Here is a 115,343-nt window from a genome sequence, read left to right on the forward strand (position 1 = left end):
ATCCACTCCAATTACTTTTTTTGATACTTTTGACATACAAAATCTTTTTATTAAAGAGGTTTTCTTCTGATCCACCATGGTAAAAGTTTTAGTCAAACAACGTTCTATCCGGATTGGGAAGAAAACAGCAACAGGGGACTAAAATCAGGGGCGATATCTTGGTATCAAACGAGCGTCGGTCTTTATCGTGCTGCTTTTACTCTTTAGGTTAATTTTTTTAACTAAGCTATACTTATTTTTTTCTCTTTGCAAACTTACCATTGAAACGGCATCCTTTTGGGTGCGGCCGCAGTGAAGCGAAGGCCGTACCCAAAAGATATAGTGAAAAGCTGGAAAAAGCTTAAAAAAAAGAATATTCAGCATCAAATTTTCAAGGTAAAATCCTTTTTTTTCTGATTTTGCTTTTATAATTTAATAAACTTACATTTGCAAAAATTTTGGTTTCCAATTATTTGGAATGAAAAGGGAATCGGGTGAAAATCCTGAGCTGTCCCCGCAACTGTAAATCGCAATCAAAATTTCTACGGAAAACCACTGTGCAAACGGGAAAGTGTGGAAAAGCGAAAGTCAGGAGACCTGCCAAAATCTAACTAAAATAATTGCTTTCGGTGGAAAAGTGAAAAGGTATGAATATAAAAAGATCTTTAGTCCTGCTTTTTTCGTCTTATGGCTATTTTCTGTTTGGTCAGGAAAAGGTGATAGACACGGTGTATGTTTTTGACAATCAAATGAACAAGGTAAAACTTTTTCATAAAGTACAAACCATTACACCACAAGATATTGAGAAAAATTCTACCAATCTTTCAGAACTTTTACGTTTTCAAACGCCTGTTTACATTAAGGAAAACGGTCGGGGTGCTGTTTCGTCTCCGTCTTTTCGAGGAACTACTGCTCAACAGACTGCTTTTGTATGGAACGGAATCAATATTAATTCCAATTTTTTAGGTCAGGCAGATGTTAATAATATTTCTTTCGGTGGTTTTGATCAGCTTGATGTGAAAGCCGGCGGCGGAAGTGTAATTTATGGAAGCGGTGCCATCGGAGGAAGCATTCACCTTAATAATACGCTGGATTTTAATAAAGGTTTTCACGCTTCTCTTTTTTCTGAGGCGGCATCTTTCGGAACCTTTAATAATCTTTTGAAAGGTTCTTACAGCAATGATAAATTCAGTTTTAAAGTTTCGGGAAACTATTCGGTTAGCGAAAATGATTATGAGGTTGAAGAATCACAGAATTATATCAACAGAAATGGGGAATACAATAATACCAACTTCAATTTTTCGGCAGCTTATAAAGTAGCTCCGCATCATCAGATTTCGTGGATTTCGGAGTTTTTTAACGGAAATCAGAATTATCCTGTCTTTTTTGAAAGCCAAACTAAAACGAAATATGAAACTCAGAATATACGAAGTTTAATTTCCTGGGACTGGACTCAATCAAAGTTTTCGAATTCCTTCAAAGCAGCTTATACCGAGGAAAATTTTCAGTATTTTTCTGATATTAATAAATCTTATTTCAGCGGAGGAAGCGGGAAAAATTATATTGTAAAAAACGATTTTAACTATTTCATCACTCCCAAATGGAATTTTAACCTTATCTCGGAATTTCAATTAAACAAAGCCGAAGGTCTTAAACAATCTCAACTTGGAGATGTGAGCAGAAATGTAGGCTCTTTTGCTGCTTTGATTCGTTATTTCACCACAAAAGACCTGAGATTTGAAGCCGGAATTAAAAAAGATTTTGTGGAAGATATCAGTTCGCCCCTTCTTTTTTCTTTTTCAGGAAAATGGAATGCTGCGTCGTGGTATTATGTAAATTTAGATTTTTCAAAAAATTTCCGGTACCCTTCATTTAATGATCTTTATTGGCAACCCGGAGGAAATCTTAACCTGAAGCCAGAGACTTCTTATCAGGCAGAATGGGGAAATCAATTTAAAATAGCTGATGTAAAACTGTCTTTAACGCCATATTATATAAGAGTTTATGATATGATTGTCTGGCAGCAGAACGGAACTCCTTATTATTCTGCGACCAATATTTCGAATGTAAGATCGTATGGACTTGAAGCACAATTGGAATATGCTAAAAAAATCGGGAAACATAACTTTCAGTCCAGTTTAGGCTATTCTTACACCAAATCTATTGATCTGGAAAAAGATAAACAGCTGATGTATGTTCCTCTTCATAAATTTTTTGGAAATATTGATTATCGATATGATTTCCTTAGATTGTATGTTCAGGGATTATTTAACGGATTAACCTACACCTCGAGTGATGCTAAAAAAGAGGCTTCTTTGGATCCTTATTTTGTGATGAATGCAGGAGTTTCCGGAACCTTTCTTAAAAACTATACGATAGGCTTTAAAGTCAATAATATTTTTGATCAGGTTTACTATACGATGCTGTCTTATCCTTTACCTAAAAGAAACTACAGCGTAACTCTAAATATTAATTTTTAAAATAGAAGATATGAACATCAGAAAAATTTTACCTTTTGTATTTGCTTCGGCATTGGTTTTCAACGTTGCGTGTAGCAGTGATAGTGACGAAATTGCCCCAGTAACATACGAAAACGGAATTCTTATAAGTGATGAAGGAGGGTTCAGCACACCTACTTCTAATGTATCATTTGTAAGTAATGATCTTGGAAAAGTTTATACTAAAATTTATTCTACCAATAACAGTAATGAAAACTTAGGTAATGTGTTGCAAAGCATTGGCTTCAGTGGAGATAAAGCATACTTGGTTTCAAACGTTCCGAATAAAATTGATATTGTTAACAGATACACGTTTAAAAAACAAACTACTGTAACCAGTAATCTTGACAATCCAAGATATATTGCATTTTCAGGAAATCAATACTATGTTACCAACAATAACTTCTACGATGTGATGAAAATGAATGTGTACAATACCGCTGATAACTCTTTTGTTAAAAGCATCGACTTTCCTCGTTCTGCAGAAAAAATTGTAGAAGCGGGCGGAAATATTATTGTTCAGACTGATGGTGTTACCTACGAGACTACCGCTCCTTATGGAGAATTACCAACTGGTTACACAATTACAGTTATTTCTTCTTCAAATAACATTGATAAAGTGATCACTCTTCCCTCTAATGGAATTATCCGCGATTTGATTTCTTACAATGGAAAACCATATGTATTGGCTTCAGACAACACCAATTCTTATATTTATGAGTTGAATACTTCTGCGGGAACTTATCAAACAACCACGCTTACAGCTATTCCTCAAGCACAAAAATTAAGAATTACAGACAATAAAATCTACTTTACCACATCAGGTAACAAAATCTATACGATGAACTTTGGATCTACCACAGTTCCAACAGCTCCATTAGCTACATCTACAGGAAACCTGTATGGTTTTAATGTAATAGACGGAAGAATTTATGTTTCAGATGCTAATTACTCAGGAGACAGTAAAGTAAATGTTTATGATGCTACCTCTGGGGCATTATTAAAAACTTTCGCTACAGGTATTGCTACGAATGGTTTTTATAAGAACTAAAAAGGCAATTTAGCTTAAAAGAAGATTTAATCTTAAAGATTAAAAAACTCCAAGAATTATATTTTCTTGGAGTTTTTTTTTGCTAAAATTTCATTAATTCACTTAATCAATTCATAATAAACGTAATCTTATTATATTTCATATATGGCCAGTCGTTAGTATTTATATTTAATTTTAGATTTTCATAATTTAGCAGATTGACTATTATATTGTCCTCAATATTGAAAAGGATTCGATCTAGTCTATCTTCAAATGTGTAAGAGTCATGTCCAATATATCCTTTTGTTCCTAATAATGTGTCTGCCATTAGATTATAAAAATCTATATCAGATTTCACTCTATTTAAATCAATTTCATTGTATGTATTAATAATTAGATTCGTATTATTCCATATTCTGCAACATGAATTATATGCCTTTTTTAAATCTTCATCTAAATTCAGAAAATCAACCTGAATATTTTTTGACCAAAGCATGAGTATATCAATAATGTATTGATTATAATTATCTCCGTTATAATCTATTATAGGGATTCCTTTTAAAACAATTTTATCATTCGCAAAAACAGAATCTTAGATTCTAAAGTCAAAGTCATATAAAACATCCTTATATCCATCACCGTTTTTTATTTCAATTGTAAAATGAATAATCTGCATATAAAATGTGTCCCAATCAATCTCTTCATTCAGAAATAAAATATTTTCCAGAATAAATTCTTTTCCGAAACTGTTACTGAAAGATGTCATTTTAATCGATGATGATTCAATTATAACTAAATCTTCATATTTAATTATGATATTCATTAGAATAAACTTTGTAAAATATTTCTTTTAAAATAAAAAAAATTAGCGTATTAAGTTAGTACGCTAATCTAGTAGTAAATCTGCGATATCTGCGAACAAATGTTTAGTAAGCTTTAATTGAAAATTTCAGCAATTATTTTATCATCTTTATTTTCCGCAATAAAATGCTCCATTTTATCTTTTAGTATTTCTAATGTTAAATAATCATTGGATGAAGAACTAAATCTAATAATTGCAACCCAATCGGGATATTCACTATCTTCATTATACATCAACTTTTCCTTAGAGTTTTCAATCAGAAATTTATTAAACTTTATTTTAAAATAATGATAATCTAATTGTTTTCCTATGCAATAACTCTCTAAAAACAGCCTATATTCTTCTACATTTCTAATGTGAAATACACCTGGCTTTTTTAAAAAATATCTGGGGATATTAATGTCTTGTGATTCTATCATATTTACAACAGCTAATTCTTTAGTCTATTTGTTTTGCAAACCAATCTCTATATTACCTATTTTTTAGAGCAATAAAAAAGTTTTATAGAATTAAAATCCTGAAATCCATAATAGATTATTTAAAGTAAATCTACCAACTATAAAATCATCGGGATAATCTTTAAATCCATTTTTCATTTTTAGATTATTAACGACATCATTAGCAATGTTCTCATCTAAAAATACCCCAATAACTCTCTCATCATCCAAAAAAGTATGAATAGTATAGACATGGCTTACTTGAAAAACATACTGCAAACCTAATTCCTTTATTGATTTACTATTTTCACTTATGATATCTTTTTCTTTTAAATAGTCTCTTCCAACTTCTCCTATAACACTATCGAAACCATTTAGCCAATGAACTTTATTTAATTCATATTTTTTAATAATTAATCCATTAGGGTAGTCTCTAAATCCAGGAAGCTTCAGAGCATTTTCTTTTGCTTCTTCCAACTTCTCCATATCATCAAAGTATCCTAAAAATTTAGAAGATGTATAATTGTCGTCGTCTGTATAAGTATGCTCTAGTGCATATACAAAATAATCCATATTTTTTATTTAGTATTAAATACTAATTTATTTGCACCTGAAATTTAGATTTTCCCAATAATAAAACAATAGTTTCAAAAAAATATTTGCTGGTATTATTAATAATAGTTTCAGTATTATTAAATATTATACAATTATCTATTGTATTATTCTTACAAAGATCAATTAAAAAATCGTCTAAAGAATCCAGATTACTTCCAAAAAAACCTCTTTTCCCCATAATAGACTCTCCCAAATAATAATACAAATCTTCACTACAGTTAATCAATTCGCCCTGAATATTTATATCGCCTTTATTTTCAATCACATAGTCATAACTATTCCAAAGATAACAGGCACCAAGGTAAGAAGCCTTCATTTCCAGACTATTAATTTTTAACCATTCTATTTCAATATTTTGGCTCCATAAATAAAAAACATCTACAATTAATTGATTATAATTGGATTTTAGAGCACTTTCCTTATTTGACATGACAGCCTCTATTAATATTTCGTCATCAATATTATGTTCTTCATTAAGAAAAATATAATTAGTAAAAAATGTTGTTTTATATAAGCAAATAGAAAGATTAATCTTAGTTTTTACATAAATGCTTAAACATCCTTCATATTCAATTTCATCCGAAATTATATCTCTTGAATCTTTATCAATCTTTAAAATTAACTTGTCTTCAATAATATTTTCATTTCTTTCTAATTTTATATAATGAATTCCAAAACTTTTATCATTAAGTAATATTTGCATCCATTTCTCTTTTATTTTGTGAATTTGTTTATAAAGTTTAAGTTTTAACATTGTTTTATAATTTTTCAATTTCCTTGTAATAAAAATTATTGCTGTATTTTTTAATTATACTTAACATACATTCATTCTTATATCCACAAATCATCAAAATATTTTGCAAAGGTATTTAATCCCTTTTTTATATTTTCTTTAATAATATCTCTTTCCATATTCTCAAATTTATCTGGAAAGTTATAATATTCAAAAGGGAAAAGCATTTCTTCAAGTTTTTGACTCCAAAACTCAAACATTGAGTCTACATTCATTTTTTTCCCTTTAAAATGGCTTTCATTTTTAAAGTTGGGTAAAGTAGGCATTTCTTTTTTATCTACTTTCTCTTTAAAAGCTTTTAATCTTGGATAGATAAATTCAGCCAAAACATATTTTAGATTATATAATTTCTCTTTATCCATTATCTAAAAATTAACTAGTTTTTTAAAAATATATCTAAATCATCATTAACCTCTTGGATAACATATTTTAACTTTTCATCTTTAATATTATTGAATTCCCTACATATCAAATCTTTATTCAACAATTTCCCATATATTCTAGCAATACTACTTACTCCATATATAGCAGTTTTAGCAATTCCAAAATCTTTACATGGTATATATTTAATACATATCTCCTCTAGCCATTGTTAGATAATCTATCCCATTTATTGCTCCAACTATAGCCTCGATAATATTCTCGTTATTACTAAAAAATTTAATTACTTCAGATCTATTACTATAATTATAATTTTTATATTCCATTTTCTAAATTAATTTTTCTTAGGCCACAAAGGTTTTCCGTTTTTAATTAACAACTTTATTTTTAATTAAAAACATTAAATATAACTTTATTTAAAAAAATTTAATAGACTGATGAATTTATTCTCCAAGCACCTAATCCAACAACAGTCTCGGCGGTTTCTTCGAAACCGCCGAGACTTTATTTTATTTCTTAATATAATATCTCAAAAATATAATCTCTAAAGCTCCTATCAACCACCAAATCGGAAACCTAAAAAAGGTATAAAGCAAGGTAAAATTATCAACATACGGTTGACCTTTTATTGCTTTTTGAATTTCAAAATCCATGGAAAAATTAGGAATTATAAATCCAAAAAATAAAAACGCAACCAAATATAAAATCCAATTGCGTTTTTTAATTATTTTATACTTCCAAACTCCAATATTGAAGATGAAAATTAATGCTAAAATGATATAATCAAATGTTCCAAAAAACATTTTAAACAAGTGTTAGTCCAAGTTTTTCAGCTTCAGCAATCACAAAACTTCTTGCTTCTTCACTATCATTTCCAATTTCGCCTTCAAGAATAGCTTCCTTTACTTTTTCTTTTAAAATACCAATTTCTCGTCCAGGTTTAAGATTAAACATTGCCATAATTTCTTCACCGGAAATCGGCGGTTGGAAATTTCTCACCTGATCTTTTTCCTCCACTTCTTTAATCTTTACCGCAACATATTCAAAATTCTTTTTGAACTTTTCCTGTTTCTTAGAATTTTTGGTTGTGATATCGGCTTTGCAAAGCGTAAATAAAGCTTCTAAATCTTCTCCTGCATCAAATAATAACCTTCTTAAAGCAGAATCCGAAGCATCATCCGTAATTAAAGCAATTGGACGGGACGAAAGTTTCACCATTTTCTGAACATATTTCATGTCCGAGCCTAATGGCAATTTCAATCGTTGGAACAAAGTTTTCACCATTTTTGAACCTAAAAACTCATGTCCGTGGAAAGTCCAGCCCGTTCCTTCTACGAATTTTTTTGTCGGCGCTTTTCCGATATCGTGAAGTAAAGCCGACCAACGGAGCCACAGATTATCTGTATTTTCAGAAATATTATCAACAACTTCCAGAGTATGGTAAAAATTATCTTTATGGGTTTGTCCTTCTACTTCTTCAACACCTTTCAGATCCATTAATTCAGGAATAATTAATTTCATCAAACCTGTTTGTTCCATTAATTTTAAACCAATTGAAGGCTTTTTCGAAAGCATGATTTTATTGAATTCAACCATGATTCTTTCCATCGAAACAATCTTAATTCTTTCCGATTCCTGCGTAATTGCTTCCAAAGAATTTTCTTCAATCTGAAACTGTAAAGTCGAAGCAAAACGAATCGCTCTCATCATTCTCAAAGGATCATCAGAATAAGTCTGAGCAGGCTCCAAAGGCGTTCTCAAAATGCCTTTTTCCAAATCATCAATTCCGTTAAAAGGATCAATTAATTCACCAAAGTTATCCTGATTTAAAGAAATGGCCATCGCATTTACCGTAAAATCTCTTCTTTTTTGATCGTCTTCAATTGTTCCACCTTCAACTTCAGGTTTTCTGCTGTTTTCGGAATAGCTTTCCTTTCTTGCACCGACAAATTCCAGCTCAAGATCTTTATATTTAATCATCGCCGTTCCGTAGGTTTTGAAGACAGAGACCTTCATTTTCGGATCGATTTCCTTTCCTACATTTTTCGCCAATTCAATTCCGCTTTGTTCAGTCACAAAATCAATATCTGTTGAAGCTTTTCTTTTCATCAGCAAATCCCGAACATAACCACCAACAACATACACAGATTGATTGTTTCTGGCTGCAACCTCAGAAATTATTTTGAAAAGTTTTAGATTTTTATTTTGATTTAAATTGATTAACATTTTTTAATAGATGTTAGATATTAGATGCTAGATATTAGACTTACAACGATATGCTTTATAATTGTTAACTTATATCTAATGTAAAACCACTAAGAAATCAGATTTTAGGTTAATACACTAAATTTCCGACTTCTTAATGGTTAAATGGTTTTGCAAAGATAATTAAAATCTTTTCTTTTATTCGCGAAGAACTTTTATTCTATTATCGCTCCAGATTTTGATCACCGAAGAACCTGAATATTTTGAAACAACGTCTCTGTTTTCTTCTACCGCATAATCTACCAAATCGATCATTTCAGCGGAAATATCCGAGAATTTCATCGGACTTTTTTCTCCACTGAAATTCGCTGAAGTTGAAACCAACGGCTTATTTAATTTTGTGATTAATTTTTTACAAAAATCATTTTTCACCAAACGAATTCCTATGCTTCCGTCTTCTGCCAATAGTTCTTTCGGTAAACCTTTTGGATTTTCGTAAACAATTGTTACTGGTTTTTCACTTAAATCAATGATTTCCCAAGCCATTTCCGGAACGTCAACCAAATCCTGCAATCTCTTTTCAGATTCCACCAAAATAATCATGGATTTGTTTTTTTCACGTTTTTTAATGTCAAATATTTTATTGACTGCTTCTATATTTGTTGCGTCACAACCAATTCCCCAGATCGTATCTGTTGGATAAAGGATTGTTCCACCGGATTTTAGTATATTGACGATGTTTTCCATTGTTTTCTGTCATTGCGAAGAGCAAAGCGACGCGGCATCTCAAAAAGGATCCATTATATCCTTAATATCTTCTGCCAAATCCTTCCATTCCTCATTAAATGAATTTATTAAATTTAATTTTTTCTTTCTAGAACCTGCTTTAATCTGTTTCTCTCTGAAAATCGCATCTCCAATTTCTTGAAAAGATTCCCAGTAAACAAGTTTACACACATTGTATTTTGATGTAAAGCTTAATTCATGTAGTTTTTCTTTATGCTCCTGAACTCTTTTTGGCAGATTTGATGTAACACCTGTATAAAGAACAGTATTATTTTTATTAGTCATGATGTATACAAAACCGGGCTTCATTTGTGTAAATTTTAAGTATAATAATTCTAAAGATTGCTTCGTCGCTTCGTTCCTCGCAATGACAATAAAATTAAAAAATTCTACAAATTTGGCAAATATCTTTCTTCAATAATATTCAAATGATGGATATTATGACCAACAATCAGCTTTCCAATGGTTTCCGCTGAAATTTGATTTCCATTGGCAGTTCCGATATTTTTCAAAGCTGATGAATTTGCTGTTTCCAGTAACATCTGAGAAGACTTTCTGATCAATTGATATTCTTCCAACAAAGAACTCAAACTTCTTTCATTAGCAAAAGATTGATCTGCATATAATTCCTCATCAAAGCATGGCAATTCATTTTGATCACCTCTTGCAAAAGCTAAAATTCTGTATTGAAAAACCCTTTCTGTATCAGATAAATGCAACAGCAATTCTTTCAAAGTCCATTTTCCTTCTGCATAAGCAAAAAGTGATTGTTCTTCTGTAAGTTTTGAATATATTTCAACGGTTTTTTCACCCGATTTTTTCAATTCTTCCAACCAATCTTCGGATGGAATATGATCTAGATATCTTTGTACGTATTTTTGAAAATCAGTCATGTTAATATGAGTAATAAGTAATTGGTAATGAGCAATATTTTAAATTAATAATTGTTAATTATCAGCGTTCGTCCATTCGTAGAAATTCACTTCATCGTAAATTTCGAATCCGCAAGATGGATATAATTGATTTCCGATGTCATTGGATTTTCCGGTTTCAAGGAGAATTCCAGCTGCATCGGTAAATTTTGCCAATCCTTTTGAATCTTCAATCATTTTTTTTGAAAAGCCTTTTCCACGGTGATTTTCGTTGACATATAAATCATTCAGCAACCAATAACGTTTCATTCTTGTTGATGAAAATAATGGATATAATTGAACAAAACCCACCAACTCCCCTTCACTTTCAGCGACAAAAATTTCAGAATCTTTGTTTTCGATTCTTTCTGTTAAAAACTTTTTGGCAGCAGATATATCTGAATCTTTATGATAAAAAATTCTGTATTGATCGAATAGTTCAGCTAATTGATCTATATCTTTAATTTCGACTTTTCTTGTCATAATTAATTTTAAAACTTTGTCAAAGCTCAATCGTTGAAAACAAAACTTTGACAAAGTAAATTATAAATGATGATCGTAACTCAGTACACGTTTCATTTTCCAGTTTTTCCCATCAAGAATCCAAAGAATGGTAAATTTTGCGCGACTTCCTTTAATCCATTTTCCATTAGAAAGCTCTGCAAATTCATGCTCACCTTCCTGAATGAAAGCGTATAAAAGATTGTTGTTATACAAAGGATACACTTTCATGCTGTTGGGAACCAATTCGCGTTTTACTTTGTTGGGCCCGCCGCAAATATTATTTTTAATGGAAGCTGTGAAAGCTGCTTTTCCGGAAGTAATTCCACCTTTGTCGTGGTAAAATTCAAGGTCGTCGCTAATGATAGAATCATAATGAGAAAGGTCACATTTATTAAATCCGATATCGAATATTAAACTGTCTAATTTTTTTGCTGTTTTGTATAATTCGTTGGTATTTTTTACCTGAGAATATACAATTTGACTTAAAATTAACAACATTAAAATCTGAATCTTTCTCATTATGGTTATTTTTAAATAATTCTTTAGGCTAATTTTTTTTAACGCAAGGTTCGCAAAGATTTTTTGACTACTATACGTATTTAAATTCGCAAAGGCGTTTCACTTAACTAAGTTCGCTAAGATTTATTCTATTAAGAAAAAGCTCTTTCCAAATCTGCGATAAGATCTTCTGCGTCTTCGATTCCAACGCTCAGACGAACCAAATCGTCTGTAATCCCAAGTTCAGCGCGTTTTTCGGCAGGAATTGAAGCGTGAGTCATTAAAGCAGGGTGATTTGCCAAAGATTCTACTCCACCCAAAGATTCTGCCAAAGTGAAAACTTTTACTTTTTCTAAAAACTTGATCGCATCTTCTTTTTTACCAGACTTGAAAGTGAAAGAAACCATTCCTCCGAAATCTTTCATCTGGGTTTTTGCCAATTCAAATTGTGGGTGAGATTCTAATCCCGGATAAATCACCTGATCAACAGCTGGGTGAGTTTCCAAATATTTTGCTACAGCCATTCCGTTTTCTGAATGTCTCTGAACTCTTAACGCCAATGTTTTAATTCCTCTCAACACCAAATAAGAATCGTGAGGTCCTAAAATTCCACCACTTGCAAATTGAATGAAGTGAAGTTTATCTCCCAACTCAGCATCTTTCGCGATCAAAGCTCCTGCAATAACATCGGAATGACCTCCTAAATACTTTGTTGCAGAGTGCATTACGATATCTGCTCCTAAATCAATTGGTCTTTGAAGATATGGCGTTGCAAAAGTGTTATCAACGGCAACAAGGATATCTTTTCCTTTTGCAATTTCTACAACTGCTTTAATATCAACCAATTTCATTAATGGATTTGTTGGAGTTTCAACCCAGATTAATTTAGTTTTATCTGTAATGACATCGGCAATTTTAGAAACATCATCAAAATTCACGAACGTAAATTTCAACTGATATTTTTCGAATAATCTCGTGAACATTCTGTATGTTCCACCGTATAGATCATCAACTGCAACTACCTCATCACCAGGATTTAATAATTTTAAAACACAGTCGATGGCAGCCAAACCAGAACCGAAAGCCAAACCTCTCGCTCCGTTTTCGATGCTTGCCAAAGAATCTTCCAAAGCCTGTCTTGTAGGGTTTGCCGCTCTTGAATATTCGTAACCGGAATGTACTCCCGGAGATTTTTGTGCGAATGTTGATGTTAAAAATACAGGAACGTTCACAGAACCTGTTGCAGATTCGTGGTGTTGTCCTCCGTGAATAACTTTTGTATTAAAATTCATTGCTTTATATTTTTGGTTGGAAGCTGGATGACCGAAGCTGAATGTCTTGAAAACTTCCAACATCCGACTTCCATCATCCAGCTTTTTTTACATTTTTATTGCAGATTTAATGGCAAATTCTTCAGCGATTTGCTCGATCCATTGTGCCACATCTTCCTCACCTGTCGCTCTTTGGTACGTATTTCCAAGAGAAACAAAAATCTGATGCATGAACATTTTCATTTGGTCAACAGGCATTTCTTTCGTCCAAAGATCGATTCTTAAAGCTTCCATTGCTTTTTCGTCCCAAACAGAAATCATGACCGCTTTTGTTTCCTCCTTTTCTACTCCACCATCTTGCGCATTCCAAGTCATTGTTTCCGGAATGTGGTTTTCATCTAATTCTACATCTATCGTAATCTGAGTTTTTCTCATAACTTTCTATTTATTTCTAAATTTTTAATTCTATTTTTCTAATTTCGGCTTATATCCTGATTGGTTAAAAATCACCGTTGCATCCATTTTCAGGAAATCTAATAATTTTGTTTCCGGTTTTTCTTTTAAGTAAGATTTACAAATCTGCCATCCTGTATAAATCCCAATCTGAGGCGAAGATTCGTTATCTATCTCTGTATAAAATTTTGAAAACGGCCCTGGTGAAAGAAAACGTTCTTCTAATCTATGATCATCTCCGAAAAGCAGATTATTTTCAACAAAATAATTCCAGATATTCGCTTCATTGGCAACAGCCCAATCATACTGTTTTTGAGTATAATTCATTTTAAGATAATCGGGAAAACTTGGTAAAAAAGCATCCTGAAGAATCATAATTTTACCATTCAGCATCATTTGATCGATAAATTTCTGATGATCCGGCGATTCTTTTACAAAACCTTCAGCAAAAATTTGAGAAACTTTCGGCACAATATTATTCGGATTCATCGATTTCTGAAAATACATTTCCAGCCCTTTGTAATTGGCATTATTTTCACCCATAAATCCCGTCACATCTATAAACAGTAAATTTTCTTTTGATTCATAGAAAATCGGATCCTGAACCATTTGTAAAGCTGAGGAAAATAAAAATACTTTTGGGCTTTTGAACTGTGGAAAATAATATTTAATATGTGAAAATAATTCGTGAAGCTCTTTCTGAAGTTTTTGTACATCAATCTTGGCAATGGCTTCTTTATACACTTTTACTTCCTGTGAGTCAGCTCTTCTTTTTCCGAAATCGGCATCAGAAACCGTTCCCTGAAACCAAGGAAATTTTGATTTAAACTGATCTAAAGGTACATTTTGATCATAAAACTCTTTGGAAATATCTGTAATCTCTACTTTTTCCGCCGGATTTTTCACTTCTACATTCCATTGGTTTTGAGATTCTTTCTTACAAGAACTCAATCCTAAAACTAAAAGGAGAGAAAGCGCAATAGTTCTGAAAATCTTCATTATTTTTACAAAAATTTTGATTCACAAAAATACGGATTATTAAAACAATCGACATGATGAATAAGAAAATATTTGCAGCACTATCTATCTTCGCTGCAGTTGCTATGGTTCCCGCTCAGGCACTAGAATTCAAGGATAAAAATCTTGAAAAAGCAGTGGTTGAAAACTTTGATTTGAATAAGAATGGTTCCATCGATAAATTTGAAGGCGATCAAGTAACTAATTTGTTTTTAGTTCAAAAAAACATCACTTCTACAGACGATTTGGTACTTTTTCCGAATGCTAAAATGATCGTTTTGGATGATAATGCCATTCCCAATGTCAACTTAAAAAACCTACAAAGACTTGATTTGTTTTCATGCACGGGATGTAAAATTTCAACTTTTTCTGCAGAAAACCTTAAAAGTTTAGCTTCATTATATTTGGACAACAATTCTATTGAAACTTTTTCGTTAAAAACATCACCAAGAATCGATCAATTAACGATTTCGTTGAATAAGCTTAAAAGTATTGATGTAAGTTCGTTGAAATATTTAAGAAAATTAAACGTAGAACATAATCAGATTCAGAAATTGGATATTTCTAAAAATCTAAATTTGCAAACGTTAAATATCGGTGGAAATAAAATGAAAGAAACTGACATTAAAAAAGGGGCAAAAACAGATTTTACCCTTTTTGGAGCTGAACAATAACAACCATGCGATTAGAAACCGAACGATTAATCCTAAGAAAATTAGAGGAAAACGATGTTGAGCGAATGTTTTTGCTTGACTCCAATTCTGATGTAATGAAATACATTGGCGTTGAACCTTTGACCGAACCAGATCAATCGCGAGAAGTCATTAAAATCATTCAGAAACAATATTCGGAAACAGGATTAGGAAGGCTTGCTGTAATTGAAAAATCTACAGGTTTATTAATCGGATGGTGCGGGTTAAAACTTTTAACGCAGGCAACCAACGGTTATAAAAATGTATACGAATTAGGTTATCGCTTTTTGCCAGAAACTTGGGGAAAAGGCTATGCTTCAGAAGCTGCAAAAGCATCTTTAGAATATGGTTTTCATCAGATAAAAGCCAATATTATTTACGCATATGCCCATTGTGAAAATGAGGCATCTCTTCATATTTTAACAAAATTAGGATTTGAAAAAACCGGAGAATTTGAAGAACCAGACGGCATTTGCTTTTGGTATGAATTAACTTTGGAAAAATATTTAACAAAACAATGATATCATTAAGACCCGAAGAGGAAAGAGATTATGAAAAGATTTTTCAGGTAATTGAAGAAGCTTTTAGAAATGTAGAAAACAGTGATCATCAGGAACATTTTTTGGTTGAAAAACTGAGAAAATCAGAAGATTTCATTCCTGAATTATCTATTGTTGCCGATTTTGTGAATGACGATACGGGCGAAGAAGAGCTTGTGGGACATATTTTGTTTTCAAAAGTGACAATAGAAAACGGTTCAGAATCTTTTGAATCTTTAGCACTCGCTCCTGTTTCTGTAAAACCTGAATATCAAAATCAGGGAATTGGCGGGCATCTGATCGCTTTCGGACATGTTATTGCTCAGGAATTGGGTTTTAAATCTGTGGTTTTGATTGGCCATGAGAAATATTATCCGAAATTTGAATATAGAAAAGCAAGTGATTTTGGAATTACTTTTCCTTTTGAAATTCCCGATGCAAACGGCATGGCGGTTGAATTAGTAGAAAATGGCTTAAAAGGAGTAAAAGGAGTGGTAAAATATCCTAAAGAATTTGGAATAGAATAAAAAATTTAAACATACAATGCAGACACAAAAAGTAATAGATCATATTGTAGCGTGGTTGAAAGATTATGCTGAAAAATCAAGAGTAAATGGTTATGTAATCGGAGTTTCAGGTGGTGTAGATTCCGGTGTTGTTTCTACTTTGGCAGCAATAACGGGTTTAAAAACCTTATTAATTGAAATGCCGATTCGCCAGAAAGAAGATCAGGTAAACAGAGCTTGGGAACATATGAATGATTTGAAATCGAAATTCCCGAATGTTGAAACAATGTCTGTAAATCTTACTCCTGCTTTTGAAGAGCTTTACAAAACATTTGACGTACACGATGATCTTTATCCAAACGAAAAACTGGCTTTTGCCAACACAAGATCTCGTTTGAGAATGCTTACGTTGTATTATTACGGACAAATCAATGGTCTTTTGGTTTGCGGAACGGGAAATAAAGTAGAAGATTTCGGGATTGGTTTTTACACAAAATATGGTGATGGCGGTGTAGATATCTCTCCTATTGCTGATCTTTACAAAACAGAAGTCTACAAACTGGCAACTGCTTTAGATTTAGTTAAAAGCATTCAGGAAGCCATTCCTACCGATGGGCTTTGGGATGCCGAAAGAACAGATGAAGATCAGATTGGAGCAACATATCCTGAGCTTGAGAAAATTCAGAAAGAATACGGAACAAAAACTGTAGATGATTATGAAGGAAGAGACAAGGAAGTTTTCCAAATCTTCGACAGAATGCATAAAGCCGCTCAGCATAAAATGAACCCGATTCCGGTTTGCGATATTCCTGAAGAGTGGAGAGCATAAAAGTGAATAGTCAATAGTGAATTTTTTATATTTTGAGTTTAATATTGACTATTGATTACGAAGTAAAATTCACAATTGACATTATAAATTATGAACAGCAAAACACGTCCGTTATTTTTCATTTGTTTAGGTCTTCTTTTTGGGATGGCCGTGATGTATATTTATAATAATTTCATTTCAGATCAACAAACTGAACATGTAAATCCAAAGATTGAATACGGTTCATCAACAGGAAATATCAACAATAACGATCAATCAATTGATGAATTAACGAATGAAAAAACGGTCATTAATTATGTGAAACAAAACCATCAGCTTCCTGATTATTACATCACAAAAAATGAAGCCAGAAAGCAGGGCTGGAATCCTGGAAAAGGTAATCTTTGTGAAGTTTTACCGGGTAAGGCCATTGGGGGCGACAAGTTTAGCAATAGAGAAAAAAGCTTGCCTCAAGGTGTACAATATTTTGAAGCAGATGTAAATTATCACTGTGGAAACAGAAATGCTGATCGTATTGTTTTCACTCAAAATGGTGATGTTTATTTAACGAAAGATCATTATAAAAGTTTTGAAAAACAGTAATGTTTTCTAACAAAAGTAACTTCAATTGATTAATTGAATCCTTATTGAGATTGCTTCGTTGCTTTTGCTCCTCGCAATGACGAAAAACAAGAATACAACATTATGAATACAATATACATAGATTTTACTGAGATTGGAGATTACGAAGATTTTTACACTCAGCTTAAAGAAAAATTAATTCTTCCTGAACATTTCGGAGATAATCTGGATGCACTTTCAGATGTAATCACGGGAGAACTGGAAATGCCTCTTCACATTGAATTTGTGAATATGAGCGTAGATCAGCTGGAACTTTTTGAAGATCTTTTAACCACATTAGAAGATGCAGAAGATGAAGTTGAAGATTTCACTTTCACTTATTATCTTGAGCAATACGAAGACGATGAGGATGAAGAAACAGAAGACGAAGAATAATTTTAATTGAAATATTCAAAAAAACAAAACTCGCAGGAAATTCCCGCGAGTTTTTGGTTCAGCCTAATTTAGTTGTTTGGATTTTACTGCTTTATGAATTTTAAATTTTGTGAAACTTCCCCTTTCACGAAAACCTCTAACACATAAGTACCTTTTGATAAAGATGATACATCAATCTGATGTTCAACCGAATCAAATGTGCGTACGTTTTGACCGACCATATTATAAATTCTTGCTTTTTCTATTTTACCAGCTCCTTTAATATAAATGATATCTTTTGCAGGATTTGGATAGATTGAAATCTTATCTTTCGCTTTTACAGCTTCATTTGTAGATAGATACGCTGTAATATCTAAATAAAATGCAACAATTTGCCCTGAAGAATTCGTTCCTACTCCTGCTATTTTCTTGCCATCCTTAGAAATTGCCAACGGAAGAGACATGGTAACTCCCTGTGTACTAATTCCCAATCCCACTGCGTAATCATTAAGATTCACACGACCTCCCGTGGAAGTCCATATAAAGCCTTCTCCAGACATTGGGGGCGCTGCAAATGCTCTGAAATATCCGATAACAGTTTTGCCATCGGCAGAGATTCCCGTTGCCCCTCCTCTAAAGAAGGCTGAGGAATTTGGATGTGATATATACGTTAATCCGGTTGCGCTGTTCCAGACATACGGTTCTGGTAAACTTGCACCTATAATTGTATTTCCATCGGCAGAAACATCCCCTGCTTCGCCTACATATTCGCCATTATTGTCGGTAATAAAACTTTCAACACCATTTACCCACTTCGCTCCTCTTCGGGAGCCATTATCTTCATCTTGCCAACCAACAATCACATTTCCGTTAGAATTTACGGCGTTAGCCCTTGAACTTCTATTTGGGACAATGCTTCCTAAATCTTCTATTCCGCCTTCGGAAGTCCATTTTACAGCATGAGCATTAGAAGCTGTTAACCAGCCCAAGCCCACAATAATTTCACCTCCCTGACTCATTCCCCATGTAGAACTTACACTACCGTCCCAACCTGTGGGAACAAGTCCGCCTCGTGTCGTCCAAGTAGAAGTAGAAATGTCATACGTTGAAATTTCATTAAAATTTGTCGCACTGTTTGTGGTGGAAGATGCAATCTTAGTTCCGTCATTAGAAACCACTGTTTTTCCTGCTGCCGGATAGCCATTGGCAATATTGCCAATTTGCATAAAACCATTCACGGCATCCCATTTATAAATTCCTCCTGCGGAAGTGTGCATGCTCACCACTCCATTATCAGATACACTTCCAACATTAAAATTTCCCGACGCCATCACTGTAAGCTGTGCACTGGTAACTGAAAAGCCAAACACACAACAAGCATATAATGCTTTCTTTGAAATGTTGTAAATCTTTTTCATATTTTATTGGATTTAATATTTCGAATTGGTGAGAACAATATTAGTATTATATTTACTCGCTGAAAAGATTTTGACTTACATAATTCATGAAATTTAAAAGAATTTAAAATTTAAACAACTAAAAATCAAAACTATACAAAAACTTTACTTTGAAGACAGATTTTAAGAAGACTCAAAAAAAACAATCAAAAAACCTTGTTTTTCACCAAAAACTGTGGAAAAAAACAATCCCTATTCTATTAATTTTATTAAATTCCGTTTTTATCAGCGGGCAATCTGGCCCCGACTTTTCTGTTTTAGCCGATAAAGCTTTTCAAAAATTGTATCAAAATCCGGATGACTGCATCAATTATTCTCTCAGTATTTTAATCAGCGATCAAAACAACGAGCATAAAATTGTCTTAAGAAACATCATTTCTCAAGCCTATGCCATGAAGGGAGATTATGTACAATCTGTAAATATTTCGAGCCAGAAAGATGATTCAGATAAAGAAAATTTATCTTATTTCATGCAGCTTTTTGCAGATTACAATCTTGCCGATCAATATCAAAATCTTGATCTATACAATCAGTCTCAAAAAATAATTTCCAGTCTTTTAATCAATAAAAAGCTGCTTAACAGTGAAAATATTAAGATAAAAACCACTGTTGCCAAATTGTATCAGCTACAAGCTTTGAATTTCGGAATTAACAGAAACTATATATTAGCTTTAGAAAACATTGCAAAAAGTGACTCTTTTTTAACGGTTAATAATGAAGAAAATACGATTCTTAAAATTGAAAACAAAATTTTCAGAGCTGCTTATCTATCAAGGCAAAATAAGCTTGAACAAGCTAAAAATCTTTTAGAAAACGCTTTACTCGAAGCAAAAAACACGAATTACAGCTACTTAGAAGCTTTAGCCTACGAAAATCTTGCGCGTTATTATTTTTCAAAAGAAGATTATCAGACCTCTATTGTTTATTTGGAAAAAGGATTATCCGAGATTGAAAATTTACCTTTTAATAATTTAAAATCAAGAATTTACGAGTCTTTATCTAAATGCTATTTTGCGCTACATGATGATGAAAAACATCACTTTTACAATAAATTATATGTTGATTCCCGAACGAAAATTGATGCGAGTACAAAGGAAGGTATTCGATATATTGTAAAGCTTGTAGAAACGTATCAAAATAAAAATCTGGAATTTCAGCGTCAAAATGAATCAAAAAAATTCTGGTTTTTATTTTTTATTATTTTATTGATTGTTATTGGATTAACTATTTGGTTTTTAATCATTAAAAACAGAAATAAAGATCTTAAAAAGCAGTTCGATTTTTTTGAAAAACAAAAGAATTGGGAAAAATCACATGCGGAAATTTTAATTAAAAAAGAATCTGATGTGATTGAAAAAACGACTGATAAAGATTCTAATAAAATTTCTAAAGAAAAAGAGGAAGAAATTCTTCAAAAATTAGAAGAATTTGAACAATCTGATCGTTTTTTGAACAAAAACATGTCACTTTCAACACTTTCTGCTCAAATGGAAGTAAATACAAAGTATCTTTCTGAAGTTATAAATAATCATAAAGGCAAAAATTTCAACGGATATATTAATGAACTCAGAATCAATCACATTGCTCATTTATTAAAATCGAACCCATCGTATCTTAATTATAAAGTGAGTTATCTTGCCGAAATCTCAGGATTTTCTTCTCACAGCGCATTCACAACGGTTTTTAAATCTGTTACAGGCATGTCTCCCAACGTTTATATTCAGGAAATCAGTAAAAACAGAGCTTTATGAAATTCAGGCTAAACATTTTCTTTTTTATATTTCTGTTGGGGAAAATTTCGATTTCAGCACAGGAAATTTCTTTTGATTCTGCAATGAAAAAAGCGCGATTGGAGATTTACGATTCTCCGGATAAAGCTATTTCTATTTCAAAAAATTTACTCGAAAAAGAGAAAGACGTTAAAAATATTACGGCAATTTATATGTTGCTTTCTACAGCAAATATTGCGAAAAGAGATTTTGATGAATCTTTAAAATTCATCTTAAAAGCTAAAGAATTTGCTCAGAGAACAACGGATCTGAAAACACAGGCAAGCGTTTTGGTTTCGGTGGCGATTCAATATCAACAGATGGAACTTTTCAGCAAAAGCCTGGAAACTTTAAATGAAGCTGATCTTTATCTGACAAAACTTCCTGATGATTTATTTGAAAAGCAAGTGGAAATTGCCCGCAGCTACGCCATTCGCGGGATGATTTACAAGAGCCAGTCGAATTCTGAAATTGCTCTTGAAAAATTTTTTATTGCTATTAAAAATTTCGAAAAAGTAAAAGATAAAAAAGCCACATTTGCCAACGTGAGCGTTGTTTATTATAATATTGGCTATTGTTATTTAAATCTTCAAAAAATTGCTTTAGCTAAAGAAGCTTTTGAGAAATCTATAGAATATGCGCAGAAAAATAAAGCTAAAAGCTTGGAAGCCTTCGCATTAAAAGGAATGGCGGAAGTCTATAAGCAAAAACGTGAAAATGCTACCGCATTGGAGCTTTTAAAAAAAGCTGAAAATCTTTGTAAAAACACCAACGATTTGATCTTAAATGAAGGCATTTTCAAGGAAATGGCAGATAATTATCTGGCGACCGGAAAGCCGCAACTGTATCAGCTTTACAATAAAAAATATTTTGAAATGCGCTTCAAAAGGGAGCAAAATGAGCTAAGTTCTATCAACCAAGCTGTTGATAATCACAATAATGAAACTTTAAAGAAAAAAGAAGATCTAAAAAATCATTATCATTTTATTACTTTTTGTATTTCTATAATTTGTATTGTGATTGCAAGCCTTATCCTCTTTTTTATATTGAAATTAAGGAAAGAAAATAGAGGCCTAAAGCAAAAGATTAAGCAATTAATAAAGCAGCAACAATAGCAAACGACCATTTTCTCTGGAATATAAATCATAAGGACATATCTTAATTACATGTATTTTTTCAACCAAAAACCGTTAAAAACACACGAATGATTAGGTGAATATCAATTGTATGCAACATTAGTTGTTTATCAATATTCTGATCAAGAACTTTACCTGTCTATAATCCAAATCATAAACACACACAGGAATGAAAAATTCAATTACCCAATGGCTAGGTGCTTTATTGTGCCTTTGCCTTTCAGCTGCTGCATTCAATGCACAAACGGTTTACACGAACATTTATGACGGCGTTACCTACACGTCTCCCCATCCCTACAATTTAAATATTGTTTACTTTGTACCTAATGATGTCCCTTTAGATCCTACGTACAAGACAAGAGTAAGCAAATTGATGCTCTATGCACAAAGTTATTATAAGGATTACATGATCAAAAACGGCTTTGGAGCTAAAGAATTCGGGCTCTTCAAATCTAAAACAGATCCGAATATTGTTAAAATAATAGTCATTAAGGGCGCTCTTCCACATACTGCATATACGTATGCAGATTCAAGTAAAGAATCACAGGAAATTGGAGCCTATTTTGCGAGTAATCCATCTCAAAAAACAAGTAGTCATACACTGGTTCTTACAGCATTGCTAAATATTAATGCTTCCAATGTTCCTTTTTATGGATTAGGGAGAACCGCTTACGGATTAGATTATCCCGAATTTGATTTACAATATTTAAATAATCCCGATATATATGGGCAAAGGGTTCGTTCAGGGTTAGGAGGATTACTTCATGAACTTGGACATGGTATCAATCTTCCCCACAGTCGCCAAACCATTACTGAGTACAACAATCCTAACCAAGGGATGAATCTTATGGCTTTAGGTAATCAAACATTTGGAAAATCTCCTACATTTATTAATAGTGCAGGATCAGCAATATTGAATACCTGCCAAATTTTCGCAAACGTACCCGGAAATTATTACAATGGAAATGATACAAAAATAACAAGTTTGAATGCTTCATTTTCTAACGGCAAACTCCATATTTCTGGCACATTTTATTCTAACAGAGTAGTAACTGGTGTTAATATTTATCAAGATCCTCATGCAACACCAAATACAAGTGCTAATAACCGCACTGCATGGTCTGTGAAACCTTCGGGTAATAGTTTCAGCATAAGTATGCCTAAAAGCGAACTATTATTACCTTCACAAACCGTTTATAATCTACAGTTTGAAATTATTCTAGAAAACGGAGAATATGCTTTTTTCTCATATCCTTTTAATTATAGTGAAGGTATTCCGGATATTACGAATGCAGCTTGCGTTGGAGGTACTATTAAAGTAACCACTCCTCTCACGGGAACAAATTGGCAGTGGCAGTATCAAAATACAAATGGGACATGGAGCAATTATCCAGACGGAACTGTAAATGGCTACGCCACATTTTCGGGAACTAAAACGAATGTAATGACCGTTTCTAATATTTCAAAAGCATATATTAACAATCCAAATACAGTACGAGCAGCAATAAAACAGGCGGACGGAACTACAAAATATTCCTCACCGCAAGTATGGAGAGTATACGGAATAAATACACAACCTGTTTCTGCATCGGCATGCGTAGGAGGATCGTTACAGTTAGCTGCTTCAGCAAAAGGAATCGCTTATCAATGGCAGTTTCAAAATGCAGACGGTACATGGAGTAATTATCCTGAAAAAACACTCACGGGATATGCTACTTTCTCAGGAACCAGAACTCCTACCATGACAGTTTCCAATATTTCATCCTATTACGCCAGTCATCCCAATCAGGCAAGGCTTGTTGTCTATGGTTTAAATGGCTGCTATACCGCATCTAATACTGTGACATGGAAAGCTAATAATTGTAGTAAAGCACGAATAGCAGACGCTTCCGAAAAGCAATTAGAGGAGCCCACTGTTTATCCAAATCCTGTAAAAGATGTTGTAAACATCAATTTAGGAAATGAAAAAGAAGAGTATGAGATACAGATTGTCAATAGCTTGGGAACACCTGTATTCAGAAAAACAATATCTGAAACCACCCTATCTATACCTTTCTCTGATAAGCTAGCCGGCATCTACATCATACAAATAAAAAATGTAACAAAAGGAAATGTAAAATCATTCCGCATTATAAAAAAATAACTTTTTCTTATTTTATTAAAACTCACATTTCTAATGTGAGTTTTTTTATTTTTAATAATAAACTTTATTTTTTCCGATTTATTAGAATTAATGAGGCATTTATGTGGTATTTATTAATTTTCAGGCAATAAGTTTTATCACTAATTTTATCGGAAATTAATATCTCAAATATGATCATCTGCGAAGAACTTTTGCTTTCTCATGGGGCTGAGCTGCAAAATTACAATTCGGGTGAATTTATTTTTGAAGAAGGGGCTACACCACGTTATTATTATCAGATAAAAAGTGGTACGGTAGTTATCAACAGTATTTTAGACGACGGGAAGGAATTTATTCACGGGATTCCTTTTGAAGGACATTGTTTTGCAGAAACTTACGTATTTCACAATTCAAATTATGCTATAAATGCCATTGCAGTTACAGCTTGTGAAATACTGAGAATGGAAAAAAACAAATTCTTTAAGTTTCTGATGAAGTATCCTGAGCAAATCTTTAACATCTATTCGTACACTGCGGATAGAATGCATTACAGATATTTAACCTCAGCGGCACTTTCTTTCAAAGATCCTTTAACCAAAATAGATCTGGTGATGAAATATCTTAAAGACTACTTCGGAGGTAAAGAAAAGCATTCTTTTCTTATTCCCTACACCCGACAGCAGCTTGCCTCGCTTACCGGATTACGCATAGAAACCGTAATTCGCACCGTGAAGAAAATGGAAAAGCTTGATATGGTAAAAATCGACAGTACGAAGATTTATTATTAAGCGAAAAAACAAAAATCCCTGGCTTTCGTCAGGGATTTTTCTGTGAATATATGTTTGATTTTATTTAAACTATTTTCCGATAGCTTCTGTGATCGGATTTCCTACATTTCCGCTTGGAAACTGAATCTTCAATAAAGCTGAAACCGTAGGGGCAATATCTGTCATGAAATACGGCTTATTGCTTTCACCATGTTGAATTCCCCACCCCATAAATAATAATGGAATATGAGCATCATAAGAATTCCAAACACTGTGTGTAGTTCCTGTTTTAGCGTAAGGCGGCAACATAGAATCGTGAGAAATTAATTGAATATCTCCACTTCTCTGTCTGTTAATTCCGTTGATGATTCTTTGTTTAATCGGCTCGGGAATAGTAGCTTCCTGAACTTCTTCCACAGAAACCGCATATAAAACCGTAGGATCTTTTTGCAATTCTTTAATGGTGAAGTCTCTTACATCATCCAGCTCAAGCTTATTATCAGCCAACAACTTTCTATCAAAGTAAACCTGATAATTTTCAACAGAATTAATCAATTTATCTACCCCGAATTTATCTTTTAATTTTTGATTGATATTTTTTTCCATTCCCTCCCCAAAGAAACCTGTAGGAAGTTTATGCTCCTGAAGGAAACCTACAGAATGCGCTCCCCCGTGATCTGCAGAAAGAAAAACAGTATACTGACCTTTACCTACTTTTTCATCTAAATAATTGAAAAATTTAGCAAAATCCTGATCTAATCTTAAATAAACATCCTCAACTTCAATAGAATTTGGTCCAAATTTGTGGCCTGCGTAATCTGTTGATGCCAAATTGATAGCCAAGAAATCTGTCACATCATCACTGCCCATTTTTTCACCTTCCACAGCTGCTTCAGCCATTTTCAGTGTTAATGTATTTCCAAAAGGTGTATATCTGATGTTGTCTTTTCTTTCCTGATAATCTTTAGCCAAATTGTTATAAGGGAAAGTTGGCGTTTTTGCACTTCCTAAAAGCCCTTCCCAAGCCGAATTATCTGGTGAACTTTCTGTATATTGATTAATCGGAAGCAAAGTATTCCAGCCATTTGCCACCAATTTATCCGGCAATGCCTGCGAGTTGAAAGATTTTACCCATTGCGGCAAATCGTTCATATACCAAGTGCTTGTGATGAAGTTTCCTGTAGAATCATCAAACCAAAAAGCACCTGTCGGCGTGTGCCCTGCTGGTAAAATAGATGCTCTGTCTTTCAGAGAAACCCCCACAACTTTTGCCTGGAAATTCGTTGCTAATCTCAATTCGTCTGTAACCGTTGTAGACCAAAGATTTTTGGGTGAATGACTTCCCACTTTTACATTGGTAGTTCCCACCGGTTTTACGTTTTCGTCTGTGGTGCAATATACATTTTTACCCGTTTCTTTGTCTGTCCAGTCATTTCCTGCAATCCCGTGAATCGCCGGAACCGAACCTGTATAAATACTTGTATGCCCCAAAGCCGTTACCGTAGGAACATAAGGAATATGAACGTTGTTCAGAGAATATCCTGAGTTTAATAATCTTTTGAAACCATCGTTACGAAATTTGTTGTAAAAACGATACAGATAATCCCAACGCATTTGGTCTACCACTAAACCAACTACCAATTTGGGTCTTTCTAATTGAGAATTTTTGTTCTTCTGCGCATTGATTGTCATTACGGACAGAAAAGTAGCCGCCGCAATCGAAATTTTCCTAAGCATTCAGTAAAATTTTTATTGAAGACAAATGTAAGCCTTTTGAAAGTTTTGGAATATGAAATTTTATTTAAATTTAGGTAGCATTTATCTTATTTAAAATGATTATAATCAAAGGCTACTGGTTTTCAAGTAGAATTCATAAATTATCAATTTTAAATTTTCTTCGTATTAGAAAGGTTTTAAATAAATTTAATTAAATTTGAGAATGACAAAACATCATTAATATTCGCCCTCAAATATTATATTATAAAAACATGAAAATACTGAGACCGTTTCTTTTATTTATTTCCATTATCTTATTCGGATGGCTTTTTGTGAGCAATGCCAACGAGATCAATGTAGCAGCAACGTTAAATGATGCCGAAATAAAATCTGAAATCGCCAAAATAAACAGTTTTACAGATATTGATAAAATCAAGGAATATTCTATCGGAAAGATTAATTATCTGGAATCTGTTCGCGAAAAGAATTCTCAAAATGCAATTATCAGAACCATCATTATTTTATTTTTGGTATTGCTGCAAATTATTATTTACTCTACAAAAACCAATTTTTCGAGTTCAGAAGCAACAGATTTTTAAGGTTAATTTTTTGAAAATATTCTTAAAATTTTTGTCAGTTTAAACTGTTCTGGTTTATTCCGAAACTCCATTTTAAAATAGACAACATGATCAAATTTAAATATGTCATCCTTTACGTTCAGGATCTGGAAAAATCTATGAACTTTTATAAAGAAACATTCAATACAGAAATAAAATTCATCACTCCTGAAAAAGATTATGGTGAGCTTATAACAGGCGACACTACTCTATCTTTCGCTTCTTTAGAATTGGCGAATTCTAATATTAAAGAAGGTTTTTTACAATCTAATGCGGAGAAAAAGCCTTTCGGAATTGAACTCGGTTTTGTAACCGACGATGTAGAATCTTTGGTAGAAAAATCTTTAACCAACGGAGCCTCTTTATATGAAAATATTGTAGAAAAACCTTGGGGACAAAAAGTAGCTTATATTAAAGATCTTGATAATTATTTAGTTGAAATCTGTACTGAAATTCATTAATCTTTAATCATATTTAAACTATAAATTTTCCTTTTGCATGGAAATAAAAAAACTGGAAAAATTACACTTTAATCCCATAGAAAACTGGGGTTTTAATGGTTATGAAACAGATAAAATTTATGTAGTTTCCGCTATTGAAATCGGAACTTCTTTTGAATTTAGTTTAAGAGAAAAAAATCAACATTACAGAAAAGTTTGGAAAACAAATTCTGATGATATTGATGATTTAAATGAAATTATTGAAAAAGGTCATTCTTTCGGAGCTTACCACGAAAACGAATTAATTGGATGGATTATTTGTGATTTCAGAGCTTGGAACAACAGTCTTTTTATCGAAAATATGTTGATTAGTGAAAAATTTCGTGGACAAAATATCGGAAGACTTTTTATTAAAAATATCAATCGTGAAGCAAGAGATCTTAATTGCAGAATCGTAGAACTTGAAACTCAAAACACGAACTATCCGGCGATAAAGTTCTATAAAAAAGCAGGCTTTCAAATCACAGGGATTAATACAAAATTATATAACAATTCTTTAGAAACAGCTTTATTTATGAGTTATGATGTATTATAGACAAAACCAATAGTTGATATTTTATTTTTTATTTTGTACCGAATAGTACAATTACATACCTTTGCTTCATCAAAACAGAAAACATGGCAGGCAGACCCAAAATTTTTGACGAACAAGAAGCTGTAGAAAAAGCAACTGAGGTTTTTAGAAATAAAGGCTACGATACAGCTTCTGCCGACGAATTGTTGAGCGCCATGGGAATAGGAAAAGGGAGTTTTTATTTGGCTTTTAAAGGAGGAAAACAGGAATTGTATATTCGATCAATTAAGCAGTTTGCAGGAAATTTCAATCAAAAAATAGCATTGGCTATTGAAAATTCTGAAGATAAAATCGATTTTATTAAAAAACTTTTCTTTGCCTTGGCTCACGCAGAAGATTGTGATATTGAACGGGGCTGCTATCTTGGAAATGCATTGGTTCAGCTTTCTGAAAAAGATGCTGAAATAAAAAAAATAACGGCAGAATTACTGAAAGGTTTGCAGAAAATATTTGCTAAATCTATCAAAGAAGCTCAAGACAACAGACAATTAAAGACTCAGCAAGATCCTGAAATTCTGGCTTGGCATCTTACCAATCTTTGGAACGGAATTCACGTTACCAGACGAATGGAAAGTTCGCCAGAGATGCTTCACTCGCTTATCGATATTAATTTGAAATTATTAGAGTAAGAAAGGATGATGGAAACGGCAAGTTAAAACAATACTGTTGATTAGACGAGTTATAAACTTCGATTATCAAACCTTCAGCTTCCAGTTTAGACAAGATAAAATTTTTTATAAAATTTTGTACCAAATGGTACAATTTTAAATTTACTAATAGTAACAAAAACAAATTATTATGAACATTACAAACAACACAATTTTAATTACTGGCGGAGGTTCAGGAATTGGTTTAGAAATTGCAAAAGCATTAAGTCCTGAAAATAAAATTATTATTGTCGGAAGAAATAAAGAAAAACTGGGTGCCGTTGCAAAAGATTTTGAAAACATTTTTACCATTCAAGCCGATATCACGAATGAAGCAGACATCAACAGATTATACGAAGAAGTAAAAACAACGTTTGGAAACATTACTATTTTAATTAATAATGCAGGAAATGCGTATGTTTACAATCTTGCAAGCGATGGCGATATTTATAATAAAGCAATTGCCGAGTTTACGACGAACTATTTTGCCCCGATTCGTTTAACAGATAAATTTTTACCGTTATTAAAAGAACAAAATGAAGCGGCTATTGTGAACGTTTCTTCTATTGTTGGGCTGGTTCCGGGTTCGCATGTCCCGACGTATTCCGATTCTAAAGCGGCATTGCATTCCCATACCCGATTGCTGAGATATGAGCTCGCTAAAAACTCTAATGTAAAAGTTTTTGAATTGATGCCACCTTTGGTAAACACAGATTTTTCGGTAGAAATCGGCGGCAGAGAAAACGGAATTCCGGCCTCGGATGTAGCTCGCGATTTGGTAAAAGCACTACAGGAAAATATCTATGAAATTCGCGTGGGAAATACAGAAATGGTTCACAATAACTTTTTTAAAGCGACAGAAGAAGCATTTGCTATTTTTAATAACTAGCTTAAAATTAATTCAATACAGTTTAAATTCCTGCAGATTAAAAGAATTTGCGGGAATTTAAGCTTCCACAAACTCTCCTTTTTCATCTACAATTAAATTTCCCCAATTGGTAATCGCTTCTAAAACGGGAATACATGTTTTACCAAAATCGGTTAGGGAATATTCAACCTTTACCGGCGGCTTTTCACCAAAAACTTTTCTGGAAATCAATCCGTCTTTTTCTAATTGTTTTAATTGAATGCTCAACGTCATTTCTGTTACTGAAAATAATTCTTTTCTCAGTTCACTATATCTTTTCTTACCATCTTTCAAGTGATATAAAATAACGGTTTTCCATTTTCCTCCAAGAAAATCCATTGCCAAGCTCACCGAGCATGGATAAAGCTTTTCCCCAATTTTCACATAATTAGCAGTACATTCCTTTTTCATTGTTTTGATACCTATCCAATTAGATAGTTATTGCAAATGTAATAAGCTCTAAATAATTTTGCAACTATAAATTTTATAGTATAAATAAATATGGCACTAATTATTCTTGGGCATCCCAATATTGAAAGATCGATAGCCAATAAAACAATTATTGAAGAATTAGAAAAAAGTGATGTAGAGGTTGAAATAAGACATCTTTCACAAATGTATCCTGATTATAATATTGATGTAAAATCTGAACAGGAAGCTTTATTAAGACATCAAAATATTGTATTTCAATATCCTTTCTATTGGTATAATATGCCCGCTATTATGAAACATTGGTTTGATGTTGTTTTTGAATATCAATTTGCTTATGGTTCGAAAGGAGATCAATTAAAGGGCAAAAATTTCATACCCAGTTTCACTGTTGGCGGGCCGGAAAGTGAATATCATACATTGGGAGAACATCATTTTCGGGTACATGAGCTTTGTAAAAATTTAGAGCAAACCGCTTATTTTTCAAAAATGAACTATGTAGAGCCGTTTTACTTCCACGGAACGTCTGTTAATGCAGGCTATACCGAAGATGATGTGAAAAGGAAAGCCCTTAATCAGGCAACAAAATTAATTGAAAAACTGAAACGACTTACTTTCTAAGGTATCAAAACAAAAAAGACTGCAATGCAGTCTTTTTCAATATACTATCTAAATTTAATAATTATTCAGCAATCACTCTTACCATGGCTTTCACTTGTACCAATTTCTCCATCAATTCTTCTCTTGAATCTGCCAATACATTAATGTGTCCCATTTTTCTTCCTGGTTTGGTTTCAGTTTTTCCGTAAAGGTGAACGTAAGTTTCAGGCAATCTTAATACATCTTCCATTCCTTCGTAAACTACTTTTCCTGAGAATCCTTCTGCTCCAACTAAATTGAGCATTCCACTGTAAATGATTGCATCTGTATCTGCCAAAGGTAAATTTTTCACCACACGATACATTTGCTCAAACTGAGAATTGGCATTTCCTTCCTGACTTTGATGTCCTGAATTATGCAGTCTCGGCGCCGTTTCATTTACCCAGATTTTGCCTTCTTTATCTAAAAATAATTCAATCGCAAAAAGCCCCGGAGAATTTACAGCAGCTAAAAATTTTTCAGTAATAGCGAGAATCTGATTTTCAATTTCTTCTGCTAAATAAACCGGACAAACATTGAAATCTAATAAATTTAACTTCGGATCTGCCACCATTTCCGTTACGGGAAATGTTTTTGTTTCACCATTTTCATTTCTTGCAACGATCACAGAAAGTTCCTTGTCGATATCGACCAATTTTTCAATAACAGAATCCTGAACCCAAAGATTTTTCATGTCTTCAGCCGTACGAATTACCTGTACACCTTTTCCATCATAACCTCCCGTATTCATTTTCTGAACAAAAGGCAAAGGCATTTTAATCTCGTCTGAACTTCCGTCCATCACTTCAAATTCCGGACTCGGAATATCATGCGCTTTATAAAATTCTTTCTGAAGGATTTTTTGTTGAATGGTTTTAATGATATTAGAATTCGGAACCACTTTTATTCCCTGAGTTTCCAATTCAGCCAAAGCATCAGCATTTACGTGCTCAATTTCTATGGTAACAACGTCTTTATCTTTACCGAAATTTAAAACCGTTTCGTAGTCATTAAAATTTCCTTGAGTAAAGTTAGAAATTGTGTGGCAAGGCGCATCAGAAGCCGGATCTAATGTATAAAACTGATCGTCATATTTCAACGCTTCCTGAATCAGCATTCTTCCCAGCTGTCCTCCTCCTAAAATTCCTATTTTCATTTTTACTTTTATTTTTTCTATTAGATTTAATTTTTAACTTAAAATTGATTTAAAACCTTTTAAACTTGCTTAAACTTTTTTAGGAGCTTTTTCCCGCTTTTCACTATATCTTTTGTTTCGCTTCGCTACACAAAAGGATGCCGTTACAATCGGGGCTATGGTTGTCCTCGCCTATTCAACATCCGAAAATATCCACAAAGCTTGTCATCCTGAAAGGATCTACACACGAACTTTTCCATACTACTCTCTAATACTATGTTTAGATCCTTTCAGGATGACAAACTTTGAAAATAAAAAGTCCGTAAAGATTTTATTAAATTTTATCTATTTTTAAATATCCCAAGCCCATTGGGTTTTCCTGATTTTCAGCATCAGATTTTATCAATGAAATTGAATATTTTTCTTTCATTTCTCGAGGTAAAATATCACTTACATTAAAAATATCATCGATGTCTACTCCATGCTTATCATCAATATGACTTACAGCTCCTTCAAAACCCATCGTTTTGTAAAACTCAGTTGCTTTTGCTTTTTTCACAATATCTCCCATCGAATTCCCCACCATCAGATGCTGCTCATGAAATTCTTCAAAAAAACCTTTTTTATATCCTCCAAGATTAATAAAATACAGTTGCTCTTCAGAAGTTTTTGTTCCTTTTTCAACAATCTTCACTTCATAGCCATCGGCAAATTTTACCTCCTGATAACAGTCTACATGTATTTTTCCGTCTGCCTCTTTCCAGAAATTTTTCATATCCGGAACAAGATCTTTAAGGCTTTCTGCAATTCCGAAAAATACATCGTGCTGCTCAATATTTCTGCCTTTTGGCGTTGCTCCGAGGATAATATAGAATAATTTTAACTGATTTTCCATCCTGCAAAAATACGTCAAATTTATCTTTTTATAAACGTTTGGCAGAGTACTGCAATAGTTTTATATTTGTAACATGTCAGAAATCATTATTCTCTTCCTTGGAGCAATTTCCGCGGGGCTTTTGGGTTCATTAACGGGTTTAGGAGGAGGAGTTATCATCATTCCTTTATTAACGCTGGGTTTCGGCGTTCCTATGCATTATGCCATCGGCGCTTCTCTTATCTCTGTAATCGGAACTTCTTCAGGTGCGGCGGTAGCTTTCGTAAAAGAAGGATTTACCAACATGAGAATCGGTATGTTTTTGGAGATAGCCACGACGGCAGGAGCTATTGTGGGTGCTGTAGTTTCGGGCGCGCTAAATCCTAATACAATCGGAATTATCTTCGCCAGTATTCTTCTTTTAACAGTAATATTAAATCTTAAAGGAAAGCCAGACCATCAAAAACCTTTAATAAAAGGAAGTCTGGAAGATAAATTAAAATTATACGGAACTTTTCCTGATAAAGGGGTCGTGAAAAGCTATTCTGCAAGAAATACCATTCCGGGATTTTTGATGATGATGTTTGCAGGGGCAATGTCCGGGCTTTTAGGAATTGGTTCCGGAGCGTTGAAGGTTTTGGCGATGGATAATATGATGAGACTGCCCTTCAAAGTTTCTACTACCACGAGTAATTTTATGATTGGTGTAACGGCTGTGGCAAGTGCTTTAATTTATTTCCAAAGAGGTGAAATTATTCCTGTAATTGTGGCTCCTGTATTAATCGGAGTTGTGGTGGGAAGTTTTATTGGTTCTAAAACTTTAATGGCTTCAAAGACAAAAAAACTGAAAACATTTTTTGCTATTGTAATCACAATTTTGTCGATTTATATGATGTATAACGGTATTAATAAAAGTTTCAGATAATGAAAAAAGACTTCACAGATGTGGATTTGAACCGCTCCGTCGGAAATCTTCTGAGACTGGGTGTAATTCTATCCGTAGTTACTTCTCTGATTGGTTTCGTAAAATTATTCATGGAAGGCTTTAAAATGCCTAAAAAATATTCAAGTCTGGCAATAGGAAATTCTTCAGATAAAGTTTGGGGACATTTTTGGAATTCTCTTTGTAAAGGAGAAGGTTCTGCGATTATTCAATTAGGAATTTTACTATTGATTTTCACTCCATTAATGAGAATTATTTTCGCATTAATAGGCTATTTAAAAGAAAAAGACTACGTGTATGTAGTCATTTCTTCTATTGTTTTGGCAATTATGGCGATAAGCTTTTTTACAGGCTACGCGCATTAATTTTCTTCAAATCATTTGGTTTATCAAATCACAAATATCCTTTCCAAATTATTTTCAATGAATAGATATGCTTTGTTATAGCTATATCAGCCACGAATACACAAATTAATGTTTAAAATTCGAGCATTCGTGGCATTAAATATCATGTAATTAAGCTTCATAAAATTCTAACGGCAACTGATCTGGATCTTGGGTAAAGAAAAATTCTTTACCTGTGAATTCATCTATGCGAATTTCTTCACAAACTAATCCTTTATTCATTAATTCTACTCGTTTTTCGTTTACATTATCTACTGAAAATGCCAGATGTCTTAAACCACAAGACTCTGGTCTGGAAGGCCTTTCCGGAGGGTTTGGAAATGAAAACAATTCAATTACATAATGATCTCCAATTGCAAGATCAAGCTTGTAAGATTGTCTTTCTTCACGATATACTTCGCGGATGACATTTAATCCTAAAACCTCTGTATAAAATTTCTTCGACACTTCGTAATCTGAGCAAATAATAGCAATATGATGGATTTTCATTTCGATTTTTTAATTTTTCTGTCTTCGAAAATACAAAATCAAATTTTCTTTTTATTGATATTTTTAAATATACTTGTTAGATAAATAGATGGCAGATTTTTCCCTCTTTTTACTCAATCTATAAAGAACTTACAAATTTTTCATAATCACTTTTCTGCAAAACCTCTTTAGGAGTTAGCTGATAAATATCCTTCCATGATGAAACACCGTGCTTTTCGACATATTTTTCAATAATTCGAAAACCTAACCAATAATTCAAAGCTTTCGGAGCGTCAGGAAATAATTTTAATTGATCATTCCTTAAAAGCGGATTATTTCCAGATTCATCATCAAAAAAAATTTTCACATTGGTAAAGATTTTCTTTTCATTTTTCAGAAACCATTCCCAATCTTTTTTCGACATATTTTCCACCGCTTCATATTTCTGAATTTTCCCTTCGAAGAAAACCCAGGTAAAATAACAGGCAAAACCTTCATCGATCGTCTGACTTAACGCGGAATTTTTATAAGCATCCTGAGTCCTGAATTTTTCATACACCAAATGATTGAGCTCATGCGGCAATCCTTTTTCAATCATATATTCAGGATCGGCATTTTCATAATTCAGTTCCAAAGCAAACTGATCGGCATTGCAACCGCCGAAACCAATACCTGTTAACGGACTATACAAAATACTTACCGTCGCTTTTGGCTGATAAGGAACTAACTGACCAAACTTTTTAAGATTCGTTTTTAAAACTTTGTTGAGGTTGATATTTAAAAGACTTTGAGCTCTTTCATCAAATAATTTTTTGTTTTTGGGGTATAAATTTTTATTCCATTCGATCATTCCGGCAGCGTTATTAAATTTTGACGCATTTTCCTCACCAAAAATATTTGCGTAACAGCTATCCCAAAGCTTTTTATGAGGTTGATACACTTTTTCTGCGATCATTTCAGCATTAAAAGCACTGTCTTTATGAGCTAAAATTTGATATTTAAACAAATTTTTCACCACAATATCATTCACTTTTATACTGTCTGCCAATTTTTCAATATTCTTTTCAAAAGTATTTTCGGGATCTAATTTTTGATTCATAGAGCTGAAGCAGACCGCTGCAATGGTGAATATATATAAAATGGTGCGTTTCATGATGTTAGTTTAGCTGAATATTAATTAAATGAATTCTTTCTAAAAATAATGTTTTTTTGAATTAATTATTCATTTTTCAAATAAAAGACAACTGAAAATAGAATTTTATTACAAATAATGAATTTAAGACTTCATATTTTCATTAAAATTCAGCTAAGTAAAAAGTAGATTTGGCTACATCGAAAATCCCGACAATTCGGAACTTTGCTTCAATAAAAATTTAAGTAAAATGAAAATTATTGTAACAGGTTCTTTAGGGAATATCAGCAAGCCATTAACGATAGAATTGCTTGAAAAAGGTCATGAAGTAACGGTAATCAGCAGTAATTCTGAAAGAAAACCAGCAATCGAAGCCTTGGGAGCAAAAGCTGCAATCGGTACGATGGAAGATATTGATTTTTTAACTGAAACTTTCAAAGGAGCGGATATTATTTATGCCATGGAAGCTTTGAATGCAGGCATATTTTTCAATCATGAAATTGATTTTGTTCAGGCAAATATTCAAATTGCAAAAAATTATAAAGAAGCGATCGAAAAATCGGGAGTGAAAAATATTATTCATTTAAGCAGTATTGGTGCTCATACAAACGAAGGAAACGGAATTCTGAAATTTCATTATGAAGCAGAAAAAATATTGAATGAACTTCCTGAGGAGGTTTCTATAAAGTTCATGCGTCCGGTTGGTTTTTATTATAATATGTATGCTTTTATTCCGACCATTAAAGCTCAAAATGCAATTATTCAAAACTACGGAGGAGATGAAAAAGAACCTTGGGTTTCGCCACTCGATATTGCTTCTGTGATTGCCAAAGAAGTGGAAAAACCATTTAACGGAAGAGAAATCCGCTACATCGCCAGCGAAGAAATTTCCCCCAACGAAATTGCAAAAACTTTAGGTGAAGCAATCGGAAATCCAGACTTGCAATGGATCACCATTTTGGACGAGGATTTATTAAACAATTTAATTAATATCGGAATGAATCCCGAAACAGCAAAAGGTTTTGTAGAAATGAATAAAGCACGAAGAGGAAGCGTTTTATATGAAGATTACGACAAAAACAGACCCGTTTTAGGCAAAATTAAAGTAAAAGATTTTGCTGAGGATTTTGCGAAAGCTTATCACAATTAAATTTCTTTTGTCTTGAAACAAAAGAAACAAAAATTCAAGACTTGGAAACTTACACTAAAAATTAAAGCCTAATCCTAAAATTCCCAAAACTTGCGCGAAATTTAAATTTCTCTTTCAATTCAAAATTTTTCTCGCGCTTCGAACAGTGGGAATTTTTTAACGGATTATGCTTTAATTTTCTTAACGTTCCATTTTCCGAAGTCGATTAACTGAAAATCAATACCTTTATCTTATGAAACAGCCGGTAAGAATAAAAACCATCAGTGAGTTCCATGAATTTCGTGGATTGCCGAAGCCTGAGCATCCGCTCATCAGCGTGGTCGATTATAGCCTGATTAAGCATACCCAGGAAAGTGGTTCTGCGAGCTGGGTTCAGGATTATTATTCGATTTCCATCAAAAGAAATTCTCATGCGAAGATCAAATATGGTCAGCAAAAATATGATTTTGATGAAGGCGTGATGTTTTTTATGGCTCCCGGACAGGTTTTCAGTGTGGAAGTAACCCAAAATTCATCATCAAAACATTCGGGATGGATTTTATTGATTCACCCAGATTTTCTCTGGAATACATCTTTAGCTAAAAAAATAAAGCAGTATGAATATTTCGATTATTCAGTAAATGAGGCTTTATTTCTTTCTGAAAAAGAGGAAAATATCATTAAAAATATTGTTCAGAATATTCAGAATGAATACCATTCCTCGATTGATGCATTTAGCCAAAACATTATTATTTCACAAATTGAAACTTTGCTGAATTATGGTGAACGATTTTATCAGCGCCAGTTTATTACCCGAAGAATCACCAATCATAAAATTCTGGATTCGCTGGAAGAGCTGCTTACAGATTATTTCAACAATGAAAACCTCATCACAAAAGGTCTTCCAACTGTACACGGAATTGCAGAACAGCTGAACGTTTCGCCAAGTTATTTAACCGGATTATTAAAAGTACTGACAGGACAAAGCACTCAGCAGCATATTCATGAAAAACTGATCGAAAAAGCAAAAGAAAAACTTTCCACTTCTCAATTATCCATCAGTGAAATTGCTTATGAATTAGGGTTTGAACATCCACAGTCTTTCAGTAAATTATTCAAAAATAAAACGCAGGTTTCGCCTTTGGAATTTCGACAATCTTTTAACTAACAGCTTTAAAATCTTGAAAGTTTAATATATATAGAAAAATATATTTTAATTTTTAATATCTTGATGAAAATTAAAATAATCATGAGGATTCTAAAAATTATTTCAGTGCTCTCCTACTGCTGCATTTTGATTATGGGAATGATGATTGCCGTTCCGATGATCTTATTTTTGATAGGTACAGCTATAGATTTTGGAAACATAGATCAGGTTTTTGCCATACTGGGAATCGTTGGAATTGTTCTGACTTTTATTTCGTGGAAGGAAGGTGTTTCAAAATCAATTATTGCTTTCCTGTTTATGATTTCACCTATTATTTCACGTTTATTTCAAGCGCCTGTTGAATCATTTAATTATTTGGTATTTACTGCTCCGTTAGCTATTTTCATCATTACTTACCTTATTGTTATTATTTTACAGATTAAAGAAAAATTGAATACCTGATTAGTTTATTTTTTATATTTGAAAAGTCCAACATAATTTAAATTCAAAAAACTAATATTTAAACCATTATGAAAAAAATTATTCTGTGCCTGTCTGCACTTGTTATTATTTCTTGCTCTAATCCTATGGATAAAAAATATAATGAATCAACGCTCGGAGAAGATCTGACCGAGATTTCCAAAGCCGGAAAAATGAATCAGGACGAAGAAAAATTGATGGCAGCCTATCTTATTATCGCAAAATTCAGAAAATTGCCTGTGGAAGGAAAAACATACAGCGAAATTCTGAAAGATGCAAAGGAGTTTAAAGAGCAAAAGAAATTTAATAACTAAGAGATCGTTTCATTAATCATCAAATAATCAACTGATATCTAATTCAATACATAAAAAACATAACATAATTTTAATATTTTTATCACTTTTAATTGAAATATATAGTATTTTATTTATTTTTACGTCACACTAAAAATAAAATAATAACTATGAAAAAAACATTTTTGTTAGCAATTTCATGTTTTGTCATGTCCTCATGCAACAATGAAAGCATCCCGACCATGAGTCAGGAGAATCAAACTACAGAAGCCATTCAGAATTTTAAGCGCGCTATTGTTACTGCGAATAATTCTAAAAATCTTCCTATTACAGAGGAAAGTCGCAGTAAAGAATTTCAATATCTACAAATGAGTGACGCACGAAAAGATCTCATTTTACCAGCTGCAAAGCATCTCATTAAATCTACAGGAATAAAGGAGGAACAAATTGAAAGAACGACTAAAGGTGATAAAGCCAAGATCATTTTATGGGCAATGGAAATTTTCCGAAATGATTATAAAAACACTTCTTTATAATCCTAAACTTTTAATTCAAAAATTCTTATGAAAAAGATATCCTTATTCCTATTGTTATTAATCGGTACTTTCTCTTATGCGCAAAGTGGCACGATGACGATCTATAATTTCTCAGCTTACAGTGTTACGTACAGATTGGTAGGTTCCGATATTACTTCTTTTAATATTGACTGTCAACCTGTTGTTACGGGATTTTCTGCAACACCTCTTGCTCCTTCCAGCACTGTAACTTATCCTTTATACAATAACAGCCATCTTCAAAACCCTGCTATTAGTCAATGGAACGTTATTTCAGAAGAAATTGGTATTCCCAGCCAGATTTATAATGTAGCCGGAGGAGCTGTTATTCCAGCACAAATTGTGAATACAACCTACTGGCACTCTCTTGACCTTAACTTTTCTAATGGTGGCTTCATCAATGTAGGCGTACATTGCGGAGGCGGTGGTACCGGAATATTCAGCGGAACAACTACTGGTAATATAACGGCAAGCTGGAATGTTTTAGGAAACAACGTTGTTGTATTTATAAATTAAATTCTGACTACAATTAATATCAAATTAATCCAATATAAAAGTAACTATGAAAAAAACATTTTTATTTGCTTTTGCATGCTTTGTTGTTGCAACATCATGTAATAACGAAAGTATTCCAACCGTAGCACAGGAAAATCAAACAACTGAAGCTGTTCAGAATTTTAAACGTGCGATCATCGAAATGAACAATTCGAAAGACCTTCCGATTGTAAAAGAAAAACGAAGAAAAGGTTCTTCTTTTCCTGAAATGGGCGAACAAAGACAAGATATTCTGGTTCCTGCAGCTAAACACTTAATAAAATCTACGGGAGTAAAAGAAGAAGAAATAGAAAAAACTACCAGTGGAGATAAAGGGAAAATCATTGCTTGGGCGATGGAAATTTTCCAAAATAATTACAAAAATTCTTCTTTATAATTTTATCCTAAACTCATCAATATGAAAAAACTTTCATTATTCCTTTTATTATTAATCGGAACTTTCGCATATTCTCAGATTTATCCAATCACGATATATAATTTTTCTACTCATAATGTTAATTACAGATTGGTAGGAACCAATGACAATACACAACCTATCGACTGCCAACCAATCGTGGAAGGTTATTCTGCAACACCTTTAACTCCTTCAAATAGTGTATCGTATAATCAATACAATACAAGCCATTTGGGAAATCCACCTATTTATGAATGGAATGTAATATCAGATGCTATATCAATTCCCAGCCAGGTTTACAACGTATCCGCGGGAGCCGTTATTCCTTCTATCATCACTCATACAACAACGTGGCAATCTATTGATTTGAAATTCGACAACGGAGAATTTTTACAACTTGGTAGATTTTGTGGATTTGTAGATTATAACCAAGGAGCATTTTCCGGAAGTACCCCAAGTAATATTACAGCAACATGGAATTATATAGGAACTCCAGGCAATGGAAATGTGATTGTATTCATCAATTAATTAATACAAAAGCATATTTTTATAATAAAGCGCATTCTTTTAAGGATGCGTTTTTATTATAATTTTATTTCAAATAGCTTAAATTTTTCAATTCAAATAATTGATATTTATTAAGTTATTCATTAATTTTGAGGCTTTAAACTAATAATCCACGAAAATGACCTCAAAAGAGAAATTCATGGAGTACCTAACCTCCGCCGTTAAATATGGTAAAATTATGCTCCATCTACCATTTACAATTACGGTTTAGCGATAGATGTTGTGTCTCACGATATTAAAACATACTTAGAAAATAGTTTTATTTCGCTATTCAACATAATCGATGTAGATATTCTTAACGACTATTTTAATAGATTTCACACTATTCCTCAAATTATAGAAGAAGAAAAAGTAAGTGGTACGAAAAAAAGCAGCGCTTTCAGAAGATATATAGAATTTTGTCAGACCATTGCCAAACCAAACTTCAATGTAAATCAGCCTGATCTTGATGATGTGTATGAAGTAAGATCAGAAGACGGGAAAAAGATCATCATCTCTAAAGCAGCTGAAAGAGATGCGCTGTTGCGAAGTTTAGCCATCAAAATACATGGAACGAATTGCTTCGGATGCAACTTTAATTTTGTTGAACGATACGGAAAAGCCGGTGAAGGTTTTATTGAAATTCATCATACGGTAGCGTTGGAGCGTTATGAAGATTCTAAAGTTGTCAATCCGCAAACTGATCTTATTCCGCTGTGTTCTAATTGCCATAGAATTGTTCACAGAAGAAAAGATTATGTGCTTTCTTTGGATGAGTTGAAGATCATTATCAATCAAAATTAAGTTTTTAAAAATATTCTAAGCTTGATTTTCTATTATGGTTTACCGTAATAAAGCGACTAAAAAGTTTTCTAGTTTTGAATCTTATAAAAAAGATTATGAATAAAAAACTCTATGTAGCAATTGTTTTCACAGCATTAATTTCCTTTAGTTGTAGTAATAAACAAGAGAAAAGTTCGGATTCACCTATTCTTGATAGTGTTGCAGTTTCTGATTATGATGAACAAACTATGTCTAAAGAATTATCTACCTCATCAAATTTTAATTACGATAACAGTAAAATTAAAAAAGTTGATAGTAAAAGAGAAAATAGAAGTGACGGCGATTTTAATCAAATGACTTTATTTCAAGTTGATAAAAATATTACCTCTGAACAACTAAAAGAATATTGCTCTAGTATAAAAGCAAATTACCGCGATGGCTATTTTCAAATTTTGGTTTTCTTTAAAGAGCCTAATGCCGCAAGATTTCCTGATAATCCTCTGACTGGAATGTATATAGAAGGTGAAGATTTGAAAAATATAAAAGCGGATTATACAATAAACAATATCAATGGCTATAGTAAGTTAGATTACTATGAGAATAATAGTTGGGAGAGCCCAGCTCAAACATTTGAAATTTATTAAGAATCAAAAACTCCGCGCCCTTCGGGCGCGGAGTCTCCTTATATAAAGCTTTTCATTAAAACTTCAAATCACCATTAACCTCTCTTACTGCTTTTGCAGCTTCAGCAAATTTCAATTGCTCATCAGCAGTTAATGTAATATTTACGATTTTCTCAACACCGTTTGCTCCGATAATTGCAGGAACACCTAAGCAGATATCGTTTTGTCCGTATTCACCTTCAAGCATTAAAGAACAAGGGATCATTTTCTTCTGATCGCAAGCAATTGCCTGAACCATTACAGAAACAGCTGCACCTGGCGCATACCAAGCAGAAGTTCCTAATAATTTAGTAAGCGTTGCACCACCAACTTTAGTTTCTTCGATTACATATTTTTGTTGCTCATCATCAAGGAACTCAGTTACAGGAACTCCGTTTCTTGTAGCTTTGCTCAATAAAGGAAGCATCCCTGTATCACTGTGAGCCGCGATTACCATTCCGTCTACATCAGAAATTGGAGCTTCTAAAGCCTCAGCCAATCTGTACTTGAATCTTGCAGAATCCAACGCACCCCCCATTCCGATGATTTTGTGCTTAGGAAGACCTGAAGTTTTATGTACCAAATAAGCCATGGTATCCATTGGATTAGAAACCACGATGATAATAACTTCCGGAGAATGTTTTACCAAGTTAGCAGTAACCTCTTTTACAATACCCGCGTTGATTCCGATAAGCTCTTCTCTCGTCATTCCAGGTTTTCTAGGAATCCCTGAAGTGATCACAGCAACGTGAGAACCTGCAGTTTTGCTGTAATCTCCTGTTGTTCCGGTAATTTTTGTATCGAATCCGTTTAGAGACGCTGTCTGCATCAAATCCATTGCTTTACCTTCCGCAAAACCTTCTTTAATATCTACTAAAACTACTTCCGAACAGAAGTTTTTCATAGCGATGTATTCCGCACAGCTAGCTCCTACAGCGCCTGCTCCTACTACAGTTACTTTCATTTGATTTATTTTTTAATTATTTTATAGTTTAGTTTTAATTTTGAAACCTCCCAAATTTAACAATTCCCGAAAAATTGAGCAATTTTTCGGGAATTTAATTGTATATAAAACGATTGTTTAATATTTTTTTAAGAAATTAGTTTACGTTTAATAAGAACGTATAAAGCTTTTTTGCGCCTGAAAGCACATCATTGTACTTTTCTTCAGCCACTTCAGTATCCAAAACCTCTTTGAAGTTTTTCCACATCGGGCCTGTATTTTCCTGATAACATCCGAAGAAATTGAACGTTACATTGTCAAATCCTTCTGTTTTAGAAAGCTGCTTTGCAATAACGTTTCCACCCAAAGTAGAACCTTCAATTACATACATTGCTCCTAATGCTTCATGTTCGTTTTCGAATTCAAGAGTTTGAGAAGCCGTTCTGTTTTCCAATGCTAAACTTGAAAGATCCTTTTCAATTAAAGGAAGTTTTTTTCGATCATTCAATTGAAGTTTTTCAGAAAAATTACCAGAAAGGCTATTGAATATTTTGTCTTCACTGTGAAGAAGCATCAGATAATTGGTATTGATGATTTTTTTATAATCTTCTAAAGTGAAAGTTTTGTTAAAAATTTTCTCAGAGTTAAAAAGTTTTTCAGCAGCATCATGATATTCTGCCGTGTTTTGTTTAAGATATTCTGATACCATAATAACGTTTTAAAAGTTTTCTCAAATGTAAGGCTTTTTAAACGTTAAAAAGAAACATGTACCCTCTTTATTGCTTTCATAATCAACATTTCCGCCGATTCTTTTCATAATTCGGTATACGATAGATAAGCCTACTCCATTTCCTTTAAATTTTTTCGCATTATCCATCCTGTTGAATATTTTAAACATCTTATGTTTTTCCTCTTCAGGAATTCCGATTCCGTTGTCTGAGATGCTGTAAATCACAAAATCACCTTGCACAAGACCTTCTATAATTACTTTGGGTTCCTCTTTATGAGAAGAATATTTTACCGCATTATTGATAATATTTAAAAACACCTGATGAAGCATCGTTTTATCTGCCAAAACATCCGGACAATTTTTAATAATAACCTCACTTGCCGGGCTGTCAAACGTCATTTTAGCATTTTCAGCAATCTTCAGAATAGTAGATTCAGTTTGAATAACTTCCAGCTTTATTTCACTGTGCTTAGCACGGCTCAGTTGCAAAACATCGTGCATCATCACCGCCATATTATCAATCTCTTCAATAATAGAATTGATTTTGCGTTTGCTTTTGTCTGAACCGTCCGTTAAAGAATTAAGCAACATTTGGGCATTCAGTTTCATTACCGTTAAAGGCGTTCCTAAATCATGAGAAATTGTATACGAAAAGCTGTCGAGTTCTTCATTTACCTGCTTCAGCTCCTCATTCAACTGTTTAATGACCGTATATTGTTTGTGAGACGTCTCCAAAATAACATCACGAATTGCATGCGCGGCACTTATATTGCGAGAGTCCCATCTTTTAGAGCTTCCTTTAATATTTTCCGTAAAAGCATGGAAAGAAGTTCGTGGCGAAATAATATGTTTTTCTTCTCCGTTTTGAGAAAATACGCCAATCGTTTTTTCAGGATTTCCGGCCCATTTAATGTGCTCATCAAACTCTTTTCGGAACCAGATCAACAGCTCGTTTTTATCTCTGTCGATGAAATAAATAATAATTCCCGCCGTATTTTCGTTGATATCTAAATCGTGTCTGTGCTTTTTCAGAAAATTACGGCTCACATACATACTTTCGTTTGTATTTTCGTGTGCCCACTCTACAATTTTTTCGATTGCAGAATTTGTAGGGGTTAATCCTTCTTTTACAATATCTTGATGAGAAATAATGGCCAATCCGTCCGCTTCCGGAAGATCTTTTATTTTAGAAATATTTTCGACTAAAGATTCGAAAAGGGTATTATATTTTAAAAATTCAGACTTTAATTGAGAGGCTTTTTCATTTAATGCCAATTGATAATCTAATTCTTTTTTAGATTTGAATGACGAATAGGCATTGGCTGCCAAAGCGGTAAAAATTCCCGCCTGCACTCTATCTTCAAGATCAATATGTTTTGCTTCGGAATTCTGGCAAGTGACCAATCCCCAAAGATGATCTTCAATAATAATAGAAACACTGAAACTTGAAGACGCCCCGGAATTTTTCACGTACTGCCCATGAATAGGCGACATTGCCCGTGACGCAGCAAAAGTAAGATCTACTGTTTCATTTTTTCTGCTCACTAACTTTACAGGCTCAGAATATACATCGCTGAAAATTCTTTTTCTTTTTTTAAGATAAAGCTCACGCGCCTGTCTCGGAATATCAGATTCAGGATAATGGAGCCCCATATAACTTTCAAGCTCATTATTTGTTCTCTCAGCAATCACTTTTCCGGAACCATCCATCATGAATTTGTAGATCATCATTCGGTCATAATTCACGATTTTGGAAAGGGTACTCAAAAGCTGATCCCAAATTTCCTGTTCGTTATCAATAATATAAAAATTATCATATTTATTATTGATTCGTTTATGCGGGTTTTCCTGTACTTTTTCAAACTCTAGGAAAATATTGTCTCCCGTACGAAAAACCGAAAAATGATATTGTTGATTTTCAACAAAAATTTTATCAAAATATGTGACATTTTCTCTTGCCGTATTGGCTTCGAGATCAGAAAAAATATCAGATTCCAGGATACTTTTAAAAAGTTCGGGAAAGTCTGTAACTTTTTTACCGAAAAGCAGTTCGAAGTTTTCCAGCTTGAAGATATCCCGTATATTTTCACTGAAAAAGTTGATGGAATGAGTAGCTGCGTCAATGCCAATCAGATAACCAAAACTTTGTATGTACCCAGGGATATGAATGGGCTCATCATGACACTCTACAAAATTCATATATTTCTTTGATATATCAAAGATAACGAATTTTTTCCAGCTGTATTACCTTGTGGTATCACATTCTTAAAAATGTTAAAAATGCGTATAAAATGCCCCAGACCTATAAAATCCAATACTTTTGAACGATAGAAATAATTTAAACATTTAACATTTAAATGCATATTTCATTACAAATTACAAAAAAATTAAGACTCTTTCAAGTTAATTTTTACAAATGTGATTATTAACATAAATAAAATATTAATTCTTTAAAAATTTATGTTAATTAAACAAAAATAGTTAAATTTATATCACCAAATCTTGAAAACATAAAAAACACTTGAATCTTCGTTTGAAAATTCGAGATATACTTTCACTTAAAGATAATATTATGAAAAAATTCCCTTTAATTCTTTTTTCATTCGTTTTTTCATTTGCAATTTGGAGCGAATACAAAGCCTGCACAAGAATCGTCTACAAAGGTCCGGAAAATACCGTTCTCACCGCACGTTCGATGGATTGGCGTGATGAAATTCCTGCCAATTTATGGATTTTTCCTAAAGGCATAGACCGAACCGGAGAAGTGGGGCCACGTTCTGAAAAGTGGAAATCTAAATACGGAAGCGTTATCAGCAGTTCTTGGGACATCGCTTCATCAGACGGAATGAACGAAAAAGGTCTGGTGGCGAATCTTCTTTGGCTTGGCGAATCTGAATATCCAAAATTTGATCCCAAAAGAGGAAAAAAAGGGATTGCCATTTCGCTTTGGGCACAATATTTCCTCGACAATTTTGCAACCGTGAAAGAAGCGGTAGATTATGTAGTGAAAGAACCATTCATTATCGTAAGCGATTATATTCCAGGCACGGAAAGATTTACCACCGTTCATCTTTCTATCTCAGATGCTTCGGGTGATAATGCCGTTTTTGAATATATTAAAGGTAAACTGGTTATTCATCATTCTTCAGACTATAATGTGATGACCAACTCTCCTATTTTTGAAGAACAATTGGCTTTAAACAACTATTGGAAGGGCATTTCCGGAACTGTAATGCTTCCCGGAACGAACCGTGCCGCCGACCGTTTTGTAAGAGCCTCTTATTATATCAATGCTATTCCGCAAACTTCGGATACCAGAAAAGCCGTAGCCAGCGTTTTCAGTGTGATCAGAAACTGTTCTGTTCCGTACGGAATTTCCTCTGAAACGGAACCTAATATTTCTTCTACAAGATGGCGTTCTGTTTCTGACCAAAAAAACCTTACTTACTATTTTGAAACAGTTTTTACACCCAATACATTTTGGGTTGATCTTAAAGAGTTTGATTTGAGCCCGAAAGGTAAAGTAATGAAGCTAGATTTAAGCAACTATCAAACCTATAACGGAAAAGCCAACAACAGTTTTAAAGAATCACAGCCTTTCAAATTTTTAGGACTGAATTAAATTTAAAAACTCCCTTTTCACCAAAACACAAATCTTATGACTTTTTACCCAATTAAAAAGAGTCTGTTATTTTGCCTGATGCTTCTCTGCTGTAAGGCAATCGCACAGATTCCTGATTCTGTAAAAACAGAACCAAAGGAAGACAATATAAAATATCCTCAGCTTCAAATTAAAGGTCTTTTTCAGGCCCGATATCTCGTCGGAATGACCAAAGATGTTGATGTAAACGGACTTCATCATGCCGATGGCAGCGGCACAGATAACAATTTCATGATTAAATACATGAGGGTTCAGATGCGTGCCCAAATCAGCAAACGGACAGAAGTTGTGGTTCTTGCCAATCTCGCAGATTTTAAAAATGATCCGAAATCAAGAGTGCTTGAAAATGCGTACCTAAAATATACTTTTAATCCAAAATTAGCTATTACCGTTGGGCAGTTTAGACCATGGTTCGGAATTGAGGAAACCTATCCTATTGATATTATTAAATCGCTGGACTGGTCTAACCAATACACCGAATTCGGGAAATTAGGCTGGACGAGCTTTCAGATCGGGCTATCCGCAACAGGACAATTGGAATTAGGTGAAATTCCTTTTCAATATGCCGTTTCAGTCGTGAATGGAAATGGAAAAAATCAGGTCAATGATAATGACAACGGAAAACAATATTCCACAAGATTGGTTTTTGGTTTAGCTAAAAAATATAATTTAAATCTTGGTTTAAATGGCGGGATAGGCGACGTTTTCAGCAAAAAAGTATATGCTGTAGGAATTGATCTGAGCTCGTTAATTCATTTTGATCCTAAATGGAGCTTAGATATGCAGCTGGAAGCTAAACAGGCTACCAATCATCCTTTGTATTTCGCTGTAGATCCTGAGCTAAGACCTGAAAACCCTGATGAATATTTAATTCGAGGAGCTTATTTCCTCCCAAATTTGCGATATGAGGTGAATCATAAAAATCTCAGCGCCTTTGAACTGTCTTGCCGTTATGAATATTTGGATACTAATTTCAGATTAAACTCCAATCCCAGACAGACCATTACGCCAATGTTCGGTTTAGAATTTTTGAAAAATTATGGTGCAAGAATTCAACTGGGAATGCAATTCGACAGGTACAAGCATCAAGTAGAAAATACCTCTCAGTATAACAACAATCTATTTATTGTTCAGGTACAAAGTAGATTTTAAACTTTAAAACTAACTATTATGAAAGAAATAAATATTAAAGCTGTAGCAATCACTTTTGCCGTCGCTCTTATCATATGGTTTATTCCCGCTCCGGAAGGCGTTACAAACAATGCGTGGCATTTATTCGCCATTTTCGCAGCAACCATTTTAGGAATTATCTTAAAAGCGGCTCCGATGGGGACAATGTGTATGATGGCCATTGGATTTACCGCCCTTACACAGGTTGTAGCTCCGGGAGATGCAGGAAAATCAATCACAAAAGCACTTTCAGGATTTGGAGATAAAGTGATTTGGTTGATTGGAATCTCTTTTTTTATCGCAAGAGGATTTATTAAAACAGGCTTGGGAAACAGAATTGCCTTTTTATTCATCCGAGTTTTTGGCAGAAGTTCATTGGGTTTAGCCTATGGATTAGGACTGGCTGATGTTTGTTTAGCTCCAGCCATTCCAAGCAATACGGCAAGAGGTGGCGGAATCATTTATCCGATTATGAAATCGATGGCGATAAGTTTCGATTCTGTTCCTGACAAACCTGAAACCCATAGAAAATTAGGGGCATATTTAACATTGAACAGCTATTATATGAACCTCATCGCCTCTTCCATGTTCCTGACAGGGACGGCAAGCAACCCGATGTGTCAGAAATTTGCGGCAAATCTGGGAATTAATATTACCTGGATGTCTTGGGCAGCAGCAGGTTTTGTTCCGGGATTGGTCGCATTTTTTGTAGTGCCATTAGTTTTATACAAATTATATCCACCGGAATTAAAGAAAACAGGTGACGCTCCGAAAATGGCTACTCAAAAATTACAAGAAATGGGACCTATTTCCAAAAATGAATGGTTGATGCTATTGGCATTTTTCATTTTATTGGCTCTTTGGATTTTCGGTGGAGCGTTGTCTATTGATGCAACCACAACGGCTTTTATTGGTTTAACATTACTTTTATTAACCTCAGTGTTAACGTGGGAAGACGTAAAATCTGAAAAAGGAGCTTGGGATACCATCGTTTGGTTTGCCGTTTTGGTGATGATGGCGAGCTCATTAAACGAATTAGGATTTATCGGATGGTTCAGCGATTTAATTAAAATGAAAATTGGTGGAATGACCTGGACGGTCGCATTTCCGGTGATTATTCTCGTCTACTTTTTTAGTCATTATATTTTCGCGAGTGCGACAGCCCATGTTGCAGCCATGTATGCCGCTTTGTTAGGAGTTGGCGTTGCCGTTGGAATTCCTCCGATGTTGTTGGCGATGATGCTTGGATTTTTGGGTTCAATTTATGGCGTTTTGACGCATTACGGTCATGGTCCTGCTCCCGTATTTTTCGGAAGCGGCTATGTGGATTTAAAAGCATGGTGGCTTCGCGGCTTGGAAATCGGAATTGTTCTCTTAATAATTTACATGGGAGTTGGTGGACTTTGGATGAAAGTTTTAGGGTATTATTAAAAAGTGGGAAGTTGGAAGCGGGAAGCTGGAGGTTTTATTAGTGCATATTAGCATCACTTTTCATAAACTTCCAGCATCCATCTTCCATCTTCAAGCCATTAATCAAAAATCAAAAAAATATGCTGTCAACCTTATCACGAAAAATGCTGATGTGTCTTACAGGACTCTTTCTGAGCTTCTTTCTGCTGATTCATTTCTTGGGAAATCTTCAGCTTTTTTTACCGCAGGAACAGGCGCATCTTCAGTTTAATGCATACTCGCATTTTCTTTCGGGTAATATTGTCATTAAAATTGTTTCCTACGTTTTGTATGCAAGTATTATTCTTCATGCTTTGGATGGTTTAATTATTACTTTAAAAAATAAAAAAGCTGGAGCGAATTATCAATCCGACCAACGTGGAAGAGCCAGTAAATGGTATTCCAGAAATATGGGAATTTTAGGAACATTATTATTGATTTTCCTTGTCATTCACTTTCAAAATTTTTGGTATGTCTACAAATTTGGAAATCCGCCATTGGATGAAAACGGAAATAAAGATTTGTACATTCTGGTTGTCACTGTTTTTAAAGAATGGTGGTATGTTATTATTTACGTTATTTCGATGATAGCTTTATGTTATCACTTAATTCACGGAATTTACAGCGCTGTCAGAACGTTGGGATTGTTTCATCCGAAATTTGTACAATGGTTTAAAACCGTTGGAATCGCTTATTCAATCATCATTAGTGTTGGATTTGCCTTAATGCCGATTTATGTATTCTTCACGTACCGTTAAATTGAAAAAATCATGATGTTAAATTCAAAAATACCGGAAGGTTCTTTAGAACAGAAATGGGAAAATTATAAAAAAACTGCCAAGCTTGTCAATCCTGCCAACCGAAAAAAATTGGATATTATCGTTGTCGGAACGGGTTTAGCTGGAAGTTCTATCGCTGCATCTTTGGGCGAAATGGGCTATAATGTGAAATCCTTCTGTTTTCAGGACAGCCCGAGAAGAGCGCATTCTGTGGCGGCTCAAGGCGGTGTAAATGCGGCTAAAAATTATAAAAATGACGGTGACAGCGTTTACAGAATGTTCGTTGACACCTTAAAAGGCGGCGACTTCAGAGCGCGTGAAGCCAATGTTTATCGTATGGCTGAATGTTCTTTAAACCTCATCGATCAAGCTGTTGCACAAGGTGTTCCGTTTGGAAGAGAATATGGCGGTTATCTGAACAACCGTTCTTTTGGAGGTGTTCAGGTAAGCCGAACTTTTTATGCAAGAGGGCAAACCGGACAGCAATTGCTTTTGGGCGCTTATCAGGCTTTGATGCGACAAGTCGGAAAGAAAAGTGTACAGTTATTTTCAAGACATGAAATGCTGGATTTAGTAATGATAGACGGAAAAGCAAGAGGAATTATTGTTCGAAATTTAGATACAGGAGAAATTGAAAGACATTCCGCTCATGCTGTCGTTTTAGCGACCGGCGGTTATGGAAAAATATATTATTTATCGACTTTGGCGATGGGTTGCAACGGTTCTGCGATTTGGAGAGCGCATAAAAAAGGAGCGTTGATGGCTTCTCCAAGCTGGATTCAAGTGCACCCTACTTCATTGCCGCAATCGGGAGATTATCAATCGAAATTGACTTTGATGTCCGAATCTTTACGAAATGACGGCAGAATTTGGGTTCCTCTAAAAGAAAATGAAACCCGAAAACCAAACAATATTCCTGAAAATGAAAGAGATTATTATCTAGAAAGACGTTATCCCGCTTTTGGAAATTTAGCACCAAGAGATATTTCGTCAAGAGCTGCCAAAGAAAGAATTGATGCCGGTTTCGGAATCGGTCCATTGAAAAACGCCGTGTATCTTGATTTTTCTAAAGCCATTAAAGAACAGGGAAAAGAAAAAATTCAGGAGAAATATGGAAATTTATTTGATATGTATCTTAAAATTACAGGTTACAATGCTTACGAAGAACCCATGATGATTTCTCCTTCTGCGCACTTTTCGATGGGCGGACTTTGGGTTGACTATGAATTAATGACCACGATTCCCGGACTATTTGCGTTGGGTGAAGCCAATTTTGCCGATCACGGAGCGAATCGACTGGGCGCGAATTCTCTTCTTCAGGCTTCTGTTGATGGTTATTTCATCGCACCTTACACGATTGCCAATTATTTATCGAATGAAATTCATACTGGAAAAATTTCAACAGATGATATTGAATTTGAAAAAGCCGAAAATGAAGTTAAAAAACAAATTGAAGGTTTTATCAATATCAACGGAACAAAAACGGTTGATTATTTTCATAAAACCTTAGGAAAATTACTGTATGATTATTGTGGTTTAGCCCGAAATGAAGAAGGTTTAAAATACGCCATCGAAGAAATCCGAAAACTCAAACATCAATTTTATAAAGACGTAAAAGTTTCCGGGCAAGGCAATCAAATGAATACCGAACTCGAAAAAGCGGGTCGCGTTGCCGATTATTTCGAAATTGGTGAACTGATGTGTTATGATGCGTTAACCCGAAATGAATCTTGTGGAGCACATTTCCGTGAAGAATTTCAAACTCCCGATGGTGAAGCTTTGAGAAATGATGCTGAATTTCAATTCATCTCTGCATGGGCTTGGAAAGGTGAAAACAACGAACCTGAATTGATAAAAGAACCTTTGATTTTCGAAGAAATTCAGCCGACTGTAAGGAGTTATAAATAATATTGAAGTAAAAAGATAAAAGTAAGAAGAGCCAAGTGGTTGGAGTTAAGATCTTGAAAAAAAGCCATTGACATAAAAAATACTTACTATTAAAGATTACAAAAAAACACAGAACTTATGGATTTACACCTTAAAATATGGAGACAGAAAGACCGACAAAGTGAAGGAAAATTAGAGAACTATGATTTAAAAGAATTAAATCCTCACATGTCTTTCCTTGAAATGCTCGATACCTTAAATGAAAAATTAATTACAGAAGGCGACGAACCCGTAGAATTCGACCACGACTGTCGTGAAGGAATTTGCGGACAATGCGGAATGATGATTAACGGATTGGCTCACGGGCCTTTGGAACATACGACAACCTGCCAGCTTCATTTACGTTCTTTCAAAGATGGAGAAACGATTGTGATTGAACCTTTCCGAGCGTTGGCTTTTCCCGTTAAAAAAGATTTAAAAGTCGACCGTTCTGCGTTTGACAGAATTATTTCTTCCGGCGGGTTTGTTTCAATTAATACTGGTCAAGCTCCCGATGCAACGGCAATTGCAGTCACTCACCAGACAGCCGAAGAGGCTTTTGATTCCGCTGCTTGTATTGGCTGTGGAGCGTGTGTTGCGACCTGTAAAAATGGAAGTGCAGCTTTGTTTACCTCAGCAAAAATCATGCATATGGTTTTGCTTCCTCAAGGCAAAGAAGAACGAAGCAGCCGTGTTTTAAATATGGTTAAGCAGATGGATTCTGAGCATTTCGGGCATTGTTCAAATACCGAAGCTTGTGAAGTGGAATGTCCGCAGGGAATTTCTGTACTGAATATCGCCAGAATGAATTATGAATACAGCAGAGCTCTGTTTTTTAGGAAGAAATAATTGAATAATTTGATTTTTCAAACATCATTTTATCAAACCTTATAGGTTTTAGAAACCTATAAGGTTTAGTGAAAGTTGATTTTAGTTCTAAATGTTTTTAAACTTCTTTATCGAAATACAACATATAATATTTCCCGTTTTCATCTTCTCCGGTAGCCAGTTTCTGACGGTCACCGTGGATGTAGATGTGGAAATTTTTATCTAATTTAATGATGCTTTTGAAATGTCTCTGCGTTTTCTTTACTGCAGATTCATTGATGGGGAATTCTTCAGCAATATTAATCTGCATATCCTGCTCATAATCTGTTTTAAAATTATTAAAACTTTCGATTACGTGCTCATCGCCCAATACTTCATTGGCAAATTCATCCAGTTTAAATTCTTCTTTTTCTTTAAAGAAATTGATTGATTTATTTAAGAAATCTGCCTGATCTGCTTTAGAAACTTCAAATTCCTGAGGTAATTGTTTAGTGATATAATCTTTATACACCATTAATGCTTCCTGCGTATGAAAATATTCATCATCACGCTGTTTTACCTTTAAGAAATCCTCAAACCAATAATACATATCTCCGTTTTTGTTGTTATCAACCACAGAAAGTACATATCCGGTTTCTTTATCGTTGTTATAAATTAAAGCCGCTTTATCAATTTTAGACAAACCAATTCCCTGATCTTTTTCAATATCAAAAGTTTCATCCTGAGGAGAAATTTTAAGAAAAGATTCTCTTTTTTCAGTTTTGAAAATTCCGATCTTGTCGACTCTTTCTGTGCCTTCTCTTTCGTCTTCAAAATAAACGATAAACAATTCTCCACCCTGAACTCTTGGGTTTTCCGCCGCTTCAAAAAGGTGTTTTGCAATATTTTCAGACTCCCAAAGAAACTTCGATTTGTCATCAAAAATCTCAGACACCGAGCTGTAAACGGGATTATTCACCAAATAGGTATCGCTGTAAAAATGGAATGTTTCCTCCGACTTGAAAGAACCTAAAAAATAGTCTTCCAGCAGTTCTGCCATTCCTTCTTCCAGTTGCAATTCTTCCTGAGAAAGCGTTAAAGATTCTCCGTTGATTTTATTTCCGACTCTGTGTACTATGATTTTTGAAAACATCTCTTGAATATTTTGGATTGCAAAGATATTCATTCTATCCTTTCCAACATAAAAATAAGATCCTTCTTTCTGTTTCTTTTCATTCTGATAAAAACCCTATCATTTTGACAGGATTTTTTTAACCAGAATTCAATTAAAATAAAATTAAAATACTGATTTATTGATATTTAATTAAAATAAATTGTAAAGGTACGCCATTGGTATCATGTCTTTCAAAACAATAGAATATGAATTATTTAAAAGCCATTCAGGAGATCTCGGAAGTGATCCCATTTATTGAAGAAGAACTGGAAGAAAATAAAACACCAAGCTCATACAGCGTGATCCATACTTTCAACGATCATATTAAAAAGATGATTCGGCAAAATGACCGAAATCTATTGTTCAAATGTCTAAAAAAGATGAACAATATTTACCGTGACGGCGACATTATGCTAAAATACGCCGTTGAATGTACGTTTATTTATTCTCTGGACAATTCAACTGCTTTTTGCAGCGAAGAATATCGAAAAGTGATCTTTAGTCACATTTCTCAGGAACTTCAGAAAATACATTCGAGACAAATCTACAGCCATGGCACATAATAAAAATCAGGTTTGTTACATTTTTAAGAACTTTCATTACAAAAGCACCCAATTCATCAAAATAAAAAACCATTAAAAATCAACTATTTATGAAAACAAAGATCAGAAAAATATCCGACTGGAAAACCTTCAAAACTACGACCAACAGACACAATTTCGAGATATTAGCAACTCACATTGCCGTGATTGTAGGAGTATTTATTTTTGCGGCTTGCCTGTAAAGTTTGGTATAGTTTTCGCGGAAATAAATTAGTTCTGAAAAATATTAATTATGATGAATGTAAAAATGCAGACTATTAATCAAAAAATAGCTATTGAATATTTAAAATTTTTCTATCCACCACTTCGAGGCGAAATATCACAGTTGTCTGTGCAGGATAACTTTCCGGGCGTTATTCAGGCGACCGTAAATTACCTGAAAAAGCTTTTATTAGAAGCTAAAGTAAGCATCATTGCCCACCACATCAAACTGATGGATATGATCTACAAAGGTGGCGATTCTTATGTAAAAGGAATGATTGAAAACCTGTTTGTAAGGTCATTTGAAAGCTTTAAAAAGCATGCAAAAATTCAGCATTGGAAACTGCTTTATCAGTATATGCCGATCAGTTTCCAGATTATTTATAATGATCAGCAAAAACAGGATAGAATATTCTTTGGTAAATAAAATTTAATTTAAAAATTCCTCGAGCATATCGAGGAATTTTTTTATTTTTTCACAAACACATTCTGGATGGTTTGCTTTTGTTCTGTATTTAATTTGGCTCCTTTTTCCAGTTTAGTAAGAAAAGCTTGCACTTCGTCTGGAGTTGCCGGCGAACCTAAATTATCTCCCTTCTGATCGAAAGAATCGGCAAGTACGGCTCCTTTAGGATTCAGAATCAACCAAAATGGTAATCCTGCATTCTGACCTTTATATTTGTTCATGATTTCCTGTCCGCCCGGATTTTCCAGGGCTTTCTTTTCACCTCTTTCCTGAACATCGATATAAGCTGTTACAAAATTTTTGTCGAAGATCGGTTTTGTTTCGGAAAGATTCATATTATGTTCCATCAGTTTGCACCATTTACACCACGAAGCATGAAAAACCAATAAAACATTTTTATTGCCAGCTTTGGCTTCTGTCAATGCTTTTTTTAGCACAGCATCTGCCTTTTCCTGCGCAAAATTGAGTTGAAACAGGAACAATCCTAATATGATTACTATTTTTGAGAATTTCATTTTATAATAATTTTGAATTTTAAAACTATACGAATGTAGGTATTTTTCTAAATAGTAAAACCATTGAAAAAATTAATCCTATCTATTTTATATATTTATTGAATGAAATTATCACTTATTTTAATCTTGATAATCCAATTTACTTTTGTGGACGCTCAACTTTCTCAAAAAACAATAGAATTGGCAAAACCTTTAGATACAATTTCATATGCAGAATCTTATAATATTGGAATTGACGGAGAGAAAAGTAAAATTTATGGATACTTTCAAAAATTATCTGCAAGCGCTACCAATGATGAGCTTTATTATTTGGCTCAAAATGGTAGCAATGCTCTAAAGTTATATTCTAGCCAAGAATTATTTAAAAGAAATGATAAAAGGTTTTTAGAAATTTATAAATATTATTTTGAGAAACCTTTAATAATGAAATACCAATCAGGATGCGTCGGAAGTATCGAAAATATTTCATCTTATTTAAATACCGAAGTTCAGGCTGCAGAAGAAATCATCTCACTACGTGATTTATTACTTAAAAGTAAAAAAGATGCTTTTAATAATTCTCAATTACAAAGTATTTATGAACATGGATATAAAAATCTTACACAAAAAAATATAGAATTTGTTTTGAATGAAATTAAAAAAATCAATGCCCAAAACCAAAATATACACTCAGGCAGATAATACAAAGTACCAAAAGTGTAATTCCGACATATAATTTATCTTTTTCAAGAATAAAACTCACTAAAGAAAGCAACAGTCTTATAAACGGCGTCAAAAATAAAATAATGATGGCCACATAAATAATGCTGCTTCCATTCATCTGCTGAACACCTCTGAAAATATCTCCAATCACGGCAAAAATACTTTCTTCCTTTTCTTCAAAATGAGAATAATCTACCGTATCGTTTGCGTGATTGAAAAGGTAAACAAGCCCGCCTAAAATTCCGATGAATAAAACGGTGCGAACACCATATTTCAGGACATTTCCTACGAGTTTTTTTATTGTATCGTCTGTAACTGTCATTTCTTAAATTTTTCCTTTAATTCCGCTGTAAATCATATTCGCTGCTAAAAAGAAGATGATAAAAGCGAAAATTGTTCTTAATTTTTTCGGGTCGGTTGCCATTAATATTTTAGATCCGATCATGGCGCCTACTAAAACGCCGATCATTACCGGAAGACAAATATCAGGAACGATATAGCCTTTCTGAATATAGATCACGCAACTCGCCAATGCCGTAACTCCCATCATAAAATTACTTGTGGTAGTAGATACTTTGAACGGAATTTTCATAATCGTGTCCATCGCAATTACTTTGAAGGCTCCGGAACCAATTCCTAACATTCCAGAAAGCATTCCTGCCAATCCCATCATTCCGAAACCGCCTAATACATTCTTTGTTCCGTACTTTACTTTCGTTTCTTTATTAATCGGATAATCAGAAGGCAATTTTAGTGCAATGGCCATTTTGCTTGAATTTTCCACAACCGCTTCTCCTTTTTTTCTTAAAGAATTTCCGGCAGAAAAAATTAAGGCACATCCAAAAAGAATCGCAATAAACGAACTTGGTGCTGCGCTGGAGATCAATGCTCCGGCTACCGCGCCTGCTGTGGTTGCAATTTCAAGGAACATTCCTAATCGCATATTGGCAATTCCTTCTTTTACGTACGCTGCTGCTGAACCTGAAGAGGTTGCAATCACCGATACCAAAGCCGCCCCGATGGCATAATGAATATCTACGCCTAAGACAATTGATAAAAGCGGAATGACAACAATTCCACCACCCAAACCGGACAGTGAACCGATGACTCCTGCGCAGACAGAACCTAATAAAACAAAAAGAGTAAACAGCAAAACGCTCATAGTATAGTATTTCCCAATAAATTCAGGAGCTTTTATTAATGAAAAAAGATCAATAGAATTCCGAAAATCGTAGGCGATCAAAGAAAATAACCCGCTGAATTTATTTATTAAGACTACAAAATTAGACAAGGATTTAGTTTTTGTGAAATTTAATGTGGGATTTTAACAAAATTTTAAAGTTTCTTAAATAACTAAATTCAAGAATAAGAATTTGGCTGGAAGATGGAGGATGGAGGCTCGTTGAATTCTTCATTTTCTGATGATGATAAAAAAATAAGGAAAAAAGGAAAGACTTTGATTTTTATAACTCTACACAGCCTCCATCTTCCAGTCCCCAGCTTCCATATTCTATTATATTATTTAACTAAAACCTTACTAAAACAAAAAACGCTACAAACTTTCGTTCGTAACGTTTAAAACTATATAAGTTACATGTGATTAAAGCATTGATATTGGTTTTTAAGGATTCTGCTCATATCCTGCAATCTGAATTTGTGATAAAGGAATCTGATATAAATAATCATTGGTTGTAATAGTATAATTATAATTAAGATCTGCAGCCGCCTGATTAATTACGGAAACTGCGATATTCCAACGTACTAAATCGTGCCAGTAAACACCTTCACCTGCAAATTCTACTCTTCTTTCTTTACGAAGTGCCGTAGTAAAATCGCTGCTCGACATAGACGCTGAAAGTGGTGCTAAACCTGCCCTCTGACGAATTCTGTTTAAATGAGAAACTGCCGTGGTTGTATTTCCTTCATTATTTAAAATCTCAGCATACATTAAAAGAACATCTTCATAACGGATGATCGGAAAATTAACCGGCCAGTCGTAACGATTGGTTAAAACAGCGCCTGCTTCACGGAATTTAATGAAATAATTAGCAAAATCCGGCTGCCCGTTTTGAGCGATAAATTGAGTTTTAAGTGTTACTGCTTTTCTCAAATCTCCAGGTTCGTACGTATTAATCAAAGACTGAGAAACTCCCAACTCATTAGCACTGTATAAACTTCCCTGTGCGTTGTATAAAGGATCTGCAGTTCCGAAAGTTGGTGAAACATAGCTTGGAAGGTAAGAACCTTGCGACACTCCTCCGCTGATGTGCTGAATCTCAAAAAGGTGATATTTATTATCGTTAGCACTTTTAAACAAATCAGCATAGGTAGGTGCAAATGTTACATATTGCCCTTCCCCCTGAATAACAGTAGACAAATGATCTTTCGCTTTGGCCACATAACTGCTGTTGTTTAGCGGAAAACCTGATCCTGTAAGATAAATTCTTCCCAACATCGCATGAGCTGCCGATTTTGTAATTCTTCCTTTATTTTTAGCATCATAGGTATTTTTTAACCCAGCGATGGACGCTTCAATTTCTGACGTAACAAAATCATAAAGTACAGGCAAATCTGTTCTCTTTATTGTTGCAGCTTCATCCGGAGTCACAGGCTTATCAACCAAAGGCACTTTTCCGAAATTTCGCATCAATTCAAAATAGGCGTAGGCTCTTAAAAAGCGCGCTTCAGAACGATATTGCTCCTTTGTTGCATGATCAGCAAACGGAACGGCATCAATTCTTGCCAAAATCATATTGGCATACGTAATCATTTGATAAGCATCTTCCCAAAGTACTTCTACTTCTTCCGTGGAAGAAGTGTCCTGAAAACGGTTGATCGCGTAATAATCTCTGTTTCCGTTTTGGGTAAGTGCCGTAAAGTTATTGGAACGGACTTCGGATGCCAATAAATAGAAATTCACATCAAAACCACCTCTTGAAGAAGCATTGACCATTGACGAATAAACGCCCGTTAATGCCTGATTGATCTGTAGTTCTGTGGTATAGAAAGAAGTTTGAGTAATATTATTTTCCGGTTCCAGCATCAGGTCTTTTTCACAGCCTGTCATCACAGACAAGAATGCTCCAAAGATTGCTATTTTTCCGAAGGTTTTGATATTTTTAGGGTAAGAAATTTTCATTGTTAAAGATTTTAGAAGTTAAAGTTTAAGCCCAACATATACACTTTTGCATTGGGGTACGCTCCGTAATCGGTACCGTCTGACTGCACAGCTTCCGGATTATAACCACCATAATAGTGATCTTTTCTCCACACATTTTCTAAACTCGCATAGATTCTAAGATTTGCAATTTTTAGTTTGCTGGAAAGATCCTGCGGGAACGTATATCCTAATGTTATGTTTTTCAACTGAATATAAGTAGCATCATACAGCCATCTTGTATCAAGCAAACTTCCCGTTGTTCCATCCAGTCTTGGGGTTTTTCCGTCACCCGGATTTTCATCCGAACGCCATCTGTTGGCCCAATTTCCCATGACGTTTGTGGTTGTTCCCATCCCTGGTCTATCGATTGCACGACCTAGCAAGGCATAGCTGTAACCTCCTTTCTGTCCCTGGAAGAATATCGAAAGATCCCAGTTTTTGTAAGAGAAAGTGTTGGTAAGTCCCCAATAATAATCCGGCGTTGGCCCTCCGATGATATGACGGTCTTTTTCATCAATCACTCCATCTCCGTTTACATCACGATATTTTACATCTCCTGCGATGGCACCTTTTGTTTTAGCCACATTTGCATTCGCAATATCTGCGGAAGATAATACCCCGACGGCTTCATAAAGATAAAATGAATTAAGCTCCTGACCCACCTGTATAATATTGGTACTATTGCTGAAACCTGTATAAATAGGCGCATTATCGCTACCTAGCTGTAAAACTTTATTATTATTGAATGCAATATTGGCTGAAGTATTCCATTTAAAAGTTCCTACGAAGTTTTTAGTATTTAAATCTAATTCCAATCCTTTATTTTGAACAGAACCTACATTCCCCCATACATCCGGATATCCCGAAACAAGAGCCACAGGCTTCTTTAAAAGTAAAGCATTTGTTTTCTTTATGTAGTAATCTGCCGTGAAATCTATTCTGTTGAATAAACCTAATTCAAAACCAAAATCAGATGACTGTGTTTTCTCCCAGGTTAAATTACGATTTTCAATGGTGTTGGGAACTAATCCGTTTGATATAGATCCGCCAAAAGAATAATTTCCTCCCGTTAATGTTCCGAACGCTCGGTAATCGCCTATTGAATTGTTTCCGTTTTCTCCCCAGCTGTATCTTAGCTTAAGGTTGCTCAGCCATTTTTTATCTTTTAAGAAATTCTCCTGATCAATTTTCCATCCAGCACCAAATGCAGAGAATGTTCCCCAAAGGTTATCCCATCCAAATCTTGAAGAACCATCTCTACGAATACTTGCAGATAGCATATACTTCTTTTTATAATCATAGTTTACACGACCGAAGTAGGAAAGTAATACCCACTCTGAAGCGGTATATTCAGAATTCAGGACTGAAGCCGACTGTGTGAAATTAAAGGTCTTCAAATCATCATTCGGGAACCCTTTATTTCTGTTATATTGGGTTGTTGTTCTGTAATTTTCACCACTTGTTCCTGCTAATGCAGTAATCGTATGATCTCCAAACGATTTTCTATAATTTAATAAAGCTTCTCCCAGATATCTGTTATAATTTATAGTTCTTCGGCTTCCGATACTTACCTGCCCCGGAATATTGGTAATAAGATCAAAAGTTGGAGTATAGCCATTATTGATATTAAAATTGTTCGTTGCTCCTCCGGAAATTTTAAAATTTAATTCAGGTAAAATATCATAAGACATGTATAAGCTGGATAATAGTCTGAATTCGTTGGTATTGTTGGTCGTATTTTCCATTACACCAATCGGGCTTTGTGTAGAACCAGCCCATCTGTATCGGGTATTATTCCAGAAATTGGTATAAAGACCTGCCCCAACTTCTGCAATCGGAACCATGGAAAGCATTTTATGAGCTAAATTATCTTTTCCGTCAACAGATGCTCCGTAGCTTTGAGAATAACTTGGTCGAAGGGCGATTCCCATTTTCCATTTATCTGAAATATTTACGTCAACAACAGCACTTAAATTAAATCTGTTAAACCCTGTATTGATCGCCAGACCTTCCTGATCGAAATAAGATCCGGAAACTAAATATTTTACGTTTTTATTTCCTCCACGAACCGACAACTGATAACTTTGGATAGCGGCCGGACGGTAGAAAGCATCCTGCCAATCGATATTTGCCACCTGATTGGTTCCCCATCGCGGATCGATCATATTGGCGATGTTGGCTAAATTGTAATCGGTTGCATTAGCTAATTTAAAATAATTCGCTCTTACGGCATAACTATCCGATGCGGAATGTCCCGGTGCCAAAGCAACCCAACTTTTATTGATAGATTCAGTAGCATAATCAATCCATTCTGCACTGTTCATGATGTCTAACTTCTTTTCGATCGTCTGAACACCGTAATATTGTGAAAAGCTGAACAATGGTTTTCCCGAAGCTCCTTTTTTAGTCGTAATAATAACAACCCCGTTAGAACCTCTTGATCCGTACATCGCTGTAGATGCCGCATCTTTCAGTACATCAATAGACTGGATATCATCCGGTGAAACGTTTGCCATATCATCAACAACCATCCCATCAACTACATAAACAGGAGAATTGCTCGCGGAAATAGAAGCCGTACCACGCACACGGATTTCCAAAGGTTCGCCCGGTTTTCCGGTTGTTGCACGGGTTTTAACACCGGCAATCTGCCCCGTTAATGCCTGATCTGCTCTCGCAATCGGACGGTTTTTAAAGCTTTCTGCACTTACTCTCCCCACAGAACCCGTAACCTCACTTCTTTTTTGTGTACCATAAGCAACGATAACGACCTCTTCTATATCTTTGGTTTTAGAATTGGTTTTTGTACTATCCTGACTCTTGGCCGTACCGGAAGTTTGATTTTCCTGTGCGAAGATAAAACCTGTGGTACTTAACAAAATACCTAGAGTGACTATAGATTTCTTCATTCTATGATTCGTGATTATTAATTATTTAAAATATGCTTTCGAAAAATTAAAAACGCTTGAAAAATTTGCCTTGAAAAGACATGATATTTTTCATATTTTCGTTTTTATAAAAGTATACTTATCACGAATTTCTGCTATCCTGTAGTCACCTGTTAGTATTTTTGGTTACATAAATATTATGAAATAATTAAATTTTGTTGATATTTTTAAGTTGAATTTTTTCAGAATTTGAGATTTACTTGCACTAAATAAATACTTTAGTGTACCAAAGCAAAAAAACTTAATAGTGCTTTTATTATTAGCACGTAACAAAATTAAGTTTGTATTAAAAATTAGCACCGGATACACTAAAGTATATGATCTTTAATTAATACAGTAGGACTAAATACCAAACTCTTTACGTATAATTTCAGCGCCTGCACTTAAAGCTTCAAGCTTACCTCTTGCTACCTTTCTGGATAACGGTGCCATCCCACAGTTGGTACTTGGGTAAAGATTTTCAACATCTACAAACTCAAGAGTTTTACGAAGGGTATCGGCTACTTCTTCGGGAGTTTCGATCGTGTTACTTGCCACATCAATTGCGCCCACCATTACTTTTTTCCCGCGAACGAGCTCAATTAAATTTAAAGGTACATTTGAGTTGTGGCATTCTAACGATACGATATCAATATTCGAATTTTTAATTTTAGGGAAAATTTCTTCGTATTGACGCCATTCTGAACCCAATGTCTTTTTCCAGTCGTTATTTGCTTTGATACCATAACCATAGCAAATATGTACCGCAGTTTCACATTTTAAACCTTCAACAGCTCTTTCTAATGCAGCCATTCCCCAATCATTTACTTCATCAAAAAACACATTAAACGCAGGTTCATCAAACTGAATAATATCAACGCCTGCATCCTGTAATTCTCTGGCTTCTTCGTTGAGAACTTTCGCAAATTCCCAAGCCAGTTTTTCCCGGCTCTTGTAATGGTCGTCATACAGCGTATCTACCATTGTCAGTGGGCCAGGCAATGCCCATTTGATAGGTTTATTCGTCTGCTTACGCAAAAATTTAGCATCCTCAACAAAAACAGGTTTTTGACGGGCAACTTCACCGACAACGATAGGAACACTCGCATCATAACGGTCACGAATTTTTACGATCTTACGATTTTCAAAATCTACCCCACTTAAATGCTCGATAAAAGTGGTTACGAAATGTTGGCGTGTCTGCTCACCGTCACTTATGATATCCACTCCTGCCAATTGCTGTTCCTGTAAAGAAATCCGCAAGGCATCCTGTTTTCCTTCAAGCAACTGATCGCCTTCTAATTTCCAGGGTGACCATAGTTTTTCAGGGGGTGCAAGCCAGGCAGGTTTGGGTAAGCTTCCCACAATTGAAGTAGGCAATAATATCTTCATAATCAAATAATTTTAATGTGTTGTATTAAGTTAAAGAGCGAAATTAGCAGACCATTCTTCCAAGATACTTTTGTAAGGCTGAATAAAATGCTTTTCTGTAAATTTACCTTGATCGATGGCCAACTGACTGCGCTCTTCCCGGTTGTAGACTATTTTTGTTAAAGAATAATCCTGATTTTTCAAACTAGGTTTATAGCACAGTCCTGCAACAGAATTGGCATTATAAATCTCAGGTCTGTAAATCTTTTGGAACGTTTCCATGGTACTGATGGTACTGATTAATTCAAGGTTTGTATAATCCGCCAGTAAATCGCCAAAGAAAAAAAACGTTAAAGGTGCAGCGCTGTTTTGTGGCATAAAGTAACGAACCTGCAAGCCCATTTTTTTGAAATACTGCTCTGTTAAAGACGAACTGTTGGGTTCGTATTCAAAGCCTAATATCGGGTGATGGTTTCCTGTGCGCTGATAGGTTTTATTATCAGATACGCTCAGGCATATAACAGGTAGCTTCGTAAAGCGATTTTTATAACTTTCTGAATGTACAAAATGTTTGAAGATATTACCGTGCAATTCACCAAAATGATCCGGAATGCTAAAGTTCTCTTTATCCTTATTATGCTCTAAAAGAAGTACGCTAAAATCGTAATCGCGTACGTAAGATGAAAAGTTATTTCCAACAATACCTTCAATACGTTTGCCTGTTTTATGATCGATAATATGTGTTTTTAAAATTTCAATCGACGGGAATGTTGCCCCGCTACCATCAATATCTATATCAACAGAAACAATTTCCAGCTCAACCGAATAGCGATCGTTATTCGGATTATCCCAGGCCGCCAACGCATTAAAACGATTATTAATCATATTAATGGTGTTGCGCAAGTTTTCCTGACGACTCTCCCCTCTTGCCAAGTTGGCAAAATTGGTTGTTGTTCTCGTACTTTCAGCTGGTATATAATCCTCATTGAAATAAATACTCTTCAGTGCGAATGTAAAATCAGTCTTAACGATATTCCGGGTGTCTTCCATATATTTATTTTCGTTTATTTTTAACTCTTCTGAAATGATCGCTTTCATTAAATTGAATGCAGTTATTTTTCCTTACAAATTTCAAAATAAAAGATGAATTAAACTGATTTAAACTAAAAATAAGGAAACTATTCTTTTAATATAATTATGAAAGAATATTATTCTATTTCAAAGGATAAAAATTAAATAAACAGAAAATTATTCTTTAAAATATCGATGATGATTGTTATTTTGAATAGATTAAAGCACTTTAAAAAGATAACTTCCTATAAAAATTGATCTTCCGTACTTATTTAAACAAAACAAAAATCGGATAGCATATAAAAACAAAAATCCCCACAGACCTCTGTCTATGGGGATTTTATATATTTTGCTAATTGTTATTAATCAATAACTATTTAACCTCTTCAAAATCTGCATCTTGTACATCTTCTGCTCCACCTGCATTTCCAGCATTCTGAGCTCCTGCGTTCGCACCTTCAGCACCTTGGCCAGCTGCGTATAATTCTTCTGAAGCTGCCATCCAAGCTGCATCTAAAGCTTCAGTTTTAGCTTTTACATCATCAGAATTTTTAGCTTCGAAAGCTGTTTTCAATTCTGCATGAGCTGCTTCAATTGCTGCTTTTTTGTCAGCAGAAAGTTTCTCTCCGAATTCTTTCAATTGTTTTTCAGTCTGGAAGATCAATCCGTCAGCTTTATTGAAGATTTCAACTTCTTCTTTTCTCTTAGCATCTGCTGCAGAGTTTTCCTGAGCTTCTTTTTTCATTCTTTCGATTTCTTCGTCAGAAAGACCTGAAGACGCCTGAATCTTGATAGACTGCTCTTTACCAGTACCTTTATCTTTAGCAGAAACACTTAGGATACCATTTGCATCGATATCGAAAGTAACTTCGATTTGAGGAACTCCTCTTGGCGCTGGTGGGATATCCTGAAGGTCGAATCTACCGATTTCTTTGTTATCGTTGAACATAGATCTTTCACCCTGTCCTACTCTGATGCTTACAGCAGGCTGGTTGTCAGAAGCTGTAGAGAATACTTCAGATTTCTTAGTTGGGATTGTAGTGTTTGCTTCAATTAATTTAGTGAAAACAGAACCCATAGTTTCGATACCTAAAGAAAGTGGAGTAACATCTAATAAAAGAACGTCTTTTACATCACCTGTTAATACGCCTCCTTGGATAGCTGCACCAATTGCTACAACCTCATCCGGGTTAACACCTTTTGAAGGTTTTTTACCGAAGAATTTTTCTACTTCTTCCTGAATGATCGGGATTCTTGTAGAACCACCTACCAAGATTACTTCGTCGATATCTGAAGTAGATAAACCTGCATCTTTCAATGCTTTAGCAACAGGCTCCATAGATCTTCTTACTAGATCTGCAGATAATTGCTCGAATTTAGCTTTAGTTAAAGTCTTCACTAAGTGTTTAGGACCTGTAGCTGTAGCTGTAATATATGGAAGGTTGATTTCAGTTTGTGGAGAAGAAGATAATTCGATTTTTGCTTTTTCAGCAGCTTCTTTTAATCTTTGTAATGCGATTGCATCAGATTTTAAGTCAACACCTTCTTCAGCTTTGAATTCGTCTGCCATCCAGTTAATGATAACATCATCAAAGTCATCACCTCCTAAGTGCGTATCTCCGTTTGTAGACAATACTTCAAATACACCATCACCTAAATCTAAGATAGAGATATCGAAAGTACCACCACCAAGGTCATACACAGCAATTTTTTGATCTTTATGAGACTTATCTAAACCATAAGCTAACGCAGCAGCAGTTGGTTCGTTGATAATTCTTTCTACTTTAAGACCCGCGATTTCACCCGCTTCTTTAGTAGCTTGTCTTTGTGCATCGTTGAAGTAGGCAGGAACAGTGATTACCGCTCTTGTAACTTCTTGTCCAAGATAATCTTCTGCCGTTTTCTTCATTTTCTGAAGCGTCATTGCAGAAATTTCCTGTGGAGTATATTCTCTATCGTCGATTTTTACTTTTACCGTATCATTTGGTCCAGATACTACTTTATAAGGTACTCTTGTGATTTCAGAAGCATCATCTTTAAAGTGAGTCCCGATAAATCTTTTGATAGAGTAAACAGTTTTTGTTGGATTCGTTACAGCCTGTCTTTTTGCAGGATCTCCTACTTTTCTTTCACCATCTTCTGTAAATGCTACAATAGAAGGAGTCGTTCTTTTTCCCTCTGCGTTAGGAATAACAACAGGGTCTTTACCCTCCATCACAGCAACACAAGAGTTGGTTGTTCCTAAGTCAATTCCAATTATTTTACTCATAATATTTATATTTTTTCTAATTTTTAAATTAATTTACATTCAGTATTTCTCAATATCTGTACCATTCATTTTTTTATGACAAATTGACATATAAAATAAAAAACCCCGATAAAATCGAGGTTTAAAAACACAAATACGAGAAATAAGATAACCTACTTCTTAATGAATTTCATAGACTTAACAAAATTTCGGTCATTGTACGTTCTGACATAGTACACGCCGTTTGGAAGATCTTTTATATCTATTTTGTCAGTTTCATTTTTAATAAATGCTTTTCTCACCAATCTCCCTTCCGAATTAAAGATTTCAACCTCATCAATTGCAGCTAAAGGAAAAGCGATAGAAATATAATGACTGGTAGGATTTGGGAAGATATTAATAGAATTCGCTTTTTCTACCTCGCCAACAGCCAATACAGCACAAGCATTGGAATTTAATAAACTTGCTCGTGGCCCAATCATCGTATTTTGAGTAATCGTTTTCTGATCGTTGGTAAAAAGAGCCATGTTTGCATCATCAACATAATCCATATAATTCATAAACATTGCTCCCGTAGGCACCGTTACACAAGTATATGTATTATCTGGGAATACAGGGCTGTTATAATAAGCATCAAACGTCGCCGGAGTGTCTGCACAGCCATCATCTGTTGTACAATTGCCGTCTCCCCAAGGGTGATCGAGACCGAAATAATGCCCAATTTCATGAGTTGCAGTTCTGCCTTTATTAAAAGGAGCTACTGCAGATCCAGTTGTCCCAAAATACTGGTATCCAATTGCTAAACCATCATAGTTTTCTCCGGCAGCATCTGGTAAATATGCCCAACCTAAAAGCCCATCAGGCAATTCACCTACCCAAATATTAAGATATTTTGTAGGATCCCAGGCAGACATTCCGTTGGATTCATAATAATCATTTTCAAAATCAAAGCTAGAGGCCACAGATTTTCTTTCAATTCCATTAGTGGGAGATCCATCTGGTTTTTTCGTTGCCATACAGAATGCTAGCTCTAAATCAGCCCCCATTGGCTGGAATACAGGAGGTACAACACTACTAAAATCAGAATTTTGTTTTCTGAAATCCTGATTCAAAACGGCAATCTGAGAAGCAATCTGAGCATCGGACACATTTTGATTAGGATTTTTATAAATAACGTGCACCACAACAGGAACTGTAACAACTGTTTGAGTAGATTTTTTCACATTATTTTTACTCGTGAGGAAATTTCTTAGATCTGCTTTTCTTGCAAGAGCCTGAGGATTTTTTTCAAAAAACGCTTTCATTTTTTGATCTGTTGAGCAGCTTCTTTGTGCATAGGTATTCACACCAAGAACACCCACTAATAAAAGTAAATATTTTTTCATCATTTATTGATTTATTGTATTTTTATGATTCAAATATAATTGATTTTTTACCATTTAAAATACCTTAAATGCAAATAAATCACCCGTATAAATTAATTATTTTGAATCATATAAAAATATTAATCAAACTTTAACTTTTTCATCGATTTTTAATAACTTTAGTCAATTACAATGGAAAATTAAAATTCATGCAATCACAAACGATTTAACATTATTAAAATTTAATTAAACCTTAACGTTAAAAAGTCCTGTAAGACGCGATGAATCATTATTTTTGATAAAATATAAACTAACGAATGTCATTACATTTTAATCCGCGAGATATTACCTGGCTTGCCTTTAACGAGAGGGTTTTGCAGGAGGCTATGGACGAAAAAGTTCCGTTGCATTTAAGAATCAGGTTTTTGGGAATATTTTCCAACAATTTAGATGAATTTTTCAGAGTGCGGGTTGCAGGATTAAAACGTGCGATGGATTTTAAGGAAAAAGTAATCGCGGAATCATTTTATCAGCCGCCTTCCAAGATCCTTCAGAAAATCAATGACATTGTAATCAGCCAGCAGCAGAATTTCGATAAAACCTGGAAAAAGATCCAGAGTGAAATGGCTGAGCATAAGGTTTATATTAAAACTTCAAAAAACTTAACGGCAAAACAGAAAGAGTTTGTAAGAACTTATTTTGATGAAGTGGTGGAATCTAATGTGATACCGATTTTACTTCACGAAAACACGCCAATGCCTTATTACAGAGACAAAAGTCTTTATTTGGGCGTGGCGATGAGGAAAAAAGACTGGCAATATTCCAGCAATTATGCGATTATTGAAATTCCGTCGCGTTTTGTGGGTCGATTTGTTTTGCTTCCAACCGAAGATCCTGAAGAGAAAAACGTGATGCTTCTGGAAGATGTGATTACTTTTAATCTTCCGCATATTTTTTCCTATTTTGGATATGATGAATTTTCAGCTAATGCTTTTAAAGTCACGAAAGATGCAGAAATGGATCTTGACAATGATATCAGAACCAATTTCGCAGAAAAAATTGAAAAAGGTTTAAAAAACCGAAGAAAAGGAAAACCGACGCGTTTCGTTTTCGATAAAGATATGGATAAAGCTTTGCTTGAATTGCTTATCCGAAAATTGAATTTAACCAAGAAAGACAGCATTATTCCGGGCGGAAAGATTCATAATTTCAAACATTTCATGGATTTTCCTGATGTTTTTGAAAAATATGAACGTCCTGTTGAAAGAACTTCTTTCACCCATCCGGCTTTTGAACATGGCGAAAGAGTAACTGATGTTATTTTAAAACACGATGTTTTGCTCACTTTTCCTTATCATAAGTACAATCCGGTGATTGATCTTCTTCGTGAAGCGGCGATGGATCCTGATGTAAAATCGATTCAAATTACAGCGTATCGTTTGGCAAGCAATTCAAAAATCAGCAATGCGTTGATCTATGCGGCGAGAAACGGTAAAGAAGTAACGGTGATGCTGGAACTTCAGGCAAGATTTGATGAAGAATCTAATTTGGAGTGGAAAGAAATGTTCGAGCCAGAAGGAATTACAGTTTTAATAGGACTTCCGGAGAAAAAAGTACATGCCAAATTGTGTATCATTAAAAAGAGAGCTCATAATAAAACCATACAGTATGGTTTTGTGAGTACCGGAAATTTTAATGAAAAAACTGCCCGTATTTATGGCGACCATTTGATTATGACTTCTGACCGAGGCATTATGGCAGACATTAATAAAGTCTTCAATGTATTAAAAAAACCGAAAGAAGATTACCTTCCCGTTTTGAAAACTTGTAAAAATTTATTAGTTTGCCCTCAATTCATGCGTGAAAAGATCGTTCACCACATCGATAAAGAGATTGAAGAAGCAAAAGCCGGAAGAAAAGCAGAGATGATTATCAAGGCTAATTCTGTAAGCGACAGGGCTTTGATCGAAAAATTGTACGAAGCAGCTATTGCCGGAGTGGTTGTAAAAATGATTGTGAGAGGAATTTACTGTGCCGTAAACCAAAAAGAGTTTAAGGAAAAAATAAAGGCCATTAGCATTGTTGACGAATACTTGGAACACGCGAGAGTGATGTATTTTTACAACAAAGGTTCTGAAGATATGTATATTTCTTCCGCCGACTGGATGACGAGAAATTTGGATTACAGAATTGAAGCAGCCGCCAAAATAACGGATAAAAATCTTAAAAAAGAACTGAAAGATATCTTAGATATTCAGCTTCGCGATAATGTAAAAGCCCGTATCTTAGATAAAAAACTGAGCAACGAATACATCAGCAACGACAAAGAAAAATGTCGCTCTCAAATTGAAACATACAAATATTTAAAAGGTAAAACGAAAGCAAAATGAAAATCGCAGCCATCGACATTGGGAGTAATGCAGCCAGACTTTTAATCAATGAAGTTAAAATAAATAACAAACAACCGGAATTTATTAAGCTTAATCTTTTAAGAATCCCTTTGAGGCTGGGTATGGACGTATTTACCCACGGAAAGATTGGTGAAGAAAGAGAAAAAATGGTGCTGGATTCTATGAAAATCTTTAGTGATCTGATGAAAATCTATAAAGTAGACCATTACAGAGCCTGTGCTACGAGTGCGATGCGCGATGCTTCCAACGGAAAAAGCATTATTGAAGACGTAAAGAAAACCTCAGGAATTGAAATTGAAATTATTTCCGGAGACGAAGAGGCAACTTTAGTATTTGAAAATCATGTTGCAGAAGGGCTTGATAAAGAATTTGCCTATTTGTATGTAGATGTTGGCGGTGGTTCTACCGAGCTTACTTTCTACGAAAACGGTAAAATGAAATATGAAAAATCTTTTAATATCGGGACTATTCGATTGCTTAATAATTTGGTAACTCCGAATAACTGGCAGGAAATGAAAGAGGAAATCAGAAAAAATATCAACAGTAAGAAACCGATTTTGGCTATTGGTTCAGGCGGAAATATCAACAAAGTTTTCTCCATGAGCAAGACCAAAGACGGAAAGCCGATGTCGCTTACTCACCTGAAAAAAGTGTATAAAGAATTCGACCATCTTTCTGTAGATGAGAGAATGACAAAATATAATATGCGTGAAGACCGAGCTGATGTTTTGGTTCATGCATTGAAAATTTTCAACAACGTGATGTCATGGTCAGAAATCAACCGAATTTTTGTTCCGAAAATCTCTGTTGCTGACGGATTGATTCATAATATTTACAGCAAATTACAGGATAAAAAGTAATTTCACAATATAGAAAATTGAGAAAGCCGGTCGTTTTGATCGGTTTTTCTTTTTTTAGAAGCTATTTCCAGCTCTCCGCACTCGCTATTTTTTATTTTGGGGGTTCGGCGCGGCAGCTTCGCTGCCGCGCCGAACCCCCAAAATAAAAAATGGGCTCAAACAAATGCTGCGATCTGGGCTAGGAGTACTATCGTTTTTCAAGATTTGTCAATAAAATCAAAGCAAACCTCATTTATCAAATTGATAAGATTACTGTCTCAAAAATTTTATTTTTTTGTTGCAACTCTACAAATCAAAAGAATTACCCCAATCTAACTTATTGATTTTTAAAATCATAATATTCAAAAGATTGCTTTGTCGCTTCGCTCCTCGCAATGACATAAAAAAATGTATAATTTTTGCTACCACATAAAGTAAAAGGTAAAGCTTAAACGTCAACGAGATTAACAACTATAAAGAAATGGACTCAATCAAAGTAATTCTCACAGGTGCAACAGGAATGGTAGGTGAAGGTGTTTTATTAGAATGTCTTGAAAATCCGAATGTTTCAGAAATTTTAAGTGTCGGCAGAAAACCTTCAGGAAAAAAGCACGCCAAATTAAAAGAATATATCGTTTCTGATTTTTTGAAAATTGATCTTTTAGATGAAAATCTGAAAGGTTACGATGCCGTTTTCTTTTGCGCCGGAATCAGCAGTGTAGGATTGAATGAGGAAGATTATACCAGAATCACTTACTACACCACATTGCATTTCGCCAAAGCAGTTCTCAACCAAAATCCGGATATCGTTTTCAATTATGTTTCCGGAGCAAGTACCGATAAAACAGAAAGCGGAAAACTGATGTGGGCAAGAGTAAAAGGAAAAACCGAAAACACGTTGAGAAAGCTTGGTTTTAGAAGCGAATACAATTTCCGTCCGGGATTTATGAAACCCGTTGAAGGTCAGGAAAATGTAAAATGGTTCTTCAAACCAATTATTTGGATTTTTCCACGTATATTACCTTCAAAATCATTAACTTTACACGAAGTCGGGAAAGCGATGATCAACGCAGTGCAAAAGGGCTACCCTACCTCAACTTTAGAAATTAAGGACATCAAAAATTTAGCGATATGAGAGAAATGTTAAAGAGAATTGTTCTGGTAGTTTTCATTTTATTGGTCTTGACTGCAATTTCAGGATTTTTTTACATGCAAAAACATCCTCTGGAAAATTCTTCCAATCAAATCTATTTAGCACATCCGGATAAATAAAACAGTACATTCAATTTTATTATAGCCAATATTTCTACAGTTGGCTGATTTGTCGTTTCTTTAATTTTCTATTTTCTTCTTTCGAAATTTAATTTCATCAAAACTTTCAAAAATTACATTATTATTAAGAATTAATTAAAATTCGCTTAAAATGTTTACAAAATAGAAAGTTCATTTTTGCATAAATTTAATATAACGTAAAAATGACTAATAACTACCTTTTGAAAGGTTCGGTGATTGCCGCGATGTTCCTTCAGGGAGCAGCTTTCGGGCAATCAAGCCTTATTCATTACTGGAATTTTAATAACAATGCTTCTGCAACCGCGATGATGACGCCAACATCAACTTTGGTAAACGGTTCTATGACAGCCGTAACCAGCGGAACAACAGAAGTAGATTTCGCAAACGGAACGGGGCAAAACTTCAGCACGGAAAATTTAAATGTAAGAAACGGAGATGCTGCCGGAACGCATTTGCGATACAACTTCCCTATTAACGGGAATTTGCAGTTCAATTTACCAACTACAGGATTCAATAATGTGGTGGTAAAATTTTCGACAAGAAGATCGGGTTCGGGGGCAGGAACACAAACGTGGTCTTACTCTTTGGATGGAACAACTTTTCAGACCTATCAAACAGTAAATCCGCAAGATGCTAATCCGCAATTGATTACATTTGATTTTTCAAATATTGCAGGCGTTTCCAACAATCCTAATTTCAAACTTAAAGTTGAATTTTCCGCAGGAGCAAATAACGGAACTGTAGGAAATAACCGTTTTGACAATTTTACCGTAGACGCAACAGCAGTTGGAGGTATCGACACTACTCCACCAACGGTTGCTTATCTTCCCACAAACAACACAAATAATGCTTTAACGACTGTAAATCCTACCATTACTTTCAACGAAAATGTAAGATTAGCCGACAATTCTACGATCAACGATTCTAATGCACAAACGCTTGTAGATTTCCGTCTTGGAAATGCTTCAGGTACACAAATTCCCTTCACAACAACTTTTTCTAACAATAAAATCACGGTTATTCCAACCTCAGGTTTAATTCCGAACCAGACGTATTATCTGGCTTTAAAACCAAATGTGGTGGAAGATTTCAGTGATAACGCAGTAACAACAGCAACTTCAACCGTATTTACAACTGCCGGAACTTCTATTTCTTTGGATAAAAACTTTATCAAAGTCAATGAAAATGCAGGAACATTGGCATTTAAAATTAATGTAACCAATCCTTCCACAGCATCGGTAAATTTGGTGGCAAAACCAGCTCCTTTCAGCACGGCAGACCATAATGATTTCACTTTTACCAGTCAAACAATTAATATTGTTCCGGGAACGACAAGTTATACGGTAAATATTCCTATTATTGATGATGCATTAGCAGAACAAGAAGCAGAATATTTTGTACTAACCCTTGAAAATCCTACCGGAGCAACTATTTCAGGAGATAGCAATTCAACGGTTTATATTATTGATAATGATAAAGCTGCTCCTGTTCCATCACACCAAATTCAGTTAAATTATATCGGAAGTTTTGATCCTTCTGGAAACAACAGCAGCTCTACGGAAATAGTGGTTCACGATCCTACCACGCAGAGATTATTTACCATCAGTTCTCTGACGGATGTTTTTGATGTAATCAATTTCAGTAATCCGAGTACTCCGACCGTCATCAATACCGTAAATATGGCTCCGTATGGCGGAATTACAAGTATTGCTGTGAAAAACGGAATTATTGCGGCAGCTTCTCCAAATACGAACCCTCAGCAGAATGGTTCGGTAGTTTTCTTTGATATTAACGGAAATTTCCTGAAACAGGTTACAGTTGGTGCTTTACCGGATATGGTTTCTTTCTCACCAGACGGAACAAAAGTTTTAACCGCCAATGAAGGTGAACCAAATGACGCTTACACCATCGATCCTGAAGGAACTATCAGCATTATTGATATTTCGGGAGGAATTAACAATCTAACTCAAAATAATGTTACTACACTTAATTTCAATGCGTTTGATTCTCAGGTGGCAGCATTAACACCGACAGGTTTAAGAAAAGTAAGAACCAATAATACACTTTCTCAAGATTTAGAACCTGAATATATTACGATAAGTGCAGACAGCCAAAAGGCTTGGATCACACTTCAGGAAAATAATGCGATTGCTGAGGTTAATTTAACTTCAAAAACGATTACCGGAATTTGGGGATTAGGTAAAAAAGATATGAGCCTTCCAGGAAACGGTTTTGATGCTTCGGACAATAATGGTGAAATTTTAATCGCGAACTGGCCTGTAAAAGCTTATTATATTCCTGATGCGGTTCAGAATTATAAAGTGGGAAACACAAACTATATTGTAACGGCAAACGAAGGTGATGAAAAAGATCTTTCAGGATTTATTGAGAGAACTACGGTTGGAGCCAATGATTATACTTTAGATCCGGCACTTTTCCCGCAATCATCGATCTTAAAAGCTTCGCATAATTTAGGAAGATTCAGAGTTTCTAATGCCACAGGAAATACGGATGGAGATAATGAATTTGAAGAAATTGCAGCGTTGGGTGCCCGTTCGTTCTCGATTTTCAATGCTGATACCAAGCAAATCGTTTATGATAGCGGCGATCAGTTTGAACGATATATTGCAGCTAATTATCCGTCGATCTTTAATGCTGATAATGAATCAAACACAACTAAAAGCAGAAGCCGTGCAAAAGGCCCAGAGCCGGAAGGGGTAACTTTAGGAACAATTAATGGGCAAACTTACGCTTTCATCACTATTGAAAGAACCGGAGGTGTAATGGTTTATAATATAACAGATCCGAACAATCCTACTTTCACGGATTACAAAAACTCTCGTATGACTTCGGCATATGGAGGTGATAATGGCCCGGAAGGAATCATCTACATTGCTCCTGAAAATACTACAACAGGCAAAGGATATGTGGTAATTGCTAACGAAATCAGCGGAACCTTGTCGATGTACGAAGTAGCCACTCCAAGTTTGGCAACCGGAGAAGTGAAAACAGAAAAATCGACCTTCAACGTATTCCCAAATCCGGTATCAAAAGGAAGTACGTTATATTTCAACAGAGTTCAGGATTATGAATTGTATGATATGTCTGGAAAACTGATTGAGAAACAAAAAGATGCTTTAACAATAGATACTTTAAGGCTTTCTACAGGTGTTTACCTTGTGAAAACATCCGAAGGACAGCTAAAAAGAGTAATTGTAAAGTAGAATATATTATTTAGTTGATGTAAAGCTCTGATTAAACTCGGAGCTTTTTTTATTATTGAACATTTTAATATAGCAAAATTAAACGCAATACTTGCTGAATCTATCAATATTACCAAATACAAGGAAAATCTTATCATCGCCTTAACCGTGTCTCTCGGTATAGCAATACCATGTACAATATTAACATTATAAGGAGACTTAGATAAGTATAACAGGGGAAGCCTTTTCTGACGTAAACAATAGGACAGATATTCCCTCAATGCATCTCATCATAAATCCTCACCAGATCTACCACATTTTTCACTTGCAATTTTTCAAAAATTTTCTTTTTATAAGTACTTATGGTAGAAGTTTTTAAGTCTAAACAATTCGAAATTTCAATATTTCCGTGACCTTCTGCTAAAAGTTTGAAGATCTGAAATTCTCTTTTAGAAAGTTTTTCAACCGTATTATTATCTTTTGAAGTAAGCAATTTATTCATCATTTTGGAAGGATAATAGAAGCCTTCTTCAAAAATTGCCATAATTCCCTTTAAAATTTCAACTTCATTGGCACTTTTATTCATATAACCTTCTACACCTTCTTCTATGTACTGAATCCCTACATTTTCATCATAGGTGGAAAAAATCAGGATTTTAATATTCTTCTGCCTCTTTTTAAGATCTTTTACCATCGATTTAAAAATACTTCCCGGAATATCTGTATCAAGAATTATAAGATCATATTTTTCAGAAGAAATCTTCTCTTTCGTTTCAGAATAATTTTCAGCGAAATCGATTTTACACGGAAACTGTAGCTTAGTCTCCAACAACACTGCCGTACCCGCCCTTACCACATACAGACCGTCAGCAATGAGTATATTTTTCATAGTTTTAGTTTTTTTAATAATAGTTTCCATAAAACCCATACATCTATTTTACAGAAGTTAGTTTATCCTCTAAATTATTATCACAATGCAATACAACATATAGACCAATACCACATTTTTTCTTAAAAAATTCTTTATTTAAAGCACTTTCCGCGATTTTCATCAAAACTTTAAACAAAAAAATTCTGCCCTTACTTTCTTCTCAAAGTCGGGTAACTTGCCATAAAAAACATTGAACATTAAAAGGAACGACAACGCAACCTCAATAGTATATTTTAAAACCTCATATTGCGTTGTAAATAAATTTTTTACAAAAATAACACTAATAAATCTCATGCAATCATAGAATTATTTCTATATGCAGGTAATAATTTTTCTAAACTTTTTTCCCGTTTAAAAGCAAAAAAAAACAGGTCTTGAAAACCTATTTAATATTGGAATTGAAAACCATAAAAAAAGACAGGCCGAAACCTGTCTCAAAAAAATATATATTGTTATTTTTTATTCCACGCTTATTACTTTTTCTATTTCCGGCGCATGTTGTTTGATTGTATTTTCAACACCTAATTTCAATGTTGATACATTCAGTGAGCAACCAGAACAGTTTCCTAAAAGTTTTACATAAACCAAGTTATCCTTCACATCAATAAGCTCAATATCACCACCATCTTTATTCAAAAACGGTCGGATGCTTTCCAGAGCTTCCATCACTCTTGTTACTGTATCTTCGTGTGTTATGTTTGTTTCCATATTTTTTCAGTTCAATTCGGTTTTTTCAAGATTTGAAAAATATTTATTTTGCTTTTGGCGAGCAACCCGCCATTGTAGAAATTTTCACTGCTTCAGTCGGAGGAAGATTTTTATTTCTTTCTACCAAGCTTTCCACCATTTTACGGGCAGTTTCTGTGTAGATCTCCGCGATTTTAGAACCATCCTGCAAAGCGGCCGGTCTTCCAACATCTCCCGCTTCTCTGATACTTTGAATTAACGGAATCTCTCCCAATACCGGAATTCCAAGATCATCTGCTAAATATTGCGCTCCTTGGTTTCCAAAGATATAATATTTATTTTCAGGTAATTCTTCCGGTGTAAAATACGCCATATTTTCCACTAATCCAAGAACCGGAATGTTAATACTTTCCATCTGGAACATCGCAATCCCTTTTCTTACGTCTGCCAAAGCTACGTGTTGAGGGGTACTTACAATCACCGCTCCCGTTACAGGAACTTCCTGAATAATTGATAAGTGAATATCTCCCGTTCCCGGAGGAAGGTCGATCAATAAGAAATCTAATTCTCCCCAAGCTGCATCTCTAATCATTTGGTTCAGCGCTTTTGAAGCCATTGGGCCTCTCCAAACTACCGCCTGATTGGCTCCTGAGAAATATCCTATTGAAAGCATTTTTACGCCATAATTTTCAACAGGTTTCATTAAACTTTTACCGTTTACTTCTACAGAAATTGGCTTTTCACCTTCTGTATCGAACATCGTAGGAACTGAAGGACCATAAATATCTGCATCCAATAAACCTACTTTGAAACCCATTTTTGCCAACGTTACCGCCATGTTTGCAGAAACCGTAGACTTACCAACACCTCCTTTTCCAGAAGCAATGGCAATAATATTTTGAATCCCAGGAATTTGTTTTCCTTTGATCTGACTTTGCTGAATTTCGCTAGGTTCCGGAGAAACGATTTTTAATTTTAAAACAATTTCATCTCCGAATTCACTTGCAAAAGCCTGCTTCATGGCTGCCTCAAGCTTTTTTTTCTCGTGCATTGCCGGTGAATGCGCAGTCATATCAATATATACATCGTTGCCCATAACCTGAAAATTGCTTACCAAGTCATCAACTTCTATCTCTTTAAGGAAATTTTGTACCTTTTCTTTCGTCAACATAAACTAAATAAATTGTTTACAAATTTACGTAATTTTTACCTATTTAGAATAAGTAAACGCAATGATAGATATTTTCTTTTGTGAATCCAAATTTTAGTGTATTTTAGGGGAATTTAATTTTTTACATGATGAAAAAAATATTAGTTGTTCTTTTAGGAATTGTTGCCCATAATTTATTTTCACAAAATTATTCGCAATATGTAAATCCTTTTATAGGAACTGGCGGGCACGGACACACGTTTCCCGGAGCCATTGTTCCTTTCGGAATGGTACAGCTTTCACCCGATACAAGAATCGATGGAAGTTGGGACGGTTGCAGCGGTTATCATTACTCAGATTCTGTGATCTACGGATTTTCTCACACGCACCTTAACGGAACGGGAGTTTCGGATTATGGAGACATCATGCTGATGCCAACAATGGGAAATCCAAGTTTGGACAGCAAAGACTATTCTTCTAAATTCTCACACAAAAACGAAAAAGCAACGGCTGGATTTTATTCGGTTAAGCTAGATAAAAACAATATCGATGTAAAACTGACCACAACCAAAAGAGTCGGTTATCACGAATATACGTTCAATAATGCCGGAAATGCTAATATTATTTTAGACCTCAACCACAGAGATAAATTGCTTGAAGGTGAAGTTAAAATTATTGATGATAAAACCATTGAAGTTTTCAGAAGAAGTGAGGCTTGGGCAACCAATCAGTATATTTATGCAAGAATTGAGTTTTCAAAGCCATTAAAAATTTCCAAAAAACTGGTAAACGGTAAAGACGAAAAAAATCTTTTAACCGGAACGAAATTAGCATTAGCCCTTTCAACAACCGTAAAAAAAGGAGAAAAGATCAGCGTAAAAGTTGCGATTTCCCCGACAGGTTATGAAGGTGCCGGAAAAAATATGCTGGCTGAAGGTAAGTCTAATAATTTTGCTGAAATTCAAAAACAGGCGGTTGCTGATTGGGACAAAGAATTATCGAAAATTGAAGTTAAGTCTTCCGATAAAGATAAACTTACAGTTTTCTATACGGCAATGTACCATGTTTTCACGCAACCGAACATCAATATGGATGCTGACGGAAAATACAGAGGTCGCGACAATAAATTCTATATGGCGAGAGGTTTCGACTATTACTCGGTTTTCTCGCTTTGGGATACTTTCAGAGGTGCACATCCTTTAATGTCTTTAATCGACAGAAAAAGAACGTCCGATTTCATCAATACTTTCATTAAACAATACGAACAGGGCGGAAAACTTCCGGTTTGGGAACTGGCTTCCAACGAAACTGAATGTATGATCGGTTACCACGCTGTTTCTGTGATTGCAGACGCGATGGCAAAAGGAATTACTGGTTTCGATTATGAAAAAGCATTTCAGGCTTCAAAAAACTCCGCAATGTTAGATATTTTTGGGTTGAATGCGTACAAACAGAATAATTTTATCGCTATTGATGATGAACACGAAAGTGTTTCTAAAACCGTAGAATACGCTTACGATGACTGGTGTATTGCTCAAATGGCGAAAATTTTAGGCAAAAAAGAAGATTACCAGTATTTCATGAAACGTTCTCAAAACTGGAAAAATTTATACAATCCAAAGAACGGATTTATGCAGCCTAGAAAAAACGGAAACTGGCTTGAACCGTTTGACCCAAGAGAAGTAAACAACAATTATACAGAAGGAAATTCTTGGCATTACTCCTACTCTGTTCAGCAGGATATTCCGGGATTAATTGCAGCGCACGGGGGAAAAGAAAAATTCGAACAATTTATTGATGCTATTTTTGCAGCTCCAGATAAAACTACGGGAAGAGAACAGGTGGATATCACAGGTTTGATGGGACAATATGCGCAAGGAAACGAACCGAGTCACCACATCGCTTATCTTTATAATTATGTTGGCAAGCCGGAAAAAACAGATGCTAAAATAAAGTATATTCTTGATAATTTCTATAAAAACACTCCTGATGGATTGATCGGAAATGAAGATTGCGGACAAATGAGTGCGTGGTATATTTTGAGCACGATGGGAATTTATTCCGTTACGCCGGGATTGCCTGAATGGCAAACGACAAAGCCTTATTTTGATGAAGTGAAAATTCATCTGGAAGACGGAACAACGAAAATCATCACAAAAAATACAGGCAAAGAAGAGCTTAGAAAATTAGGTTTTGAGAATGCAAAATCGTTCAAAGATTATAAATATGATGAATTAACGGCAACGCCTGTTATTGCCGCCGACAGAATTTTTGACATCAATACAAAAGTAGCCATCACTCCATTGAATCCGAATGATAAAATTTATTATATGACGATGGATGAAGGTGATGCGAATGTTAGAAAAACATTTAAGCAATATAAAGAACCTTTCACCATTACAAAAACAACTCAGGTTTCTGCGTATGCTGAAAGAAGTGGCGAGAAAAGTTCAATTGCAACCGCTAATTTCTACAGAAGACCTAACCATTGGAGCATTGATGTGAAACCTACCGCTTATCCTCAATATACAGCGGGCGGAAAATTGGCTTTAATTGACGGAATCAACGGTGCTGTAAACTGGAGAAAAGGCGAATGGGTTGGCTACTGGGGACAGGATTTCGAAGCCGTGATTGATATGCAGTCACCTCAGCAAATCACGAAATTATCTTCTACTTATCTTCAGGACAGCAAAGCATGGATTTTAATGCCTAAAAAAGTGGAATATTATGTTTCAATGAACGGAAAAGATTTTATCCTGATGAAAACAGTCGATAATACAGTTGATCCAAAAGATGAGACAGTACAAATCAAAGATTTCGCTGCAGAAATTTTACCAACTGAAGCAAGATACGTAAAAGTAAAAGCCTATTTCTTCGGAAAACTTCCGGAATGGCATCAGGGTGCCGGCGGAGATGCGTATATCTTTGTGGATGAAATTTCTATTAAATAAATTAATCTTTTAGATTTAAATACCAAAAACGACTGCCATTTCCGACAGTCGTTTTTGGTATTTTAATTTTTATCATTTACGAAATTTTCCCAAAGCTTTTTTACAAAAAACCCCTCACGAAACTCGCAAGGGATTTGGTGGCAACATCATTTAGCATCAACATTTTTTTCTGCATTGTAAATGACATCACCGGGTATTGTTGTTTTAAAAATAAGCACTTTTTAGTCCAGATAACGTTTTTTAAACCATGTATCCAGAATATTCATACTAATATTCAGCATGTGATAATTTTCGCGGATTGCTACATTTTTCTGAACGCCATGAATTCCGTAGCCGTAACCGAGATTCAGAACCACTTTATTTAATGGAATCCCGACCCCAACAGTGGCTTCCAGTTTATCGATTTCAACCTTATTTATTTTATAATATCCGGTATCATAATTTAATCCGAAACGATAAATAAACGTTTCCGAAAGCTTTTCGGTACGTCTTCTTTCAGGAAGAATTTCAACTCCCAAACCGTAAGTTTTCTGTCTGTAATATTGTTCTGAAGTCTCGGTATTTTTTACTTTATCCCAATTGCTTTGGGTAAAATCGAAGGTAAGACGGTATCTTTCTTTCGCTAAAATTCCAAATCCGAACCCCATCTCAAAAGGCAAAGAAGAATCTTTTGACGAAAGATTGGTGGTAATACTATTCGTATAATCCTGATTTTCGGTGTAAGAAACCTCTCTTTTGGAAACCAATTTGCTTCCAAAATTCACAATTCCTCCTAAAGTCAATTGAAAATTATCGCTAAAATCTTTCTTAAACTGCGTTCCCAAATTATAACTAAAACCCGTATATCTTATATTTCTGCTGATTTCTACTTCAGAATTTGTAGTAATGGTCTCTTTACGAATAATTTTTCCGAAATTGTTTTTCACTTTTCCGCCAACACTCCAGTTATCATTAATTTTATAGGCTAAACTTACGCCCCAGTTCGACAGTCCGCCACTTCCTTCGTATGTTACGGGATATTCAGTCGCGGTGCCTTCGATCGGAATGGTAGACGAAATCTTATAGTCTGACGAAGTAGACGGCTGTATATTCATCCCGACAAATAATTTTTTTGAAACCCTCAACGCCGCACTAAAATTTGTAAAATTAGCATTGAATCTATTGTCTTTTCCTAAATTGCTCGAAATCGTATTGTACTTCCCTATTCCACTGATATTGAAAACTACATTTTTTGAAGAAATAGCCGTCATGGATGCCGCATTTTTAGAATTGATATAATCCGGAGCTTCCAACGCGATTCCTGTATTTCCCAAGGAGATATTTCTGGCATCATCAACATTATTAAACATTCCGACCCCGAAATAGGAATAAGGCGAAGAGTTTTGAGCATACAATCCGGAAGTAAAAACTCCTGAAAACAATAAGCCGATTACAATTTTATTTTTTCTGTTCATAAATTTTTTCTGCATTAATATCCTAAAATGTAAACCTTAAGTTTTGCCGGATTTGTTTTGTTTTTTGAATCTCCAATCACCGCTTTTCCTGAAAGAACATCGCTGTAGGAAGAAGGGTAAATCAATGTATTATAATTTGAATTGGCTGTTTCCGTTAAAATAGTATTGAAATAGCTCGACATAGAAAAGCTGTACGTATGCTCATTCTGGAACTCGCTGCTATTGGATAAACTTGCTGTAATTTCTGTACTTCCATCTGATGTATAAGTGCTTACCACATGGTTCAGCTTATCGCCCATATAATAATACAACGGACTCGGATTATAAAACTGGTTAGAATAATATCCCGCCACAGGGCTCACGGTAAGCGTTGCATCAATGATTTTATAATTATCGTATAAATTTTTAATAGTTTTCAGATAGGGAATTTCCACTTTGGTGTACACTCCTATTCCCGCCATCATATAAGCTTTGTTATCTAAGCTTGTTGAAAGTATCGGATTTTTAGGAGTCAGCCCCGCCAGATCAGAACCCGTAAAATCACTTTGTACTTTATTATATTGATACGTCGAACTTGGGTTGAGGTCTAAAGTATATTTCACCAACTCAGTTCCGTTTTGCGACGTGGTGTGATAATACATTCTCACGATATTCGAGACCTTTTCTTTGGTGCTTTTATTAATCTGAACCTGATAAGACGAATTAATTCCGAATCTCAGCATTGCATTATTGTCAGATGAAGGAACGAGCGCCAGACCTTTATAAAAATTCAGGAAATATTCCTGAGTGGTGACGTCGCTGTTTTTTAATGTATTGAAAAGTGTTTGTCCGTAAGATTGATCTAATTTCACCTTAACAAAACTGCTGTCTGTATTCGGTCTTGGATAAAACTCTGCACTTCCGATGGAGTTTGATGCATAATTAAAATTACTTTTATTATAAAGATAACCACCATTCAACCTGATTCTGTCGGTTAAAGGATGAACCTCCAATTTATATGTTTTCAATGTATCTCCGTAATAAAAATCTGTATTGGTAAGATACATCACAATAGAATCGAAAACCGCGCTGGTAGGAGAATTCAAGGCATAAGCTTCTGGTGTAAGTTCAAAAAGCGAAGACGAATTTACCTTCCCAAAAGTCTGATCTTTTATATTTCCTATCATCATCACATTTTTTCCTGAAGTCACCACAGAATCCATCATAATGGTAGACATTTTCATAGTCAGCGTATCGATCATTACAATTTTTGACTGCGCATCCATCCACGTGCTTCCCACTTCATACGTATTGGTTTCATCTTCGCAGGAAAACAAAAACATCATTGAAATACATAATAAAAGGTATTTATACATCTTTTTTCCGCAAACATATAATGAAGATGCTATTGAGATAAAATTTATTCTCCCTTTTATCCATAGTTGTAGACCATAGCAAGATTTGCTTAGATAAATGATGATTTCAAAACAATACCTCATCCGTCATAAAAATAAAGGCATTCGCCTACAAAAAACACGTATTCGTCTAAAAAATTTTCACAAGATCAGAGAATGAAATTCATTTGCACAAAAAAGAATGAATAATGAATGGTAAACTTTCAATCTTAGCCCTTACTCTTGTAGGAACATTTTTAGCTGTAAGCTGTCGAAATGACGACGATGACGATGAATTAATGGGAAACTGGGTAAGAGTTTCGGATCTGGACGGTAAACCTCGTTCCAATGCCTCTGCATTTGTGGTAAACGGAAAAGGATACATCACCGGAGGATATGACGGAGAATATTATTACAACGACTTATGGAGCTACGATCCCAATGCTAATTCATGGACTCAAAAAGCAGATTTTCCGGGTTCTAAAAGAAGCTCTGCGGTAGGTTTTGCCACCAACGCTTACGGCTATGTGGGAACCGGATATGATGGATTGAATAAGCTTAAAGATTTCTACAAATATGATCCGACATCCAACACCTGGAACCAGATTGCCGATTTTCCGGGAACAGAAAGATATGCCGCTTTAGCATTCGGAGTTGAAAATAACGGCTATGTAGGAACAGGATACGACGGAAGCGAGTTGAAAGATTTTTATAAATATAATGAATCGACCTCATCATGGAGCTCCATCACAAGCTTAGGAGGCTCTAAAAGAAGAGACGGAGCCGCTTTCGTGATCAATAATATCGCTTACGTAGGATTTGGCAGTAATAACGGAAGCCTAGTTTCAGATTTCTGGGCATTCGATCCTAGTTCCGAAACATGGACAAGAAAAGTAGATACCAGCAATGATGATGATTCTCAAAACCGTACCTCAACTGCTGCTTTTGCAGCAAACGGATTAGGATATGTGGCGACAGGCTCTACTAGCGGCGTGGGAAATACTACCTGGGAATACAATCCTTCTACCAATGACTGGACGCAGAGAACATCCTTCGAAGGTTCTTCCAGAGAAAGCGCATGTGCCTTTTCCATAGGAAGCTACGGATATGTTCTTACCGGAAACAGCGGTTCATCATATTTTGATGACATCTGGGTTTTCCATCCAAATGAAAGTGAAAACAGCTATGACTAAAACATTTTTAAAAATACTTTTTGTCTCAGGGATATTTTTGGTGAGCTGCGGAAAAAAAACCGGAAATCTTGAAGTGAAAATCATCAAGCAAAATTCAGGATACGGTTATCAGATTCTTAAAAAGCATAAGATCCTCATCAACCAACCTTTTATTCCTGCCGTACAAGGAGAGAAAACTTTTAAAAACGAAACAGACGCACAAAAGACTGCAGATCTTGTTGTGAGTAAAATACATCGATATTCTTTACCCAGAATTTCTGTACGTGAACTGGATTCTATGAAAATCGAATATTAATTGCTTTAATTCCCCAGAAATTCCTTCAATAGTTTATTGAGGGAATTTCGTGCTCACAAACAACAAATTATTTTTTATGACCGCATTTTTAAGACAAATACAAACCACTTACATTTATCACTGGATTATCTGGATTATTCTTATTTTCTTTAAATTAATAATGGATTATTCCGTTTTTGGAAATTTTCTTCTGCTCATGAATCTGAAAATTTTTCTTGTTTCCATTATTCTTTTTTATATCAATTATTATATCGTTTTACCGTTTCTGATCAAGCAGACACCAAAAAAAATTCTGATCATTACCATTTCTTTTGTGGTCATTTATGTGTCGTTAATGATCATATTCATGCCACCATTTCCCAAACATCCGCCATTTCCACCAAAAGATTTTCATGCGAACGGAAGAATGATGAGACCTTTTCATCATGATGTTAACCTGTATGATATTTTCTTCAGAATAGGAATTTTTTCCATGATATTCAGTATTCTGCTTTTCTTTGTCGATAAATGGATGGAAAACGGAAAAAAAATAAAAGCCCTGGAATTTGAAAGACAATCGAGTGAATTGAAAATTCTTCGGGAGCAGATTAATCCGCATTTCTTTTTTAATGCACTGAACAGTATTTATTCATTATCAATTATTCAGTCTAAAGATACGCCGAGGGTGATTTTAATTTTATCAGACATTATGCGGTACGTTCTGAATAATAAAAATATGCAGAAAAATAACCTGAATGATGAAATTAATAATATTAAAAAATATATTGAAATTCAGTCGATTCGGTTTAATAAATTCAATAATCTGAATGAAGAATTTAATGGCAATTTTGAATCTTACGAAATTGAACCTCTTCTGCTTTTAACTTTTGTTGAAAATGCTTTTAAATATGCTGATCTGAGAAAAGGCCCGTTGGATATCAAAGTACATCTCGAAAACGGATTGCTTGATTTTAAGATCCGAAACTTTTATGAAAAGAAGAATCATGAAAAATCCAGCGACAGCAAAATGGGAATAGAAAATACCAAAATGAAACTCAATCTTCTGTATCCTGACAAATATCAACTGGATATCGATGACAATGGCTCTGAGTATAAAATTAACTTAAAACTTCAATTGAATTAAAAATGAATTGCATAATTGTAGACGATGAAGAACTGGCACATCACGTAATTGAAGAATACATTTCAAGAATACCTTTTCTGAATTTAGTTAAAAACTGCTACGATATTCAGGAAACGATCCAGACTTTACAAACCGAAAATGTCGACCTTATTTTTCTGGATATCAACCTTCCCAACATCACCGGAATAGAGTTTTTGAAAAGCTTTAATAGGCTTCCCGATGTCATTATTACCACCGCTTATGATGATTGTGCCGTACAAGGTTTTGAAATGGACGTGATGGATTATTTATTAAAACCATTTTCATTTGAAAGATTCCTAAAAGCTGTTTATAAAAGCTATAATCATCAGAATAACTCTAAAATATTACAGGAAAAAAGTACTCAGGTTTTGTTTAAAGATTCATTCATTTTTGTACGATCCAATAATGAAGATGTAAAATTGAATTTAAGCGAAATTACCCGAATTAATGCCCTAAAAGATTATATCATTATCTACACAGAAACCCGAAAACTGATTGTTCATCAAACCATGAAATCCATTATGGAAAAGATAGAATCTGAAAACTTTATTAGGGTTCACAACTCACATATTATTTCGCTTCAGCATCTCCAAAGCATCGGAAAAAATAACCTAACAATTGGAAATGAAAGAATTCCGATAAGTGAAAAATACAAAGCATATTTGAATAAAGTAATTGAAAAGTATAAGTAAGTTTGGGAGCTGGAAGAGGGAGGCTGGAGGTTTTGATACCGCCCAACTTCACAATCTCCGTCAGTTAGAGTGATTTTTCGGAGTAAAACGGAGAAAAATTGTATCGAGAACTTTATGATCAAAGGAAATTATCGTTTTTATAAACAACTTCTCGATACACTACGCTGCACTTCGTTACTCGAAGTGACGGTGTGCCCACTTAGTATGAAACTTAGAATAAAAGTCGTTCCGACCAATTCAATTCTTCTGGGAGTTCTTTATCTGAAAATTCAATATGGATCACTCTTCTTTTCTTTCCGTTGGTTGTACGGTTGGAACCGTGAAGCAATAGAGGTTTCATAATCATTACTCCGCCTTTTTCTACATTGCAGATGGTTTCAGTTTCTACGGTCCAGTCGATGGTTTCCGGTCTGTAAATACCTTTGGCATGAGAAGTCGGTACGACTTTCAAGGCACCATTATTTTCATCAGTTTCATCCAAATGAATTCTGATTGTAAAAATATTTTCTAATACCGGCAACGGTGGCTGAACGGCAAATTGATTTTGCTTGGTCGTCCACGGACCAAAATTTTCTAATTCTAATTTTTTGTCAACTGAAATTGTTAAATCCTGATGATAAGCCACATACCAATTCGACTTTTCTGGTTTATCGAAATAAATACTCTTCACCACAAAATATTTGTCACCGAAAATTTCTTTAATGATTGTTCTCAAATTTTCATTAAAAACCAAATCTTTAATTTCCGGAATTTCCTTTAAAAACTGTCGGATCGCAAACAGATCTTCGGATTTTCTGAAGGTTTCTTTTGAAGTATCTATATTTTGAATGATTTCACTAATCTTTTCTATTTCTTCATCGGAAAAAATGTTGTTGATGACCGTAAAACCGTTTTCTGTGATTATATTTTTATGATGCTGTAAATTTATTTGATTATTTTGAATTTATTTTTAAACGCAAAGATCGCAAAGATTTTCTTTAAAATAATACTTACCTTTTGTGAAATTGCTTTACCTTCGATTCACAATAGTAAATTTAAATAACCGACTGCTACCCTAGCCCCGATCAAGCGGCATGTTTGAGCTCTTTTCCCGAATCGGCTCGGCGGCTTCGCCGCCGAGCCGATTCGGGAAAAAGCGAGTAGCGAAAGCGGGAAATAGCTCCTAATAAAAAATGGTCAATAATGAAATATATTCACTATTGACCATTCATTAGCCTAAGCCAAGTTATAATTTATTCTTTAAACGACTTCGTTTCCGTTACCATTTTCAAGCTGTCCTTCCCATTTTGAAACGGCTGAGGTTGCCAAAGCATTTCCTAAAACGTTGGTCATACTTCTTCCCATATCGCAGAAATGGTCGATTGGTAAGATCAAAGCAATTCCTTCCGGCGGAATTCCAAACATGGAACATGTTGCCACGATAATAACCAGTGATGCTCTCGGAACTCCCGCAATACCTTTTGATGTTAACATTAACACCAAAAGCATGGTAATTTGCTGTCCGATTGTCATTTCAATTCCGTAGATCTGAGCGATAAAAATAGACGCAAACGTCATGTACATCATACTTCCATCCAAGTTGAATGAATATCCTAATGGTAAAATGAACGAAACCACTCTGCTGTTACATCCGAATCTTTCCAATTCTTCCACCAATTTCGGGAAAACGGCTTCTGAACTTGTCGTTGAAAATGCTATTAACAAAGGTTCTTTGATTCTTCTTAATAATTCGAAAAGTCGGTTTCCGATAATCAAATAACCAGCTAATAAAAGCACTAACCAAAGAACTCCCAAAGCAAAGAAGAAATCTCTAAGGTAAATAGCATATACTTTAAATATCTCAAATCCATTGGTCGCGACAACGGCAGCAATAGCTCCCAATACTCCAAGCGGTGCAAACCACATGATGTAGCCTACCATTTTCAGGATTCCGTGTGCAATAATGTCGAATAATTTGATCACAGGTTGTGCATATTCTTCGCCCATATTCGCCAAAGCAATTCCGAACATAATGGAAAATACCACGATCTGAAGTACTTCATTGGTTGCAAAAGCTTCAAATATACTTTTAGGAATAATGTGTTTTACAAAATCTTCCATTGAGAAACCTTTACTGCTTTTCAATAATTCTTCTGCAGAAGCAGCATCCTGAATCGGCAGTTTCGTAACGTGTCCAGGTTCCATCCAGTTGACCAACATTAAACCGATGAAAAGCGAAACCAATGAAGCAGAAATAAACCACAACATCGCTTTTGTTCCTACTCTTCCGATCATTTTAATATCACTCATTTTGGCAATTCCTACGACTAAGGTAGTAAATACCAACGGCGCAATAATCATCTGTACCAATCTGATGAAAACAGTTCCTAAAAGTTTAATGTTTTTAGAAAAAGGTTCTGCGCTCTCAGGATACATCGTATGTACCATTCCTCCAATTCCAACTCCTATCACAAGCGCAATAATAATTGCTATAAACAGTTTATTTTGTCCTTTCATATAAATAGTTCAAGTTTGGCAAATATAATATTTTTACAATTGGTACAACATTTCGTTGAAAAAGGATTAAATTTAGTCTAAATTCATAATTAACGGAAATTAACAATCTGAACTCTAATTCATTGTAAAAAATTTAAAAAATATTTATTAAATTTTAATTCATTTGGTATACATTTTATTATTACATTTACTTGTATTAACAACATTATTAAAATATACAATATGAAAAAAACTATCGCAATGGCTGCATTGGCTATAGCAGTATCTTTTGGCGTTGTTTCTTGTAAAAAGAAAGTTTCTGATGCCGATCTACAAACTCAGGCTACTACGGTAGTAACGTCTAACCCAAGTGCTTCTGTGGAAGTGAAAAACGGAGAAGCTCACCTAAGCGGAACTTTTGCAGATCAGGCTTCGAAAGATGCGATGATTACTCAGCTGAAAGCCATTCCGGGAATCAAAAGTGTACATGATATGGCTACTATTGAAGCTCCTACAGCTGTGGCTCCGGTAGAAACTCAATCTGCGGTATCTCCTGAAGTTCAGCAAAAAGTAAAAGATGCGCTTAAGGATTTCCCAACAGTAAAAGTAGAAACTGTAAATGGAGAACTTACCCTTACAGGAACGGCTAAGTCTACAGATGCCAGAAAGATCAAAGAATCTATCGATGCATTGAAAATCGGAAAATACACAAACAACATTACTGTAAAATAATTTAAGATGGGCACATTACAAGATAAATATTCAAGCGTAGTTTCTGCTGCTCAGTCTGCAGGGATTTCAAATTTACAGGTTCAGGAGCAAGACGGAATTTTGTATGTTTCAGGAAGTGCTTCCAACACAGCAGCAAAAGATTCTGTTTGGAATGCTTTGGGAGCGATTGATTCTACGTATTCTGCTTCAGATATTAATATTGATGTTCAGGTAACCGGTCTTGCATCGGGAGCTGCTCTTACCGTAGCTACAGATGAGTCTAATCTAAACATCAGACAAGAGCCTTCTACGGAAGCTGCAGTGGTAGGAAAAGCTTCAAAAGGTTCTTCAGTAACGCTAATTGAGCAAACTTCTGACGAATGGTGGAAAGTAAAAACTGCAGACGGACAGGAAGGTTATGCTTATTCAAGATACCTAAGAGCTTAATTTCTAAGATTTAACATTTTTTACATAAAACGCATCCCTAATCAGGGATGTTTTTTTATATTTTAGCAGCTTCAAAAAACATATTAATGAAAAAAATCCTTTGGTTGCTATTACTTACATTTAATTTTTTAGGATTGAATGGACAAAAATTCAGCATCGACGGAAAAATTTCTGACCATGAAAAAAAGGCTGTTGAAAATGCAACCATTTATCTTCTCAAACAAAAAGATTCATCCATCATTAATTATACTTCAACCAACAAAGAAGGAAAATTTTCATTAAAAACTGAAGAACTTAAAGAACCATCCATTCTTTCTGTGGATACCGATAAATTACTTCCTTATTCTAAAAAGTTTGACAAAATAGATCAGTCTTATACTTTAGATGAAATTTCGCTTGATAAAATTCGCAGTTCTGATATTGAAGAAGTAAAAATTACGGTTTCACCGATAAAAATTAAAAAAGACACCATTGAGTTTAATGCTAGCGCGATAAAAGTTCGTCCAGACAGCAATATTGAGGAACTCTTGAAAAATATCAGCGGCGTAGAGATTGATAATGACGGAAAAATTACAGTTAACGGAAAAGAAGTTGACCAAATCATGATCAATGGGAAAGAATTCTTCGATAAAAGCGGAAAAATTGCTCTGAAAAATATTCCAGCAGATATTATTAAAAATATTCAGTTTACCACAACCAAAACGAAAGAAGAAGAATTGACTGGAAAAACACCAAAATCTGAGTACAAAACAATTAATTTCAATATTGATGAAAAGAAAAACAAAGGCTTTCTTACTAAATTAGCGGTTGGATATGGATCTGATAAACGCTATGAAATTAACAGTTTTTCGAGTTATTTTAAAGACAAAACCAAAATCAGTCTCGTAGCTTCTTCGAATAATATCAATACATCTAGTAATTTTAATGATGATGATTCCAGAAGAAATTCCCGTGCCGGAAGTTCGATGAAAGGCATTCAAAGATCCACCACGATCGGGCTGAATTACAGTGACAATCTGGGCAAAGATATTGATCTTGACGCGCTGGGACTTACGCGAACCAGCAGCAATATGGAAACCGCTTCCAAAGTTTCGAAAACTACTTTTCTTCCGGATTCAAATTTAAAAACGGATTCCGAAAACCGTAGTGAGAATGATTCGGAACAATATACTTTTAATTCTTCGCTCCAGATAAAGGCAGATACAGCCAATACCTTTTATTTTTCACCTAAATTTTCACATTCAAAAACAAAAAACTTAAACTTCGGAAATTCAGCAACTTTTAAAAATGATGAGCTTCTGAATAAAAGTACATCTTCAACCAACTCAGATTCTGAAAGTAATAATTTTAATCCGAGCATTTATTATGTGAAAAAATTTAAAAAGAAGAATCGAAATTTATCGGCTAACATCAATACTTCAATTTCAGAAAATAAAAATAATAGTTTGGTGAATTCTCAAACCTTATTTTACGAAAATGGAGCTGAAAATGTGTCTAAAAAGGATATCCGAAACCAATTAAGTCAAACAAAAGCACAAAATAATAATTATTCTTTCGACGCAAGATACACCGAACCTATTTCGGATTCGATGAGTATAAGTTTAGGGGTAAAATTCAATTCCCAAAGCAATGTAAATGAAAGAATGGTGAATGATTTTGATGAAAGTACGGGGCAATTTTCAAAATACAATCTGGCTTTATCTAACAATTCCAGTGAAAAAACCAATCAACTGACGCCTGATATTAGCTTTAATTTAAACAAAAAGAAATTCAATTTTTGGTCTTCTTTAAATCTCGGTTTTACAAATGTGAAATATAAGTCCACTTTTAATGGATCGAATTATGACTTACAAAGAAACTTTTTGCTTCCAAATTACAATATGGGATTTCAGTATAAATTCAATCAAAATTCGTCATTAAGTATCTATAATTCTACCAATTTCAATTCGCCGTCTTCACAAAATTTGATTCCTTATATGGATGAATCTAATCCGTTGGTAACATACAAAGGAAATCCTGATCTAAAAAATTCTTGGACGAATACCTCAAGCATCAGCTTTAATTCGTATAATATTCCGAAAAATATGAATTATTATGTAAATATGAGTTTTACGTTTAAAAATAATGATACAACCAATTTTTCCTATTTTGATGATTCCGGAAAACAGTTTGTAACGTACACCAACATAAGTGGGAATAAAAATGCCAATGTTTTCGGTGGGTTTAGCAAAACCTTTAAATGGGAAGAAAATAAATTAACGATTAGCCCTAAAGCCAGTTTAAGTTATAGTTTTAATAAAGGTTTTATTAACGGACAACAATTTACAGGCAATTCTTATACGCTCGCTCCAGGAATTAATGTAACGTACGACAAAAGGGATAAAATTACGATAAGACCATCTTATAACGTAAATTATTCTTTTTCAAATTATAAAAATTATAGTGTTGAAAGTATTAAAAATACTTTTCAGACCTTCCGACTGGAGCTTACCAATTATTTCCTAAAAACCAATTTATTATTTGGAAATGATTTTGAATATAATACAAGTTCCAACATTGCTCCCGGTTTTAAGAGAGATTTTTATTTCTGGAATACCAGCATCGGATATTCTTTTTACGATAAACAATTAACAGCCAGAGTAAAAGTGTATGATGTTTTAAACCAAAATCAAAGTGTGAAAAGAAATATTACAGCATCGTACGTAGAAGATCGTGAAGATTTAATTTTAAGAAGATACATTATGTTTTCTCTGACGATGAAGCTGAATAAGTTTGGAGGGAAAAGGAAATAGTTTTAAACACGAATAACATAATTTTTTTTAACGCAAAGATTTTATTTCTTTCTCCTGATCTTTAGAAGGCAAAGGCAAATAAATTTACTTCGCGAAACTTGAAAACACGCTTTATCAAATCAACTTGTTGATTCTTTTTGCTCGCTTGAGTTTTTTTACATTTAAATTAAAACTTTGCATTAAAATCAACCCAATAAAATTTAAACATTCTCTTAAAACATAAATTTAGTTAAAATCATTTTTATGTTTAAATTAGCCACAAATTTTTTACATAATGAAGATTCATTTTTCTCTTTTATTTATTTTCCTTTTTATTTTGGGAAATTCACAAAATACGCAGCCTACCGACACTTTTGTGAAAGATAATTTTACCAAGAAAGAGTTTTATATCACGATGCGAGACGGAGTAAAACTTTTTACGATTGCTTATATTCCGAAAGACATTTCCGGAAAGAATAAGTATCCGTTTTTGATGCAGAGAACGTGCTACAGCATCGCTCCTTACGGTGAAAACGAATACAGACCGAAGCTTGGGCCGAACCAATATTTAATGAAAGACAAATATATTTTTGTATTTCAGGACGTTCGCGGACGATATATGAGTGAAGGAACTTTTACGAATATGACGCCACAGGTTGATCATAAAACAAAAAAAGATATTGACGAAAGTACAGATACTTACGACACGATTGATTGGTTGGTTAAAAATATAAAAGACAACAACGGAAAAGTGGGTCAATACGGGACTTCTTATCCGGGTTTCTACACAGCTGTCGGGATTTTAGCCCAACATCCTGCTTTAGTGGCTTCTTCTCCACAAGCACCAATTTCAGACTTTTGGAATGATGATTTTCTTCATAATGGAAGATTTATGTTAGGTTATTTCAAAACTTTTCCGGTTTTCGGAGTTCAGAAAACGAAGCCTGAAAATAAAGCATGGTATACTGATTCTATGATCAAAGCGACTTCTGAAGATGGTTTAAAATTCTACAGAGACATGGGAACTTTAAAAGACGGTTATGAAAAATATTATAAAGATAACTTCTTTATGACGGAAATTATGAACCATCCTAATTATGATGAATTCTGGCAAAAAAGAGGACTTCTTTCTCACCTTAAAAATGTAAATCATGCAGTAATGACTGTCGGTGGGTGGTTTGATGCGGAAGATCTTTCAGGACCTTTGAATATTTATAAAACGATTGAAAAAACAAGTCCGAGAGCGAAAAACACAATCGTGATGGGCCCTTTCTCACACGGCGGTTGGGGTCGTGAAGAAGGAAAACATTTCCACAATCAGATTTATTTTGGAGACAGCATTGCAACGTATTATCAGAAAAATGTTGAAACGAAATTTTTTAACCATTATTTAAAAGGTGATTCAAAAAAAGATGCCGGTTTGCCAGAAGCTTTGATGTACGATACAGGAGCAAAACAATGGAGAGAATTCGCAACTTACCCTCCGAAAGAAGGAAAAAAAGTAAATTTTTATTTATCTAATAAAACGTTGAATAAATCGGCCGGACAAGGTTTTTCAGAATATTACAGCGATCCTAATAATCCGGTTTTAAGTTCTGATAATTTGAAAGATTTTAATGGATTTACTCCAAGAAACTATATGTCGGAAGATCAGAGATTTGCAGAAGGAAGACCTGATGTTTTGACTTTTACAACAGATGTTTTAACAGAAGACATGACTTTTGCAGGCGAAATTATGGCTAAATTAAATATTGCTTCTTCATCTACTGATGCAGATTTTGCAGTGAAATTAATTGACGTTTATCCTGAAGATTTTAAACCTGTTGAGAAAAAAGACGGTGTAATTTACGGAAATTATCACCAAATGGTAAGAAGTGAAATTATGCCTGCGAGATTCAGAAATTCGAGAGAAAAAGGGGAAGCTTTAGTTCCGAATCAGAAAACTGCTGTTAATTTCAGATTGCAGGATGTTGTTCATACATTTAAAAAAGGACATAAAATCCAGATCCAAATTTCTTCGACTTGGTTCCCGTTGTTTGCCATCAATCCACAAAAATTCTTAGATAATCCAAATTTTGCAACGAAGGAGGATTATACAAAAGCGTTTATCAAAGTTTTTGATGATAGCGCGATTGAAGTTGAGGTTTTGAAATAATTTAAAAGCTGTTCGGTTTGAACAGCTTTTTTTATTTTTTGTCTCTCGTAGGTTTTGCAGATGACGCAGATTTTTTAACTCAATTATCTGTAAAATTTGCTTAATCTGCGAAAGACAAGATTATATGCAACTTTTGTCATCCTGAAAGGATCTCAACGATACATTGAATAACTTTGTTCAGATGCTTTCAGCATGACAAGCATGTAGTAAATTAATTTAAATACATCATTCCTCGATCGTTCTAAAAGTCAAATTCACTCTAGGCGATTTTACTTTTGTTGTTGGCGGAAGTCTGTGCAACCAATGATCTTGTGTCGCTCCTTTCATCACCAATAAGCTTCCGTTTTCCAGAAATATTTCTACTTTTTCTTTGGTCGTTTTATGTTTAAATAAAAACTTTCTTTCCGCTCCGAAAGTTAAAGATGCAATGGCTCCATGTTTTTTTAAATCCTTTTCCGCATCACTGTGATATGCCATTCCTTCGCTTCCGTCATGGTATAAATTCAACAAACAAGAGTTGTACGTTTCTCCGGTAACTTCCTCGCATTTTTGTTTTAATTCCAATAGCTCCGGCGTCCAGAATTTTGCATATTTCGTTCGTTTTGAATACGTATATTCAAATGGTTTTTCTCCAAACCAAGCGACTTTTCTTTTGGTTAAAATTAATTTTCCGAAAATGATCGCTTCATCATTTTCCCATGGGATCTGATTGAATAAATAATCATAATAAAAATCGGATTTTTCTTTTGAGAAAACTTTTCCGTAGTAGTGAACAGTTCCGTCGTTGGGAAGGATATCTAAAGGGTAATCGGATATATCTTCGAATAAATTCAGCATTTGAAAATTTTTAATAATGTTTGGTTAAAATTAAAACATTAAGGCTAATTAAGGAGTTAAGGAAATTAAGGTTGCTTCGCTTAAGGATTAAATAACTTAAAAATTAGAATGATTATCTTAATTAAACTTCAATTCTTAAAATAAATCTTAATGGTTTAAATAAATTTTATAGTAAAATAGAATTTTAAGAATAAGTTCTCGAACTTTCCCAACCTACAATCAATTGTTTTCTTTCACTTCCCCATCGATAACCGCCGATATTTCCGGAAGCTTGAATGACACGATGACAAGGAATCAGAAAAGCTACAGGATTACTTCCAATCGCCGTCCCTACCGCTCTTGAAGCGTTTGGATTTCCTATTTTTTCGGCTAAATTTCCGTAGGTTGATAATTTCCCCATCGGAATTGTGAGAAGGCTTTCCCAGACTTTTAATTGAAAATCACTTCCTTTTAAATGGAGTTTTATAGTGTTGAGTTTCGTCCAGTCTTTATTGAAAATGGACAATGCATTTTTCTGAAAATCATCTTGTTTTTCAAAAAAAGAAGCATTAGGAAATTTAATAATTAAATCTCCCAATGCTTTATTTTTATCGATTTCAAAAGCCAAATAACAGATTCCTTTTTCTGTGGAAGCTGCGATTACATTTCCAAAAGGTGTTTCGGAAAAACTGTAATTGATGTTAAGACCTTTTCCGCCGTTTTTATATTCTGCTGGAGACATTCCTTCGATTTTTACAAACAAATCGTGCAATCTGCTCGTGCTCGAAAATCCTGTCTCATAAGCCGTATCAAATAAACTCGCTTTTTCTTCCTTCAACAAATTTTTAGCATGTTCAAGACTAATAAACTGCAAAAATTTCTTCGGACTCGTTCCCGCCCAATCAGAAAACATCTTCTGAAAATGAGCCGGACTCAAATGAATTTTCTCCGCCACTTCCTCCAAATTGGGCTGAAGCTTAAAATTGCGCTGGATATATTCTATCGCTTTCGCAATTCTTTCGTAATCGATCTGATTTTGTGTGGACATAACATTGAATTTACCTCACAAATTTCCAAAGATTTTCTGACAGAAAAAATCCGATTCTTGCGAAGTTTTAGTCTTGATTAATATGATAATAAGCAAGCATTTTGTAATATAACTTTGCCGCCAAGAATGCACTTGGTTTTGCGTAAGCTGAATCCATTAATTCAACAATATCAAAAGCTACAACATTACATTTTTCGAATACTTTTCTTAATAATTCTAATGTTGGATACCATTGTAAACCACCTGGTTCAGGAGTTCCTGTTGATGGAGCAATTGATGGATCAAAAGCATCCAAATCAATTGTAATGTAAACATTTCCTGAAACTTTTTCCAACACATCATTTACCCAGTTTTCGTTATTCGCAATTTCGTGAGCGAAAAATACTCTCCCTTCTGGTAAATATTCAGCTTCCTCGATATCCATAGAACGGATTCCCACTTGTACCAAATTGTGTTTCTGATTGGCTTCAAAAACCGCACAAGCGTGATTAGAAGTAGAACCATGGAATTCCGGACGAAGATCTGTGTGAGCATCCAATTGAAGAACCGTTAAGTTTTCAAATTTTTCCCCAACCGCACGAATCGAACCGATAGAAACAGAGTGCTCTCCACCGAAAAGTGTGAATAGTTTACCGTCATTATTCAACAATTCTTTTGTTTTTTGGTAAACCGCTTCCGTCATTGCTTCAGGTGAAGAATTTTCAGAAACTTCTCCAGCCAGATAAACTCCTTCTAAGTAAGGTTCAGTCTGAGTTTCGATGTCGTAAAGCTCCATGTTTTCAGAAGCATCTAAGAACAATTCCGGGCCTTTATCAGCCCCTTTTCCCCAAGTTGAAGTTCCGTCGTAAGGAACAGTCACCAACATTACTTTCGAGTTCTCTAATGATGCATTTTCTTCAGGAATTCCTGCGTATGTTTTCATGTTTTATTTAAAAATTAAATGATTTCGACAAAGATACGGAAAAGTGAATTGAAGCCGAAAGCTGGATGCTGGAAGTTTTACAAAATGGCAAAAAATAAACATCATAATTAAAATTTTCCTCCCCCAGTTTCCAACTTTCAACCAAAATTATACAGCACAATTTTAAACCTATATCTTCCATCTTCTCGCTTCCAACCAAATTCCTTACCTTTGTTCAAAACAAAATTTTATGTCGTTAAAAGCTGTGCTATTCGATATGGATGGCGTGATTGTGGATACTGAACCATTGCACAGAAAAGCCTATTTTAAAACATTCAAAGATTTGGGAATTGATGTTTCTGAAGAATTATATACATCCTTTACAGGAGCTTCTACGAAAAGAGTTTGCGAAACATTGATTAAAGAATTTAATTTAAATCAACCTTACGAAGAAATAGCAAAAATCAAGAGAGGTTATTTTAAGGATTATTTTTACAATGATGAAGAATTTGATTTAATTACTGGAGTAAAAGATTTGATTCAGCATTATTTTGAAAACGGAATTAAATTAATTTTAGCTTCCTCTGCGACGATGACCACAATCGACATGGTTTTCGAGAAATTCGAATTGGAGAAATATTTCAGTGGAAAAATAAGCGGTGCCGATTTAAAAGAATCTAAACCTCATCCTGAAGTTTTTCAATTGGCCGCAAAACTTGCAAAACAGCCTATTGAAAACTGTATGGTAATCGAAGATTCTACAAATGGAATACTGGCGGCACACCGAGCGAATATTTTTTGTGCAGCCTATAGAAGTCCGCATTCTAAAAATCAGGATTATACTTTGGCAAATATTGTTGTCTCTGATTATGAGGAACTACAACTAGATAAAATTTCAAAATATTTTTAAATAGAAAAAGCTCTCAATTTCTGAGAGCTTTTGTTTTATATTTTGTTTTTGTCATTCTGAATGAAACAAAGTGGAGTGAAGAATCACTATAATGTTTTGAGATTGCTTCGTCGCTTTGCTCCTCGCAATGACTACTATTATTGATATCCTAAAAGTTTCAATACATCTTCCGGTTCCTGTTTTTCACGGAAAATTTCGTATTGTAACTCACCGTTTTCATCTTTTTGAATCAAAACGTGTCTCGGCTGAGGCATCAAACAGTGATGAACACCGCCGTAACCTCCGATTGTTTCCTGATAAGCTCCTGTGTGGAAGAAACCAATGTACAAAGGTTTTGTATCGCTGAAAACAGGTAAGTAAATGGCGTTGGTATGTTGTTCAGAATTATAATAATCATCTGAATCACAAGTCAATCCACCTAAGAAAACTCTTTCGTAAGTATCATCCCAACGATTCAACGGAAGCATGATAAAGTGCCTTGAAATCGCCCACGTATCAGGAAGCGTTGTCATGAAAGATGAATCGATCATATTCCATTTTTCTCTGTCGTTCTGACGTTTCTGAGAAATAATTTTATAAATATTCGCACCACTTTCTCCAACCGTGAAACTTCCGAATTCTGTGTAAATATTTGGTTCTTCAACTCCTTCTTCTTCACAGAATTTTTTGATTTGAGAAACGATTTCTTCAACCATATATTGATAATCGTAATCGAACTGCAAAGACGTTTTGATTGGGAAACCACCACCGATATTCAATGAATTTACTTCCGGAGCAATTTTCTTCAAACGTGCATATACACGAAGACATTTGTATAATTCGTTCCAATAATACGCTGTGTCTTTGATCCCTGTATTGATGAAAAAGTGAAGCATTTTCAATCTCGCATTCGGATGTTCAGCGATTTTTTGACTGTAATAAGGAATAATATCTTTATATCCGATTCCTAATCTTGAGGTATAAAATTCGAACTTCGGCTCTTCCTCAGATGCAATTCTGATTCCGATATCGAAAGTCGTGTCGATGCTTTCTGTAAGCTTATCCAGCTCGCGATAATTATCCAAAATTGGAGTAATATTTTCAAAACCACTGTTGATCATATCTGAAATTTTCGCCAGATAATCATCCGTTTTAAAACCGTTACAAATCACTTCGATATCTTTTGATACTTTCCCTTCTTTGTAAAGAGATTTTACAATATCCATATCATACGCAGAAGAAGTTTCTATAGAAATGTCATTTTTCAAAGCTTCTTCCAATACAAATTTGAAATGACTTGATTTTGTACAGTAGCAATATCTATAATTCTTCTTATATTCGGTTTTCTCAAAAGCTTCCTTAAACCAACTCTTGGCCTTCTGGATATTTTGAGAAATTCTCGGCAGGTAGCTAATTTTTAGCGGAGTGCCAAACTGTTCAACAACATCCATCAAAGGAATATCGTGAAACGACAAATTGTTCTCAGATACATTGAACTCCTCAGTAGGGAAATACAACGTCTGATCAATAAGTTCCGAGTATTTTATTTTCATTTCTAAACAAGTGAATTAAGAAATGCAAAATTGCTAAAAAAGTTTGATTTTTTCGCGTTAAATTTATTATAAATTTTAAGCTGTTTTTTAGTAAAAATTTCGCCTAAATTATTAATATGTAAACTTCTGAATATATTCTTGTCTTTTATTTTCAGAAATTCCCAAAACATATTGAATATAAATATCAATTGAACCGTATTTCTTATTGATTTCGTCAAAAGCCGCATCCAAATAATCGGTTTCAACCCAACTTAATTTCTCCAACACACTTACATCCATTTTTGGATAAAGGAAATGTAAATTGTTTGCTAAATTTAATCTTTTATCAACGAGTTTTTTTCTGTAATTATTGGAGAGAAGATAATCATTGTAAATGGTTTCTTTATTAAATTTCAAAATTGTTAAAATCAAGGCTGTGATAATTCCTGTTCGGTCTTTTCCGGCTGTACAATGATATAAAATCGGTTGGTCTGATTCTAAAATTTCAGTGATAATTTTTTTGATGATTTCAGGATTTTCAATGACATAATCTTTGTAAAAATCAAGCATTCTTTTGTCCGCATCCGAACCGTTGACTTTTCCTTTTAACACCAGTTTTTTAGCCTGATCCAATTGGTCTCCCTCATCTTCAAAAGCAGAATAGTTTTTATAAACAATATCACTTGGAAGATGATCCGGTTTTTGAGCAATTTCTTTTGAATTACGAAGATCGATAATTTCTTTAATTCCTAGTTTTTCAATTTCATCAAAAGATTTTTTCTTTAGCTGATGAAGATGTCCGCTTCTGTAAAATTTTCCGCTTTTTAAAGTTCTTCCGTCAATATTTTTAATATTCGCAACTTCACGAAAATTATGAACTTTTTTGATCTTAATATCTTTTTCAGTTTCATTTTTTCCGTATTCAGGCGCGGAAAAGTTTTGTGTCTTGCAGGAGAAAGCACAAAGCAATGTGATGATTAAAAATGATATTTTGATTAAGCTTTTCATTCTTTATTTTCCACGGATTTCAAAGATTTACACAGATTTTTGCGTAGCACTTTTAAGTTTTGGCTAAAGCCAATTGATTTATTTTTATTTTGAAAACGGGCTAAAGCCCGTTCCTATTGATAAAATTGCCTCTATTTTTAATTAATTCCTTTCTGCTTATTTGTGAAAACATTTGCGAAATTTGTGTTTCAACTCACAAATATTTTTTTCCGATAAAGATCAGTAAGTCTCCTTTTTCATAAGTGATGGACACCTCATCTTCAACAGCGAAGTTTCTTGTTAATAAATTACCTGTTATGCTTGCATTTTCATTTTTCAATTCCCAGTTTAAGCCTTTTGTTGTAATATTTTCAGCTATGGGAAACGGATATAAGGAAATCATTTTATTATTTACATCCTTTAAAACAGTTTGTTGGGAGATAAAATAATAGGTTGAGAATTCGTCATAAAATTTGATATTTAATTGATCCTTAAAACCAAAAGCTACGGTGAGATTTCCTAAAAAATGATCCTGCTCTCCTCCACTTCCTCCTAACACATCAACATTATGGAAGCCTTTTGCGGCGATAATCTCCAAGGCTTTATAAAAATCCGTTCTTTCCTGATCGGGCGTATGAATAAACTTATTCTGATACATATTTTCATCCGAACCTGAATGCGAATCAAAATCACCGGAAATAAAATCCAGCTTATCTAAAGAGAAACCAATCCTTTTCAGATAATGAAAAGCACCGTCTGTACAGGCAATCAAACCATAATTTTCAGGATTCGGGAAAGATTTCGGAGCGTCTCCGTTAATGAAAAGCAATACTTTATCTTTCATTCGGGTTCCAATATTCTTCGGGCTCGTTATTGATTTTCGAAATATATCTTGCCAAAACAAATAGATAATCTGAAAGTCTGTTGAGATATTTAATCAACTCAGGGCGAACTTCTTCCGATTCATTCAAAAAAACCAAAGAACGTTCTGCTCTTCTACAGATGGTTCTCGCTGCGTGTAAAAATGTCGCAGGTTTTCCGCCTCCGGGAAGGATGAAATATTGAAGGGGTTCTAATTTTTCATCAAAAGCATCCATCCAGTTTTCCAGTTCTTCGATTTCAGTTTCTGCAATGATTAACGGTAAACGAGATTTTCCGTTGGCCAACATCAGCTTATCAACCGGGGTTGCCGCTTCTGAACCTACCGTAAATAAATCGAACTGTATTTTTTTCAACTGTCTCAATACTTCTTCATCCTCGATGTGACTTTTTGAAATTCCGATGAATGAATTGAGTTCGTCTATATTTCCGTAGCTGTCGACTCTTGCGCTTGCTTTTGAAACTCTTGTTCCTCCGTACAATGCAGTCTGACCTTTATCTCCTGTTTTTGTATAAATTTTCATAGGACTAATTTAGTTTTTTAAAATAAGGCTGACAATAGTTGTTGGTTTTTGATGTTTTCCTATTTATTCCAAATGACTGAATTTGATTTGGATGATTTATTCCTTAGCCCGGATTGAGCGGCCTGTTTGAGCTCTTTTTGTATTGAGGTTTCGGCGGATGGCTCCGCCAGCCGCCGAAACCTCAATACAAAAAAGCGAGTAGCGAAAGCCGGAAATAGCTTCTGAAAAATAGATACAGAGATCTTTCGACTACGTTCAGGATGACACCGCTAATCCTAATTGTATTAATTAAGATTTTAATAAAATAAAAATGATCGATCTCCACAGATCGACCATCTACAAATTATTTATTTACCTAACAATAGCGTAAGTATACCTCTCTAACGGGAAAAAATGCCAGATTATTTTGAAAATAAAAAATATTTTTTCACGGTGTAAAATCCTACTGACAAACTGTTGTCATAAACGTGATTTAACTTTGTATCAACAAAAACAAACAACATTAAAATTATGACTACAACAGCAACCATCACAAAACAATTCATGACTTCTGACCAATTATTAGAACACTGGCAAGGTCATAGAAATTTGACAAGAAGAGTAATCGAAGCTTTTCCTGAAAAAGAATTATTTGAATTTTCCATTGGCGGAATGAGAACTTTTGCCAAGTTAGCTTGCGAATTAATAGGTATTGCAGGACCTGCATTAAAAGGAATTATAGACCGAAATATGGATGATTATAATGAAGAAGGCTTCAAACCGGAAACAAAAGCTGATATTCTAAAAAAATGGGATGAGGAAACGGAGGTCATCAACCATTATTTCGCTCAGATTTCGGAAGAGCGTTTTCAAGAGACTTTCAATTTATTCGGACAGTATGAATTTCCGGTATATCAGAACATTTTATATTTTGTTGATAATGAAGTTCATCACAGAGGTCAGGGCTACGTTTATTTAAGAGCCTTAGGAATTGAGCCGCCTTTTTTTTGGGAGAGATTTTAGTGTCTTTAATGCCTTTATGGAGACTAAAATTATTAATTGAAAATAACAAATCCAACTCAATCATTTCTAAACAAAAAAGCTTTCAGAATATCTGAAAGCTTTTTGTTTTTATTTAAATTTAAAGAATGTTTTTAATATTTTTCAGAGAGTTTATTAATTAATTTTTTCAGACTTTCTTTTAAAGATTCCGGTTCTAAAACCTCAGCATAGTCTGCAAAAGTAATAAGCCAACGCGGAAAACCTTCTTTAATCCAATCAGTTTCAAAAATCAATTCAACGCCATTTTCTCTTTCGATTTCTTCAACCAATCCATAATATTTTTTTGAATTAACGAGATGCCCAATAATTCTTTTTTCTACTAAAAGACGGACTTTCGTTTTATTTCCGTTCGGATTTTGACGATAATCATTAATTTGCCCGTATTCCTGTAAAAACGGATTCTGAGTTTTGAAAATCTGTAAAATCCTGTCGACACGAAACTGCCTGAAATCATTTCTCAGCGTACAAAACGCCATGATATACCAATAATTGAATTCAAAGAAAACCCCAACAACCTCAATCGTTCGCATAGAAACTTTTGAATCTACCGTTTCATATTCCAGCGTTAATTGCTTCTTTTCGGCAATGCTTTCCAAAATAATCGGGATAATATTTCGGATTTTATCTTCCGGTTTAGGATGATAATTATAAACATCGATCTGTTTTTCAATATTTTCAATTAAATTTTTATCTGAGTATTTTAATACAGAACGAACCTTTTCCATCGCAGTCTGATAATGATTTCCCAAACTTTCATGTAAAAATTTCTGCATCAGTTTTTCGGCAGTAATGAAGCTTAACACCTCTTCTTTCGTAAACATCACCGGCGGAAGTTTGTAACCATCCATCAAAGAATAACCGCTTCCCGCTTCACCAACAATAGGAATTCCGGCGTTTTCCAATGTTTTTACATCACGGTAAATTGTTCGGACACTTACATCAAATTTTTGCGCTAAATCTTGTGCTCTTACAATCGGTTTTGATTGAAGTTGAGTAAGAATTGCGGTTACTCGGTCGAGTTTTTTAAGGTAGTGGTCGTTCATTGGGTTTGAGAGTTCGAGTGTTTTAGTGTTTAGCAAAATTAATTTCTAATTTAATTTTCCTTATAAGTATTAACCAGTTTATCTAAATTTAAACTTCTCGCTGAAGCATCGAAAATTTCACGATATACTCCGTTGACATGCACCAATTCATCATGAGTGCCGCTTTCTACAACTCTGCCTTTTTTCATCACATAAATTTTATCTGAATCTAAAATCTGCGACAAAGAATGAGAAATAATAATCACCGTTCTGCCTTCTTTTATAGCATCTAAAGAATTTTTAATCTGCTCCGTTGCAATGGCATCCAAACTTGCCGTTGGTTCGTCAAGGAAAATAATTGGTGGATTTTTTAAGAATAATCTTGCAATCGCAATTCTCTGTTGCTGCCCGCCCGAAAGCTGGGTTGCATCGTGATTGTAACCTTCCGGAAGATCCAAAATCTGCTCGTGAAGATAGGCTTTTTTCGCCGCTTCTTCAATTTCTTCAAACGTTGCGTTCATATTTCCGTAGCGGATATTATCTTCGATACTTCCCTGAAAAATATGATTTTTTTGTAATACTAAACCTAAATCGTCACGGAGAAAGGTATTGTCATAATCATTTAAATCAACATTATCAAGTAAAATATCTCCTGAATTCGGAAGATAAAATTTACATAAAAGATTGATAATCGTTGATTTTCCAGCTCCACTCAAACCAACAAGAGCGGTTGTTTTTCCATTTTCGATTTTCATAGAAACGTCGTGCAAAGCCTGAGTTCCGTTTGGATAAGAAAAGTTGATATTTTTTAACTCAAAATTTCCTTTAATTTCTTTTTCTATGAAATTTCCATTTGGTTCTTTTTCGTCATCAGCATTTAAAATATCAAAATATCCTTCCGCATAAATCATTGCGTCATTCATATCATCATAAATTCTGTGAAGTTGACGAATCGGGGCCGAAACATTATTAAAAAGCATGATGTGAAGCATGATCGCACCGATAGTCATTTGTTGATCAAGCACCAAATAGACCGTCAAAAGGATAATTAAAACCACTCCAAACTGTTCGATAAAAGTTTTCAAGCCATCATAAATAAAATTCGTTTTTCGGGTAAACAGTTGACTTTCCATCAACTGCATCTGCAGATCGTATTGCTTTTTTCCTTCAAATTTTTCGCGGACAAAACTTTTAATCACCATAATGGAATTGATTAAATTTAAAAGCCCGGAAGTTTTTTGTTCTCGTTGATTTCTTAAAGTTCGCCTAACTCCACCCAGTTTTTTCGCCTGTAAAGCACTGATGTAAAAATAAATAGGAACAATAATTGTGGAAACAATTCCTACATACATATTTTGCATATACATGATAATCAATGCAATAAAAGCATTTGAAAATAACGGAAGCATATCGATAAAAAAGTTCTGAACCAATCTCGTTAAACTTTCAATTCCACGATCGATTCTTATTTGTAGTTTTCCGGATTCGTGGTTTTCATCATTAAAATAAGCAACTCGATACGTCAAAATCTTATCAATTGCCGATTGGGCTAAAACCGAACTTACATTAATTCTAATTTTTTCACCATAAAATTTCTGTCCGAAATTGATGAAAATATTTAGCAATTCCTTTCCCAATAAAATAATGGAAATCAGCACCAAAATATGAATTCCTTCAGACATCGGATGCGGAAGGTGAGTCAGTTTTGTCACCTCATCTACCGTATACTTCAACACAAGCGGATTTACCTGAGCGGCAAGCGCGCCTAAAAATGTCAGAAATAACGTTCCGTAAATCATTAATCGATAAGGTCTGATGAAAGGAACCAGCTGTTTATAAATTCCGAATAAAGTGACGGTTCTGTTGAAAGGTTTTGCCATAGGAATGAATTTAACTAAAAAACGTACCGTTTTACAGAGAAAAGGTACGAATTATATATATTATTTTATTCTAAAATTACGCTCTCAAAAAAATATCATTGATCTTGTTTCCATTTGTCAACAATTTCAAAAATCTCTTTTCCTAAAGTAAATCCTCTATCACCAGTGAAGATATTCCATTCAGCATTCGGTTGAAACCAACCCCATAATTGAGTAAAATCTGCAATATTATCACCCATTACTTCATAAAATTCCTCAATAAGATTTTCTTTAAAAAAGATAAATTTATCTTCAGAATTGGATAAAGAGATTTCGTTTAAAAGATCTTCTGCTAGATATAATTTAGCAAACAATTCTCCAAGACGATATTCTTCGAAATAATGCTGTTTAGAATAAAATTTACCCTTCAAAAGATTCTGTCGTTAAATAATGTAATTCAGGTTTACTTGCTGCTTCAGATTCTGCTTTTGCCTGTTCTAAGGTATACATCGAATTAATTTCTTTTTTCTGGAAAACGAAAGAATTGTTGGCGTTTTTATCCACCACTTCATTAAAAATATGCTGAATTTCCGAATTTCCCATGGACGCAAAACTGATATCCTGAAAACCGTGCAACAATCTCAGATCATCAAACTGAGCAAAATTTTCATCTACAAAACTTTGGAACTGAGCTTTTGATTCAAAATTTCCAGCCCAAATATTGTAAGCGTAATTTTTCTTTTTCTCTTTATCAAAAATACTTTGGTAAACGAAATTTTCTCCCAAATAAGCTTCTCTTACTTGCGGATCATTTGCCAATTCTTCCGGAAGACCTTCTTTCAAAATCCTTCCTTCAAACATGATGTACGTTTTATTGGTAATCGCCAAAGTTTGTTGTACGTTGTGATCCGTAATCAGAATTCCGATGTTTTTATCGGTAAGACTTCTTACAATTTTTTGGATATCTTCAACCGCAATCGGGTCTACTCCGGCAAAAGGCTCATCCAACAAAATAAAACTAGGGTCTGTTGCCAAACATCTCGCAATCTCGGTTCTACGTCTTTCACCTCCGGACAAAAGATCTCCACGGTTTTTACGAACGTGTTGAAGTGAAAATTCTTCTACTAATTCGTCACACTTCATCTGCTGTTCACGCTTTGAAAGTTTTGTTAACTGTAAAACTCCCATGATGTTTTCTTCCACCGAAAGTTTACGGAAAACAGACGCTTCCTGAGCCAGATAACCAATACCTTTTTGTGCTCTTCGGTACATCGCATCGGTCGTGATTTCCTGTTTATCCAAGAAAATTTTCCCTGAAGTAGGCTTAACCAAACCAACAATCATATAAAACGAAGTGGTTTTTCCTGCCCCATTCGGGCCAAGCAAACCAACAATTTCTCCCTGCTGAACCTGTACAGAAACGCCTTTTACAACTTTTTTCGGACCGTATTCTTTGATTAAGTTTTCTCCTCGTAAAATCATAACGGCAAAGATAAAGTTTTTTTGAATTCAATTTTTAGATTAAAAAATGGAGAGCAAAGTTTTATGATATTTTAATATGTGGTTTGATGCATCCTTCGACTGCTTCGCGCTCAGGATGACACCGGCAATCATTCTGTGTTTTTACTGTTGAATTAAACATTTAGTATTAGCACTGTCATCCTGAGCGAAGTCGAAGGATCTCAAAAAATAATATTTAAATCTTAGCAACTTTATTTTATTTCAATAATTTTAAAGACAAATCAATTCTCAAATTTATTATGCAAAATAATCAACAACTAACAGATCTTTTAGCCTTAGATCTCGGTCTAAATATCGTTAACAGGCGACCTTATGCCAAAGAAGTTTTCAAATGGCAGGATATGGATCTTCTTCCGCATTCCTCAACAGATACTTTATTATGCGAAATTTTTGAATGGAACGGAAGAAACTGGCGAACAACAGGAAATAATTTAATCGGGTTTTTGTTTTCAGGGGAAAATTTAAATCAAATTAAAAATCAACTCATAAACGTTCCGAAAAATCCGGCTTTGATTCCTGATTTTGAATTTACTAAGGAAAGTATGCTGGAATATGGTCTCTCATTACCTTCCCTATTTAATATCGGAATAAACGGAAATATTAAAAGTGCAAAAGATTTTTCGGTAAAAGTAAATGGTGTTACCAAATCCAGAATTACAAATATAGATTCTCCCGGCGTTGAAATTTTGAGAAACTACTCTGAATTCACACAAAGTAAGTCGAAAACATACCGAAAAAATGTGAAATTCAATTTTTTAAGCACTTCTCTTTTTTATGCTGAAAGTGTGGAAGTTTATCTTGAAAAAGATTCGGGTGTCGCTCTAGATGTAAGTTTTCAAACGCAGGATGTTGAAGTAGAAGCGAAAATCAACACCGATACAAAAAAGAATTTTGTTTTAAAATATACCGGAAATCAAGCACCTTTTGCTGCAAAATTTACAAAAGGAAAAGATTTTGATATTTCGTGATTAGTTTTTAGTTAAGAGTTATGAATTATGAGTTGATCAACGCCGTGAAATTTACAGAGTAATTTAAACTCATAATTCATAACTTATAATTTATCACTCAAAAACTATTTGTTTAAGATCATTGCTGCTTCTTTCGCAAAATACGTAAAAATCATATCGGCTCCGGCTCTTTTAAAGCAAGTCAAGCTTTCAATAATTGTCTTATCATTATCCAGCCAGCCGTTTGCTGCAGCCGCTTTTACCATCGCATATTCACCGCTTACGTTGTAAACCGCAATCGGAAGATCGATCGCTTCACGAACTTTAGAAACGATATCCAAATACGGAAGTCCCGGTTTGATCATAATAATATCTGCGCCTTCATCGATATCTTTGAAAACTTCGTTTAACGCTTCTCTTGAATTATGAAAATCCATCTGATACGTTTTTTTATCCTTCGGAATTTCCATATCATCTTTCGGCGCGCTGTCTAACGCACTTCTGAAAGGTCCGTAGAATGAACTTGCATATTTTGCGGCATAACTCAAAATTCCCACATCTGTAAATCCGCTGTCTTCCAATGCCTCACGAATCACTTGTACTCTGCCATCCATCATGTCACTTGGTGCCACAATGTCCGCTCCGGCTTCTGCATGTGACACAGACATTCTTGCCAATGCGTCATTTGTAGCATCATTTAGAATTTTTCCGTTTTCGATAATACCGTCGTGACCGTAGATTGAATAAGGATCCAACGCCACATCGGGCATAATCACCATCTCAGGAAGGGCATCTTTTATCGCTCTGATGGTATTTTGCATCAGTCCGTTTTTATTCCATGCTTCTTTTCCTGTATTGTCTTTCAGGTCTTCTGAAACTTTCATGTAAAGATTGACAGCCTTTACTCCCAAAGAAAATAATTCCTTACATTCTTTCACCGTTAAATCTATGCTCCTCCTGAAAATTCCCGGCATCGACGGAATTGGTTCCTGCTTGTTTTCGCCCTCCATTACGAAGATCGGCATTACAAAATCACTTGTTGTAAGAACATTTTCTCTTACCAAACTTCTTATAGATTCATTTACCCTAAGCCTTCTATTTCTTGAATGTATCATTTTTGGAATACTTTTTGAATAAGTTTCTGCAAATTTAATATAACTTCTACAAAAAACTATTGCAGAATATCATAGAATGTATTAATTTTGTTTATAACTATATGTAATATAATTTGATGAAAAAACTTTTACTTTTATTTATATTTTTAGGCACATTTGTTGGATTTTCCAACGCATTAAGTGCGCAGGTGAGAGAGCCGGGAGCCTTCTCTCAGAAGTCTGATGACGGTGTTCTCGTTGCCTATCCGAATCCTGCAAAGGACTTTCTGATTTTTAAGGCAAAAGATACTTCTTTGAAGATCAAAAGTGTAACTTTTTATTCTATTTTGGGTACTCAGGTTGCCAACTATTCGGTAAATATGAACTCAGGGGAAGTAAATATTGAAAAATTAAAACCCGGAAAATATTTAATACGATATGTTTTAAGTGACAACACACAGAAGGTTACTCAAATCGTAAAACAATAAAATTAAATCCTGATAATCATCAGGATTTTTTCTTTTAGCTGAATTCTGTTTTAATAATTCCGTAACTTTCGGGATATTTTTATACTAATTGTAAAAAACAATTTAATGCTAAAAGCAGAACATATCAGGAAGACTTATAATGCCGGTAAAAAGGTAGCTTTGGATGATTTCAGCATCCATGTTCCAAAAGGCAGTATTTATGGTCTTTTAGGTCCCAACGGAGCCGGAAAAACTTCTTTCATCCGTATCATCAATCAAATTACGCAAGCAGATTCCGGAGAAATAGAAATCAACGGACAAAAGCTTAATCCCAATCATATTAAAGACATCGGATACATGCCTGAAGAAAGAGGGTTGTATAAAAATATGACCGTAGGCGACCAGCTTCTTTATTTCGGAGAGCTGAAAGGCATGAGTAAAAATGATGCACTGAATGAAGCAAAAAAATGGTTTGAAAAGCTACACATCGATCAATGGTGGAAGAAAAAGCTTTCCGAACTTTCAAAAGGGATGGCTCAGAAAATTCAATTTGTTGTAACTGTTTTGCACAGGCCTCATCTTTTGATTTTAGATGAACCGTTTTCTGGTTTTGATCCGGTGAATGCCAATTTAATTAAAGATCAAATCATCGAACTTAAAAATAACGGAACTACGATTATTCTTTCGACCCACAGAATGGAAAGTGTGGAAGAAATGTGTGATTATGTAGCTTTAATCAATAATTCAAAAAAGATCATCGACGGAAGAGTTTTCGATGTAAGAGAAAAATTCAAGAAAAATATTTTCGGAATTACATTGGCTGATGTAGATCATTCTCAACTGGAAAGTTTTAAACAAAAATATGAGCTTTTCAATTTTTCGCATGAAAATAATCTGACCTCATTCGATATTAAAAATGAAACCGAGCAGAACCGTCTTTTACTTGATCTGGTAAACGTAGGAAAAGTACGATCTTTTGATGAAAAAATCCCTAGTATGAATGAAGTATTTATTAACGCCGTAAGCAACAACTCTTAATTTTATGAATAATATTTTTTTAATTACAAAAAGGGAGTTTCTTACACAGGTGAAGAAAAAATCCTTCATTATATTAACGCTTCTCGCTCCTATTATGCTGATTGCTTTTGGAGCTGTTATTGGTTTAATGTTTAAAGCCAATGAGTCTCATAATATTATTGAAGTTGTTGATAAAAGTGGATTATTTAAAAATCAGTTGAAGTCTGACGATCAGCTGAACTATATTTACGTTTCTGCAGCCGACGAAAAATCGAAGATGAATAATCTTAAAAGCAATGAATCGGTAAACGGAATTTTAATTTTACCCGAATTAAGAAATCAAGATTTTAATGATCTTCAAAATAATTCGAGACTGGTTATTAATTCTAAAATAGGTTTTAAGACAAAGCAAAAGATTGTTTCAGACATTAATGAAGTTATTAAAAAGGAAAAGATCAAACAATTGGGAATCGCAGAAACCCAACTGGAAAATCTTGATAAAAGTTTCACTTTGAAAACCATTAATGTTTCAGAAAACAATAAAGAAGATTCGGATCTTGTTTTTGGAGTTAAAAGTGTATTGAGTATGCTTTTGATGTACGTTACTTTCATGTTCATCATTATTTATGGCGTAAGAGTGATGCGAAGTGTTCTGGAGGAAAAAAACAACCGCGTGGTGGAAATCATTATTTCTTCTGTTAAGCCTTTCGAACTGATGATGGGGAAAATATTGGGAGTAACGATGGTTGCTTTAACACAATTTGTTGTTTGGATCACGATGTCGGTAATTGGCGCGTT

Annotated in this window: 112 protein-coding genes, 1 pseudogene and 1 riboswitch (1 of these 114 running past the window's edge); of the genes and pseudogenes, 60 read left to right on the plus strand and 53 right to left on the minus strand. The window is 34.4% G+C overall.

The annotated features are described in order from the left end of the window. Window positions 1-421: 421 nt before the first annotated feature. A riboswitch (cobalamin riboswitch) is annotated at window positions 422-599 on the plus strand. A 27-nt stretch (window positions 600-626) separates the two neighbouring features. Further along, window positions 627-2,459 (plus strand): TonB-dependent receptor, encoded by a 1,833-nt coding sequence (locus OXQ85_RS00005; RefSeq protein WP_267401519.1) that lies wholly within the window; start codon window positions 627-629, stop codon window positions 2,457-2,459. Window positions 2,460-2,469: 10 nt separating this feature from the next. Next, window positions 2,470-3,528: a hypothetical protein gene (locus OXQ85_RS00010; RefSeq protein ID WP_267401520.1), complete on the plus strand. Its 1,059-nt coding sequence runs from the start codon at window positions 2,470-2,472 to the stop codon at window positions 3,526-3,528. A 571-nt stretch (window positions 3,529-4,099) separates the two neighbouring features. On the opposite strand, the gene OXQ85_RS00015 is transcribed toward OXQ85_RS00010, so the two are convergent. The 14 genes from OXQ85_RS00015 to OXQ85_RS00080 all read right to left on the minus strand — a co-directional run bounded on the left by OXQ85_RS00015 (window position 4,100) and on the right by OXQ85_RS00080 (window position 14,222). Further along, window positions 4,100-4,330, minus strand: coding sequence for a hypothetical protein (locus tag OXQ85_RS00015; protein WP_267401521.1), 231 nt, complete (start codon window positions 4,328-4,330; stop codon window positions 4,100-4,102). Between the two features lie 113 nt (window positions 4,331-4,443). Then, a complete protein-coding gene (locus OXQ85_RS00020) occupies window positions 4,444-4,788 on the minus strand; it encodes a hypothetical protein (RefSeq protein ID WP_267401522.1) in 345 nt (114 codons plus the stop codon). 90 nt (window positions 4,789-4,878) lie between these two features. Then, window positions 4,879-5,379 (minus strand): hypothetical protein, encoded by a 501-nt coding sequence (locus OXQ85_RS00025; RefSeq protein ID WP_267401523.1) that lies wholly within the window; start codon window positions 5,377-5,379, stop codon window positions 4,879-4,881. Between the two features lie 22 nt (window positions 5,380-5,401). Beyond that, window positions 5,402-6,175, minus strand: coding sequence for a hypothetical protein (locus tag OXQ85_RS00030; RefSeq protein ID WP_267401524.1), 774 nt, complete (start codon window positions 6,173-6,175; stop codon window positions 5,402-5,404). A 77-nt stretch (window positions 6,176-6,252) separates the two neighbouring features. Further along, on the minus strand, window positions 6,253-6,576 hold the full coding sequence (locus tag OXQ85_RS00035; protein ID WP_267401525.1) for a hypothetical protein: 324 nt from the start codon (window positions 6,574-6,576) through the stop codon (window positions 6,253-6,255). A gap of 823 nt (window positions 6,577-7,399) precedes the next feature. Beyond that, the gene (locus OXQ85_RS00040; protein ID WP_267401526.1) at window positions 7,400-8,821 is read right to left on the minus strand and encodes an HD domain-containing protein; all 1,422 of its coding nucleotides are present in this window, start codon (window positions 8,819-8,821) and stop codon (window positions 7,400-7,402) included. Window positions 8,822-8,998: 177 nt separating this feature from the next. Next, on the minus strand, window positions 8,999-9,547 hold the full coding sequence (locus tag OXQ85_RS00045; protein WP_267401527.1) for an L-threonylcarbamoyladenylate synthase: 549 nt from the start codon (window positions 9,545-9,547) through the stop codon (window positions 8,999-9,001). Between the two features lie 39 nt (window positions 9,548-9,586). Then, window positions 9,587-9,895 (minus strand): GIY-YIG nuclease family protein, encoded by a 309-nt coding sequence (locus OXQ85_RS00050; protein ID WP_267401529.1) that lies wholly within the window; start codon window positions 9,893-9,895, stop codon window positions 9,587-9,589. A gap of 80 nt (window positions 9,896-9,975) precedes the next feature. Then, window positions 9,976-10,479 (minus strand): DinB family protein, encoded by a 504-nt coding sequence (locus OXQ85_RS00055; protein WP_267401530.1) that lies wholly within the window; start codon window positions 10,477-10,479, stop codon window positions 9,976-9,978. Window positions 10,480-10,533: 54 nt separating this feature from the next. After that, window positions 10,534-10,980 carry a GNAT family N-acetyltransferase gene (locus OXQ85_RS00060; RefSeq protein WP_267401531.1) on the minus strand — a complete coding sequence of 149 codons (447 nt, stop codon included), beginning with the start codon at window positions 10,978-10,980 and terminating at the stop codon, window positions 10,534-10,536. Window positions 10,981-11,040: 60 nt separating this feature from the next. Further along, a complete protein-coding gene (locus OXQ85_RS00065) occupies window positions 11,041-11,520 on the minus strand; it encodes a nuclear transport factor 2 family protein (protein ID WP_267401532.1) in 480 nt (159 codons plus the stop codon). Between the two features lie 131 nt (window positions 11,521-11,651). After that, on the minus strand, window positions 11,652-12,854 hold the full coding sequence (locus OXQ85_RS00070) for a cystathionine gamma-synthase (protein WP_267401533.1): 1,203 nt from the start codon (window positions 12,852-12,854) through the stop codon (window positions 11,652-11,654). 24 nt (window positions 12,855-12,878) lie between these two features. Beyond that, a complete protein-coding gene (gene gldC / locus OXQ85_RS00075; protein WP_267401534.1) occupies window positions 12,879-13,205 on the minus strand; it encodes a gliding motility protein GldC in 327 nt (108 codons plus the stop codon). A gap of 30 nt (window positions 13,206-13,235) precedes the next feature. Then, window positions 13,236-14,222 (minus strand): gliding motility protein GldB, encoded by a 987-nt coding sequence (locus tag OXQ85_RS00080; protein ID WP_267401535.1) that lies wholly within the window; start codon window positions 14,220-14,222, stop codon window positions 13,236-13,238. Window positions 14,223-14,275: 53 nt separating this feature from the next. Between OXQ85_RS00080 and OXQ85_RS00085 the strand changes: the two genes are divergently transcribed. From OXQ85_RS00085 to OXQ85_RS00110, 6 genes are all read left to right on the plus strand, one after another. Then, entirely contained in the window at window positions 14,276-14,914 is a 639-nt protein-coding gene (locus OXQ85_RS00085) for a leucine-rich repeat domain-containing protein (RefSeq protein ID WP_267401536.1), read from the plus strand. Between the two features lie 5 nt (window positions 14,915-14,919). Next, window positions 14,920-15,453 carry a GNAT family N-acetyltransferase gene (locus OXQ85_RS00090; protein ID WP_267401538.1) on the plus strand — a complete coding sequence of 178 codons (534 nt, stop codon included), beginning with the start codon at window positions 14,920-14,922 and terminating at the stop codon, window positions 15,451-15,453. Next, window positions 15,450-15,998 (plus strand): N-acetyltransferase, encoded by a 549-nt coding sequence (locus tag OXQ85_RS00095; RefSeq protein ID WP_267401539.1) that lies wholly within the window; start codon window positions 15,450-15,452, stop codon window positions 15,996-15,998. The genes OXQ85_RS00090 and OXQ85_RS00095 overlap by 4 nt, the downstream gene beginning before the upstream one ends. A 16-nt stretch (window positions 15,999-16,014) precedes the next feature. Beyond that, window positions 16,015-16,806 (plus strand): NAD(+) synthase, encoded by a 792-nt coding sequence (nadE, locus tag OXQ85_RS00100; protein ID WP_267401540.1) that lies wholly within the window; start codon window positions 16,015-16,017, stop codon window positions 16,804-16,806. Between the two features lie 90 nt (window positions 16,807-16,896). After that, entirely contained in the window at window positions 16,897-17,388 is a 492-nt protein-coding gene (locus tag OXQ85_RS00105; protein ID WP_267401541.1) for a ribonuclease domain-containing protein, read from the plus strand. 102 nt (window positions 17,389-17,490) lie between these two features. After that, window positions 17,491-17,802 carry a barstar family protein gene (locus OXQ85_RS00110; RefSeq protein ID WP_267401542.1) on the plus strand — a complete coding sequence of 104 codons (312 nt, stop codon included), beginning with the start codon at window positions 17,491-17,493 and terminating at the stop codon, window positions 17,800-17,802. 83 nt (window positions 17,803-17,885) lie between these two features. Here the strand turns inward: OXQ85_RS00110 and OXQ85_RS00115 are convergent, their stop codons facing one another. Further along, window positions 17,886-19,199 (minus strand): T9SS type A sorting domain-containing protein, encoded by a 1,314-nt coding sequence (locus OXQ85_RS00115; protein ID WP_267401543.1) that lies wholly within the window; start codon window positions 19,197-19,199, stop codon window positions 17,886-17,888. Window positions 19,200-19,348: 149 nt separating this feature from the next. On the opposite strand from OXQ85_RS00115, the gene OXQ85_RS00120 reads away from it, so the two are divergent. The 4 genes from OXQ85_RS00120 to OXQ85_RS00135 all read left to right on the plus strand — a co-directional run bounded on the left by OXQ85_RS00120 (window position 19,349) and on the right by OXQ85_RS00135 (window position 25,053). Then, the gene (locus tag OXQ85_RS00120; protein WP_267401544.1) at window positions 19,349-20,989 is read left to right on the plus strand and encodes an AraC family transcriptional regulator; all 1,641 of its coding nucleotides are present in this window, start codon (window positions 19,349-19,351) and stop codon (window positions 20,987-20,989) included. After that, window positions 20,986-22,122: a tetratricopeptide repeat protein gene (locus OXQ85_RS00125; RefSeq protein ID WP_267401545.1), complete on the plus strand. Its 1,137-nt coding sequence runs from the start codon at window positions 20,986-20,988 to the stop codon at window positions 22,120-22,122. The genes OXQ85_RS00120 and OXQ85_RS00125 overlap by 4 nt, the downstream gene beginning before the upstream one ends. 190 nt (window positions 22,123-22,312) lie before the next feature. Further along, the gene (locus OXQ85_RS00130; RefSeq protein ID WP_267401546.1) at window positions 22,313-24,286 is read left to right on the plus strand and encodes a T9SS type A sorting domain-containing protein; all 1,974 of its coding nucleotides are present in this window, start codon (window positions 22,313-22,315) and stop codon (window positions 24,284-24,286) included. 170 nt (window positions 24,287-24,456) lie between these two features. Beyond that, window positions 24,457-25,053, plus strand: coding sequence for a Crp/Fnr family transcriptional regulator (locus tag OXQ85_RS00135; protein WP_267401547.1), 597 nt, complete (start codon window positions 24,457-24,459; stop codon window positions 25,051-25,053). A gap of 69 nt (window positions 25,054-25,122) precedes the next feature. On the opposite strand, the gene pafA is transcribed toward OXQ85_RS00135, so the two are convergent. Continuing rightward, the gene (pafA, locus tag OXQ85_RS00140) at window positions 25,123-26,769 is read right to left on the minus strand and encodes an alkaline phosphatase PafA (RefSeq protein WP_267401549.1); all 1,647 of its coding nucleotides are present in this window, start codon (window positions 26,767-26,769) and stop codon (window positions 25,123-25,125) included. Window positions 26,770-27,020: 251 nt separating this feature from the next. On the opposite strand from pafA, the gene OXQ85_RS00145 reads away from it, so the two are divergent. The 5 genes from OXQ85_RS00145 to OXQ85_RS00165 all read left to right on the plus strand — a co-directional run bounded on the left by OXQ85_RS00145 (window position 27,021) and on the right by OXQ85_RS00165 (window position 29,975). Then, window positions 27,021-27,347 (plus strand): hypothetical protein, encoded by a 327-nt coding sequence (locus OXQ85_RS00145; protein WP_267401550.1) that lies wholly within the window; start codon window positions 27,021-27,023, stop codon window positions 27,345-27,347. An 86-nt stretch (window positions 27,348-27,433) separates the two neighbouring features. Then, window positions 27,434-27,826, plus strand: coding sequence for a VOC family protein (locus OXQ85_RS00150; RefSeq protein WP_267401551.1), 393 nt, complete (start codon window positions 27,434-27,436; stop codon window positions 27,824-27,826). A gap of 37 nt (window positions 27,827-27,863) precedes the next feature. Continuing rightward, the gene (locus OXQ85_RS00155) at window positions 27,864-28,400 is read left to right on the plus strand and encodes a GNAT family N-acetyltransferase (protein WP_267401552.1); all 537 of its coding nucleotides are present in this window, start codon (window positions 27,864-27,866) and stop codon (window positions 28,398-28,400) included. A gap of 83 nt (window positions 28,401-28,483) precedes the next feature. Next, window positions 28,484-29,068, plus strand: a complete 585-nt coding sequence (locus OXQ85_RS00160; RefSeq protein WP_267401553.1) for a TetR/AcrR family transcriptional regulator — start codon at window positions 28,484-28,486, stop codon at window positions 29,066-29,068. A gap of 169 nt (window positions 29,069-29,237) precedes the next feature. After that, window positions 29,238-29,975: an SDR family NAD(P)-dependent oxidoreductase gene (locus OXQ85_RS00165; protein WP_267401554.1), complete on the plus strand. Its 738-nt coding sequence runs from the start codon at window positions 29,238-29,240 to the stop codon at window positions 29,973-29,975. A gap of 57 nt (window positions 29,976-30,032) precedes the next feature. Here the strand turns inward: OXQ85_RS00165 and OXQ85_RS00170 are convergent, their stop codons facing one another. Next, a complete protein-coding gene (locus OXQ85_RS00170; RefSeq protein WP_267401555.1) occupies window positions 30,033-30,404 on the minus strand; it encodes a helix-turn-helix domain-containing protein in 372 nt (123 codons plus the stop codon). 90 nt (window positions 30,405-30,494) lie between these two features. Here OXQ85_RS00170 and OXQ85_RS00175 point away from each other — a divergent pair, with 90 nt between their 5' ends. Continuing rightward, window positions 30,495-31,043 carry an NAD(P)H-dependent oxidoreductase gene (locus tag OXQ85_RS00175; RefSeq protein WP_267401556.1) on the plus strand — a complete coding sequence of 183 codons (549 nt, stop codon included), beginning with the start codon at window positions 30,495-30,497 and terminating at the stop codon, window positions 31,041-31,043. A gap of 61 nt (window positions 31,044-31,104) precedes the next feature. Here the strand turns inward: OXQ85_RS00175 and OXQ85_RS00180 are convergent, their stop codons facing one another. Further along, window positions 31,105-32,217, minus strand: coding sequence for a 5-(carboxyamino)imidazole ribonucleotide synthase (locus tag OXQ85_RS00180; RefSeq protein ID WP_267401558.1), 1,113 nt, complete (start codon window positions 32,215-32,217; stop codon window positions 31,105-31,107). A gap of 313 nt (window positions 32,218-32,530) precedes the next feature. Then, window positions 32,531-33,091 carry a DUF1543 domain-containing protein gene (locus OXQ85_RS00185; RefSeq protein WP_267401559.1) on the minus strand — a complete coding sequence of 187 codons (561 nt, stop codon included), beginning with the start codon at window positions 33,089-33,091 and terminating at the stop codon, window positions 32,531-32,533. A gap of 73 nt (window positions 33,092-33,164) precedes the next feature. Here OXQ85_RS00185 and OXQ85_RS00190 point away from each other — a divergent pair, with 73 nt between their 5' ends. Next, entirely contained in the window at window positions 33,165-33,995 is an 831-nt protein-coding gene (locus tag OXQ85_RS00190; RefSeq protein ID WP_267401560.1) for a sulfite exporter TauE/SafE family protein, read from the plus strand. Continuing rightward, window positions 33,995-34,378, plus strand: coding sequence for a DUF1634 domain-containing protein (locus OXQ85_RS00195; protein ID WP_267401561.1), 384 nt, complete (start codon window positions 33,995-33,997; stop codon window positions 34,376-34,378). Before OXQ85_RS00190 ends, OXQ85_RS00195 begins: the two co-directional genes overlap by 1 nt. Window positions 34,379-34,528: 150 nt before the next feature. Here OXQ85_RS00195 and OXQ85_RS00200 read toward each other — a convergent pair whose 3' ends face one another. Next, window positions 34,529-34,906, minus strand: a complete 378-nt coding sequence (locus OXQ85_RS00200) for a VOC family protein (protein ID WP_267401562.1) — start codon at window positions 34,904-34,906, stop codon at window positions 34,529-34,531. 118 nt (window positions 34,907-35,024) lie between these two features. Further along, the gene (locus OXQ85_RS00205; protein ID WP_267401563.1) at window positions 35,025-36,038 is read right to left on the minus strand and encodes a DUF2268 domain-containing putative Zn-dependent protease; all 1,014 of its coding nucleotides are present in this window, start codon (window positions 36,036-36,038) and stop codon (window positions 35,025-35,027) included. A gap of 229 nt (window positions 36,039-36,267) precedes the next feature. Here OXQ85_RS00205 and OXQ85_RS00210 point away from each other — a divergent pair, with 229 nt between their 5' ends. From OXQ85_RS00210 to OXQ85_RS00255, 10 genes are all read left to right on the plus strand, one after another. Then, window positions 36,268-37,167: an NAD(P)H-binding protein gene (locus OXQ85_RS00210; RefSeq protein ID WP_267401564.1), complete on the plus strand. Its 900-nt coding sequence runs from the start codon at window positions 36,268-36,270 to the stop codon at window positions 37,165-37,167. Window positions 37,168-37,399: 232 nt separating this feature from the next. Then, window positions 37,400-38,314: a helix-turn-helix transcriptional regulator gene (locus OXQ85_RS00215; protein WP_267401565.1), complete on the plus strand. Its 915-nt coding sequence runs from the start codon at window positions 37,400-37,402 to the stop codon at window positions 38,312-38,314. A gap of 81 nt (window positions 38,315-38,395) precedes the next feature. After that, window positions 38,396-38,755, plus strand: a complete 360-nt coding sequence (locus tag OXQ85_RS00220) for a hypothetical protein (RefSeq protein ID WP_267401566.1) — start codon at window positions 38,396-38,398, stop codon at window positions 38,753-38,755. 68 nt (window positions 38,756-38,823) lie between these two features. After that, window positions 38,824-39,087, plus strand: a complete 264-nt coding sequence (locus tag OXQ85_RS00225; RefSeq protein WP_267401568.1) for a hypothetical protein — start codon at window positions 38,824-38,826, stop codon at window positions 39,085-39,087. 149 nt (window positions 39,088-39,236) lie between these two features. Then, window positions 39,237-39,602 (plus strand): hypothetical protein, encoded by a 366-nt coding sequence (locus OXQ85_RS00230; protein WP_267401569.1) that lies wholly within the window; start codon window positions 39,237-39,239, stop codon window positions 39,600-39,602. A gap of 27 nt (window positions 39,603-39,629) precedes the next feature. After that, window positions 39,630-40,136 carry a hypothetical protein gene (locus OXQ85_RS00235; protein WP_267401570.1) on the plus strand — a complete coding sequence of 169 codons (507 nt, stop codon included), beginning with the start codon at window positions 39,630-39,632 and terminating at the stop codon, window positions 40,134-40,136. A gap of 46 nt (window positions 40,137-40,182) precedes the next feature. Further along, a complete protein-coding gene (locus OXQ85_RS00240; protein ID WP_267401572.1) occupies window positions 40,183-40,551 on the plus strand; it encodes a hypothetical protein in 369 nt (122 codons plus the stop codon). 21 nt (window positions 40,552-40,572) lie between these two features. Further along, window positions 40,573-41,097: a hypothetical protein gene (locus tag OXQ85_RS00245; protein ID WP_267401573.1), complete on the plus strand. Its 525-nt coding sequence runs from the start codon at window positions 40,573-40,575 to the stop codon at window positions 41,095-41,097. A 261-nt stretch (window positions 41,098-41,358) separates the two neighbouring features. Further along, window positions 41,359-41,919: a hypothetical protein gene (locus tag OXQ85_RS00250; RefSeq protein ID WP_267401574.1), complete on the plus strand. Its 561-nt coding sequence runs from the start codon at window positions 41,359-41,361 to the stop codon at window positions 41,917-41,919. A gap of 95 nt (window positions 41,920-42,014) precedes the next feature. Then, window positions 42,015-42,542 carry a hypothetical protein gene (locus tag OXQ85_RS00255; protein ID WP_267401576.1) on the plus strand — a complete coding sequence of 176 codons (528 nt, stop codon included), beginning with the start codon at window positions 42,015-42,017 and terminating at the stop codon, window positions 42,540-42,542. Window positions 42,543-42,597: 55 nt separating this feature from the next. Here OXQ85_RS00255 and OXQ85_RS00260 read toward each other — a convergent pair whose 3' ends face one another. The 3 genes from OXQ85_RS00260 to OXQ85_RS00270 all read right to left on the minus strand — a co-directional run bounded on the left by OXQ85_RS00260 (window position 42,598) and on the right by OXQ85_RS00270 (window position 46,432). Next, the gene (locus OXQ85_RS00260; protein ID WP_267401577.1) at window positions 42,598-43,524 is read right to left on the minus strand and encodes a malate dehydrogenase; all 927 of its coding nucleotides are present in this window, start codon (window positions 43,522-43,524) and stop codon (window positions 42,598-42,600) included. Window positions 43,525-43,660: 136 nt separating this feature from the next. Beyond that, entirely contained in the window at window positions 43,661-44,212 is a 552-nt protein-coding gene (locus OXQ85_RS00265; RefSeq protein ID WP_267401578.1) for a biliverdin-producing heme oxygenase, read from the minus strand. A 21-nt stretch (window positions 44,213-44,233) separates the two neighbouring features. Beyond that, a complete protein-coding gene (locus OXQ85_RS00270) occupies window positions 44,234-46,432 on the minus strand; it encodes an ATP-binding protein (RefSeq protein ID WP_267401579.1) in 2,199 nt (732 codons plus the stop codon). 373 nt (window positions 46,433-46,805) lie between these two features. Between OXQ85_RS00270 and OXQ85_RS00275 the strand changes: the two genes are divergently transcribed. The 6 genes from OXQ85_RS00275 (at window position 46,806) to OXQ85_RS00300 (ending at window position 54,067) form a co-directional block, all read left to right on the plus strand. Next, a complete protein-coding gene (locus OXQ85_RS00275; RefSeq protein WP_267401580.1) occupies window positions 46,806-47,855 on the plus strand; it encodes a linear amide C-N hydrolase in 1,050 nt (349 codons plus the stop codon). A gap of 36 nt (window positions 47,856-47,891) precedes the next feature. Continuing rightward, the gene (locus OXQ85_RS00280) at window positions 47,892-49,046 is read left to right on the plus strand and encodes a porin (protein ID WP_267401581.1); all 1,155 of its coding nucleotides are present in this window, start codon (window positions 47,892-47,894) and stop codon (window positions 49,044-49,046) included. A gap of 18 nt (window positions 49,047-49,064) precedes the next feature. After that, window positions 49,065-50,495 carry an anion permease gene (locus tag OXQ85_RS00285; protein WP_267401582.1) on the plus strand — a complete coding sequence of 477 codons (1,431 nt, stop codon included), beginning with the start codon at window positions 49,065-49,067 and terminating at the stop codon, window positions 50,493-50,495. Window positions 50,496-50,614: 119 nt separating this feature from the next. Next, entirely contained in the window at window positions 50,615-51,271 is a 657-nt protein-coding gene (locus tag OXQ85_RS00290; protein WP_267401583.1) for a succinate dehydrogenase cytochrome b subunit, read from the plus strand. Window positions 51,272-51,283: 12 nt separating this feature from the next. After that, the gene (locus OXQ85_RS00295; RefSeq protein ID WP_267401584.1) at window positions 51,284-53,200 is read left to right on the plus strand and encodes a fumarate reductase/succinate dehydrogenase flavoprotein subunit; all 1,917 of its coding nucleotides are present in this window, start codon (window positions 51,284-51,286) and stop codon (window positions 53,198-53,200) included. A gap of 117 nt (window positions 53,201-53,317) precedes the next feature. Further along, window positions 53,318-54,067, plus strand: a complete 750-nt coding sequence (locus OXQ85_RS00300) for a succinate dehydrogenase/fumarate reductase iron-sulfur subunit (protein ID WP_267401585.1) — start codon at window positions 53,318-53,320, stop codon at window positions 54,065-54,067. A gap of 97 nt (window positions 54,068-54,164) precedes the next feature. Here the strand turns inward: OXQ85_RS00300 and OXQ85_RS00305 are convergent, their stop codons facing one another. Further along, on the minus strand, window positions 54,165-55,178 hold the full coding sequence (locus OXQ85_RS00305; RefSeq protein ID WP_267401586.1) for a nucleoid-associated protein: 1,014 nt from the start codon (window positions 55,176-55,178) through the stop codon (window positions 54,165-54,167). A 227-nt stretch (window positions 55,179-55,405) separates the two neighbouring features. Here OXQ85_RS00305 and OXQ85_RS00310 point away from each other — a divergent pair, with 227 nt between their 5' ends. The 3 genes from OXQ85_RS00310 (at window position 55,406) to OXQ85_RS00320 (ending at window position 56,429) form a co-directional block, all read left to right on the plus strand. Beyond that, window positions 55,406-55,762 carry a hypothetical protein gene (locus OXQ85_RS00310; RefSeq protein ID WP_267401588.1) on the plus strand — a complete coding sequence of 119 codons (357 nt, stop codon included), beginning with the start codon at window positions 55,406-55,408 and terminating at the stop codon, window positions 55,760-55,762. Window positions 55,763-55,851: 89 nt separating this feature from the next. After that, a complete protein-coding gene (locus OXQ85_RS00315) occupies window positions 55,852-55,983 on the plus strand; it encodes a hypothetical protein (protein ID WP_267401589.1) in 132 nt (43 codons plus the stop codon). 50 nt (window positions 55,984-56,033) lie between these two features. Further along, a complete protein-coding gene (locus tag OXQ85_RS00320; protein ID WP_267401590.1) occupies window positions 56,034-56,429 on the plus strand; it encodes a hypothetical protein in 396 nt (131 codons plus the stop codon). A 41-nt stretch (window positions 56,430-56,470) separates the two neighbouring features. On the opposite strand, the gene OXQ85_RS00325 is transcribed toward OXQ85_RS00320, so the two are convergent. Next, window positions 56,471-56,983: a thioredoxin family protein gene (locus OXQ85_RS00325; RefSeq protein WP_267401591.1), complete on the minus strand. Its 513-nt coding sequence runs from the start codon at window positions 56,981-56,983 to the stop codon at window positions 56,471-56,473. A 102-nt stretch (window positions 56,984-57,085) separates the two neighbouring features. Between OXQ85_RS00325 and OXQ85_RS00330 the strand changes: the two genes are divergently transcribed. Next, the gene (locus OXQ85_RS00330; protein ID WP_267401593.1) at window positions 57,086-57,664 is read left to right on the plus strand and encodes a hypothetical protein; all 579 of its coding nucleotides are present in this window, start codon (window positions 57,086-57,088) and stop codon (window positions 57,662-57,664) included. On the opposite strand, the gene OXQ85_RS00335 is transcribed toward OXQ85_RS00330, so the two are convergent. The 8 genes from OXQ85_RS00335 to OXQ85_RS00370 all read right to left on the minus strand — a co-directional run bounded on the left by OXQ85_RS00335 (window position 57,627) and on the right by OXQ85_RS00370 (window position 69,847). Then, a complete protein-coding gene (locus OXQ85_RS00335; RefSeq protein ID WP_267401596.1) occupies window positions 57,627-58,007 on the minus strand; it encodes a DUF1634 domain-containing protein in 381 nt (126 codons plus the stop codon). The genes OXQ85_RS00330 and OXQ85_RS00335 overlap by 38 nt on opposite strands. 3 nt (window positions 58,008-58,010) lie before the next feature. Then, window positions 58,011-58,847: a sulfite exporter TauE/SafE family protein gene (locus OXQ85_RS00340; RefSeq protein WP_267401598.1), complete on the minus strand. Its 837-nt coding sequence runs from the start codon at window positions 58,845-58,847 to the stop codon at window positions 58,011-58,013. A 459-nt stretch (window positions 58,848-59,306) separates the two neighbouring features. Then, window positions 59,307-60,824 (minus strand): RagB/SusD family nutrient uptake outer membrane protein, encoded by a 1,518-nt coding sequence (locus tag OXQ85_RS00345; RefSeq protein ID WP_267401600.1) that lies wholly within the window; start codon window positions 60,822-60,824, stop codon window positions 59,307-59,309. Between the two features lie 11 nt (window positions 60,825-60,835). After that, window positions 60,836-63,754, minus strand: coding sequence for a TonB-dependent receptor (locus OXQ85_RS00350; protein WP_267401602.1), 2,919 nt, complete (start codon window positions 63,752-63,754; stop codon window positions 60,836-60,838). 381 nt (window positions 63,755-64,135) lie between these two features. After that, window positions 64,136-65,164: a methionine synthase gene (locus tag OXQ85_RS00355; protein ID WP_267401604.1), complete on the minus strand. Its 1,029-nt coding sequence runs from the start codon at window positions 65,162-65,164 to the stop codon at window positions 64,136-64,138. A 30-nt stretch (window positions 65,165-65,194) separates the two neighbouring features. After that, entirely contained in the window at window positions 65,195-66,193 is a 999-nt protein-coding gene (locus OXQ85_RS00360; RefSeq protein ID WP_346659698.1) for a DUF1852 domain-containing protein, read from the minus strand. A 394-nt stretch (window positions 66,194-66,587) separates the two neighbouring features. Continuing rightward, window positions 66,588-68,483, minus strand: a complete 1,896-nt coding sequence (gene dnaK, locus OXQ85_RS00365) for a molecular chaperone DnaK (RefSeq protein ID WP_267401608.1) — start codon at window positions 68,481-68,483, stop codon at window positions 66,588-66,590. A gap of 152 nt (window positions 68,484-68,635) precedes the next feature. Then, window positions 68,636-69,847 carry a M43 family zinc metalloprotease gene (locus OXQ85_RS00370; RefSeq protein WP_267401611.1) on the minus strand — a complete coding sequence of 404 codons (1,212 nt, stop codon included), beginning with the start codon at window positions 69,845-69,847 and terminating at the stop codon, window positions 68,636-68,638. Between the two features lie 296 nt (window positions 69,848-70,143). On the opposite strand from OXQ85_RS00370, the gene ppk1 reads away from it, so the two are divergent. From ppk1 to OXQ85_RS00395, 5 genes are all read left to right on the plus strand, one after another. Continuing rightward, window positions 70,144-72,216 carry a polyphosphate kinase 1 gene (gene ppk1 / locus OXQ85_RS00375; RefSeq protein WP_267401613.1) on the plus strand — a complete coding sequence of 691 codons (2,073 nt, stop codon included), beginning with the start codon at window positions 70,144-70,146 and terminating at the stop codon, window positions 72,214-72,216. After that, a complete protein-coding gene (locus OXQ85_RS00380) occupies window positions 72,213-73,097 on the plus strand; it encodes an exopolyphosphatase (protein ID WP_267401615.1) in 885 nt (294 codons plus the stop codon). Before ppk1 ends, OXQ85_RS00380 begins: the two co-directional genes overlap by 4 nt. A gap of 460 nt (window positions 73,098-73,557) precedes the next feature. After that, on the plus strand, window positions 73,558-74,211 hold the full coding sequence (locus OXQ85_RS00385) for an NAD-dependent epimerase/dehydratase family protein (RefSeq protein ID WP_267401617.1): 654 nt from the start codon (window positions 73,558-73,560) through the stop codon (window positions 74,209-74,211). Next, on the plus strand, window positions 74,208-74,348 hold the full coding sequence (locus tag OXQ85_RS00390; RefSeq protein ID WP_267401618.1) for a hypothetical protein: 141 nt from the start codon (window positions 74,208-74,210) through the stop codon (window positions 74,346-74,348). The genes OXQ85_RS00385 and OXQ85_RS00390 overlap by 4 nt, the downstream gene beginning before the upstream one ends. A gap of 203 nt (window positions 74,349-74,551) precedes the next feature. Then, window positions 74,552-77,593, plus strand: coding sequence for a choice-of-anchor I family protein (locus tag OXQ85_RS00395; RefSeq protein ID WP_267401619.1), 3,042 nt, complete (start codon window positions 74,552-74,554; stop codon window positions 77,591-77,593). 256 nt (window positions 77,594-77,849) lie between these two features. Here the strand turns inward: OXQ85_RS00395 and OXQ85_RS00400 are convergent, their stop codons facing one another. The 3 genes from OXQ85_RS00400 to OXQ85_RS00410 all read right to left on the minus strand — a co-directional run bounded on the left by OXQ85_RS00400 (window position 77,850) and on the right by OXQ85_RS00410 (window position 80,361). Next, window positions 77,850-78,461, minus strand: a complete 612-nt coding sequence (locus OXQ85_RS00400) for a response regulator transcription factor (protein ID WP_267401621.1) — start codon at window positions 78,459-78,461, stop codon at window positions 77,850-77,852. Window positions 78,462-78,962: 501 nt separating this feature from the next. Next, window positions 78,963-79,211, minus strand: a complete 249-nt coding sequence (locus tag OXQ85_RS00405) for a NifU family protein (protein ID WP_267401623.1) — start codon at window positions 79,209-79,211, stop codon at window positions 78,963-78,965. 43 nt (window positions 79,212-79,254) lie between these two features. Next, entirely contained in the window at window positions 79,255-80,361 is a 1,107-nt protein-coding gene (locus tag OXQ85_RS00410) for an Mrp/NBP35 family ATP-binding protein (protein WP_267401625.1), read from the minus strand. Window positions 80,362-80,489: 128 nt separating this feature from the next. Here OXQ85_RS00410 and OXQ85_RS00415 point away from each other — a divergent pair, with 128 nt between their 5' ends. Next, window positions 80,490-83,291, plus strand: coding sequence for a GH92 family glycosyl hydrolase (locus OXQ85_RS00415; RefSeq protein WP_267401627.1), 2,802 nt, complete (start codon window positions 80,490-80,492; stop codon window positions 83,289-83,291). A gap of 221 nt (window positions 83,292-83,512) precedes the next feature. On the opposite strand, the gene OXQ85_RS00420 is transcribed toward OXQ85_RS00415, so the two are convergent. Then, entirely contained in the window at window positions 83,513-84,745 is a 1,233-nt protein-coding gene (locus tag OXQ85_RS00420; RefSeq protein WP_267401629.1) for a hypothetical protein, read from the minus strand. 14 nt (window positions 84,746-84,759) lie between these two features. Then, entirely contained in the window at window positions 84,760-86,100 is a 1,341-nt protein-coding gene (locus OXQ85_RS00425; protein WP_267401631.1) for a DUF4270 family protein, read from the minus strand. A 227-nt stretch (window positions 86,101-86,327) separates the two neighbouring features. Between OXQ85_RS00425 and OXQ85_RS00430 the strand changes: the two genes are divergently transcribed. From OXQ85_RS00430 to OXQ85_RS00445, 4 genes are all read left to right on the plus strand, one after another. Beyond that, window positions 86,328-87,311 (plus strand): kelch-like protein, encoded by a 984-nt coding sequence (locus OXQ85_RS00430; protein WP_267401634.1) that lies wholly within the window; start codon window positions 86,328-86,330, stop codon window positions 87,309-87,311. Next, window positions 87,304-87,606 carry a DUF4907 domain-containing protein gene (locus OXQ85_RS00435; protein WP_267401635.1) on the plus strand — a complete coding sequence of 101 codons (303 nt, stop codon included), beginning with the start codon at window positions 87,304-87,306 and terminating at the stop codon, window positions 87,604-87,606. The genes OXQ85_RS00430 and OXQ85_RS00435 overlap by 8 nt, the downstream gene beginning before the upstream one ends. 76 nt (window positions 87,607-87,682) lie before the next feature. Then, window positions 87,683-88,729, plus strand: coding sequence for a sensor histidine kinase (locus OXQ85_RS00440; protein ID WP_267401636.1), 1,047 nt, complete (start codon window positions 87,683-87,685; stop codon window positions 88,727-88,729). A gap of 2 nt (window positions 88,730-88,731) precedes the next feature. Beyond that, entirely contained in the window at window positions 88,732-89,442 is a 711-nt protein-coding gene (locus OXQ85_RS00445) for a response regulator transcription factor (RefSeq protein WP_267401637.1), read from the plus strand. Window positions 89,443-89,653: 211 nt separating this feature from the next. Here the strand turns inward: OXQ85_RS00445 and OXQ85_RS00450 are convergent, their stop codons facing one another. Together OXQ85_RS00450 and OXQ85_RS00455 are read right to left on the minus strand one after the other, a co-directional pair. Beyond that, window positions 89,654-90,370 (minus strand): phytanoyl-CoA dioxygenase family protein, encoded by a 717-nt coding sequence (locus OXQ85_RS00450; protein WP_267402387.1) that lies wholly within the window; start codon window positions 90,368-90,370, stop codon window positions 89,654-89,656. Window positions 90,371-90,681: 311 nt separating this feature from the next. After that, entirely contained in the window at window positions 90,682-91,938 is a 1,257-nt protein-coding gene (locus OXQ85_RS00455; protein WP_267401638.1) for a cation:dicarboxylase symporter family transporter, read from the minus strand. Window positions 91,939-92,160: 222 nt separating this feature from the next. Between OXQ85_RS00455 and OXQ85_RS00460 the strand changes: the two genes are divergently transcribed. From OXQ85_RS00460 to OXQ85_RS00475, 4 genes are all read left to right on the plus strand, one after another. Beyond that, window positions 92,161-92,649, plus strand: coding sequence for a BON domain-containing protein (locus tag OXQ85_RS00460; protein ID WP_267401639.1), 489 nt, complete (start codon window positions 92,161-92,163; stop codon window positions 92,647-92,649). Between the two features lie 6 nt (window positions 92,650-92,655). Next, window positions 92,656-93,075, plus strand: coding sequence for an SH3 domain-containing protein (locus OXQ85_RS00465; RefSeq protein ID WP_267401640.1), 420 nt, complete (start codon window positions 92,656-92,658; stop codon window positions 93,073-93,075). Window positions 93,076-93,161: 86 nt separating this feature from the next. Next, window positions 93,162-95,867, plus strand: a complete 2,706-nt coding sequence (locus OXQ85_RS00470; RefSeq protein ID WP_267401642.1) for an outer membrane beta-barrel protein — start codon at window positions 93,162-93,164, stop codon at window positions 95,865-95,867. 274 nt (window positions 95,868-96,141) lie between these two features. Then, on the plus strand, window positions 96,142-98,001 hold the full coding sequence (locus OXQ85_RS00475; RefSeq protein WP_267401644.1) for a CocE/NonD family hydrolase: 1,860 nt from the start codon (window positions 96,142-96,144) through the stop codon (window positions 97,999-98,001). A 225-nt stretch (window positions 98,002-98,226) separates the two neighbouring features. Here OXQ85_RS00475 and OXQ85_RS00480 read toward each other — a convergent pair whose 3' ends face one another. From OXQ85_RS00480 to speB, 3 genes are all read right to left on the minus strand, one after another. Further along, window positions 98,227-98,838, minus strand: a complete 612-nt coding sequence (locus tag OXQ85_RS00480) for an alpha-ketoglutarate-dependent dioxygenase AlkB (RefSeq protein ID WP_267401645.1) — start codon at window positions 98,836-98,838, stop codon at window positions 98,227-98,229. 184 nt (window positions 98,839-99,022) lie between these two features. Continuing rightward, complete coding sequence (locus tag OXQ85_RS00485) at window positions 99,023-99,865, minus strand: methylated-DNA--[protein]-cysteine S-methyltransferase (protein WP_267401647.1); 843 nt, start codon at window positions 99,863-99,865, stop codon at window positions 99,023-99,025. Between the two features lie 67 nt (window positions 99,866-99,932). Next, window positions 99,933-100,787: an agmatinase gene (speB, locus tag OXQ85_RS00490; protein WP_267401648.1), complete on the minus strand. Its 855-nt coding sequence runs from the start codon at window positions 100,785-100,787 to the stop codon at window positions 99,933-99,935. A gap of 229 nt (window positions 100,788-101,016) precedes the next feature. On the opposite strand from speB, the gene OXQ85_RS00495 reads away from it, so the two are divergent. Further along, entirely contained in the window at window positions 101,017-101,676 is a 660-nt protein-coding gene (locus OXQ85_RS00495; protein ID WP_267401649.1) for an HAD family phosphatase, read from the plus strand. A 137-nt stretch (window positions 101,677-101,813) separates the two neighbouring features. Here the strand turns inward: OXQ85_RS00495 and OXQ85_RS00500 are convergent, their stop codons facing one another. From OXQ85_RS00500 to OXQ85_RS00515, 4 genes are all read right to left on the minus strand, one after another. Next, window positions 101,814-103,208: an arginine decarboxylase gene (locus OXQ85_RS00500; RefSeq protein ID WP_267401650.1), complete on the minus strand. Its 1,395-nt coding sequence runs from the start codon at window positions 103,206-103,208 to the stop codon at window positions 101,814-101,816. Between the two features lie 111 nt (window positions 103,209-103,319). Next, on the minus strand, window positions 103,320-104,195 hold the full coding sequence (locus tag OXQ85_RS00505) for a tyrosine-protein phosphatase (RefSeq protein WP_267401652.1): 876 nt from the start codon (window positions 104,193-104,195) through the stop codon (window positions 103,320-103,322). 193 nt (window positions 104,196-104,388) lie between these two features. Further along, window positions 104,389-105,018, minus strand: coding sequence for a thiamine diphosphokinase (locus OXQ85_RS00510; RefSeq protein ID WP_267401654.1), 630 nt, complete (start codon window positions 105,016-105,018; stop codon window positions 104,389-104,391). Beyond that, complete coding sequence (locus OXQ85_RS00515) at window positions 105,008-105,577, minus strand: cob(I)yrinic acid a,c-diamide adenosyltransferase (protein WP_267401655.1); 570 nt, start codon at window positions 105,575-105,577, stop codon at window positions 105,008-105,010. Before OXQ85_RS00515 ends, OXQ85_RS00510 begins: the two co-directional genes overlap by 11 nt. A gap of 510 nt (window positions 105,578-106,087) precedes the next feature. Here OXQ85_RS00515 and OXQ85_RS00520 point away from each other — a divergent pair. Beyond that, window positions 106,088-106,579, plus strand: a complete 492-nt coding sequence (locus OXQ85_RS00520) for a DinB family protein (RefSeq protein WP_267401657.1) — start codon at window positions 106,088-106,090, stop codon at window positions 106,577-106,579. A gap of 131 nt (window positions 106,580-106,710) precedes the next feature. On the opposite strand, the gene OXQ85_RS00525 is transcribed toward OXQ85_RS00520, so the two are convergent. From OXQ85_RS00525 to lptB, 4 genes and pseudogenes are all read right to left on the minus strand, one after another. Further along, a complete protein-coding gene (locus OXQ85_RS00525) occupies window positions 106,711-107,661 on the minus strand; it encodes a YafY family protein (protein WP_267401658.1) in 951 nt (316 codons plus the stop codon). A 50-nt stretch (window positions 107,662-107,711) separates the two neighbouring features. Continuing rightward, entirely contained in the window at window positions 107,712-109,520 is a 1,809-nt protein-coding gene (locus tag OXQ85_RS00530) for an ABC transporter ATP-binding protein (RefSeq protein WP_346659699.1), read from the minus strand. A gap of 95 nt (window positions 109,521-109,615) precedes the next feature. Next, window positions 109,616-109,930, minus strand: a complete 315-nt coding sequence (locus OXQ85_RS00535; protein ID WP_267401659.1) for a hypothetical protein — start codon at window positions 109,928-109,930, stop codon at window positions 109,616-109,618. Window positions 109,931-110,255: 325 nt separating this feature from the next. Further along, window positions 110,256-110,981: pseudogene (gene lptB, locus OXQ85_RS00540) on the minus strand (LPS export ABC transporter ATP-binding protein); the annotation flags it as partial. 278 nt (window positions 110,982-111,259) lie between these two features. Between lptB and OXQ85_RS00545 the strand changes: the two are divergent. Then, window positions 111,260-111,988, plus strand: a complete 729-nt coding sequence (locus OXQ85_RS00545; RefSeq protein ID WP_267401662.1) for a hypothetical protein — start codon at window positions 111,260-111,262, stop codon at window positions 111,986-111,988. A 104-nt stretch (window positions 111,989-112,092) separates the two neighbouring features. Here OXQ85_RS00545 and hemB read toward each other — a convergent pair whose 3' ends face one another. Continuing rightward, on the minus strand, window positions 112,093-113,082 hold the full coding sequence (gene hemB / locus OXQ85_RS00550; protein WP_267401663.1) for a porphobilinogen synthase: 990 nt from the start codon (window positions 113,080-113,082) through the stop codon (window positions 112,093-112,095). 116 nt (window positions 113,083-113,198) lie between these two features. On the opposite strand from hemB, the gene OXQ85_RS00555 reads away from it, so the two are divergent. The 3 genes from OXQ85_RS00555 to OXQ85_RS00565 all read left to right on the plus strand — a co-directional run. Next, window positions 113,199-113,549, plus strand: coding sequence for a T9SS type A sorting domain-containing protein (locus tag OXQ85_RS00555; RefSeq protein ID WP_267401665.1), 351 nt, complete (start codon window positions 113,199-113,201; stop codon window positions 113,547-113,549). A gap of 105 nt (window positions 113,550-113,654) precedes the next feature. After that, the gene (locus OXQ85_RS00560; protein WP_267401666.1) at window positions 113,655-114,566 is read left to right on the plus strand and encodes an ATP-binding cassette domain-containing protein; all 912 of its coding nucleotides are present in this window, start codon (window positions 113,655-113,657) and stop codon (window positions 114,564-114,566) included. Window positions 114,567-114,570: 4 nt separating this feature from the next. Further along, window positions 114,571-115,343, plus strand: partial view of an ABC transporter permease gene (locus tag OXQ85_RS00565; RefSeq protein WP_267401667.1) — the 5' portion only. Its footprint extends 535 nt past the window's final position; 773 of the gene's 1,308 nt are visible here — the first part of the coding sequence; its start codon is at window positions 114,571-114,573; its stop codon lies off the right edge, out of view.

Origin of the sequence: Chryseobacterium sp. GM_Chr_2 (genome assembly GCF_026540445.1) — a bacterium.
Classification (GTDB): Bacteria; Bacteroidota; Bacteroidia; order Flavobacteriales; family Weeksellaceae; genus Chryseobacterium.

Excerpts from the sequence above, each read along its gene's own strand:
- OXQ85_RS00085 (WP_267401536.1), top strand. The coding sequence starts at position 14,276 with ATGATGAATAAGAAAATATTTGCAGCACTATCTATCTTCGCTGCAGTT.
- OXQ85_RS00200 (WP_267401562.1), bottom strand. The coding sequence starts at position 34,906 with ATGAAAATCCATCATATTGCTATTATTTGCTCAGATTACGAAGTGTCG.
- OXQ85_RS00175 (WP_267401556.1), top strand. The coding sequence starts at position 30,495 with ATGGCACTAATTATTCTTGGGCATCCCAATATTGAAAGATCGATAGCC.
- OXQ85_RS00225 (WP_267401568.1), top strand. The coding sequence starts at position 38,824 with ATGAAAAAAATTATTCTGTGCCTGTCTGCACTTGTTATTATTTCTTGC.
- speB (WP_267401648.1), bottom strand. The coding sequence starts at position 100,787 with ATGAAAACATACGCAGGAATTCCTGAAGAAAATGCATCATTAGAGAAC.
- OXQ85_RS00030 (WP_267401524.1), bottom strand. The coding sequence starts at position 6,175 with ATGTTAAAACTTAAACTTTATAAACAAATTCACAAAATAAAAGAGAAA.
- OXQ85_RS00230 (WP_267401569.1), top strand. The coding sequence starts at position 39,237 with ATGAAAAAAACATTTTTGTTAGCAATTTCATGTTTTGTCATGTCCTCA.
- OXQ85_RS00445 (WP_267401637.1), top strand. The coding sequence starts at position 88,732 with ATGAATTGCATAATTGTAGACGATGAAGAACTGGCACATCACGTAATT.
- OXQ85_RS00290 (WP_267401583.1), top strand. The coding sequence starts at position 50,615 with ATGCTGTCAACCTTATCACGAAAAATGCTGATGTGTCTTACAGGACTC.
- OXQ85_RS00515 (WP_267401655.1), bottom strand. The coding sequence starts at position 105,577 with ATGAAAATTTATACAAAAACAGGAGATAAAGGTCAGACTGCATTGTAC.
- OXQ85_RS00405 (WP_267401623.1), bottom strand. The coding sequence starts at position 79,211 with ATGGAAACAAACATAACACACGAAGATACAGTAACAAGAGTGATGGAA.
- OXQ85_RS00255 (WP_267401576.1), top strand. The coding sequence starts at position 42,015 with ATGAATAAAAAACTCTATGTAGCAATTGTTTTCACAGCATTAATTTCC.
- OXQ85_RS00415 (WP_267401627.1), top strand. The coding sequence starts at position 80,490 with ATGAAAAAAATATTAGTTGTTCTTTTAGGAATTGTTGCCCATAATTTA.
- OXQ85_RS00310 (WP_267401588.1), top strand. The coding sequence starts at position 55,406 with ATGAATTATTTAAAAGCCATTCAGGAGATCTCGGAAGTGATCCCATTT.
- OXQ85_RS00215 (WP_267401565.1), top strand. The coding sequence starts at position 37,400 with ATGAAACAGCCGGTAAGAATAAAAACCATCAGTGAGTTCCATGAATTT.
- nadE (WP_267401540.1), top strand. The coding sequence starts at position 16,015 with ATGCAGACACAAAAAGTAATAGATCATATTGTAGCGTGGTTGAAAGAT.
- OXQ85_RS00090 (WP_267401538.1), top strand. The coding sequence starts at position 14,920 with ATGCGATTAGAAACCGAACGATTAATCCTAAGAAAATTAGAGGAAAAC.
- pafA (WP_267401549.1), bottom strand. The coding sequence starts at position 26,769 with ATGCTTAGGAAAATTTCGATTGCGGCGGCTACTTTTCTGTCCGTAATG.
- OXQ85_RS00480 (WP_267401645.1), bottom strand. The coding sequence starts at position 98,838 with ATGCTGAATTTATTCGAAGATATATCCGATTACCCTTTAGATATCCTT.
- OXQ85_RS00315 (WP_267401589.1), top strand. The coding sequence starts at position 55,852 with ATGAAAACAAAGATCAGAAAAATATCCGACTGGAAAACCTTCAAAACT.
- OXQ85_RS00010 (WP_267401520.1), top strand. The coding sequence starts at position 2,470 with ATGAACATCAGAAAAATTTTACCTTTTGTATTTGCTTCGGCATTGGTT.
- OXQ85_RS00165 (WP_267401554.1), top strand. The coding sequence starts at position 29,238 with ATGAACATTACAAACAACACAATTTTAATTACTGGCGGAGGTTCAGGA.
- OXQ85_RS00045 (WP_267401527.1), bottom strand. The coding sequence starts at position 9,547 with ATGGAAAACATCGTCAATATACTAAAATCCGGTGGAACAATCCTTTAT.
- OXQ85_RS00470 (WP_267401642.1), top strand. The coding sequence starts at position 93,162 with ATGAAAAAAATCCTTTGGTTGCTATTACTTACATTTAATTTTTTAGGA.
- OXQ85_RS00115 (WP_267401543.1), bottom strand. The coding sequence starts at position 19,199 with ATGAAAAAGATTTACAACATTTCAAAGAAAGCATTATATGCTTGTTGT.
- OXQ85_RS00355 (WP_267401604.1), bottom strand. The coding sequence starts at position 65,164 with ATGAAGATATTATTGCCTACTTCAATTGTGGGAAGCTTACCCAAACCT.
- OXQ85_RS00220 (WP_267401566.1), top strand. The coding sequence starts at position 38,396 with ATGAGGATTCTAAAAATTATTTCAGTGCTCTCCTACTGCTGCATTTTG.
- OXQ85_RS00555 (WP_267401665.1), top strand. The coding sequence starts at position 113,199 with ATGAAAAAACTTTTACTTTTATTTATATTTTTAGGCACATTTGTTGGA.
- OXQ85_RS00020 (WP_267401522.1), bottom strand. The coding sequence starts at position 4,788 with ATGATAGAATCACAAGACATTAATATCCCCAGATATTTTTTAAAAAAG.
- OXQ85_RS00325 (WP_267401591.1), bottom strand. The coding sequence starts at position 56,983 with ATGAAATTCTCAAAAATAGTAATCATATTAGGATTGTTCCTGTTTCAA.
- OXQ85_RS00350 (WP_267401602.1), bottom strand. The coding sequence starts at position 63,754 with ATGAAGAAATCTATAGTCACTCTAGGTATTTTGTTAAGTACCACAGGT.
- OXQ85_RS00185 (WP_267401559.1), bottom strand. The coding sequence starts at position 33,091 with ATGGAAAATCAGTTAAAATTATTCTATATTATCCTCGGAGCAACGCCA.
- OXQ85_RS00190 (WP_267401560.1), top strand. The coding sequence starts at position 33,165 with ATGTCAGAAATCATTATTCTCTTCCTTGGAGCAATTTCCGCGGGGCTT.
- gldC (WP_267401534.1), bottom strand. The coding sequence starts at position 13,205 with ATGAGAAAAACTCAGATTACGATAGATGTAGAATTAGATGAAAACCAC.
- OXQ85_RS00425 (WP_267401631.1), bottom strand. The coding sequence starts at position 86,100 with ATGTATAAATACCTTTTATTATGTATTTCAATGATGTTTTTGTTTTCC.
- OXQ85_RS00240 (WP_267401572.1), top strand. The coding sequence starts at position 40,183 with ATGAAAAAAACATTTTTATTTGCTTTTGCATGCTTTGTTGTTGCAACA.
- OXQ85_RS00475 (WP_267401644.1), top strand. The coding sequence starts at position 96,142 with ATGAAGATTCATTTTTCTCTTTTATTTATTTTCCTTTTTATTTTGGGA.
- OXQ85_RS00245 (WP_267401573.1), top strand. The coding sequence starts at position 40,573 with ATGAAAAAACTTTCATTATTCCTTTTATTATTAATCGGAACTTTCGCA.
- OXQ85_RS00130 (WP_267401546.1), top strand. The coding sequence starts at position 22,313 with ATGAAAAATTCAATTACCCAATGGCTAGGTGCTTTATTGTGCCTTTGC.
- OXQ85_RS00275 (WP_267401580.1), top strand. The coding sequence starts at position 46,806 with ATGAAAAAATTCCCTTTAATTCTTTTTTCATTCGTTTTTTCATTTGCA.
- OXQ85_RS00560 (WP_267401666.1), top strand. The coding sequence starts at position 113,655 with ATGCTAAAAGCAGAACATATCAGGAAGACTTATAATGCCGGTAAAAAG.
- OXQ85_RS00035 (WP_267401525.1), bottom strand. The coding sequence starts at position 6,576 with ATGGATAAAGAGAAATTATATAATCTAAAATATGTTTTGGCTGAATTT.
- OXQ85_RS00455 (WP_267401638.1), bottom strand. The coding sequence starts at position 91,938 with ATGAAAGGACAAAATAAACTGTTTATAGCAATTATTATTGCGCTTGTG.
- OXQ85_RS00260 (WP_267401577.1), bottom strand. The coding sequence starts at position 43,524 with ATGAAAGTAACTGTAGTAGGAGCAGGCGCTGTAGGAGCTAGCTGTGCG.
- OXQ85_RS00370 (WP_267401611.1), bottom strand. The coding sequence starts at position 69,847 with ATGAAAAAATATTTACTTTTATTAGTGGGTGTTCTTGGTGTGAATACC.
- OXQ85_RS00095 (WP_267401539.1), top strand. The coding sequence starts at position 15,450 with ATGATATCATTAAGACCCGAAGAGGAAAGAGATTATGAAAAGATTTTT.
- OXQ85_RS00410 (WP_267401625.1), bottom strand. The coding sequence starts at position 80,361 with ATGTTGACGAAAGAAAAGGTACAAAATTTCCTTAAAGAGATAGAAGTT.
- OXQ85_RS00170 (WP_267401555.1), bottom strand. The coding sequence starts at position 30,404 with ATGAAAAAGGAATGTACTGCTAATTATGTGAAAATTGGGGAAAAGCTT.
- OXQ85_RS00395 (WP_267401619.1), top strand. The coding sequence starts at position 74,552 with ATGACTAATAACTACCTTTTGAAAGGTTCGGTGATTGCCGCGATGTTC.
- OXQ85_RS00420 (WP_267401629.1), bottom strand. The coding sequence starts at position 84,745 with ATGAACAGAAAAAATAAAATTGTAATCGGCTTATTGTTTTCAGGAGTT.
- OXQ85_RS00280 (WP_267401581.1), top strand. The coding sequence starts at position 47,892 with ATGACTTTTTACCCAATTAAAAAGAGTCTGTTATTTTGCCTGATGCTT.
- OXQ85_RS00380 (WP_267401615.1), top strand. The coding sequence starts at position 72,213 with ATGAAAATCGCAGCCATCGACATTGGGAGTAATGCAGCCAGACTTTTA.
- OXQ85_RS00180 (WP_267401558.1), bottom strand. The coding sequence starts at position 32,217 with ATGAAAATAGGAATTTTAGGAGGAGGACAGCTGGGAAGAATGCTGATT.
- OXQ85_RS00065 (WP_267401532.1), bottom strand. The coding sequence starts at position 11,520 with ATGAGAAAGATTCAGATTTTAATGTTGTTAATTTTAAGTCAAATTGTA.
- OXQ85_RS00160 (WP_267401553.1), top strand. The coding sequence starts at position 28,484 with ATGGCAGGCAGACCCAAAATTTTTGACGAACAAGAAGCTGTAGAAAAA.
- OXQ85_RS00015 (WP_267401521.1), bottom strand. The coding sequence starts at position 4,330 with ATGAATATCATAATTAAATATGAAGATTTAGTTATAATTGAATCATCA.
- OXQ85_RS00135 (WP_267401547.1), top strand. The coding sequence starts at position 24,457 with ATGATCATCTGCGAAGAACTTTTGCTTTCTCATGGGGCTGAGCTGCAA.
- OXQ85_RS00440 (WP_267401636.1), top strand. The coding sequence starts at position 87,683 with ATGACCGCATTTTTAAGACAAATACAAACCACTTACATTTATCACTGG.
- OXQ85_RS00105 (WP_267401541.1), top strand. The coding sequence starts at position 16,897 with ATGAACAGCAAAACACGTCCGTTATTTTTCATTTGTTTAGGTCTTCTT.
- OXQ85_RS00125 (WP_267401545.1), top strand. The coding sequence starts at position 20,986 with ATGAAATTCAGGCTAAACATTTTCTTTTTTATATTTCTGTTGGGGAAA.
- OXQ85_RS00005 (WP_267401519.1), top strand. The coding sequence starts at position 627 with ATGAATATAAAAAGATCTTTAGTCCTGCTTTTTTCGTCTTATGGCTAT.
- OXQ85_RS00525 (WP_267401658.1), bottom strand. The coding sequence starts at position 107,661 with ATGAACGACCACTACCTTAAAAAACTCGACCGAGTAACCGCAATTCTT.
- OXQ85_RS00500 (WP_267401650.1), bottom strand. The coding sequence starts at position 103,208 with ATGAAAATAAAATACTCGGAACTTATTGATCAGACGTTGTATTTCCCT.
- OXQ85_RS00025 (WP_267401523.1), bottom strand. The coding sequence starts at position 5,379 with ATGGATTATTTTGTATATGCACTAGAGCATACTTATACAGACGACGAC.
- OXQ85_RS00060 (WP_267401531.1), bottom strand. The coding sequence starts at position 10,980 with ATGACAAGAAAAGTCGAAATTAAAGATATAGATCAATTAGCTGAACTA.
- OXQ85_RS00265 (WP_267401578.1), bottom strand. The coding sequence starts at position 44,212 with ATGGTATCAGAATATCTTAAACAAAACACGGCAGAATATCATGATGCT.
- dnaK (WP_267401608.1), bottom strand. The coding sequence starts at position 68,483 with ATGAGTAAAATAATTGGAATTGACTTAGGAACAACCAACTCTTGTGTT.
- OXQ85_RS00335 (WP_267401596.1), bottom strand. The coding sequence starts at position 58,007 with ATGACAGTTACAGACGATACAATAAAAAAACTCGTAGGAAATGTCCTG.
- OXQ85_RS00055 (WP_267401530.1), bottom strand. The coding sequence starts at position 10,479 with ATGACTGATTTTCAAAAATACGTACAAAGATATCTAGATCATATTCCA.
- OXQ85_RS00145 (WP_267401550.1), top strand. The coding sequence starts at position 27,021 with ATGAAAATACTGAGACCGTTTCTTTTATTTATTTCCATTATCTTATTC.
- OXQ85_RS00300 (WP_267401585.1), top strand. The coding sequence starts at position 53,318 with ATGGATTTACACCTTAAAATATGGAGACAGAAAGACCGACAAAGTGAA.
- OXQ85_RS00510 (WP_267401654.1), bottom strand. The coding sequence starts at position 105,018 with ATGAAAGATAAAGTATTGCTTTTCATTAACGGAGACGCTCCGAAATCT.
- OXQ85_RS00435 (WP_267401635.1), top strand. The coding sequence starts at position 87,304 with ATGACTAAAACATTTTTAAAAATACTTTTTGTCTCAGGGATATTTTTG.
- OXQ85_RS00460 (WP_267401639.1), top strand. The coding sequence starts at position 92,161 with ATGAAAAAAACTATCGCAATGGCTGCATTGGCTATAGCAGTATCTTTT.
- ppk1 (WP_267401613.1), top strand. The coding sequence starts at position 70,144 with ATGTCATTACATTTTAATCCGCGAGATATTACCTGGCTTGCCTTTAAC.
- OXQ85_RS00495 (WP_267401649.1), top strand. The coding sequence starts at position 101,017 with ATGTCGTTAAAAGCTGTGCTATTCGATATGGATGGCGTGATTGTGGAT.
- OXQ85_RS00345 (WP_267401600.1), bottom strand. The coding sequence starts at position 60,824 with ATGAAAATTTCTTACCCTAAAAATATCAAAACCTTCGGAAAAATAGCA.
- OXQ85_RS00080 (WP_267401535.1), bottom strand. The coding sequence starts at position 14,222 with ATGAAGATTTTCAGAACTATTGCGCTTTCTCTCCTTTTAGTTTTAGGA.
- OXQ85_RS00545 (WP_267401662.1), top strand. The coding sequence starts at position 111,260 with ATGCAAAATAATCAACAACTAACAGATCTTTTAGCCTTAGATCTCGGT.
- OXQ85_RS00400 (WP_267401621.1), bottom strand. The coding sequence starts at position 78,461 with ATGAAAAATATACTCATTGCTGACGGTCTGTATGTGGTAAGGGCGGGT.
- OXQ85_RS00505 (WP_267401652.1), bottom strand. The coding sequence starts at position 104,195 with ATGAAAAGCTTAATCAAAATATCATTTTTAATCATCACATTGCTTTGT.
- OXQ85_RS00430 (WP_267401634.1), top strand. The coding sequence starts at position 86,328 with ATGAATGGTAAACTTTCAATCTTAGCCCTTACTCTTGTAGGAACATTT.
- OXQ85_RS00305 (WP_267401586.1), bottom strand. The coding sequence starts at position 55,178 with ATGTTTTCAAAAATCATAGTACACAGAGTCGGAAATAAAATCAACGGA.
- OXQ85_RS00195 (WP_267401561.1), top strand. The coding sequence starts at position 33,995 with ATGAAAAAAGACTTCACAGATGTGGATTTGAACCGCTCCGTCGGAAAT.
- OXQ85_RS00040 (WP_267401526.1), bottom strand. The coding sequence starts at position 8,821 with ATGTTAATCAATTTAAATCAAAATAAAAATCTAAAACTTTTCAAAATA.
- OXQ85_RS00295 (WP_267401584.1), top strand. The coding sequence starts at position 51,284 with ATGATGTTAAATTCAAAAATACCGGAAGGTTCTTTAGAACAGAAATGG.
- OXQ85_RS00070 (WP_267401533.1), bottom strand. The coding sequence starts at position 12,854 with ATGTTGGAAGTTTTCAAGACATTCAGCTTCGGTCATCCAGCTTCCAAC.
- OXQ85_RS00530 (WP_346659699.1), bottom strand. The coding sequence starts at position 109,520 with ATGGCAAAACCTTTCAACAGAACCGTCACTTTATTCGGAATTTATAAA.
- OXQ85_RS00360 (WP_346659698.1), bottom strand. The coding sequence starts at position 66,193 with ATGGAAGACACCCGGAATATCGTTAAGACTGATTTTACATTCGCACTG.
- OXQ85_RS00385 (WP_267401617.1), top strand. The coding sequence starts at position 73,558 with ATGGACTCAATCAAAGTAATTCTCACAGGTGCAACAGGAATGGTAGGT.
- OXQ85_RS00210 (WP_267401564.1), top strand. The coding sequence starts at position 36,268 with ATGAAAATTATTGTAACAGGTTCTTTAGGGAATATCAGCAAGCCATTA.
- OXQ85_RS00110 (WP_267401542.1), top strand. The coding sequence starts at position 17,491 with ATGAATACAATATACATAGATTTTACTGAGATTGGAGATTACGAAGAT.
- OXQ85_RS00270 (WP_267401579.1), bottom strand. The coding sequence starts at position 46,432 with ATGAATTTTGTAGAGTGTCATGATGAGCCCATTCATATCCCTGGGTAC.
- OXQ85_RS00320 (WP_267401590.1), top strand. The coding sequence starts at position 56,034 with ATGATGAATGTAAAAATGCAGACTATTAATCAAAAAATAGCTATTGAA.
- OXQ85_RS00050 (WP_267401529.1), bottom strand. The coding sequence starts at position 9,895 with ATGAAGCCCGGTTTTGTATACATCATGACTAATAAAAATAATACTGTT.
- OXQ85_RS00205 (WP_267401563.1), bottom strand. The coding sequence starts at position 36,038 with ATGAAACGCACCATTTTATATATATTCACCATTGCAGCGGTCTGCTTC.
- OXQ85_RS00485 (WP_267401647.1), bottom strand. The coding sequence starts at position 99,865 with ATGTCCACACAAAATCAGATCGATTACGAAAGAATTGCGAAAGCGATA.
- OXQ85_RS00340 (WP_267401598.1), bottom strand. The coding sequence starts at position 58,847 with ATGAGCGTTTTGCTGTTTACTCTTTTTGTTTTATTAGGTTCTGTCTGC.
- OXQ85_RS00285 (WP_267401582.1), top strand. The coding sequence starts at position 49,065 with ATGAAAGAAATAAATATTAAAGCTGTAGCAATCACTTTTGCCGTCGCT.
- OXQ85_RS00150 (WP_267401551.1), top strand. The coding sequence starts at position 27,434 with ATGATCAAATTTAAATATGTCATCCTTTACGTTCAGGATCTGGAAAAA.
- hemB (WP_267401663.1), bottom strand. The coding sequence starts at position 113,082 with ATGATACATTCAAGAAATAGAAGGCTTAGGGTAAATGAATCTATAAGA.
- OXQ85_RS00155 (WP_267401552.1), top strand. The coding sequence starts at position 27,864 with ATGGAAATAAAAAAACTGGAAAAATTACACTTTAATCCCATAGAAAAC.
- OXQ85_RS00520 (WP_267401657.1), top strand. The coding sequence starts at position 106,088 with ATGACTACAACAGCAACCATCACAAAACAATTCATGACTTCTGACCAA.
- OXQ85_RS00390 (WP_267401618.1), top strand. The coding sequence starts at position 74,208 with ATGAGAGAAATGTTAAAGAGAATTGTTCTGGTAGTTTTCATTTTATTG.
- OXQ85_RS00330 (WP_267401593.1), top strand. The coding sequence starts at position 57,086 with ATGAAATTATCACTTATTTTAATCTTGATAATCCAATTTACTTTTGTG.
- OXQ85_RS00235 (WP_267401570.1), top strand. The coding sequence starts at position 39,630 with ATGAAAAAGATATCCTTATTCCTATTGTTATTAATCGGTACTTTCTCT.
- OXQ85_RS00465 (WP_267401640.1), top strand. The coding sequence starts at position 92,656 with ATGGGCACATTACAAGATAAATATTCAAGCGTAGTTTCTGCTGCTCAG.